Annotated in this window: 100 protein-coding genes and 2 pseudogenes; 57 read left to right on the top strand and 45 right to left on the bottom strand. The window is 64.1% G+C overall.

Annotated elements, in window-relative coordinates; genetic code table 11:
• Positions 1-509, bottom strand: a pseudogene (locus GCT19_RS29615) (IS21 family transposase); the annotation flags it as partial.
• Between the two features lie 306 nt (positions 510-815).
• On the opposite strand from GCT19_RS29615, the gene GCT19_RS44450 reads away from it, so the two are divergent.
• Positions 816-938, top strand: a complete 123-nt coding sequence (locus tag GCT19_RS44450; RefSeq protein WP_260186047.1) for a hypothetical protein — start codon at positions 816-818, stop codon at positions 936-938.
• Between the two features lie 1,122 nt (positions 939-2,060).
• On the opposite strand, the gene GCT19_RS29600 is transcribed toward GCT19_RS44450, so the two are convergent.
• The 7 genes from GCT19_RS29600 to GCT19_RS29570 all read right to left on the bottom strand — a co-directional run bounded on the left by GCT19_RS29600 (position 2,061) and on the right by GCT19_RS29570 (position 9,127).
• On the bottom strand, positions 2,061-2,759 hold the full coding sequence (locus tag GCT19_RS29600; RefSeq protein WP_152853906.1) for an ABC transporter ATP-binding protein: 699 nt from the start codon (positions 2,757-2,759) through the stop codon (positions 2,061-2,063).
• A 17-nt stretch (positions 2,760-2,776) separates the two neighbouring features.
• Positions 2,777-3,568, bottom strand: coding sequence for an ABC transporter ATP-binding protein (locus GCT19_RS29595; protein ID WP_152853905.1), 792 nt, complete (start codon positions 3,566-3,568; stop codon positions 2,777-2,779).
• A gap of 20 nt (positions 3,569-3,588) precedes the next feature.
• A complete protein-coding gene (locus GCT19_RS29590) occupies positions 3,589-4,758 on the bottom strand; it encodes an ABC transporter permease subunit (RefSeq protein ID WP_013094583.1) in 1,170 nt (389 codons plus the stop codon).
• Positions 4,759-4,784: 26 nt separating this feature from the next.
• Entirely contained in the window at positions 4,785-5,735 is a 951-nt protein-coding gene (locus tag GCT19_RS29585) for a branched-chain amino acid ABC transporter permease (protein WP_152853904.1), read from the bottom strand.
• A gap of 228 nt (positions 5,736-5,963) precedes the next feature.
• Positions 5,964-7,166, bottom strand: a complete 1,203-nt coding sequence (locus tag GCT19_RS29580; protein WP_018437874.1) for a branched-chain amino acid ABC transporter substrate-binding protein — start codon at positions 7,164-7,166, stop codon at positions 5,964-5,966.
• Positions 7,167-7,709: 543 nt separating this feature from the next.
• Complete coding sequence (gene ispH, locus GCT19_RS29575; RefSeq protein WP_018437873.1) at positions 7,710-8,669, bottom strand: 4-hydroxy-3-methylbut-2-enyl diphosphate reductase; 960 nt, start codon at positions 8,667-8,669, stop codon at positions 7,710-7,712.
• Positions 8,670-8,671: 2 nt separating this feature from the next.
• Positions 8,672-9,127, bottom strand: coding sequence for an FKBP-type peptidyl-prolyl cis-trans isomerase (locus tag GCT19_RS29570; protein ID WP_018437872.1), 456 nt, complete (start codon positions 9,125-9,127; stop codon positions 8,672-8,674).
• Between the two features lie 212 nt (positions 9,128-9,339).
• Here GCT19_RS29570 and radC point away from each other — a divergent pair, with 212 nt between their 5' ends.
• The 4 genes from radC (at position 9,340) to nadB (ending at position 12,698) form a co-directional block, all read left to right on the top strand.
• The gene (gene radC, locus GCT19_RS29565; RefSeq protein ID WP_152853903.1) at positions 9,340-10,251 is read left to right on the top strand and encodes a RadC family protein; all 912 of its coding nucleotides are present in this window, start codon (positions 9,340-9,342) and stop codon (positions 10,249-10,251) included.
• Positions 10,252-10,461: 210 nt separating this feature from the next.
• Entirely contained in the window at positions 10,462-10,695 is a 234-nt protein-coding gene (rpmB, locus tag GCT19_RS29560; RefSeq protein ID WP_006050117.1) for a 50S ribosomal protein L28, read from the top strand.
• A 10-nt stretch (positions 10,696-10,705) separates the two neighbouring features.
• The gene (gene rpmG, locus GCT19_RS29555; protein ID WP_008919555.1) at positions 10,706-10,873 is read left to right on the top strand and encodes a 50S ribosomal protein L33; all 168 of its coding nucleotides are present in this window, start codon (positions 10,706-10,708) and stop codon (positions 10,871-10,873) included.
• A 226-nt stretch (positions 10,874-11,099) separates the two neighbouring features.
• Positions 11,100-12,698, top strand: a complete 1,599-nt coding sequence (gene nadB, locus GCT19_RS29550) for an L-aspartate oxidase (protein WP_152853902.1) — start codon at positions 11,100-11,102, stop codon at positions 12,696-12,698.
• Positions 12,699-12,821: 123 nt separating this feature from the next.
• On the opposite strand, the gene nadC is transcribed toward nadB, so the two are convergent.
• The 6 genes from nadC to purN all read right to left on the bottom strand — a co-directional run bounded on the left by nadC (position 12,822) and on the right by purN (position 19,782).
• Entirely contained in the window at positions 12,822-13,745 is a 924-nt protein-coding gene (gene nadC, locus GCT19_RS29545; protein WP_152853901.1) for a carboxylating nicotinate-nucleotide diphosphorylase, read from the bottom strand.
• Positions 13,745-14,884 carry a quinolinate synthase NadA gene (gene nadA / locus GCT19_RS29540; protein ID WP_193727464.1) on the bottom strand — a complete coding sequence of 380 codons (1,140 nt, stop codon included), beginning with the start codon at positions 14,882-14,884 and terminating at the stop codon, positions 13,745-13,747. Before nadA ends, nadC begins: the two co-directional genes overlap by 1 nt.
• Before the next feature lie 130 nt (positions 14,885-15,014).
• Positions 15,015-16,211, bottom strand: coding sequence for a DesA family fatty acid desaturase (locus GCT19_RS29535; RefSeq protein ID WP_152853900.1), 1,197 nt, complete (start codon positions 16,209-16,211; stop codon positions 15,015-15,017).
• Positions 16,212-16,411: 200 nt separating this feature from the next.
• Positions 16,412-17,800, bottom strand: coding sequence for a mechanosensitive ion channel family protein (locus tag GCT19_RS29530; RefSeq protein ID WP_227749348.1), 1,389 nt, complete (start codon positions 17,798-17,800; stop codon positions 16,412-16,414).
• 72 nt (positions 17,801-17,872) lie between these two features.
• Entirely contained in the window at positions 17,873-19,132 is a 1,260-nt protein-coding gene (locus GCT19_RS29525) for an RsmB/NOP family class I SAM-dependent RNA methyltransferase (RefSeq protein WP_152853899.1), read from the bottom strand.
• Positions 19,129-19,782 (bottom strand): phosphoribosylglycinamide formyltransferase, encoded by a 654-nt coding sequence (purN, locus tag GCT19_RS29520; RefSeq protein ID WP_018437862.1) that lies wholly within the window; start codon positions 19,780-19,782, stop codon positions 19,129-19,131. The genes GCT19_RS29525 and purN overlap by 4 nt, the downstream gene beginning before the upstream one ends.
• Before the next feature lie 129 nt (positions 19,783-19,911).
• Between purN and GCT19_RS29515 the strand changes: the two genes are divergently transcribed.
• From GCT19_RS29515 to dut, 6 genes are all read left to right on the top strand, one after another.
• Entirely contained in the window at positions 19,912-20,907 is a 996-nt protein-coding gene (locus GCT19_RS29515) for a bifunctional riboflavin kinase/FAD synthetase (RefSeq protein WP_035492181.1), read from the top strand.
• A 166-nt stretch (positions 20,908-21,073) separates the two neighbouring features.
• Complete coding sequence (ileS, locus tag GCT19_RS29510) at positions 21,074-23,911, top strand: isoleucine--tRNA ligase (protein ID WP_152853898.1); 2,838 nt, start codon at positions 21,074-21,076, stop codon at positions 23,909-23,911.
• Positions 23,911-24,417 carry a signal peptidase II gene (gene lspA, locus GCT19_RS29505; RefSeq protein WP_152853897.1) on the top strand — a complete coding sequence of 169 codons (507 nt, stop codon included), beginning with the start codon at positions 23,911-23,913 and terminating at the stop codon, positions 24,415-24,417. The genes ileS and lspA overlap by 1 nt, the downstream gene beginning before the upstream one ends.
• Positions 24,418-24,544: 127 nt before the next feature.
• Positions 24,545-25,762, top strand: a complete 1,218-nt coding sequence (gene coaBC / locus GCT19_RS29500) for a bifunctional phosphopantothenoylcysteine decarboxylase/phosphopantothenate--cysteine ligase CoaBC (protein ID WP_152853896.1) — start codon at positions 24,545-24,547, stop codon at positions 25,760-25,762.
• Positions 25,763-25,843: 81 nt separating this feature from the next.
• Complete coding sequence (locus GCT19_RS29495; protein ID WP_018437857.1) at positions 25,844-26,860, top strand: LLM class flavin-dependent oxidoreductase; 1,017 nt, start codon at positions 25,844-25,846, stop codon at positions 26,858-26,860.
• Positions 26,861-26,927: 67 nt separating this feature from the next.
• The gene (dut, locus tag GCT19_RS29490; protein ID WP_152853895.1) at positions 26,928-27,374 is read left to right on the top strand and encodes a dUTP diphosphatase; all 447 of its coding nucleotides are present in this window, start codon (positions 26,928-26,930) and stop codon (positions 27,372-27,374) included.
• A gap of 147 nt (positions 27,375-27,521) precedes the next feature.
• Here dut and clpA read toward each other — a convergent pair whose 3' ends face one another.
• Together clpA and clpS are read right to left on the bottom strand one after the other, a co-directional pair.
• Positions 27,522-29,819 (bottom strand): ATP-dependent Clp protease ATP-binding subunit ClpA, encoded by a 2,298-nt coding sequence (gene clpA, locus GCT19_RS29485; RefSeq protein ID WP_013090305.1) that lies wholly within the window; start codon positions 29,817-29,819, stop codon positions 27,522-27,524.
• Entirely contained in the window at positions 29,816-30,130 is a 315-nt protein-coding gene (clpS, locus tag GCT19_RS29480; protein ID WP_008919570.1) for an ATP-dependent Clp protease adapter ClpS, read from the bottom strand. The genes clpA and clpS overlap by 4 nt, the downstream gene beginning before the upstream one ends.
• 555 nt (positions 30,131-30,685) lie before the next feature.
• Between clpS and GCT19_RS29475 the strand changes: the two genes are divergently transcribed.
• Positions 30,686-30,892 (top strand): cold-shock protein, encoded by a 207-nt coding sequence (locus tag GCT19_RS29475; protein WP_007180614.1) that lies wholly within the window; start codon positions 30,686-30,688, stop codon positions 30,890-30,892.
• 183 nt (positions 30,893-31,075) lie between these two features.
• Here the strand turns inward: GCT19_RS29475 and icd are convergent, their stop codons facing one another.
• Positions 31,076-32,332 carry an NADP-dependent isocitrate dehydrogenase gene (gene icd / locus GCT19_RS29470; RefSeq protein WP_018437855.1) on the bottom strand — a complete coding sequence of 419 codons (1,257 nt, stop codon included), beginning with the start codon at positions 32,330-32,332 and terminating at the stop codon, positions 31,076-31,078.
• 261 nt (positions 32,333-32,593) lie between these two features.
• Here icd and GCT19_RS29465 point away from each other — a divergent pair, with 261 nt between their 5' ends.
• From GCT19_RS29465 to GCT19_RS29410, 12 genes are all read left to right on the top strand, one after another.
• On the top strand, positions 32,594-33,163 hold the full coding sequence (locus tag GCT19_RS29465) for a pseudouridine synthase (RefSeq protein ID WP_152853894.1): 570 nt from the start codon (positions 32,594-32,596) through the stop codon (positions 33,161-33,163).
• 440 nt (positions 33,164-33,603) lie between these two features.
• On the top strand, positions 33,604-33,795 hold the full coding sequence (locus tag GCT19_RS29460) for a hypothetical protein (RefSeq protein ID WP_083788686.1): 192 nt from the start codon (positions 33,604-33,606) through the stop codon (positions 33,793-33,795).
• 144 nt (positions 33,796-33,939) lie between these two features.
• Positions 33,940-34,455: a DUF192 domain-containing protein gene (locus GCT19_RS29455; RefSeq protein WP_013090308.1), complete on the top strand. Its 516-nt coding sequence runs from the start codon at positions 33,940-33,942 to the stop codon at positions 34,453-34,455.
• 331 nt (positions 34,456-34,786) lie between these two features.
• Positions 34,787-36,895: an elongation factor G gene (gene fusA / locus GCT19_RS29450; protein ID WP_018437851.1), complete on the top strand. Its 2,109-nt coding sequence runs from the start codon at positions 34,787-34,789 to the stop codon at positions 36,893-36,895.
• A 160-nt stretch (positions 36,896-37,055) separates the two neighbouring features.
• Positions 37,056-37,583: a cupin domain-containing protein gene (locus GCT19_RS29445; RefSeq protein ID WP_018437850.1), complete on the top strand. Its 528-nt coding sequence runs from the start codon at positions 37,056-37,058 to the stop codon at positions 37,581-37,583.
• A gap of 59 nt (positions 37,584-37,642) precedes the next feature.
• Positions 37,643-38,674, top strand: a complete 1,032-nt coding sequence (locus GCT19_RS29440; protein WP_152853892.1) for a HoxN/HupN/NixA family nickel/cobalt transporter — start codon at positions 37,643-37,645, stop codon at positions 38,672-38,674.
• A 288-nt stretch (positions 38,675-38,962) separates the two neighbouring features.
• The gene (locus tag GCT19_RS29435; protein WP_152853891.1) at positions 38,963-40,636 is read left to right on the top strand and encodes an ABC transporter substrate-binding protein; all 1,674 of its coding nucleotides are present in this window, start codon (positions 38,963-38,965) and stop codon (positions 40,634-40,636) included.
• Positions 40,637-40,676: 40 nt separating this feature from the next.
• Positions 40,677-41,705 (top strand): ABC transporter permease, encoded by a 1,029-nt coding sequence (locus tag GCT19_RS29430; protein ID WP_152853890.1) that lies wholly within the window; start codon positions 40,677-40,679, stop codon positions 41,703-41,705.
• Positions 41,702-42,616, top strand: coding sequence for an ABC transporter permease (locus GCT19_RS29425; RefSeq protein ID WP_152853889.1), 915 nt, complete (start codon positions 41,702-41,704; stop codon positions 42,614-42,616). Before GCT19_RS29430 ends, GCT19_RS29425 begins: the two co-directional genes overlap by 4 nt.
• Positions 42,613-44,802: an ABC transporter ATP-binding protein gene (locus GCT19_RS29420; RefSeq protein WP_152853888.1), complete on the top strand. Its 2,190-nt coding sequence runs from the start codon at positions 42,613-42,615 to the stop codon at positions 44,800-44,802. The genes GCT19_RS29425 and GCT19_RS29420 overlap by 4 nt, the downstream gene beginning before the upstream one ends.
• Before the next feature lie 399 nt (positions 44,803-45,201).
• Entirely contained in the window at positions 45,202-45,837 is a 636-nt protein-coding gene (locus tag GCT19_RS29415; protein WP_152853887.1) for a hypothetical protein, read from the top strand.
• 328 nt (positions 45,838-46,165) lie between these two features.
• Positions 46,166-46,627 (top strand): Rap1a/Tai family immunity protein, encoded by a 462-nt coding sequence (locus GCT19_RS29410; RefSeq protein ID WP_026229146.1) that lies wholly within the window; start codon positions 46,166-46,168, stop codon positions 46,625-46,627.
• A gap of 78 nt (positions 46,628-46,705) precedes the next feature.
• Here GCT19_RS29410 and GCT19_RS29405 read toward each other — a convergent pair whose 3' ends face one another.
• Positions 46,706-47,551 carry an aldo/keto reductase gene (locus GCT19_RS29405; RefSeq protein ID WP_152853886.1) on the bottom strand — a complete coding sequence of 282 codons (846 nt, stop codon included), beginning with the start codon at positions 47,549-47,551 and terminating at the stop codon, positions 46,706-46,708.
• Positions 47,552-47,746: 195 nt separating this feature from the next.
• Here GCT19_RS29405 and GCT19_RS29400 point away from each other — a divergent pair, with 195 nt between their 5' ends.
• A complete protein-coding gene (locus GCT19_RS29400) occupies positions 47,747-48,493 on the top strand; it encodes a GntR family transcriptional regulator (protein WP_013090333.1) in 747 nt (248 codons plus the stop codon).
• An 81-nt stretch (positions 48,494-48,574) separates the two neighbouring features.
• Here GCT19_RS29400 and GCT19_RS29395 read toward each other — a convergent pair whose 3' ends face one another.
• The gene (locus GCT19_RS29395; RefSeq protein WP_152853885.1) at positions 48,575-49,984 is read right to left on the bottom strand and encodes a CoA transferase; all 1,410 of its coding nucleotides are present in this window, start codon (positions 49,982-49,984) and stop codon (positions 48,575-48,577) included.
• Positions 49,985-50,110: 126 nt separating this feature from the next.
• Here GCT19_RS29395 and GCT19_RS29390 point away from each other — a divergent pair, with 126 nt between their 5' ends.
• Entirely contained in the window at positions 50,111-51,352 is a 1,242-nt protein-coding gene (locus tag GCT19_RS29390; protein WP_152853884.1) for a citrate/2-methylcitrate synthase, read from the top strand.
• Positions 51,353-51,397: 45 nt separating this feature from the next.
• Here the strand turns inward: GCT19_RS29390 and GCT19_RS29385 are convergent, their stop codons facing one another.
• On the bottom strand, positions 51,398-51,703 hold the full coding sequence (locus GCT19_RS29385; protein WP_152853883.1) for a DUF2917 domain-containing protein: 306 nt from the start codon (positions 51,701-51,703) through the stop codon (positions 51,398-51,400).
• A 182-nt stretch (positions 51,704-51,885) separates the two neighbouring features.
• Here GCT19_RS29385 and GCT19_RS29380 point away from each other — a divergent pair, with 182 nt between their 5' ends.
• The 3 genes from GCT19_RS29380 to GCT19_RS29370 all read left to right on the top strand — a co-directional run bounded on the left by GCT19_RS29380 (position 51,886) and on the right by GCT19_RS29370 (position 56,489).
• On the top strand, positions 51,886-53,304 hold the full coding sequence (locus tag GCT19_RS29380; protein ID WP_152853882.1) for an aminotransferase-like domain-containing protein: 1,419 nt from the start codon (positions 51,886-51,888) through the stop codon (positions 53,302-53,304).
• A gap of 129 nt (positions 53,305-53,433) precedes the next feature.
• Entirely contained in the window at positions 53,434-54,894 is a 1,461-nt protein-coding gene (gene mdtD / locus GCT19_RS29375) for a multidrug transporter subunit MdtD (RefSeq protein ID WP_152853881.1), read from the top strand.
• 320 nt (positions 54,895-55,214) lie between these two features.
• A complete protein-coding gene (locus GCT19_RS29370) occupies positions 55,215-56,489 on the top strand; it encodes an EAL domain-containing protein (protein WP_018437834.1) in 1,275 nt (424 codons plus the stop codon).
• On the opposite strand, the gene GCT19_RS29365 is transcribed toward GCT19_RS29370, so the two are convergent.
• Complete coding sequence (locus tag GCT19_RS29365; RefSeq protein WP_018437833.1) at positions 56,445-57,500, bottom strand: sigma-70 family RNA polymerase sigma factor; 1,056 nt, start codon at positions 57,498-57,500, stop codon at positions 56,445-56,447. The two genes, GCT19_RS29370 and GCT19_RS29365, sit on opposite strands and share 45 nt — an antisense overlap.
• A 24-nt stretch (positions 57,501-57,524) precedes the next feature.
• On the opposite strand from GCT19_RS29365, the gene GCT19_RS29360 reads away from it, so the two are divergent.
• From GCT19_RS29360 to GCT19_RS29350, 3 genes are all read left to right on the top strand, one after another.
• Positions 57,525-57,749 carry a hypothetical protein gene (locus GCT19_RS29360; protein WP_152853880.1) on the top strand — a complete coding sequence of 75 codons (225 nt, stop codon included), beginning with the start codon at positions 57,525-57,527 and terminating at the stop codon, positions 57,747-57,749.
• Between the two features lie 11 nt (positions 57,750-57,760).
• On the top strand, positions 57,761-58,408 hold the full coding sequence (gene clpP / locus GCT19_RS29355; RefSeq protein ID WP_026229144.1) for an ATP-dependent Clp endopeptidase proteolytic subunit ClpP: 648 nt from the start codon (positions 57,761-57,763) through the stop codon (positions 58,406-58,408).
• A 153-nt stretch (positions 58,409-58,561) separates the two neighbouring features.
• Positions 58,562-60,109 carry an NYN domain-containing protein gene (locus GCT19_RS29350; RefSeq protein ID WP_152853879.1) on the top strand — a complete coding sequence of 516 codons (1,548 nt, stop codon included), beginning with the start codon at positions 58,562-58,564 and terminating at the stop codon, positions 60,107-60,109.
• A gap of 121 nt (positions 60,110-60,230) precedes the next feature.
• Here GCT19_RS29350 and GCT19_RS29345 read toward each other — a convergent pair whose 3' ends face one another.
• The 3 genes from GCT19_RS29345 to xseA form a co-directional block, all read right to left on the bottom strand.
• Positions 60,231-60,785, bottom strand: coding sequence for a glycine zipper family protein (locus GCT19_RS29345; protein WP_018437830.1), 555 nt, complete (start codon positions 60,783-60,785; stop codon positions 60,231-60,233).
• Positions 60,786-61,234: 449 nt separating this feature from the next.
• Positions 61,235-61,813 (bottom strand): superoxide dismutase [Fe], encoded by a 579-nt coding sequence (gene sodB, locus GCT19_RS29340; protein WP_013090345.1) that lies wholly within the window; start codon positions 61,811-61,813, stop codon positions 61,235-61,237.
• A gap of 215 nt (positions 61,814-62,028) precedes the next feature.
• The gene (gene xseA, locus GCT19_RS29335) at positions 62,029-63,408 is read right to left on the bottom strand and encodes an exodeoxyribonuclease VII large subunit (protein ID WP_026229143.1); all 1,380 of its coding nucleotides are present in this window, start codon (positions 63,406-63,408) and stop codon (positions 62,029-62,031) included.
• 557 nt (positions 63,409-63,965) lie between these two features.
• On the opposite strand from xseA, the gene lpxK reads away from it, so the two are divergent.
• The 5 genes from lpxK to GCT19_RS29310 all read left to right on the top strand — a co-directional run bounded on the left by lpxK (position 63,966) and on the right by GCT19_RS29310 (position 68,059).
• On the top strand, positions 63,966-64,982 hold the full coding sequence (gene lpxK / locus GCT19_RS29330) for a tetraacyldisaccharide 4'-kinase (protein ID WP_018437828.1): 1,017 nt from the start codon (positions 63,966-63,968) through the stop codon (positions 64,980-64,982).
• Complete coding sequence (locus GCT19_RS29325) at positions 64,963-65,166, top strand: Trm112 family protein (RefSeq protein WP_007180583.1); 204 nt, start codon at positions 64,963-64,965, stop codon at positions 65,164-65,166. Before lpxK ends, GCT19_RS29325 begins: the two co-directional genes overlap by 20 nt.
• Before the next feature lie 203 nt (positions 65,167-65,369).
• On the top strand, positions 65,370-66,164 hold the full coding sequence (gene kdsB, locus GCT19_RS29320; protein ID WP_018437827.1) for a 3-deoxy-manno-octulosonate cytidylyltransferase: 795 nt from the start codon (positions 65,370-65,372) through the stop codon (positions 66,162-66,164).
• 210 nt (positions 66,165-66,374) lie between these two features.
• Complete coding sequence (adk, locus tag GCT19_RS29315) at positions 66,375-67,040, top strand: adenylate kinase (protein WP_152853877.1); 666 nt, start codon at positions 66,375-66,377, stop codon at positions 67,038-67,040.
• A gap of 260 nt (positions 67,041-67,300) precedes the next feature.
• Positions 67,301-68,059, top strand: a complete 759-nt coding sequence (locus GCT19_RS29310) for a 3-hydroxyacyl-CoA dehydrogenase (protein ID WP_152853876.1) — start codon at positions 67,301-67,303, stop codon at positions 68,057-68,059.
• A gap of 84 nt (positions 68,060-68,143) precedes the next feature.
• On the opposite strand, the gene GCT19_RS29305 is transcribed toward GCT19_RS29310, so the two are convergent.
• Together GCT19_RS29305 and murJ are read right to left on the bottom strand one after the other, a co-directional pair.
• On the bottom strand, positions 68,144-68,986 hold the full coding sequence (locus GCT19_RS29305; RefSeq protein WP_013090351.1) for a SirB1 family protein: 843 nt from the start codon (positions 68,984-68,986) through the stop codon (positions 68,144-68,146).
• A 5-nt stretch (positions 68,987-68,991) separates the two neighbouring features.
• Positions 68,992-70,542 carry a murein biosynthesis integral membrane protein MurJ gene (murJ, locus tag GCT19_RS29300; RefSeq protein WP_152853875.1) on the bottom strand — a complete coding sequence of 517 codons (1,551 nt, stop codon included), beginning with the start codon at positions 70,540-70,542 and terminating at the stop codon, positions 68,992-68,994.
• Between the two features lie 476 nt (positions 70,543-71,018).
• Here murJ and rpsT point away from each other — a divergent pair, with 476 nt between their 5' ends.
• The gene (rpsT, locus tag GCT19_RS29295; protein WP_013090353.1) at positions 71,019-71,297 is read left to right on the top strand and encodes a 30S ribosomal protein S20; all 279 of its coding nucleotides are present in this window, start codon (positions 71,019-71,021) and stop codon (positions 71,295-71,297) included.
• Positions 71,298-71,455: 158 nt separating this feature from the next.
• On the opposite strand, the gene GCT19_RS29290 is transcribed toward rpsT, so the two are convergent.
• Complete coding sequence (locus GCT19_RS29290; protein WP_013090354.1) at positions 71,456-71,803, bottom strand: DUF3579 domain-containing protein; 348 nt, start codon at positions 71,801-71,803, stop codon at positions 71,456-71,458.
• A gap of 537 nt (positions 71,804-72,340) precedes the next feature.
• Here GCT19_RS29290 and argF point away from each other — a divergent pair.
• A complete protein-coding gene (argF, locus tag GCT19_RS29285; RefSeq protein WP_013090355.1) occupies positions 72,341-73,270 on the top strand; it encodes an ornithine carbamoyltransferase in 930 nt (309 codons plus the stop codon).
• Between the two features lie 134 nt (positions 73,271-73,404).
• Here argF and murB read toward each other — a convergent pair whose 3' ends face one another.
• Positions 73,405-74,445: a UDP-N-acetylmuramate dehydrogenase gene (murB, locus tag GCT19_RS29280; RefSeq protein ID WP_018437821.1), complete on the bottom strand. Its 1,041-nt coding sequence runs from the start codon at positions 74,443-74,445 to the stop codon at positions 73,405-73,407.
• A gap of 299 nt (positions 74,446-74,744) precedes the next feature.
• On the opposite strand from murB, the gene GCT19_RS29275 reads away from it, so the two are divergent.
• Positions 74,745-75,230, top strand: a complete 486-nt coding sequence (locus GCT19_RS29275) for a YajQ family cyclic di-GMP-binding protein (RefSeq protein ID WP_018421633.1) — start codon at positions 74,745-74,747, stop codon at positions 75,228-75,230.
• Between the two features lie 90 nt (positions 75,231-75,320).
• Here GCT19_RS29275 and plsY read toward each other — a convergent pair whose 3' ends face one another.
• Both plsY and ybaK read right to left on the bottom strand, forming a co-directional pair.
• On the bottom strand, positions 75,321-75,956 hold the full coding sequence (gene plsY / locus GCT19_RS29270) for a glycerol-3-phosphate 1-O-acyltransferase PlsY (RefSeq protein WP_013090358.1): 636 nt from the start codon (positions 75,954-75,956) through the stop codon (positions 75,321-75,323).
• Positions 75,957-76,098: 142 nt separating this feature from the next.
• On the bottom strand, positions 76,099-76,590 hold the full coding sequence (gene ybaK / locus GCT19_RS29265) for a Cys-tRNA(Pro) deacylase (protein ID WP_013090359.1): 492 nt from the start codon (positions 76,588-76,590) through the stop codon (positions 76,099-76,101).
• Positions 76,591-76,759: 169 nt separating this feature from the next.
• Between ybaK and GCT19_RS29260 the strand changes: the two genes are divergently transcribed.
• The gene (locus GCT19_RS29260; RefSeq protein ID WP_152853874.1) at positions 76,760-78,322 is read left to right on the top strand and encodes a class I adenylate-forming enzyme family protein; all 1,563 of its coding nucleotides are present in this window, start codon (positions 76,760-76,762) and stop codon (positions 78,320-78,322) included.
• A 33-nt stretch (positions 78,323-78,355) separates the two neighbouring features.
• Here the strand turns inward: GCT19_RS29260 and xerD are convergent, their stop codons facing one another.
• Genes xerD through queG form a run of 3 tightly spaced genes read right to left on the bottom strand, consistent with a single transcriptional unit; the run spans position 78,356 to position 81,100 of the window.
• Positions 78,356-79,306 (bottom strand): site-specific tyrosine recombinase XerD, encoded by a 951-nt coding sequence (xerD, locus tag GCT19_RS29255; RefSeq protein WP_152853873.1) that lies wholly within the window; start codon positions 79,304-79,306, stop codon positions 78,356-78,358.
• Positions 79,303-79,773, bottom strand: coding sequence for a methylated-DNA--[protein]-cysteine S-methyltransferase (locus GCT19_RS29250; RefSeq protein WP_018437818.1), 471 nt, complete (start codon positions 79,771-79,773; stop codon positions 79,303-79,305). Before GCT19_RS29250 ends, xerD begins: the two co-directional genes overlap by 4 nt.
• Before the next feature lie 52 nt (positions 79,774-79,825).
• Positions 79,826-81,100, bottom strand: a complete 1,275-nt coding sequence (gene queG / locus GCT19_RS29245) for a tRNA epoxyqueuosine(34) reductase QueG (RefSeq protein WP_152853908.1) — start codon at positions 81,098-81,100, stop codon at positions 79,826-79,828.
• 17 nt (positions 81,101-81,117) lie between these two features.
• Between queG and tsaE the strand changes: the two genes are divergently transcribed.
• Both tsaE and GCT19_RS29235 read left to right on the top strand, forming a co-directional pair.
• Positions 81,118-81,714 (top strand): tRNA (adenosine(37)-N6)-threonylcarbamoyltransferase complex ATPase subunit type 1 TsaE, encoded by a 597-nt coding sequence (gene tsaE / locus GCT19_RS29240; protein ID WP_152853872.1) that lies wholly within the window; start codon positions 81,118-81,120, stop codon positions 81,712-81,714.
• Complete coding sequence (locus GCT19_RS29235; RefSeq protein WP_035492170.1) at positions 81,696-83,315, top strand: N-acetylmuramoyl-L-alanine amidase; 1,620 nt, start codon at positions 81,696-81,698, stop codon at positions 83,313-83,315. Before tsaE ends, GCT19_RS29235 begins: the two co-directional genes overlap by 19 nt.
• 171 nt (positions 83,316-83,486) lie before the next feature.
• Here the strand turns inward: GCT19_RS29235 and GCT19_RS29230 are convergent, their stop codons facing one another.
• Positions 83,487-84,038 carry an immunity 52 family protein gene (locus GCT19_RS29230; RefSeq protein ID WP_321576889.1) on the bottom strand — a complete coding sequence of 184 codons (552 nt, stop codon included), beginning with the start codon at positions 84,036-84,038 and terminating at the stop codon, positions 83,487-83,489.
• 148 nt (positions 84,039-84,186) lie between these two features.
• Positions 84,187-85,068, bottom strand: a complete 882-nt coding sequence (locus tag GCT19_RS29225; protein ID WP_018437813.1) for an O-acetylserine/cysteine exporter — start codon at positions 85,066-85,068, stop codon at positions 84,187-84,189.
• A 167-nt stretch (positions 85,069-85,235) separates the two neighbouring features.
• Here GCT19_RS29225 and GCT19_RS29220 point away from each other — a divergent pair, with 167 nt between their 5' ends.
• Positions 85,236-86,111: a pirin family protein gene (locus GCT19_RS29220; RefSeq protein ID WP_018437812.1), complete on the top strand. Its 876-nt coding sequence runs from the start codon at positions 85,236-85,238 to the stop codon at positions 86,109-86,111.
• Positions 86,112-86,201: 90 nt separating this feature from the next.
• Positions 86,202-87,050 (top strand): thioredoxin, encoded by an 849-nt coding sequence (gene trxA, locus GCT19_RS29215; protein ID WP_013090368.1) that lies wholly within the window; start codon positions 86,202-86,204, stop codon positions 87,048-87,050.
• A gap of 68 nt (positions 87,051-87,118) precedes the next feature.
• On the opposite strand, the gene tcdA is transcribed toward trxA, so the two are convergent.
• Positions 87,119-87,976 (bottom strand): tRNA cyclic N6-threonylcarbamoyladenosine(37) synthase TcdA, encoded by an 858-nt coding sequence (gene tcdA, locus GCT19_RS29210; RefSeq protein ID WP_152853871.1) that lies wholly within the window; start codon positions 87,974-87,976, stop codon positions 87,119-87,121.
• Between the two features lie 249 nt (positions 87,977-88,225).
• Here tcdA and pdxH point away from each other — a divergent pair, with 249 nt between their 5' ends.
• From pdxH to GCT19_RS29195, 3 genes are all read left to right on the top strand, one after another.
• On the top strand, positions 88,226-88,867 hold the full coding sequence (gene pdxH / locus GCT19_RS29205) for a pyridoxamine 5'-phosphate oxidase (RefSeq protein ID WP_018437809.1): 642 nt from the start codon (positions 88,226-88,228) through the stop codon (positions 88,865-88,867).
• 149 nt (positions 88,868-89,016) lie between these two features.
• Entirely contained in the window at positions 89,017-90,231 is a 1,215-nt protein-coding gene (locus GCT19_RS29200) for an SAM-dependent methyltransferase (protein WP_013090371.1), read from the top strand.
• A gap of 84 nt (positions 90,232-90,315) precedes the next feature.
• A complete protein-coding gene (locus GCT19_RS29195) occupies positions 90,316-91,662 on the top strand; it encodes a DUF72 domain-containing protein (RefSeq protein WP_152853870.1) in 1,347 nt (448 codons plus the stop codon).
• Positions 91,663-91,725: 63 nt separating this feature from the next.
• On the opposite strand, the gene msrA is transcribed toward GCT19_RS29195, so the two are convergent.
• Positions 91,726-92,265, bottom strand: a complete 540-nt coding sequence (gene msrA, locus GCT19_RS29190; RefSeq protein ID WP_018437807.1) for a peptide-methionine (S)-S-oxide reductase MsrA — start codon at positions 92,263-92,265, stop codon at positions 91,726-91,728.
• 562 nt (positions 92,266-92,827) lie between these two features.
• On the opposite strand from msrA, the gene GCT19_RS29185 reads away from it, so the two are divergent.
• The gene (locus GCT19_RS29185) at positions 92,828-93,337 is read left to right on the top strand and encodes a flavin reductase family protein (protein ID WP_013090374.1); all 510 of its coding nucleotides are present in this window, start codon (positions 92,828-92,830) and stop codon (positions 93,335-93,337) included.
• Between the two features lie 74 nt (positions 93,338-93,411).
• Here the strand turns inward: GCT19_RS29185 and GCT19_RS29180 are convergent, their stop codons facing one another.
• On the bottom strand, positions 93,412-93,927 hold the full coding sequence (locus tag GCT19_RS29180) for an Lrp/AsnC family transcriptional regulator (RefSeq protein ID WP_013090375.1): 516 nt from the start codon (positions 93,925-93,927) through the stop codon (positions 93,412-93,414).
• Positions 93,928-94,057: 130 nt separating this feature from the next.
• On the opposite strand from GCT19_RS29180, the gene kynB reads away from it, so the two are divergent.
• From kynB to GCT19_RS29150, 6 genes and pseudogenes are all read left to right on the top strand, one after another.
• Positions 94,058-94,720: an arylformamidase gene (gene kynB / locus GCT19_RS29175; protein ID WP_152853869.1), complete on the top strand. Its 663-nt coding sequence runs from the start codon at positions 94,058-94,060 to the stop codon at positions 94,718-94,720.
• Between the two features lie 27 nt (positions 94,721-94,747).
• Positions 94,748-95,998 carry a kynureninase gene (gene kynU, locus GCT19_RS29170; RefSeq protein WP_018437805.1) on the top strand — a complete coding sequence of 417 codons (1,251 nt, stop codon included), beginning with the start codon at positions 94,748-94,750 and terminating at the stop codon, positions 95,996-95,998.
• Between the two features lie 10 nt (positions 95,999-96,008).
• On the top strand, positions 96,009-96,935 hold the full coding sequence (kynA, locus tag GCT19_RS29165) for a tryptophan 2,3-dioxygenase (protein ID WP_018437804.1): 927 nt from the start codon (positions 96,009-96,011) through the stop codon (positions 96,933-96,935).
• A 186-nt stretch (positions 96,936-97,121) separates the two neighbouring features.
• Positions 97,122-97,952, top strand: a pseudogene (locus tag GCT19_RS29160) (RNase A-like domain-containing protein).
• A 20-nt stretch (positions 97,953-97,972) separates the two neighbouring features.
• Entirely contained in the window at positions 97,973-98,257 is a 285-nt protein-coding gene (locus tag GCT19_RS29155) for a contact-dependent growth inhibition system immunity protein (RefSeq protein WP_018437802.1), read from the top strand.
• 67 nt (positions 98,258-98,324) lie between these two features.
• On the top strand, positions 98,325-98,609 hold the full coding sequence (locus GCT19_RS29150; RefSeq protein WP_152853868.1) for a contact-dependent growth inhibition system immunity protein: 285 nt from the start codon (positions 98,325-98,327) through the stop codon (positions 98,607-98,609).
• A 90-nt stretch (positions 98,610-98,699) separates the two neighbouring features.
• Here the strand turns inward: GCT19_RS29150 and GCT19_RS29145 are convergent, their stop codons facing one another.
• The 7 genes from GCT19_RS29145 to GCT19_RS29115 form a co-directional block, all read right to left on the bottom strand.
• Positions 98,700-99,437, bottom strand: a complete 738-nt coding sequence (locus GCT19_RS29145) for an SDR family oxidoreductase (protein WP_013090382.1) — start codon at positions 99,435-99,437, stop codon at positions 98,700-98,702.
• Positions 99,434-100,978, bottom strand: coding sequence for an FGGY-family carbohydrate kinase (locus GCT19_RS29140; protein WP_152853867.1), 1,545 nt, complete (start codon positions 100,976-100,978; stop codon positions 99,434-99,436). Before GCT19_RS29140 ends, GCT19_RS29145 begins: the two co-directional genes overlap by 4 nt.
• Positions 100,979-101,009: 31 nt before the next feature.
• Positions 101,010-102,098: an erythritol/L-threitol dehydrogenase gene (locus GCT19_RS29135; protein WP_013090384.1), complete on the bottom strand. Its 1,089-nt coding sequence runs from the start codon at positions 102,096-102,098 to the stop codon at positions 101,010-101,012.
• 38 nt (positions 102,099-102,136) lie between these two features.
• Positions 102,137-103,144: an ABC transporter permease gene (locus tag GCT19_RS29130; protein WP_018437798.1), complete on the bottom strand. Its 1,008-nt coding sequence runs from the start codon at positions 103,142-103,144 to the stop codon at positions 102,137-102,139.
• A complete protein-coding gene (locus GCT19_RS29125; RefSeq protein WP_152853866.1) occupies positions 103,131-104,651 on the bottom strand; it encodes a sugar ABC transporter ATP-binding protein in 1,521 nt (506 codons plus the stop codon). Before GCT19_RS29125 ends, GCT19_RS29130 begins: the two co-directional genes overlap by 14 nt.
• Before the next feature lie 62 nt (positions 104,652-104,713).
• The gene (locus GCT19_RS29120) at positions 104,714-105,667 is read right to left on the bottom strand and encodes a substrate-binding domain-containing protein (protein WP_152853865.1); all 954 of its coding nucleotides are present in this window, start codon (positions 105,665-105,667) and stop codon (positions 104,714-104,716) included.
• A gap of 110 nt (positions 105,668-105,777) precedes the next feature.
• Complete coding sequence (locus tag GCT19_RS29115; protein WP_018437796.1) at positions 105,778-106,755, bottom strand: AraC family transcriptional regulator; 978 nt, start codon at positions 106,753-106,755, stop codon at positions 105,778-105,780.
• 431 nt (positions 106,756-107,186) lie between these two features.
• Here GCT19_RS29115 and dalD point away from each other — a divergent pair, with 431 nt between their 5' ends.
• Complete coding sequence (gene dalD / locus GCT19_RS29110) at positions 107,187-108,599, top strand: D-arabinitol 4-dehydrogenase (RefSeq protein ID WP_018437795.1); 1,413 nt, start codon at positions 107,187-107,189, stop codon at positions 108,597-108,599.
• A gap of 81 nt (positions 108,600-108,680) precedes the next feature.
• The coding region (gene xylB / locus GCT19_RS29105) for a xylulokinase (protein ID WP_152853863.1) at positions 108,681-109,770 on the top strand (1,090 nt) is incomplete at its 3' end.

Here is a 109,770-nt window from a genome sequence, read left to right as displayed (position 1 = left end):
GCGCCCATGGCCGCCACGAAGATGTGCGCGCGGCGTCCAGTCGTCAGCGGCAGCGTGGGGCCGGCGAAGTCGACAAACAGCTTCTCGCCGGCGCGGTGAATCTGACGCATCGAGCGCTTCAGGCGTTTCGTGAACGCCTTGTAGTGCTCGCAGAACTGCGTATAGCGGTAGGTCTGCCGGTCCGCGAATTCGGCCTGGTACTCCTCCCACAGCAACGTCAGCGTCATGCCCTTGCGACGCAGCTCCTGGTGGATGCGTCCGTAGTCGGGCTGGGCGTAGCCTGCTGGCCCCGTGGGCTTGCCGAGAAGCCGCCGCTCGAGGTCGCCTTCATCCATATCGCACGCGCTCGCCCAGTCCAGCCCGGCAGCGCCAGCCAGTCCGACGTACTTCGTGACCACGCCCTTGGATATGCCCAGTGACGAGGCGATCCGATCGTGCGAGAAGCCGCCGTCGAATTTAAGTCGTAAAACGTCCTTGATCATGCGCATGTTCATCCTGTGCGCGGGCATGCTCTCTCCGGCCAAAGCCGGCGAGCATAGCCCGCGTGGTTGATGTCATGCGCAACGCCAATCCTGGTTCCCGGTCCGCTCGGTCACGTTCCCGAAATGCCCGGTCACGTTGCCGAAATCGCCGGTCACGATCCCGAAACGGCCGGTCACGTTCGTCCGAAATACGCACCAGCCATACCGGCACCGCGCAGCTGCGCGAGCGTACCGAGCAGTTTATCCGCGAGAATAATCAGGCAGCACGCCCCTTCAAATGGACTTTCCAGGGCTATCCGCTGCAAACTGGCGCATCGTAATCGAGAGACAGACATGCCAGCCATCCCCACTAAACATTACGCGGCCGAACTTCAGCGTCAACTGCGCAGCTTGCTCGGTCATGAGCAGATCGTCACACAAGCCTACGGGCGGCACCTGCTGATCATTCATCGATGATGAGGAACCGACTGTTGTGGCGCGCCTTACCGAGCTCGGCCGCAATCGTTATAGTGCCGCCTTTCGCAGCCACACCGGCCGATGGGAGCCGCTGCCGGGCACAGGCTCACTCGACGAAATGACTGAGGTCATCGTCACGCTCCTGCAGCCTTACTTGCAACCCGATAATTACTAAAGCAAATTGAGGGATGTTGTACTAGTCCCGCTGATTGAGGCCATCGTGCCGATCGGCGGCAGGCGCAGGCGGCCTTTGAGCCGTCCCTCGCCGCGCCAATGCCGAACGGGGTTACGACCACGACAAATACGACGCGCTCTTCGCGGGCGCACTATTCCCACTTGCATCGCGCGGCGTGGTCACCCGCATCGCAGTGGACCTAGGAAAGTCCGTCGGGTTGCCGAGCGTACGCATGCCCGACCGCATCATTTCCGTCGTCTGCTATTCGCTTCGAACGTCGCGCTGCTATTCACGAAACGTTCCTCAAACTCGGCTGTTGCTCAATCTGCTGGAAGACTCTTCAGCGCGTTCAGCAGTCCTTATGCAACCTTCTCCTACAATAAGCACGGAACTCGTGAATACGTGGCCACGCAGAAAGTCGATGCTGGATCGGTCCAGTCGAGTTAAGCGCGCGAATAGCATCGTTCGAATCGAATCGTACATCATGCATGATGTAGAAGACGCACAACCCGCCGAAGAGACTTCCGCCTACCAAGAGACAGTAAGAAGTACCTGTGCTACGCGGTCGACAGGGGGTAAAACAGTCGATCTCCTGCTGCGTGTGCCCATCGCGACAAGACCGCCGCGCGATGTTACTTCGAGAAGGCGAGCGGACAGAAGGATGAACCCGGAAGAATCCTAGAGCACCATCCGGTTGCGCTCGAAACGCTCGATGCCGGCCCGCGCACGACAGAACAAGCGGCCGAACAAAATCATCGAATAGTCGTGGTATCTGACCAGCTCCGGCAAGTACGCAGAGTGCTCTGCCCCATACGATTCCGTAACTGCTCCAACGACAGTCCGGAAACGCTTGTATTGCGTAAACGTCGCTCTTAAGGGCCCATTGGCAGTCAGCACTAGACGTCCGCTGATTTGTAATATCCAGATTGAACGCGTCTGGATCGAACCTACCGCGCAACACCGGTGCGGAAAGTGATCCCGCTTAGGCACTGTCGACCTCCCGACATCGTGATCAGACCGGAGTCCATCACGTAGCCGCGATTAGCCGCCTGCAGCGCGAGACGCGCGTTCTGCTCGACGAGCAGCACCGTCATACCTTCGGCGGAAATCGAGCGCACCACTTCGAAGATCTTCTCGACCATGATCGGCGACAGGCCCATCGACGGTTCGTCGAGCAGCAGCAGTTTCGGGCGCGAGATGATTGCGCGCGCCATCGCGAGCATCTGCTGCTCGCCGCCCGACAGCGTGCCCGCGTATTGCGAGGCGCGCTCCTTCAGACGCGGAAAGAAGCCGAACATGCGCTCGACGTCCGACTTGATACCGTCGACATCGTTGCGCAGATAGGCTCCCATCTGCATGTTCTCGACGATCGACATGCGCGCGAAGATGCCGCGCCCTTCCGGCACCATCGCGAGGCCGCGCTTGAGCAGTTCGTGCGCGGGCAGGCCTTTGATCGACTGGCCCATGTACTCGATGTCGCCGGCCGCGTACGCCTTCAGGCCCGTGATCGCCTTCATCGTCGTGGTCTTGCCCGCGCCGTTCGCGCCGATCAGCGTGACGAGTTCGCCCTGCCCGACCTCGAGGTCGACACCCTTGACCGCCTGGATGCCGCCGTAGTTGACCTGCAGGCCCTTGATTTTCAACATTGCTTGCGTCGTGGACATCAGTGGACCCCCGCACCCAGATAAGCTTCGATCACCTTCGCATCCTTCTGCACGTCCTGCGGCAGACCCTGCGCAATCACCTTGCCGTAGTCGAGCACCGTCATCTGGTTGCACAGGCCCATCACGAGCTTCACGTCGTGTTCGATCAGCAGAATCGTCTTGCCGTCCGCGCGAATCTTGTCGAGCAGCTTGGTCAGCTCGACCTTCTCGGTGGCGTTCATACCGGCCGCCGGTTCGTCGAGCGCGAGCAGCTTCGGGTCGGTCGCCAGCGCACGGGCGATTTCCAGACGACGCTGGTGGCCATACGACAGGTTGCGCGACGTGTAGTCCGCGTATTGCGTGATGCCGACGTAGTCGAGCAGTTCGAGCGCGCGCTCCTTGATTTCGCGCTCTTCCTTGCGTTCGGCCGGCGTCTGGAACACCGCGCCCAGCAGACCGTGCTTGGTGCGCACATGACGGCCGACCATCACGTTTTCGAGCGCGGTCATGCCGCCGAACAGGCGAATGTTCTGGAACGTGCGCGCGATGCCCGCCTTCGCGACCTGATAGACCGCGGTCGGCGTGTAGTTCTCGCCGTCGAGCTTGAACTCACCCGAATCCGGCGTGTACAGACCCGTGATCACGTTGAAGAAGGTCGTCTTGCCGGCGCCGTTCGGGCCGATCAGACCGTAGATTTCGCCCGCGCGGATCTGCAGGCCGACCTCGGAAAGCGCCTGCAAACCGCCGAAGCGCTTGTTGACGCCCTTCACCGACAGACGGATCGCCGCGTTGTTGCTTACGTTATCGCTCATGTCTTTTTCTCCACCGGACCTTATGCGCGCACCGGCTTCTTGCCGCTACGCTTTGCCAGCTTCGCAATCTTGTCTTCGTGCTTCGGCGCGGGCCACAGGCCTTCCGAGCGATACAGCATGATCACGACCATCGCGAGACCGTACAGCAGCTGACGGATCACTTCGGTATCGACGATTTCATGGCCGAAGATCATGTTCTGCAGCGGACCCATCGTCGAGCGCAGGAACTCGGGGAACACCGCGAGCAGCACCGCGCCGAGGATCACGCCAGGAATGTGGCCCATGCCGCCGAGCACCACACAGGCGAGCACCACGACCGATTCCCAGAACGTGAACGATTCCGGCGACACGAAGCCCTGGAACGCACCGAACATCGCGCCCGACAAGCCGCCGAACGACGCGCCCATCGCGAACGCGAGCAGCTTCACGTTGCGGGTGTTGATGCCCATCGCCTTGGCGGCAATTTCATCTTCGCGGATCGCGGCCCACGCGCGGCCGATTCGCGAATGCTGAAGACGCGTACACGTCCAGATCACGAACAGCGCACACAGCACGAACAGGTAGTAGTACAGGTACACCGCCGGGAACTGCATGCCGAACAGCGAGTGCGACTGCGCGAAGCTGAAGCCGCCGATCTGCACCGGAGCGATCCCGGTGATCCCCTTCGGACCATTGGTGATATTCACCGGACGGTCGAGGTTGTTCATGAAGATCCGCACGATTTCCCCGAAGCCGAGGGTCACGATCGCCAGGTAGTCGCCACGCAGTCGCAGCGTCGGCGCGCCGAGCAGAATCCCGAACATCGCGGCCAGCGCCATCGCGATCGGCACGATGATCCAGATCGGCACGTTCAGACCGTGCGGCGCGAGCGCCGCGATCCACTCGAATTGCGTCGACAGGTGCGGCGAACTGAGCAGCGCGGCCGTGTAGGCACCGATCGCGTAGAACGCGATGTAGCCCAGGTCCAGCAGGCCGGCAAAGCCCACCACCACGTTCAGGCCGAGCGCGAGCATCACGTACAGCATCGCGAAGTCGAGCACGCGGACCCAGTAGTTGCCGCCCGCCGCACCGATGATCATCGGCGCCGCGATCACGAAGATCGTCGTCAGGATGCCGATGGTCAGCGTCTTGGTGCGGTTCTTTTCGGGAATGAGCGTCGTGGACGGCTCGATCGGTTGAATTGAGGTCATGATTGTTGACTCCTTGTGGCCCGGGATCAGGCGCGATCCGCGACACGTTCGCCGAGCAGACCCGACGGACGGAACACGAGCACGACGATCAGCACGATGAACGCGAACACGTCCTGGTAGTTACTACCGAACACGCCGCCCGTGAGGTTGCCGATATAGCCGGCGCCCAGCTGCTCGATCAGGCCGAGCAGCACGCCGCCGACCATCGCGCCGCCGAGATTGCCGATACCGCCGAGCACCGCCGCGGTAAAGGCCTTCAGGCCGGGGATGAAGCCCATGTAGAAGTGCGCGTTGCCGTATTCGGACGCGATCATCACGCCGGCGAGGGCAGCCAGCGCCGAGCCGATCATGAAGGTTGCCGAAATCACGAAGTTCGGGCTCACACCCATCAGGCTCGCGACGTTCGGATTCTCGGCAATCGCGCGCATCGCGCGGCCGAGCTTGGTCTTGTGCACGAGCAGCAGCAGGCCGCCCATCACGATGAACGCCACCAAGATGATCACGATTTCGGTCATCGAGATCACGGCGCCGGGCGTCGTGTCGGTGGCCTTGATCACGTTGATCGGGTCAGTGGGCAACAGCTGCGGGAACGGCAGCGGATTGCGCGACCAGATCATCATCGCGAGCGTCTGCAGCAGAATCGACACACCGATCGCGGTGATCAGCGGCGCGAGACGCGGTGCGCGGCGCAACGGCCGGTAGGCCACGCGCTCGATCGTGTAGCCGACCACCGCGCAGACTGCCGCCGCGATGAGCAATGCGATGACCAGCGTCAGCACGTTGCCGAGGCCGGGGAAGTGGTTCTGCAGCACACCTATGGCGGAGAGCGCAACCATCGCGCCCACCATCAACACATCGCCGTGAGCGAAGTTGATGATGCCCAGAATGCCGTAAACCATCGTGTAGCCCAGTGCGATGATGGCGTAGACACTGCCAAGCACCAGTCCATTCAGGATCTGCTGGATGAAGATATCCATTTATTGCTCCTTAGCCCGTGCGACTGGATTCGCGTTTCTCATCTGCCGGTGGGCGGTGATGCACTACGAATCTCAACGGCACTGCGGGTACTGATGTAAAAGACCGGTAAGGGTTATCCGCTGCCGGCTTGCCCTGACGACCGTGATGCGGTCGCGGGCTCCCCTTGGGCGGATGCAAAAACGGCACCGTTGGATGGTGTCGGTGCCGTCAGGCCGAACTTCCCGTCATCACATCTTTACGACGTCGAGCACTGCTTTCTTGCCGTCCTTGAAGTCGTAAAGCGTAATGGCGCCCTCTTTCAAATCACCCTTGTCGTCGAACGCGATGTGGCCGATTACCCCGTTGTAATCGGTCGAAGGCATCGCAGCCAGCACCTTGGGCGCCTCGATCGAATTAGCGCGCTTCATTGCATCGACGATCACGTACACAGCGTCATACGTGAACGGCGCGTAAATCTGCACCGGCGTGTGGAAGCGGTCCTCGTACTTCTTTTCGAAGTCCGCTCCATTGGTCATTTTCGAAAGCGCGAGTCCTGCTTCCGAACAGACCAGGTTTTGCACGGCGGTACCCGCCAGCTCACCTACCTTGTCGGTACACACACCGTCGCCGCCAAGGATTTTTGCCCTGATACCGAGCGCCGCCGCCTGCTTCGTAAACGGCCCGCCCGTCGCGTCCATGCCGCCGAACATGATCGCGTCCGGCTGAACACTCTTGATCTTCGTGAGAATGGCCCGGAAATCCGTGGCCTTGTCGTTCGTCGCCTCCCGCGCGACGATCTTCGCGCCGCTCGCCTCGGCGGTCTTCGCGAATTCGTCCGCGAGACCTTTGCCATAGGCGGTCGCATCGTCCACGACCGCGATACGTTTGGCGCCGAGCGCCTTCGTCGCGTAATTGGCGAGCGCCGGACCCTGCTGCGCATCGGTCGCGACCACCCGATAAGTCGTCTTGAACCCCTGCTGCGTGTAGGCCGGATTCGTCGACGACGGCGAGATCTGCACGATGCTCGCGTCGCTGTAGATCTTCGACGCCGGAATCGAGACCCCGGAGTTCAGGTGCCCGATCACCGCGACCACATGATCGTCGACCAGTTTCTGCGCGACGGCGGTGCCCGCTTTCGGGTCCGCCGCATCGTCCTGCGCGTCGAGTTGCAGCTGGATCTTGCGACCGTCGATCGTCAGACCCTGCGCATTGATTTCCTCGACCGCGAGGCGCGCCCCATTTTCGTTGTCCTTGCCCAGATGCGCGATGCCGCCCGTCAACGGTGCCGCATGACCGATCTTCACGATAGTCGCTTCGCTCGCCGCGGCGACCGCCGCGGACGAAGCCGCTGATGCGCCCGCCCCCGCTTCGCCATCCTGTTTCTTGCCGCACGCGGTCAGCATCGCGACCGCGGCCGCGATGGACACGGCGTAAGCAAATTTGACTCGCATCAAGTAAGGTCTCCTGCGCCTTGCAAAATCCACTGTCCAGGACCTCAAGGCCTTGAGAACGCGCGCATTGTAACTCCAATTATGCGGGTGGCAATATTGTTGAACCGGTGGGGTTTTCCTGCATTGCAACCTGCTATTGAAAGCAAAATCCGCTAAAAAGAGCAACCCGGTTGCGATCCATTTTCGTGCATCAGTTGCACCGCCGCCGAACCCGATGGCATCAAGTGTTGCGGCCCGTCGGCTTGAATCCCGGATAGGCGGGGGCTTGCGTCAGATATGTTCTTTTAGCTCGCGCTCGTCAAGAGCACCAATTCAGTGCATGATTAATTCGTCTTAAGCCGTTTGCTTAGCTTAAAACGGGGGCGCATCGCTCGAAAATCAATAAAAGACCCGATCACAATCCAAAATAATTTGTGCGCGAGAGCACTGAAACGTGCGAGTTCGTTCGATCCGGCACCTAATTCCTCAGTGACCCAACAGAGCGTCGCCATAAAAAAAGCGCGCCCTCGGGCGCGCTTTCCTTTCAGCGATGCGAACTGATTGTCAGGCTGGCAGACCCAGCCCGCGCGGCAGCGGAAACGCGATGTTTTCCTCGATGCCTTCAAGCGCGCGCACGTTGCGCACGCCCAGTTCGCGCAGACGCGCGATCACTGCCTGCGCCAGCACCTCCGGCGCGGACGCACCGGCGGTCACGCCGATGCGGCGCTTGCCCTCGACCCAGACCGGATCGATCTGATCAGGCGAATCGACCATGTAGGCCGGCACGCCGAGCTTCTCGGCAAGCTCGCGCAAGCGGTTCGAATTCGAGCTATTCGGGCTGCCGACGACAATCACCACGTCGCACTGCGGCGCCATGAACTTCACGGCGTCCTGGCGATTCTGCGTGGCGTAGCAGATGTCCTGCTTCTTCGGCTCACGGATGGACGGATACTTGGCCTTCAGCGCGCCGATGATTTCGGCGGCGTCGTCGACCGACAGCGTGGTTTGGGTGACGAACGCGATCCGCTCGGGATCGGCGAGCTGCAGCGCCTGCACATCCTCGATGTCCTCGACCAGATGCATGCCCTCGGCCGCCTGGCCCATCGTGCCTTCGACTTCCGGGTGGCCCTTGTGGCCGATCATGACGATGTCGAAACCGTCCTGGCGCATCTTCGCGACTTCGATATGCACCTTGGTCACGAGCGGACAGGTGGCGTCGTACACCCGCAGCCCGCGCGACTCCGCCTCCGAACGCACGGCCTTTGACACGCCGTGCGCGCTGAAGATCACCGTGTTGCCCGCCGGCACTTCCTCCAGGTTCTCGATGAAGATCGCTCCCTTCTTGCGCAGGTCTTCGACCACATAGGCGTTATGGACGATTTCGTGACGCACGTAGATCGGCGAGCCATACAGCTTGATGGCCCGCTCGACGATCTCGATCGCCCGGTCGACGCCGGCGCAGAAACCGCGTGGCTGGGCCAGCAGGATCTCCGCTTCGGCAAGAGTCGTATCCGTGATGCTCATGTTTACAAAATCCCGATGATTTTCACTTCAAACGCCAGCGCCTGGCCGGCAAGCGGGTGATTGAAATCGAACAGCGCCGACGTTTCGCCGACTTCCTTCAGCACGCCGGCGTAGCGCCCGCCGCCCGGCGCGTTGAATTCGATCAGGTCACCCGGGGAAAAATCCTCGCCGATCATGCTGTTCTCCCGCAGCGTGGCGAGGGACACGCGCTGGATCAAATCCGGATTGCGTGGGCCGAACGCCTGACCCGGCGCTAGCTGAAAGGTCGAATGGTGGCCCACCTTCAAACCTAGCAAAATATCTTCCAGCGGCGGCGCCAGTTGGCCTGCACCGAGCAGCAAGGTGGCCGGCTTGTCGTTGAACGTGTTGATCACTTCGGCGCCATCGGCAAGGGAAAGCCGGTAATGCAGCGTGACGTGTGAACCGGGTTTCACCTCGGAAATATCGATGATGCTCATGCAATGCTCGCTCAGTCGAAGCGCGCTGCACGCGTGCGCCGCGGGCGCAGTCGACGCGTGTGGCAAACCGTCGGGGTGCCGTGCGCAAAGCGTCTATTGTAAGCCACCTAGCGGGTGCCGGCTTGAGTCCGTCGCGCGCCAGGGCGGCACGGCCCTCCGGCGCGTTGCGCCGCGTGTGCGCCGTCAACCCATACGCGGAGGACTCTATATATATGGCTGATTTCGCCAGCACAATCGACGAAACACCTGCGACAACGCTGCGACCGAAGGCGCGCGCACGCGCCAAAGGCGGCGCGAAAGATGCCGCGGATCGGTCGGCCAAGGCTCCTCCAGAAGCCACCGACTCCGCCGTCCGCAGCCGGCGGCAGCTATTCCGGGGCAAATGGCTCCGGCGCGACATGCCGCGCGAGCGACTGATCGACCAGGGCCCCGACGTGCTGTCGGACACCGAAATGATCGCGCTCGTGCTCGGCTCCGGCCTGCCCGGTCACGACGTGTTCAGCGTCGCGCGGGCGCTGCTCGATCGCTTCGGCTCACTGCGCGCGATGCTCGACGCGACTTATGCGGACTTCGACGGCATTCGCGGCATTGGCCCGGCGAAAAAAGCGCAATTGCTCGCGATTATGGAAATGGCGCGTCGCTCTCTCGTCGACAAGATGCGCAAGCGCGAGTTGATGAATTCGCCCGAAGCGGTCGAAAGTTATCTGCGCCTTCGGATCGGCGGACAGCCGCAGGAAGTTTTCGTATCGCTGTTTCTCGACGCGCGGCATCGGCTGATCCGCTGCGAGGAAAGCGCGCGAGGCTCGCTCACGCGCATGGCCGTGTATCCACGCGAAATCGTGCGGCGGGCGCTCGCCGCGAACGCGGCCAGCCTGATCGTCGCGCACAATCATCCGTCCGGCGCTGTCGAGCCGAGCGCCAGCGACTGCCGCCTCACGCAGACACTGCGCGACGCGCTCGCGCTCGTCGATGTGCAGCTGATCGATCATCTGGTGATCGGCGCAGACAGCGTATACTCGTTCGCCCGCGCCGGTTGGCCGGGGCTCGCGCGCAAGCCCGCTCGAGCGGGGGAAACGGAAGGACCACCGCACAGCGCCGTGTCTCGCATCGCAAATAAGGTTTGATTTTGCGGCTTTTTTTCTGCTAGAATTCCGGTTTGCCTATTTCCAACCCCCTGTTCCGAAGCCATCAAGGCGTTCCGCAAAGGTCAGGCGGCTGTGGTAGCGAAGTGCCTCGATGCAAATTCGACGCAACATCGCACACCTTCAGCGCGGCTCTTTTCGGGAAACTTTCACGGCGTTCGAACTCAGAATTAGCGTATTAGGAGTGCTCTCATGGCACGCGTATGCCAAGTAACTGGGAAAGCGCCGATGAGCGGCAACAACGTTTCCCACGCGAACAACAAGACCAAGCGCCGGTTCCTGCCGAACCTGCAAAGCCGCCGTATCTGGGTGGAAAGCGAAAACCGTTGGGTGCGTCTGCGTATTTCGAACGCCGGCCTGCGCCTGATCGACAAGAACGGTATCGACGCTGTGCTCGCAGACCTGCGCGCACGCGGTGAAGCCTAAGGAGTAAATCATGGCGAAAGGCGCACGCGACAAGATCAAGCTGGAATCGACCGCAGGCACGGGTCACTTCTACACGACAACGAAGAACAAACGCAACATGCCGGAAAAGATGCTGATCAAGAAATTTGATCCGGTCATCCGCAAGCACGTTGACTACAAGGAAACCAAGATCAAGTAATCTTGGCTCTCCAGCCTGACGAAGGCAAAAACATAAAAAGCCTCGCATCCGTGCGAGGCTTTTTTGTTTTTGGGCGGGCTTCGCGATAGCGCAGCAATGCGCGCGCAAACCGCCCTATTCCGTTCGGCCAGCTTTCGCTAGTGCGTCGCGGCGCGTATCCTTTGTCGTTTTCGCGGCGTGCGGTTCGCGCGCCGTCATCGCAATATGAAAGACGGAGATGTGGGCAATGGAATTCGATGTGGCGATTGTCGGTAGCGGTCTGGCTGGTTTGAGCGTCGCGCTCAACCTCGCGCAGACACGGCGCGTTGCTGTGATCGCCAAGCGATCGCTGACCGAGGGCGCGAGCGACTGGGCGCAAGGCGGCATCGCCGCGGTGCTCGATTCCGCAGACAGCGTCGAGAATCACGTGCGCGACACGCTGATCGCAGGTGGCGGCCTATGCGACGAGGCGGCAACGCGCTTTATCGTCGAGCACGGGCGCGCCGCGATCGAATGGCTGATCGAACAGGGCGTACCGTTCACAAAAGACGACGCCGCCGAACTGGGCTTTCATTTGACGCGCGAAGGCGGCCATAGCCATCGCCGGATCATTCACGCGGCCGACGCGACCGGCCATGCGGTCGTCGCCACGCTCAGCGAGCAGGTGCGCCATCATCCGAACATCACGCTGTTCGAAGATCATCACGCGATCGACCTGATTACGTCCGAACGCCTCGGCCTGCCCGGCCGTCGCTGCCATGGTCTTTACGCGCTCGATCTGCAAAGCGGCCGCACCGTTACGATCGAAGCGCCGCATACGGTGCTCGCGACCGGCGGCGCCGGCAAGGTCTATCTGTACACGACCAACCCCGACACCGCGACCGGAGACGGCATCGCGATGGCATGGCGCGCCGGCTGCCGCGTGTCGAACATGGAATTCATCCAGTTCCACCCGACGTGCCTGTTTCATCCGTATGCGAAGTCGTTCCTGATTTCTGAAGCAGTGCGCGGCGAAGGCGGCATTCTGAAGCTGCCTGACGGCACGCGCTTCATGCCCAATCATGACGAGCGCGCGGAGCTTGCGCCGCGCGACATCGTCGCGCGGGCGATCGACTTCGAGATCAAGAAACGCGGCATCGACTGCGTGTACCTCGACATCAGCCACCAGCCGGCCGCGTTCCTGCACGAGCATTTCCCGACGATCCTCGCCCGCTGCCTGGAGTTCGGAATCGACATCACTAAAGAGCCGATTCCGGTGGTGCCGGCCGCGCATTACACGTGCGGCGGCGTCGTCACCGATCTGGCGGGGCGAACGGACCTCGCGGGTCTTTACGCGGTCGGCGAAACGTCCTGCACCGGCCTGCACGGCGCGAACCGGCTCGCCAGCAATTCGCTGCTCGAATGCCTCGTAGTTGGCCGCGCCGCCGCCGAGGCGATCGAAGCGGAAGGCTTCGCTACCGCCGTGCACGCGCCGCTGCCGGCTTGGGACGAAAGCCGCGTGTCCGATCCGGACGAGGAAGTGGTGGTCGCGCACAACTGGGACGAACTGCGCCGGCTGATGTGGAACTACGTCGGCATCGTGCGCACCGACAAGCGGCTCGAGCGCGCGAAGCACAGGCTCGCGCTGTTGCGCGACGAGATCCACGAGTACTACGCGAACTTCAAGGTGAGCCGCGATCTACTGGAGCTGCGCAATCTGGTCGATGTGGCGTCGCTGATCGTGGACGGCGCGCGCTCGCGGCGCGAGAGCCGCGGCCTGCATTTCAGCCGCGACTGGCCGGCCACATTGCCCAAGGCGCTGCCGACGGTGCTCACGCCGAAGTATGTCCGCAAGCCGAATGCCTGATGATGTCGCGACGAAATACGCGCTGAATCAGCGCCGCAAACGACAAGGCCATTGCCGGCAAATCCGGCAATGGCCTTGTTCAGTCTTCACGAACGTCGACCGATGCGCTAAAACGCGCGACGCTCAAACGATCCGCATAGAGTAGTCGGTCGCGCGCACGTCCTTGGTCAGCGCGCCGATCGACACGCGGTCCACGCCCGTCTCCGCGATCGTCCGCACGGTCTCGAAATTGACTCCGCCGGACACCTCGAGCACCGCACGCCCGGCCGTGATGCGAACGGCGTCGCGCATCATGTCAAACGAGAAGTTGTCGAGCAGGATCGACTGCGCGCGATGCGCGAGCGCGGTTTCCAGTTGTTCGAGCGTTTCGACCTCGATCTGGATCGGCACGCCTGCATTCAACGCGAGCGCCGCGTCCATCGCCGCCCCCACGCCGCCGGCCGCCGCAATGTGGTTCTCCTTGATCAGAATGCCGTCGTACAGCGCGAGCCGCTGATTGGCACCGCCGCCGACGCGCACCGCGTACTTCTGCGCGAGCCGCAAACCCGGCAGTGTCTTGCGCGTATCGAGAACGCGCGTGCGCGTGTGAGCAATCGCGTCGACATAGCGGCGGGTCGCGCTTGCCACGCCCGACAGCAGCTGCAGGAAATTCATCGCGTTACGCTCGGCGGTCAGCAGCGCGCGTACCGGCCCGCGCAGATCGCAGACCGTCGCATCAGCGCTCATGCGGTCGCCCTCGCGGTAACGCCATTGAACTTCGATGCGTGGATCGACCGCACGCATCACCGCGTCGAACCACGGCACGCCGCACAGCACCGCTTCCTCGCGCACGATGATGCGCGCGTCGCGAACGTCATCGGCAGGCACGAGGCGGCCGGTCTGATCGCCACTACCGATATCTTCGGCGAGCGCCTCGGCGACGTTGCGCGCGAGCGCCGCGTCGAACGCCGAGCCGTACTGCGCGTGGATCTCCGCGAAGAGCGGCGACACTGCGTGGGCCCCTTCGCGCGCCACTGCCTGCTCAGGCGCCTTCTGCACCACCGTCATTACGCTGCCCCCACGTTCGAATACAGTTGCGCGTCGCGCGCGAGATCGCCGCTCGCCTGCACACGCTTCTTGTGACGCGCCGCGAAATCGAGCATGCGGTCAATCGGCAGACGCGCACGCTCACCAATCTCGCGATCGACGAAGATCTCGTTGTGGCCGCGCTCGAGCACATCGGCCAGGTTCGCGAGTCCGTTCATCGCCATCCACGGGCAATGCGCGCAGCTCTTGCAGGTCGCGCTGTTGCCGGCTGTCGGCGCGGCAATCAGCGTCTTGCCCGGCGCGGCGAGTTGCATCTTGTGCAGGATGCCGAGGTCGGTCGCGACGATAAAGTGCGTCGCGTCGAGCTTCTGCGCAGCGTCGATCAACTGCGTGGTCGAGCCGACCACGTCCGCCTGCGCGACCACGTTGGCAGGCGACTCCGGATGTACGAGCACCTTCGCGTGCGGATACTCGGCGCGCAGCAGATCGAGCTCGATGCCCTTGAATTCGTCGTGCACGAGGCACGAGCCCTGCCACATCAGCATATCCGCGCCGGTCTTGCTCTGAATGTAGCTACCGAGATGACGGTCCGGCGCCCAGATGATCTTCTCGCCGCGCGCATGCAGATCGGCGACGATTTCCAACCCGATCGACGACGTCACCATCCAGTCCGCGCGCGCCTTCACGGCCGCGCTCGTGTTCGCGTACACGACCACCGTGCGGTCTGGGTGTGCGTCGCAGAACGCCGAGAACTCGTCGACCGGACAGCCGAGGTCGAGCGAACAGGTCGCGTCCAGATCCGGCATCAGAATGCGCTTGTTCGGGCTGAGAATTTTTGCGGTCTCACCCATGAAGCGCACGCCTGCGACCACCAGCGTCTGCGCTTCGTGATCGCGCCCGAAGCGCGCCATTTCCAGCGAATCGGCCACGCAACCGCCGGTTTCGTCGGCGAGCTCCTGCAATTCAGCGTCGACATAATAATGCGCGACTAGCACCGCTTTCTCGCGCTTGAGTAACTCGCGAATGCGCGCCTTCAGCGCCCGCTTCTGTTCCGCCGACGGCGTCTCGGGCACCTTCGCCCACGCCTGCCCGATCCCGCAGGTCGTGCCCTGCGCCTGAGGCCGATCGAATTCGACGGTCCTGATCGCCTGCTGCTCCATCATCTTCTCTGCCCTCACCTGGCCGCCGCGGCCTGCCACCTGCGCTACCCACGCAATGCATTTCCACGGCCCAAAAATGCAAAACCCCGCCAACGCGGGGTCTTGTGACGTCCTGAAATTTTAATGGATTTCAGGCATAGCGACGCAGTCGCATCGCGAAGTCTTGCAGCGCCTTGATACCGCTCTGCTCGGCGCGATGACACCAGTCCTGCAATTGCGCCAGCAATTGCTCGCGCGACGCATTGGAGCGCTCCCACATCGCCGCCAGTTCATTGCGCATGTCGATGTAGGTCTTCAGCTTCTGGCTGCTCGCAAAAATCTGCGGCAGTTGAAGTCTCTGCGGCTCATTGAGGCCGGCCTCTTCCTTGTGGAACCAGCTACGCGCGCCGCGCATCACCTGATACTTCTCGCGCGCGCCGACTTCCTTCAGATGTGCCAGCTCCTGACGGTACGCGCGCTTGATCGCCTTCGCGTAACGCTCCATCACTTCGTAGCGGTTCGCGAGGACGGCCTGCAACGTGTCCTGATCGAGCACGAGCTTGCCGGTGGTCAGGCGCGGCGTCGGCGCGATTTTCTTCACCTTGGCCAGACGAAACGCCTGCATGATTCGGATGTACATCCAGCCGATGTCGAACTCGTACCACTTGTTCGACAGCTTCGCCGACGTCGCGTACGTGTGGTGATTGTTATGCAGTTCCTCGCCACCGATGATGATGCCCCACGGGAAAATGTTGGTGCTCGCATCCGACGAATTGAAGTTGCGATAACCCCAGAAGTGCGCGAGCCCGTTGACAACGCCCGCGGCCCAGAAAGGAATCCACACCATCTGCACGGCCCAGATGGTCAGGCCGACGACGCCGAACAGCGCGACGTTGATCACCATCATCAGGCTCACGCCGAGAATCGGGTATTTCGTGTAGACGTTGCGCTCGATCCAGTCATTCGGCGTACCGTGACTGAACTTGCGCATCGTTTCTTCGTTTTTCGCTTCGGTGCGATAGAGTTCGGCGCCTTCGAGCAACACCTTCCAGATGCCGCGCGTCTGCGGGCTGTGCGGATCCTCTTCGGTTTCGCACTTCGCGTGATGCTTACGGTGAATCGCGGCCCACTGGCCGGTCAACATGCCGGTGGTCATCCACAGCCAGAAACGGAAGAAATGGCTGGCGATCGGGTGCAGATCTAGCGCACGATGCGCCTGGCAGCGATGGAGATACACGGTCACGCCGATAATCGTGACGTGCGTCACGATCAGCGTGTACACGACGAGTTGCCACCACGAGAAATTCAGCAGTCCGTGGGCAAGAAAATCGAGCAAAGAATTCAACAAGGTAAGTTACCTGCAGAACGAGAGATACGAAGCACACGCGGCGCGTGTGTCATGAAAGTGAAAGCATACAGCGGGATAGGACGATATTCTACTGGAAGCGTTCCAAGTGTTTGTAACAAATAGGGATTTTTTGTGCGCTATCAAGCTGATAGCGATTGCCTGGGCACTGGCGTATCACTTGCGACGGCCAAAAACTGGGCCTAACGACCGTCGTTGGTAGCCCCGTCGGCGGGCCTGAGCGCTGAATCGGTCGCGGCGTCGGGCGCTGGGTCGGTCATGGCTGCCGGGTGCGGCATTGCGCCGCCTGCCTGACCGACGATGCGCACCTCGCGTTGCGCAAGCGGAATCCTGATGCCGTGCTCGGCAAAGAGACGCCAGATGTTGCGATTGACTGCAGAGAGCACGCCACGTGTGCCGCTCGCCGCGTCTTCGATCCAGAATCCCAACTCGAGATTGACGCCGTCCGGGCCGAACCCGACCAGAAATGGCGTCGGCGCCGGTTCGCTCAACACCCGCGGCACGTCGGCGGCGGCCAGCGCGAGCAGCTTCATCGCCTCTTCGACGTCGGATGTGTAGGCGATCTGCACCGGCACCCGCGCGTGGCCACGAGTCAGAAACGACGACTGGTTCTGTACGACGTCGGTGATCAGCTTCTCGTTCGGAATCAGCGTTTCGATACCGTCGAGTCCGCGCACGACGGTATAGCGCGTGCGGATCTGCGTGACGCGGCCCTGCAGGCCGCCCAGGTTGATCGCGTCGCCGATCCGCAACGAGCGGTCGAGCAGGATGATGAAGCCCGACACGTAGTTGCTCGCGATCTTCTGCATACCGAAGCCGAGCCCGACACCGAGCGCGCCGCCGAACACGCCGAGCACCGTGATGTCGATGCCGACGATCGACAGGCTGATCAGGATCGCCGCGAGCACGAAGGACGCGCGGCCGACGCGCGCGACCACCACCTTCAGATTCGCGTCGAGCGTCTTCGAGCGCATCAGGCGATCTTCGAACGACGAGCCGAGCCACATCGCGACGATCATCGTGACGGCGACCCACAACAGCCCCGTGATCAGCGACAGCAGCGTCATATGCGCATTGCCGATGCGAAAGCGCACGCTGTCCATCCATGCGATCACGGCGTTCTGAATGCCCAACAGCGTGAGCACCATGCCGACCCAAACGACCACCGACACGACTTTCTCGACCAGAAACAGCCACGGATGCTCGCCCCCTTCGCGGTTGAACACCCGCCGCGCGAAGAAGAACACGATGTAGATCAGCCCGATCCCGACGAGCGGCACCAGCGCCAGATCGAGCAACGCGGTGTCCATGAACTGGCCGGCGATCGCCCGCGCGAGCCACACGAGCGCCGCGCCGATCAGCGGAAAAGCCGCCCGGTCGAGACTCTCCATGCCGAAGCGCAGGCTCTCGTAGCGCGGCGATTGCGACCGCTTGATCCGGCGGCGCAGCGTCCGCGCGAGCAGCCACGCTACCAGCAGCGTCCCGAGCAGGATCGCGACCTGCCACAGCATCACGGGCTGACCGAAGTCGCGGGCGATGTCGCTGAACATGTGGGGAACAGTCGTGTGCATGGATGTCGCCGAAATCGCCGGCACGTGCGGATTCATCGGCCAATCCGCGCGCGCCGGCCTGCAGCCGCTTGCCTAGCTCTGGCGCTCGAGCACGGCGGCGAAGAAGCCGTCGGTCGCGTGGCGGTGCGGCCACAGCGACAGGTAGTCGCCCATCTCCAGCTCGATGCGCTGCTCGGCGAGCACGTCGCGCGCGGGCACCAGCGCGAAATCAGTGTGCTCGGCGAGGAACTGCTGCACGACCGCCTCGTTTTCCGCTTCGAGAATCGAGCACGTCGCATAGACGAGCCGCCCGCCCTTCTTCACGAGCCGCGCCGCGCTCGCGAGAATCGACGCCTGCTTCGGCACCAGCTCGGCGATCGACTCCGGCGACTGGCGCCACTTCAGGTCCGGATTGCGGCGCAGCGTGCCGAGGCCGCTGCATGGCGCATCGACGAGCACGCGGTCGATCTTGCCAGCCAGACGCTTGATCTTCGCGTCGTGTTCGCTGTCGATCAACACCGGGTTCACGTTCGACAGGCCGCTCCTCGCGAGCCGCGGCTTCAGCTTGGCGAGACGCCGCTCGGAGATGTCGAACGCGTAGAGCCGGCCGGTCGAGCGCATCGCCGCGCCGAGCGCCAGCGTCTTGCCACCCGCGCCGGCGCAAAAATCGACGATCATCTCGCCGCGCCGCGGCGCGACCAGCGAGCAGAGCAGCTGGCTGCCCTCGTCCTGCACTTCGAGCCAGCCCTGCTGGAACGCGTCGAGCTTCGTCAATGCCGGCTTGCCGACCACGCGCACGCCGAGCGGCGCGAACGGCGTCGCGCCCGCCTCGATGCCGGCCTTCGCCAGCGCGCCCAGCACGTCGTCGCGGCTCGCCTTGATCGGGTTCGCGCGCAGATCGAGCGGCGCCGGGTAGTTCAGCGCAGCGGCCAGCTGCGCGAGTTCGGCACCCTCGAAACGCGTGCTCAAAGCCTGGCAGATCCAGTCGGGCAGATTCAGGCGAATCCGCAGCGGCAGGCTTTCCGGGTCGATCTTCGACACGTGTTCGAGCCACGTCGCCTCGGCCTCGCTGACGAACGGCTTGAGCGCCGAACGTCCGACCGTCTGCATCAGGCCCAGCAGCGCCATGCGGCGCGCCGGGCTGCCGGTGCCGCTTTCGGCCAGATGCGCGAACTCCATCCGGCGGCGCAGCACCGCGAACACCGCCTCGGCGATCACGCCGCGCTCGGCGTGGCCGAGCTTCGGATGCGCGCGGAAGAAGCGGCTCGTGGTGGCGTCGGCGGGGCCGTTTAGCCGCAGCACTTCGGCCAGCAGCGTTTCAGTTTGTCCAATCAGGAAACCATGCAATCTCATGCGCCCTCTCCGGCGGTGTGACCGGCAAAGAGCCATTGCGGCTCCGACGGCGTAAGCGTGACGCGCGAGCCGTCCAGAGCGAGACGCCCTTCGACGAACCAGCGCACCGCGCGTGGATAAATGATGTGCTCGGTGGCGAGCACGCGTGCGGCGAGCGTCTGTGCGGTATCGCCCGCCTCGACAGGCACGGCCGACTGCACGACGATCGGCCCGTGATCGAGCTTTGATGTGACAAAATGCACCGACGCGCCGTGGAACCGCACGCCGGCGTCGAGCGCCTGCTGGTGAGTCTTCAGGCCTGGAAAGCTCGGCAGCAGCGATGGATGCACGTTCAGCATGCGCCCGGCGTAATGGTCGACGAAGCGCTCGGTCAGCACCCGCATGAAGCCCGCGAGCACGACTAGATCCGGCGCGATGGCGTCGATCTGCTCGGCGAGCGCCGCGTCGAAGCTGTCGCGATCCGGAAACTGGCGGTGGTCGACCACCGCCGTGGCGATGCCGTGCGATGCCGCGAATGCGAGCCCCGCGGCATCGGGACGGTTGGCAATCACGGCGGCGACCCGCGCCGGCCAGCCTTCGCTCGCGCAAGCGCGCACGATGGCTTCCATGTTGCTACCCCGCCCGGAAATCAGGATGACGAGTTTTTTCATGCGCGGATTTTATCATTCGGCAATCGCCCGACCGCGACCGCGCAGCCGTCTGTTGCGCCAAGCGTTTATAATCGATTGTTTTGCGGCACCCTGCCCGCGTCCCTATTGCAATCGCAGCAACCCGCTATCGTGAGAGTCTTCCGCGGTCTTCCCAATGCCGAGAGCCGCGCGCCGTGCGCGCTGACCATCGGCAACTTCGACGGTGTCCACCGCGGCCACCAGGCTCTGCTCGCGCACGTGCGCGCGGCCGCCAACGCGCGCGGCCTGCCCGTCTGCGTGATGACCTTCGAGCCGCACCCGCGCGAGTTCTTCAACCCGGCCGGCGCACCGCCGCGCATCGCGATGCTGCGCGACAAGCTCGAGGCGCTGCGCACCAACGGCGTCGACCGGGTCGTCGTCGAGCACTTCAATCACACGTTCGCGAGCCAGTCGCCTGATACGTTCGTCGAGCGGATCATCGTCAACGGACTGCACGCGCGCTGGGTCATGATCGGCGACGACTTCCGCTACGGCGCGAAGCGGGCCGGCGATTTCGCGTCGCTGCGCGAGGCCGGCAAGCATTACGGCTTCGAAGTCGAACAGATGGCGACCGTCGCCGATCCGTCGGGCGCGCGCATCTCGAGCTCGGGCGTGCGCGCCGCGCTGGTCGCGGGCGACCTCGACTCGGCGCGCGCCGCGCTCGGCCGCGACTATCTGATCAGCGGCCACGTCACCCATGGCATGAAGCTCGGCCGCGATCTCGGCTTTCCGACGCTCAATCTGCCGATCGCGCACAAGCGTCCGGCTCTGGCCGGCATCTTCGTCGTACAGGTGCACGGCATCGACGAGCACCCGCTGCCGGGCGTCGCGAGCCTCGGCCTGCGCCCCACCGTCGACGATTCCGGCCGCGTGCTGCTCGAAGTGCACCTGCTCGACTGGCACGGCGACGCGTATGGCAAACTCGTGCGCGTCGAATTTCTGAAGAAGCTGCGCGACGAGGAGAAGTTCGTCGACCTCGAAACACTGACCGCCGCGATCGCGCGCGACGTCGCCAATGCGCGCGCATGGTTCGCCGCGGTCGGCGCCGGCACGTCGGGCAGCCGTTCCACCGGTTTCGCCACCTCGGCCACCGACCGAATTAGATAACCGCCGCGGTTCGGGCCGGCGCGCCGCGCCGCACGAACCGTCGCCGCGTGCATCGAAGGGCGTCCGGGTTTCACGCGGAGCCGCCTGCCGGGCGCGCCCCGCTCCTCGCGCAGCGCGCAATCCGCGCGCCGCTACGCATAGAAACGAATTCACCGCCACCCACATCATGAGCAACAAGAAAGCCGATTCGAAACCGCAGTCCCGCTACCCGGTCAACCTGCTCGACACGCCGTTTCCGATGCGCGGCGACCTGCCCAAGCGCGAGCCGCAATGGGTCAAGGACTGGCAGGAGCGCAAGGTGTACGACAAGATCCGCGCCGCCTCCAAGGGCCGCACGAAGTTCATCCTGCACGACGGCCCGCCGTATGCGAACGGCGACATCCACCTCGGCCACGCGGTGAACAAGATCCTGAAGGACATGATCGTCAAGGCGCGCAATCTGGCGGGCTTCGACGCGGTCTACGTGCCGGGTTGGGACTGCCACGGCATGCCGATCGAAATCCAGATCGAAAAGCAGTTCGGCAAGTCGCTCCCGGCGGCCGAAGTGATGCAGAAGGCGCGCGCCTACGCGACCGAGCAGATCGAGAAGCAGAAGGCCGGCTTCCGCCGTCTGGGCGTACTCGGCGACTGGGACAATCCGTACAAGACGATGAACTTCGCGAACGAAGCCGGCGAAATCCGCGCGCTCGCGAAAATCATGGAAAAGGGCTACGTGTTCCGCGGCCTGAAGCCGGTCAACTGGTGTTTCGACTGCGGCTCGGCGCTCGCTGAAGCGGAAGTCGAGTACAAGGACAAGACCGATCCGACCATCGACGTGCTGTTCAGCTTCGCCGAACCTGAGAAGACCGCGCAGGCGTTCGGCCTCGCCGCGCTGCCGCGCAACGAAGGCGGCATCGTGATCTGGACCACCACGCCGTGGACCATCCCCGCCAACCAGGCGCTGAACCTGCATCCAGAAATCGTCTACGCGCTCGTCGACACGCCGCGCGGCCTGCTGATCCTCGCCGAAGAACGCGTCGAGGCATGCCTGAAGCTGTACGGCCTAGAAGGCACGATCGTCGCGACGACGCCGGGCGAAAAGCTCGTGAACCTGCGCTTCAACCACCCGCTCGCGTCCGCGCATCCGGGCTACAAGCGCACCGCGCCGGTCTACCTCGGCGACTACGTGACGACCGAAACCGGCACCGGCATCGTGCACTCGTCGCCGGCGTACGGCGTGGAAGACTTCGTGTCGTGCAAATCGCACGGCATGGCCGACTCCGACATCATCAACCCGGTGATGGGCGATGGCCGCTACATCGAATCGCTCGCGCTGTTCGGCGGTCTGTCGATCTGGGCGGCGAATCCGCAGATCGTCGAGGCGCTGCAAGGCGCCGGCGCGCTACTGCGCACCGAAAAGTACACGCACAGCTACATGCACTGTTGGCGCCACAAGACGCCGATCATCTACCGCGCCACTTCGCAGTGGTTCGCCGGCATGGACGTGAAGCCGAACGACGGCGACAAGACGCTGCGCGAGACCGCGCTCGAAGGCATCGAGAACACGGCGTTCTATCCGTCGTGGGGCAAGCAGCGCCTCTTCAGCATGATCGCGAACCGCCCGGACTGGACGCTGTCGCGCCAGCGCCAGTGGGGCGTGCCGATGGCGTTCTTCGTGCACAAGGAAACCGGTGAGCTGCATCCGCGCACGCTGGAGTTGCTCGAACAGGTCGCGCAGCGTGTCGAGAAGGAAGGCATCGAGGCATGGCAGACGCTCGATCCGCGCGAACTGATCGGCGACGACGCCAATCTGTACGAAAAGAACCGCGACACGCTCGACGTGTGGTTCGACTCGGGCACCACGCACTGGCACGTGCTGCGCGGCTCGCACAAGGACGAGCTGCAATTCCCGGCCGACCTGTACCTCGAAGGCTCGGACCAGCATCGCGGCTGGTTCCATTCATCGTTGCTGACGGCGTCGATGCTCGACGGCCGCCCGCCCTACAACGCGCTGCTCACGCACGGCTTCACCGTCGACGGCGAAGGCCGCAAGATGAGCAAGTCGCTCGGCAACGGCATCGATCCGCACGAAGTGGCGAACCGCCTCGGCGCGGAAATCATCCGCCTGTGGATCGCGTCGACCGACTACTCGGGCGAGCTCGCGATCTCCGAGGAAATCCTGAAGCGCGTGACGGAAGGCTATCGCCGTATCCGCAACACGCTGCGCTTCCTGCTCGCGAACCTGTCGGACTTCGACTTCGCGCAACATGCGCGTCCGGTCGACGACTGGCTCGAGATCGACCGTTACGCGGTGGCGCTGTCGGCGAATCTGCAGAACGACATCCTCGCGCACTACGAGAAGTACGAGTTCCACCCGGTCGTCGCCAAGCTGCAGACGTTCTGCTCGGAAGACCTTGGCGGCTTCTACCTCGACGTGCTGAAGGACCGCCTGTACACGACCGCGGCGGATTCGGTCGCGCGCCGTTCGGCGCAGACCGCGCTCTACCACATCGCCCACGGTCTGCTGCGCGTGATGGCGCCGTTCCTGTCGTTCACCGCGGAAGAAGCGTGGAAGGTGTTCCAGCCGAACAGCGAAACGATCTTCACCGAGACTTACCACGCGTACCCGGCCGTGCCGAATGCGGGGGCGCTGCTCGACAAGTGGACGCTGCTGCGCGCGGTGCGCGGCGACGTGACCAAGGCGCTCGAAGAGGCACGGGTCGCGAACCTGATCGGCTCGTCGCTGCAGGCGGAAGTCGAAATCCGCGCGAGCGGCGCGCGTTACGACGCGCTCGCGAGCCTCGGCGACGACCTGAAATTCGTGCTGATCACGTCGGCGGCGAACGTCGTCAAGGTCGACAGCGAAGCGGACGAAGGTGTCGAAGTAATCGCGTCGAAGTACCTGAAGTGCGAACGCTGCTGGCACTATCGCGCGGACGTCGGCGCGAACGCCGAGCATCCGTCGCTGTGCGGCCGCTGCTTTAGCAACCTGTTCGGCGGTGGCGAAACGAGGAGCGCGGCATAATGGCGAGAACCATGTCGAAAACGTCCACCGCAAGCGGTTCGCTCGCACCCTGGCTCGGCATCGCGCTGATCGTCATCCTGTTCGACCAGCTGACGAAAATCGCCGTGCGCAAGGTGTTCGCCTATGGTGTGCCGCATGAGGTCATGCCGTTCTTCAACCTGATTCTCGTGTTCAACCGCGGCGCCGCGTTCAGCTTCCTCGCGATGGCGGGCGGCTGGCAGCGCTGGGCGTTCACCGCGCTCGGCGTCGTCGCGGCGCTCGTGATCTGCTACCTGCTCAAGCGGCATAGCGGGCAGAAAATGTTCTGCACGGCGCTCGCGCTGATTCTCGGCGGCGCGCTCGGCAATGTGATCGACCGGCTCGCATACGGCCATGTGATCGACTTCCTCGATTTCCACGTGGGCGGCTGGCACTGGCCGGCGTTCAATCTCGCCGACAGCGCGATCACGATCGGTGCGATCCTGCTCGTGATCGACGAGCTGCGGCGGGTGCGCGGCACACGCTAACGTCGCCGACGTAAGGCACGGCCGCGATTGCGAAAGCCGCGCCTCACGTCCGGTTTGAAACGCGCGGCGACGGCGACGGGCTACGCCCCCGCGCCGCCTCGCGATCACGCTTTGTCGGAGGCTTTCGTTGGCAACCGCTGAACTCGCAGGCAAACACCTCGTCCTCGGCATGACGGGCGGCATCGCCTGCTACAAGATCGCCGAACTCACGCGTCTGCTGACCAAGGCAGGCGCGACCGTGCAGGTCGTCATGACCGAAGCGGCCACGCAGTTCATCACCCCAATCACGATGCAGGCGCTGTCGGGCCGGCCGGTCTACACGAGCCAGTGGGACGCACGCGTGCCGAACAACATGGCGCACATCGATCTGTCGCGCGAAGCGGATGCGATCGTGATCGCGCCGGCGTCGACCGACTTCCTCGCCAAGCTCGTGCACGGCATGGCCGACGATCTGCTGTCGACGCTGTGCATCGCACGCGACTGCCCGCTGCTCGTCGTGCCGGCAATGAACCGGCAGATGTGGCAGAACCCGGCCACGCAACGCAACGTCGCGCAATTGCGCGCGGACGGCGTCGAAGTGCTCGGCCCCGATTCGGGCCCGCAGGCCTGCGGCGAGATCGGCGATGGCCGCATGCTCGAAGCGGCGGCGACCTATGAAGCGATCGCGTCGTTCTTCGCGCCGAAAATCCTGTCCGGCCGGCGCGTGCTGCTGACCGCCGGGCCGACCTTCGAACCCCTCGACCCGGTGCGCGGTATCACCAATCGCTCGAGTGGCAAGATGGGCTTCGCGCTCGCGCGCGCCGCGCAGCAGGCCGGCGCCGACGTGCATCTGGTGGCTGGTCCGGTCGCGTTGGAAACGCCGTGGGGCGTATTGCGCGAGGACGTGCAGACCGCGCAGCAGATGCACGACGCGGTGATGCGCGCGGTCGTGGAGGCGGACATCTTCATCGGCGTCGCGGCGGTGGCCGACTGGCGCGTCGACCACGTCAGCGATCAGAAGATCAAGAAGACCGCCGAGCGCACGCTGCCGAGCTTTTCATTCGTCGAGAATCCGGACATCCTCGCCGCGGTCGCCCGGCTGCCGAAGCCGCCGTTCGCGGTCGGCTTCGCCGCCGAAAGCGACAATCTCGAGGTCCAAGGCGAGGAAAAGCGCGCGCGCAAGAACGTGCCGCTGTTGATCGGCAATCTGGGGCCGCAAACGTTCGGGCTCGACGACAATGAAGTGATTCTGTTCGAAGCAGGCCGCGCGACGAAGCTGCCACGCGCCGACAAGCAGACGCTGGCGCGCGCGTTGATCGCGGAAATCGCGAAGCGTGTGCCGCCCGGCATCAGTCCGGTTGGCTGAACGTGCGAGCGGCGGTGGGCCAGTGTGACCCTGCCGCCTTTGCCCGGCTAGCCGACCGGAATCATCTGGAGCACCACTGCCATGACGCTACTCTCCGTGCTCGATCAAACACCGGTGATCGCCGGCCATTCGGTGGCGGACGCGATCGCCGCGACCGTCGAACTCGCGCAACTCGCCGACGACCTCGGCTACACGCGCTACTGGTGCGCCGAGCACCACGGCCTGCGCGGCGTGTCGAATCCGTGCCCTGAGGTGATGCTGGCGCGCCTCGGCAGCGTGACCAGACGCATTCGCATCGGCTCGGGCGGCATCATGCTGCCGTACTACAGCCCGTTCAAAGTCGCCGAGCAGTTCATGATGCTCGAGGCGCTGTTTCCGAACCGCGTCGATCTCGGCGTCGGACGCGCGCCGGGCGGTGACATGCGCACCGCGCAGGCGGTCGCCGCCGGCGCATACAATCGCGGCGAGCTATTTCCGCAGCAAGTCGCCGAGCTGATCGGCCTGATGCACGGCGCGCTTCCCGACGATCATCTCGCGCAGGGTGTGCTGCTGCAGCCGCAGATCGAGACGCGCCCGCAACTGTGGATGCTCGGCTCGAGCGAATTCGGCGGTCTGCTCGCGGCGCAGCTCGGCATCCGCTTCTCGTTCGCGCACTTCATCAATGCGCATTTCGGCAAGCAGGTCGCGCTGGCGTATCGCGAGCGCTTCCAGCCTGGCCACGAGGGGTCGCAGCCGTATCTGGCTGCCGCCGTCTTCGTGATCTGCGCGGACACCGAGCAGGAAGCCGCGGACCTCGAAAAAGCCGTCGATCTGCGTCGCGTGCAGATGGCGTACGGCCTGAACGAACCGATTCCGTCAATCGAGCAAGGGATCGCGCAGGAATATGGCGAGCGCGAACAGCTCGTGATCGACCGCGAAAAGCCGCGCAGCATCATCGGCACGCCTGAGCGCGTGACCGAGCGGCTCACGGATTTGCAGCAGCAGTTCCAGGCCGACGAGCTGATGGTATTGACCGTCGCGGGCAGCTATCGCGCCCGCCTGCGCTCCTACGAACTGCTCGCCGAGGCGTTCCAGCTCGGCTCGAATCAGGCGGCTTGATCGCAGAGGTTTTGCCAGAGTCCGCCGCGTGCCCCTTCACCACACCCACCCCCACTATCGAACCTGAATGAAACTCGACCTGAAGATTCTCGATCAGCGCATGCGCGAACAGCTCCCCGCTTACGCGACGACCGGTAGCGCCGGCCTCGATCTGCGCGCTTGCCTCGACGAACCGCTGACGCTGAAACCCGGCGAAACCGCGCTGGTACCGACTGGACTCGCGATCCACGTCGGCGACCCCGGTTATGCGGCGCTGATTCTGCCGCGCTCGGGTCTCGGCCATAAGCATGGGATCGTGCTCGGCAATCTGGTCGGCCTGATCGATTCCGACTACCAGGGCCAACTGATGATTTCGACGTGGAATCGCGGCGAAACGACGTTCGTGCTGAATCCGATGGAACGCCTCGCGCAACTGGTGATCGTGCCGGTCGTGCAGGCCAAGTTCAACATCGTCGAGGACTTCGAGGAAAGCGTGCGCGGCGCGGGCGGGTTTGGCAGCACCGGCAAGCATTGATCGATTGCTGCGACGCGGCGGCTGCGCCGTTCAGCGTAAGCCGCCGCGAGCAGAAAATCAGAGCATAAAAAAACGGCGCGGGATAAAACCCGCGCCGTTCTGTTTTATGTGTCTGGCCAGCTAGACTCCACGCCGGCCTGACTGACATCACTCGACTTCCACCGCCTCCGGATTCGGATTACGCGGCGCCGGATGCTCGTCGAAGGTCAACTGCACCTTGTCGTCGGCATCGACGTCGACCGTTACGCGGCCGCCGTTCATCAGCTTGCCGAACAGCAGTTCGTCGGCGAGCGCGCGACGGATCGTGTCCTGGATCAGGCGTTGCATTGGCCGCGCGCCCATCAGCGGATCGAAACCGTGCTTCGCCAGATGCTTGCGCAGCGCATCGGTGAACAGCGCATCGACCTTCTTCTCGTGCAGCTGATCTTCCAGTTGCATCAGGAACTTGTCGACCACGCGCATGATGATTTCCTCATCGAGCGCACGGAAGCTGATCGTCGCGTCCAGACGGTTGCGGAACTCCGGCGTGAACATGCGCTTGATATCGACCATCTCGTCGCCCGCCTCGCGGCGGTTCGTGAAGCCGATCACCGACTTGCCCATCGCCTCGGCGCCCGCGTTCGTCGTCATGATGATGATGACGTTGCGGAAGTCCGCCTTGCGGCCGTTGTTGTCCGTCAGCGTGCCGTGGTCCATCACCTGCAGCAGCACGTTGAAGATATCCGGATGCGCCTTTTCGATTTCGTCGAGCAGCAGCACGCAGTGCGGCTTCTTCGTGATCGCCTCGGTCAGCAGGCCACCCTGGTCGAAACCGACGTAGCCCGGCGGCGCGCCGATCAGCCGGCTCACCGCGTGACGCTCCATGTACTCCGACATGTCGAAGCGGATTAGCTCGATGCCGAGGGTGAACGCGAGTTGCTTCGCGACCTCGGTCTTGCCGACACCGGTCGGACCGGAGAACAGGAACGCGCCGATCGGCTTGTCGAGCTTGCCGAGGCCCGCGCGTGCCATCTTGATCGCGGCCGACAGTGCGTCGATCGCCGGGTCTTGCCCGAACACGACGCTCTTCAGGTCGCGGTCGAGCGTCTGCAGCTTGCTGCGATCGTCCTGCGACACGCTCTGCGCCGGCACGCGCGCGATCTTGGAGATGATTTCCTCGATCTCGTTCTTGCCGATGGTCTTCTTCTGCTTCGACTTCGGCAGAATGCGTTGCGCCGCGCCCGCTTCGTCGATCACGTCGATCGCCTTGTCCGGCAAATGGCGATCGGTGATGAAGCGAGCCGACAGCTCAGCCGCCGCCGACAGCGCACCCGACGAATACTTGACGCCGTGGTGCTCTTCGAAACGCGACTTCAGTCCGCGCAGGATCGCCACCGTCTGCTCGACGGTCGGCTCGGTCACGTCGACCTTCTGGAAACGACGCGACAGCGCCGCGTCCTTTTCGAAGATGCCGCGATATTCGGTGAAGGTGGTCGCGCCGATACACTTCAGCGTGCCCGACGAGAGCGCCGGCTTCAGCAGGTTCGACGCATCCAGCGTGCCGCCCGATGCGGCACCCGCGCCGATCAGCGTATGGATTTCGTCGATGAACAGAATGGCGTGCGGACGCTCCTTCAATTCCTTCAGCACCGTCTTCAGACGCTGCTCGAAGTCGCCGCGATACTTGGTGCCAGCGAGCAACGCGCCCATGTCGAGCGAATACACCTGGGCATCCGCCAGGATGTCCGGCACCTCGCCGCGCGTGATGCGCCATGCGAGCCCTTCGGCGATCGCGGTCTTGCCGACGCCGGCCTCACCGACCAGCAGCGGATTGTTCTTGCGCCGGCGGCACAGCACCTGCACCACGCGCTCGACTTCCGACTCGCGCCCGATCAGCGGATCGATACGGCCGTCCTTCGCCATCTGGTTCAGGTTCTGCGTGAACTGGGCGAGCGGCGTTTCCTTCTGCGCGGCGGCTTCGTCGGACTCGGCATTCGCGTCGCTCGCTTTCGCGGCGTCGGAGCTGCTGGTCTTGGCGATACCGTGCGAGATGAAATTGACCACGTCCAGACGCGTGACGCCCTGCTGCTGCAGGTAATACACCGCATGCGAATCCTTCTCGCCGAAGATCGCGACCAGCACGTTCGCGCCGGTCACTTCCTTCTTGCCGTTCGAGGTGGACTGCACATGCATGATCGCGCGCTGGATCACACGCTGGAAACCGAGCGTGGGCTGCGTGTCGACGTCGTCCGTGCCCGGCACGGTCGGCGTGTTGTCATGAATGAAGTTGCGCAGGTTCTGGCGCAGATCCTCGATATTGGCCGCGCATGCGCGCAGTACCTCTGCCGCCGTCGGGTTATCCAACAGCGCGAGCAAAAGATGTTCGACCGTTATGAACTCGTGCCGTGCCTGGCGCGCTTCCATGAACGCCATATGCAGGCTGACTTCCAGTTCCTGGGCAATCATGCTTCCTCCATCACACACTGCAGCGGATGCCCGGCCTGCCGTGCGTGGGTAACGACTTGCTCGACTTTGGTCGACGCGATGTCCCGCGTATAGACCCCACAAACTCCCCTGCCCTCGCGATGCACCTTCAACATGACCTGCGTTGCGGTTTCACGATCCTTATTGAAATATTCCTGCACGATCATCACGACAAATTCCATCGGCGTGAAGTCGTCATTCAGCAGCACCACCTTGTACATGGATGGCGGCTTGAGTTTCTGCTCCTGCCGCTCCAGTACGGTGCCGTCCTGCTTGTCCGGGATAATCGCCATACACCCATTCTAAACAACTAGGACAGGCCCGCAATCCTGTCAAAACCCGGCCGCCTGGCCGATGAGCCCGTTCGCTGCCGCCCGGCGGTCACGACGCTGTCATGATCGGCCGGCGTGTCGCGTTTTCGACGGGCCGATTGCGGTGCCGGCCCCCATCCTGTCATGCACGGTGCGTGCTGCACCGCGGTCGGATCGAGTATCGCACAACCTGCCGGTACTGGCTGCCAGCGCTCGCCGCGCTGGGCGTCGGCGCCGCGGGCACAGTCAGCATGTGAGTCGATTATGCGACTTTTCAAGCCACGCCGCTTGCGCCACCGCACATACGGAAGCGGTAAAAACCCTGGAAAGCGGCCTGTTTGCAACGCGACAACGACGTCTCAAAATTTTCTTGACACTCGAATAAAGAGCCCCAACAATCAAGCTGGCACTTTTTTCACTAAGCCATAATTTCGAAAAAATGCCGATGGTGAGCTTGTGAGGAGGGAACGACTGCCTCGCGTGGTCGTAGCTTTTCGAGGGCTCGTGGTAGTGACATGAGTTACAGGGGAAGTTGGAATGGCAACTGGTACGGTCAAATGGTTTAACGACGCAAAGGGTTTCGGATTTATCACGCCTGACGAGGGCGGTGAGGATCTGTTTGCACACTTCTCGGCCATCCAGATGAATGGCTTCAAGACGCTGAAGGAAGGCCAAAAGGTCACCTTCGAAGTCGTGCAAGGCCCGAAAGGTAAACAGGCATCGAACATTCAGGCACCAGCCTGAAGCGTTTCGATACCCGTCCTTTTTGAAACCCGGCTCCGCGCCGGGTTTCTTTTTTGCGGCGGCTTTCTGTTGCGGCGGATTTTCCCGCCGGAAAATCGCGCGAAAAATCCGGGTAAATAAATACCCCGGCCGTTCGCTGGCGCCGGGGTTTTTTATGCAAACCGGATAATCCCGGCGCATCAATTACATATTTTCGATCATCACTTGCCCGAATGCGGAGCACGACACCTGGGTCGCACCTTCCATCAGGCGGGCAAAATCGTAAGTCACGCGCTTTTGCAGGATCGATTTTTCCATCGAACTGATTATCAGATCCGCCGCCTCGAACCACCCTAAGTGGCGCAGCATCATTTCCGCTGACAGGATTTCCGAGCCGGGATTCACGTAGTCCTTGCCCGCGTATTTCGGCGCCGTGCCGTGAGTCGCCTCGAACATCGCAACCGAATCCGACATATTCGCGCCCGGCGCGATGCCGATGCCGCCGACCTGCGCGGCGAGCGCGTCCGAGATGTAGTCGCCGTTCAGGTTCAGCGTGGCGATCACGTCGTATTCGGCCGGGCGCAGCAGGATCTGCTGCAGGAACGCGTCGGCGATCACGTCCTTCACGACGACGTCGCCGCCGGTCTTCGGATTCCTGACTTTCATCCACGGACCGCCGTCGATCAGTTCCGCGTTGAACTCTTTCTGCGCGAGTGCGTAGCCGTAGTCGCGAAACGCGCCTTCGGTGTACTTCATGATGTTGCCCTTGTGCACCAGCGTCACCGAGCGGCGTTCATTGTCGATCGCATACTGGATCGCCTTGCGCACCAGACGCTCGGTCCCTTCGCGCGACACCGGCTTGATACCGATGCCCGACGAATCGGGAAAGCGGATCTTCTTCACGCCCATTTCTTCGCGCAGGAACCTGATGATCTTCTTCGCCTGTTCGGACTCGGCCGGCCATTCGATGCCCGCGTAGATGTCTTCCGAGTTCTCGCGGAAGATCACCATGTTGGTCTTCTCGGGCTCGCGCACCGGCGACGGCACGCCCTTGAAATACTGCACCGGGCGCAGGCACACGTAGAGGTCCAGCTCCTGGCGCAACGCGACGTTCAGCGAGCGGATGCCGCCGCCGACCGGCGTGGTGAGCGGCCCCTTGATCGATACGATGTATTCCTTGACCGCCTGCAGCGTTTCGTCCGGCAGCCATACGTCCGGGCCGTACACCCGGGTCGCCTTCTCGCCCGCGTAGATCTCCATCCAGTGGATTTTCTTCTTGCCGCCGTACGCCTTTTCGACCGCCGCATCCACGACCTTGAGCATGACCGGCGTGATGTCCAGGCCGGTGCCGTCGCCTTCGATGAACGGGATGATCGGCTCGTCGGAAACGTTGAGCGAGAAATCGGCGTTGACGGTGATCTTATCGCCACCTGTCGGAACCTTGATGTGCTGATACGGCATGATCGGACTCCATTGAAAGCCGTGCAAAAGCTGATGGGAGACTGCGAAAGAGATGCCCTCGCCGCGCAATGCCGCACCGCCGCGAGCGGCCTGGCCGCTATTCTAGCCCACGCCCCAAGCACGGCGCGGCCGCCCCGGACTCCATGTTTTCCAACCTGGACGGCACCTCGGGCGCGCCACGCTCGTCTATAAGATACAAGAATCTGCCTCCCGATTTATGCATTATCATCGCGCCGTATCGCTCTGCCGTCTCGCTCTCCTATGCGCCTTCTCGCCCTCAACAAGCCGTTCGGCACCATCTGTCAATTTTCGCCACATGAGACGCGCGCGTCACTTGCAGACTGGGTCAAGGTACCCGGTGTCTATCCGGCCGGCCGGCTCGACTCCGATAGCGAAGGCCTGCTGCTGCTCACCGACGACGGCGCGCTGCAGGCGCGCATCGCGGAGCCGCGTCACAAGCTCGTCAAACGCTATTGGGCGCAAGTCGAAGGCGCGCTCGACGACGCCGCGTTGAGAAAGCTCGCACGCGGCGTCGATCTCGGCGACTACGTGACACGCCCATGTCAGGCGAACTATGTCGAACCGTCCAGCTCACTATGGACGCGCACGCCGCCGATCCGCTATCGCGCGGCGATCCCGACCACGTGGATCGAACTGTCGATCACAGAAGGCAAGAACCGACAGGTGCGTCGCATGACGGCAGCGGTCGGTTTTCCGACGCTGCGACTCGTGCGCGTCGGCATCGGTGCGCTTGACATTTTTGCACTCGGACTACAGCCCGGCGAGAGCATCGAGTTGCGAGCGAACGCGCCATGGGATGGTGTCGCCTGAACGTGAATCAGCCTGCACGTGATCACTCGAAACAGGTTTCACGGCTGTGACAATCAACGCTAACTCGTTGTAGCTACACGCGAAACAATGCGTGAAACGCAAGCGCGAAGTGCGTGAAACAAATGAGCTCGCGCGAGCCTGCGTGATGCAGTTCGATCGCGTGTGATGACGATAAAAATTTCCGCGCAATTCGCGTCAACCGCCGTACAACTCCACGCGTTATTCGACGCAGATGCCGCCGAAGCTATCCGGCATTCAGCCTTAAAGACCTTTGCATAAGCCGTTTTTGCGCGGCGAGTACGAAAGTCCGAACGCTAGCAGACGCGTCGAAAATTTTCTTCGATGCGGCTGTCAACCGAAAGGTGGATGGCACGTTTACCGACATGACTCTACATTTGCCGGGTCATTTGGTTAATTAACTCAAGCTGAGGATTCACAAAATGAACAAACTGATCGCCGCTCTGGTCGCTGGCCTCTTCGCAACGGCAGCATTCGCACAAGCATCGGCACCGGAAGCAGCTCCGGCAGCTCCGGCAGCAGCTTCGTCGGCAAAGAAGACCACCAAGCACGCTCACAAGAAGTCGCACAAGAAGGCAGCAGCTGCTGCTGCAGCTTCGGCAGCTTCGGAGTAAGTTGCTTGTAAAAACGCAGTAAAGAACTAGCTTCATTGCCGTTCTTACGGCGTTGTAAGGCAGATCACCGCGAGGCGATCTGCCTTTTTGTTTTTGACGCGCTCGCGTAACATGCGCGAGTCGATTTCAGCAAGGAGTCTTGTCGTGCGATTTTCCATCCGCTCGTCGATGGCGCGTTTCGCCGTCGCCGTTGCACTGCCGCTCGCGGCGCTGTCGTTCGCCGCCACCCCGGCTCCCGCCGAGGCGCAGCAGATGCCCTCGGGCGCCAAGCAGCCGAGCGAGTTTCCGCGCGTCAAGCTGACCGCCGGCATGTTCGTGATCGACGCGGCCGTCGCCGCCAACGACGCGGATCGCGAACAGGGATTGATGTATCGCACGAAGCTCGGGCCGAACGAAGGCATGCTGTTCGTGTTCAACGAGAACGCGGGCCACTGCTTCTGGATGAAGAACACGCTGATTCCGCTGTCGATCGCGTTCATGCGCGCCGACGGCACGATCACCGACATCGACGAAATGCAGGCCGAGACCACCAACAACCACTGCCCGACGCACAACGGCGTGTTCGCGCTGGAAATGCCCAAAGGCTGGTTCACGGCGAAGGGCATCAAGCCGGGCATGCAGATCCAGGGCTTGCCGCCGGTGCCGGGTATTACGCAGTAAAGCCCCCAGAGCCGGGCCGCGCGTGCCTGCGCAGCCCCGTAGATTTCCACCTCAACGGCTCCGTACGCCGCGATCTGGGCAGCCGACCGCCGCGCCCTGCTTTCCCGCAAAAGCCGGCGTCTCGACCCGAGGCGCCGGCTTTTTTTCGCCCGCGCAGCCCCGCGCGGCCAGCCTTCGCGCCGGCTGGCAGGATTCATGCAAAAGACCAATCGACGCGCTATCCTTGTAATCTCGATTTGGTAACGCCACATACAGCACCACCCAGACTCCCCGGGCGGCTTACGCGGTCGCCCGGCATGCGTTTCAGGCGCGCCATTACAAGGAGATTCACGTGCCCCGCAAGACTCCCATCGAGCGCTACCGGAATATCGGCATCAGCGCTCACATCGATGCCGGCAAAACCACCACCACCGAACGGATCCTGTTCTACACCGGCGTGACCCACAAGATCGGCGAGGTTCACGACGGTGCGGCGACGATGGACTGGATGGAACAGGAGCAGGAGCGCGGCATCACGATCACGTCGGCCGCCACGACCGCGTTCTGGAAAGGCATGGCCGGCAACTATCCCGAGCACCGGATCAACATCATCGACACCCCCGGGCACGTCGACTTCACGATCGAAGTCGAGCGCTCGATGCGCGTGCTCGACGGCGCGTGCATGGTGTACGACTCGGTCGGCGGCGTGCAGCCGCAATCGGAAACCGTGTGGCGCCAGGCGAACAAGTACAAGGTGCCGCGCATCGCGTTCGTCAACAAGATGGACCGCGTCGGCGCGGACTTCTTCCGCGTGCAGCGGCAGATCGGCGAACGCCTGAAGGGCGTCGCCGTGCCGATCCAGATTCCGATCGGCGCGGAAGAGCACTTCCAGGGCGTGGTCGACCTCGTCAAGATGAAGGCGATCTACTGGGACGACGCGAGCCAGGGCATCAAGTTCGAGTATCGCGACATCCCGGCTGAACTCGCCGCAACGGCGAAGGAATGGCACGACAAGATGGTCGAGGCCGCGGCCGAGGCGAACGAGACGCTGCTCGAAAAGTACCTGGGCGGCGAGCATCACCTGACCGAAGAAGAAATCAAGCAAGGCATCCGCGCACGCACGATCGCCAACGAGATCGTGCCGATGCTGTGCGGCAGCGCGTTCAAGAACAAGGGCGTGCAGGCGATGCTCGACGCGGTGATCGACTATCTGCCGTCGCCTGTCGACGTGCCCGCGATCACCGGTCACGACGAGCACGACAAGGAGATCGAGCGTCATCCTAACGACGACGATCCGTTCTCGGCGCTCGCCTTCAAGATCATGACCGACCCGTTCGTCGGCCAGCTGATCTTCTTCCGCGTGTACTCGGGCGTCGTCAATTCGGGCGACACGGTCTACAACGCGGTCAAGGAAAAGAAGGAGCGCCTCGGCCGCATCCTGCAGATGCACGCGAACGAGCGCAAGGAAATCAAGGAGGTCTACGCGGGCGACATCGCCGCGGCCGTCGGCCTGAAGGAAGCGACTACCGGCGACACGCTCTGCGATCCAAACCATGTGATCATCCTCGAAAAGATGATCTTCCCGGACCCGGTGATCTCGCAGGCCGTCGAGCCGAAGACCAAGGCCGACCAGGAGAAGATGGGCATCGCGCTGAATCGTCTCGCGCAGGAAGATCCGTCGTTCCGCGTGCAGACCGATGAGGAATCCGGCCAGACGATCATCTCCGGCATGGGCGAGTTGCACCTCGAAATTCTGGTCGACCGGATGAAGCGGGAGTTCGGCGTCGAAGCGACTGTGGGCAAGCCGCAGGTCGCTTATCGCGAAACGGTGCGCAACAAGGTCGAGGACGTCGAAGGCAAGTTCGTCAAGCAGTCGGGCGGCCGCGGCCAGTACGGCCACGCGGTGATCGCGCTCGAACCGTCGGCACAGGGCAAGGGCTACGAGTTCGTCGACGCGATCAAGGGCGGCGTGATTCCGCGCGAATTCATCCCCGCCGTCGACAAGGGCATTCAGGAAACGCTGAAAGCCGGCGTGCTGGCGGGCTATCCGGTCGTCGACGTGAAGGTCACGCTGACCTTCGGTTCGTACCACGACGTCGACTCGAACGAAAACGCGTTCCGCATGGCCGGCTCGATGGCGTTCAAGGAAGCGATGCGCAAGGCGAAGCCCGTGCTGCTCGAACCGATGATGGCCGTCGAGGTGGAAACGCCCGAGGACTTCATGGGCAACGTGATGGGCGACCTGTCGAGCCGTCGCGGCATGGTGCAAGGCATGGAAGACATCGCGGGCGGCGGCGGCAAGCTGGTCCGCGCGGAAGTGCCGCTCGCCGAGATGTTCGGCTACTCGACGTCGCTGCGCTCGGCCACCCAGGGCCGCGCGACTTATACGATGGAGTTCAAGCACTACGCCGAAACGCCGAGCAACGTCGCCGAAGCCGTGATCAACGCGAAGAAGCAATGACGCTGACGCGGCGCTGCCGAGCGTCATGAGTCGAAGCCCGCTCCATGTGAGCGGGCTTTTTTTTCGTGGCGCCCGTGGCATGGTCACGCGACGCAGCCGTTTTTTGAACGTGCCAGAATGTCGACCAGGTACGCGGCACGCAAGCCGAGGAGGAGAGACGATGAGCCAGGATCACGAACATCCGCATTACCGGGCCGAGCACGAAGCCGCCGAAACCGGCGGTCAGGTCGACTGGCGCGAGCACGGCGTGAAGGTCATCCGCGGCGATCAGCTCGATACCAATACCGCACAAACGCCGGGCATGAACCGCGCGGCTGCGATCAACGCGGCACGCGTCGGCGCGCAGAAGATCTGGGCCGGCACAGTGACGATCCATCCGAACGCGAAGACCGGCGCACATCATCACGGCGCGCTCGAAAGCGTGATCTACGTGGTGCGCGGCCAGGCGCGCATGCGCTGGGGCGAGCATCTGGAATTCACCGCCGAGGCCGGTCCCGGCGATTTCATTTTCGTGCCGCCGTACGTGCCGCATCAGGAGATCAACGCGAGCACCGACGAGCCGCTCGAATGCGTGCTCGTACGCAGCGACAACGAAGCGGTCGTCGTCAATCTGAACATCGACGCGGTCGAGCAGCCGGAAACGGTCTACTGGGTCGATCCGATCCACAAGCATCCGCACGATCACTAAGGCGCTCATTTGCCAGCTCATTTGCCCGCTCATTCACCTGCTGATCGACCCCGCGCCACATGACGCCTACCGCTTCGCTGCGCCGTCGCCTCGTCACGCTCTACGCGGTGCTGATCGCCGCCAACGTCGGCACTTGGCTGTGGGCGCTGATCGCGTTTCGCCACTTCCCGCTGCTGCTCGGCACCGCGCTGCTCGCGTATGGTTTCGGTCTGCGTCATGCGGTCGACGCCGACCACATCGCGGCGATCGACGCCGTCACGCGCAAGCTGATGCAAACGGGCAAGCGGCCGCTCGGCATCGGGCTCGCGTTTTCGCTCGGACATTCGACAATCGTGATCGCGGCGACAATCGGCATCGCGTGGACCACGCATTCGCTGCATGGGCGCTTCGAGAGTCTCAGGGAAGTCGGCGGCGCGCTCGGCACGCTGGTTTCCGCGACGTTCCTGCTGGTGCTCGCGGCGGTCAATCTCGTGATCCTGCGCGATGTGTGGCGTCGCTACCGGCACGCGCAACATGATGGCGTGGCGGCCACCGCGTCAGCCGATCCGCTCGCCCCAGCCGGGCTGCTGTCGCGTGCGTTGCGGCCGCTGTTCCGGCTGGTCACCAAAAGCTGGCACATGTACCCGGTCGGCGTGCTGTTCGGGCTCGGCTTCGATACCGCGACCGAGATCGGCCTGCTCGCGATCGCCGCGTCGCAGGCGAACACCGGCCTGCCGCTCTACTCGATCCTCGTGTTTCCCGCGCTCTTCACCGCCGGCATGACGCTCGTCGATTCGACCGATAACGTGCTGATGGTGCATGCATACGGCTGGGCGATGGACGACCCGAAGCGCAAGCTGTACTACAACGCGAGCATTACGTTCGTGTCGGCGGTGGTCGCGATCGTGATTGGCGGCATCGAGGCGTTGGGACTGTTGTCGGACGGCTTCGGCTGGAGCGGCGGCGTGTCGGATGCGATCGCCCGCATCAACGATCACTTTGGCGCCCTCGGCTATGCGATCGTCGCGGCCTTCATGGCGTGCTGGATCGGCTCGGTGCTGTTTCATCGCTGGAGACCGTCGGAAGCGGTGGCAAGATCGGCGGCCAAATAACTCGCCGCGGTAAAACTCACTCGACCCATCCGCTGCGAGCGGTAAGGATTCCAGCGCGACGCCATCAATCCGTCCGCTATCGCGGCCGCCGCTCGCAAGCGCGCGTCCGGCAAACGTTGTGACGACGACACACCGCGCGCCGTTTATCGGCCGATCGGCTGGCGCGGTGCGCCGCCGGTGCGCCAGAGCCGCGAGCAATCGCTTACACTGAGACGGCTTTTCTCGCGCTGTCGCGCCGCTCGCGCGACCATTCGGAACCGGCAACAGAACGGACTGGACACGCCATCGATGAAAACGCCAGCGGACCGATTTCTCGCCCCTGATGCATTGAACGAAGCCCGCCTTACCGCCAACGCCTACGGCAACCATGCCCTCGACGAGTTCCTCGCCGGCCGCATCACGCGCCGCGAACTGCTGCGCTACGCGAGCGTGATCGGTCTTTCACTCGCTGGCGGCGGCTTGCTCGGCGCGCCCCGAGCGAGGGCGCAAGCTGCACCGGCTCCGTCGAACCAGACGATCCGCGTTGCGCATCTGACGCCCGCGGGCGCCGTCGATCCGCTAACGGTGACCGACGCCGCGAGTCTCGCGCTGCTAAATCAGACCGGCGAATTCCTGATCGACGACGACGGCGAGAAGCTGATGCTCAAACCCGCGCTCGCGCTGTCGTGGAAGCCGAACGACAAGGGCGACGTGTGGACGTTCAAGCTGCGCCCCAACGTGAAATTCCACGACGGCCAGAGCTTCGGCGCGAAAGACGTGGTCGCCACCTTCGACCGTCTCGCCGATCCCGCGAGCGGCTCGGCCGCGCTGTCGGTATTGAAGGGCGTGCTGTCGAAAGGCGGCGCGAAGGTCGTCGACGAACACACGGTCGAGTTTCATCTCGACGCGCCGATCGGCAATTTCCCCTACTACGTTTCCTCGGATAATTACAACGCGGTGATCCTGCCCGCGAACTTCGCGGGGAACTACGAAAAGAGCTTCATCGGCACCGGTCCGTTCAAGTTCGAAAAGTATCAGCCGAAGGTCGGTGCGTCGTTCGTGCGTAATCCCGACTACTGGGGCGACAAAGCGTTACCGCAACGCGTACAGTTTTCGTTCTATGCCGACGAACAGGCGCAACTGCTCGCGCTGCAAGGCCACCAGGCCGACGTGATGGGCACCTTCACCGTGCAGGGCGGCGCGGCCATCCTGAACAATCCGGACTACAAGGCAGTCGGCGTGAAGTCGAGCGCGCATCGGCAGATCCATATGCGCAACGACAGCCCGCTCTTCAAGGACAAACGCGTGCGCCAGGCGCTCGCGTTGTCGCTCGATCGCGACGTGCTCGTGCGTGGTCTCTTCAAGGGTCGCGCGCAACTCGGCAACGACAGCCCGTTTGCGCCGGTGTTTCCGTCGTCGGACGCGGGCGTGCCGCAACGCAAGCTCGACGTCGCAAAGGCGAAGCAGCTGCTCGCGCAGGCCGGCGTGCCGAACGGTTTCGACGTCACGCTGACCACCGAAAAATACATGGAGATCCCCGACCTCGCGGTCGTCGTGCAGAACGCCGCGAAGGCGATCGGCGTGCGCATCAACCTGAAGGTCGAAAGCCAATCGCTGTACTACGGCGCGGGCACGCCGGGCAAATCCGACTGGCTCGACTCGCCGCTCGGCATCACCGACTACGGTCATCGCGGCGTGCCGAACGTGTTCCTCAATGCGACGCTGACCAGCAACGGCACGTGGAACGCCGCGCACTTCAAGAATCCGCAATACGATCAACTGGTCGCGCAGTTCGTCGCGGCGATCGATCTCGCCACGCAAAAGAAAATCTCCGGACAGATCCAGACGCTGCTGCTCGACGAAACACCGCTGATCATCCCGTTCTTCTACGATCAGCTGATCGCGATGCGCAAGGGCGTGAACGGCGTGCGCTTCACCGCGCTCGCGCAGCTGTATTTCGATCGCGCGACGCTGAGCGCATAAGTACCGCGCTGCTCAACGTACCTCCGCAAGAGAATTCACGATGTCGGCTCCGGCGCCCTCTCCCGCCTCGAATCCATCGCGTTTGCCGCGCGCGACGAACGGCAACGCGGGCCGCGTCGCGCGTTTTCTGGCGACGCGCGTGGGTCTGTCGCTGATCACGCTGTGGCTGCTGTCGCTGATCGTGTTCGCGGGCGGCCAGCTGCTGCCCGGCGATATCGGCCGCGCGGTGCTCGGACCGCTCGCCGATGCGCGCGCGGTCGCCGCGCTCAATCATCAGCTCGGCGCCGATCGGCCGCTGCTGACGCAATACATCGACTGGATCACGCATTTCGTGCGCGGCAATATGGGGCTGTCGTACGCGTATCGCGAACCGGTCGGGCCGTTCATCGCCGACGCGCTCGCGCATTCGGCGAAGCTCGGCCTGTTCGCATTCATCGTCGTCGTGCCGCTCGGCATTGCGGGCGGCGTATGGTCGGCAATGCATGCGGGACGCTGGCTCGATCGCACGATCAGCATTGCCGGCTTGTCGGCGACCGTGGTGCCGGAGTTCGTGTCGTCGATCGTGCTGATCCTGGTGTTCGGCGTGTGGCTGCGCTGGCTGCCGATCGAGGCCTCGTTTCCGCCCGATGCAAGCGTGCTCGAACAGCTGCGGCATCTGGTGCTGCCGGTGCTGCCGCTCGTCTTCGTATTCTTCGGCTATATCGCGCGGATGGCGCGGGCGGGCACCGTCGAAGCGCTCGACGCCGACTACACGCGCACCGCGATCCTCAAGGGCCTGCCGCGCCACGTCGTGATCTTGCGGCACGTGCTGCGCAACGCGCTGCTGCCGACGATCACCGTCGCCGCCACCCAGCTCGGCTACATGATCGGCGGACTCGTGGTGGTCGAGACGCTGTTCCACTACCAGGGAATCGGCTCGCTGATCTACAACGCCGCCAAGGCGAAAGACTTTCCGATGCTCGAAGCGGGCGTGCTGACGATCGGCGTCGTCTATACGCTCGCGAATCTGGTCGCCGATGCGCTGCACGTGCTGCTCAATCCGCGGCTGCGGGTGAGGACCACCGAATGAACACGACCGTGCCGCCAGCTTCTTCGACGCCACCGGGCTCGCCCGCGCCAGGCGCGCCGGACTCCGCGCCGCGCGCGGCCGCCGAACCACGCTTCCCGCGCCTTCTGCTGCTTCTGAGTTCGCCGACCTTCATCGTGGGCGCACTGATCGTCGCGTGGTGGATCGTCTGCGCGATCGCCGGGCCGTGGTTCGTGCATCTCGATCCGTACGCGTCCGATCCGCTCAATTCGCTGACACCGCCCGATCGCACGCACTGGTTCGGCACCGATCAGCTCGGCCGCGACGTGTTCTCACGCGTGATCGTCGGCGCGCGCGACATCCTGACGATCGCGCCGCTCGCGACGCTGCTCGGCACCGCGGCGGGCACCGCGCTCGGCCTGCTGGTCGGCTACTTCGACGGTTGGGTCGACGACGTGATCGGTCGCGTGATCGACGCGGTGCTCGCGCTGCCGCTCGTGATCATCGCGCTGCTCGCGCTCGCCGCGGTCGGCGCGTCGAACCTCACCGTGATTCTCGTGATCGGCATCACGTTCACGCCGATCACCGCGCGCACCGTGCGCGCCGCCGTATTCGCCGAGCGCCATCTCGACTACGTGGCCGCCGCGCAACTGCGCGGCGAGCGAGCGCCGTACATCATGTTCGTGGAGATCCTGCCGAACGTGCTGCCGCCGATCGTCGTCGAAGCGACGGTGCGGCTCGGCTATGCGATCTTCGCGGTCGCGACACTGTCGTTTCTCGGCTTTGGCATCCAGCCGCCGTCGGCGGACTGGGGGCTCGCGCTGTCGGAGTCGTACACGCTGATGGCGGGCGGCGCGTGGTGGACCGTCGTGTTCACGGCGGGCGCGATCGCGTCGCTGGTGGTCGGCGTCAATCTGATCGCCGACAGCGTGCAGGGAGTGCTCGATCGATGAACGGCGCGCCGCCCTCCTCGTTCGCCGCGTTCGACGTGTCGAAGAGCGATCGCACCGATGCGCTGACCGTGGTCGGCCTGACGGTCACCTATCGGGTCCGCGGACGCGATCGCGAGGTGCTGCAAGACGTGTCGTTTCGCGTGCGGCGCGGCGAGGCGTATGGGCTCGTCGGCGAATCGGGCTGCGGCAAGTCGACCGTCGCGATGGCGACGCTGCGCTATCTGCCGCGCAATGGCAAGGTGAAGGCGGGCAAGATCGTGATCGCCGGCGCGGACGTGCAGAAGCTCGGCGCCGATGCGCTGCGCAGCATGCGGGCGACGACCGTCTCGATGGTCTATCAGGACCCGGGGCGCGCGCTGAACCCATCGCTGACGATAGCCCGCCAGATATCGGAAGCATTCGAGGCGGCCGGCGTCGCGCGCGACCAGGCGTTGCATCGCACGCTCGAGATGTTGCAGCGCGTGCGCATCGCGGCGCCCGAGCGCGTGATGGACAGCTATCCGCATCAGTTGTCGGGCGGCATGCAGCAGCGCGTCGTGATCGCGATGGCGCTCGCATCGAACCCCGCGCTGCTGATTCTCGACGAACCGACCACCGGCCTCGACGCGACCGTCGAAGCGGAAGTGCTCGACCTCGTCGCGCAGTTGCGCGAAGAACTCGGCACCGCGGTGCTGTTCATCAGCCACAACCTCGCGGTGATCGGCCGCATGTGCGAACGCGTCGGCGTGCTGTACGCGGGCAAGCTGGTCGAGGAAGGCGCGACCCAGGACGTGTTCGCGCGGCCGCGTCATCCGTACACGGTCGGGCTGCTGCGCTGCCTGCCGAGCGCCGGACGCAGCAAGGACCGCCAACGGCTCGATACGATCGCGGGCGGCTTGCCGCTGCCGGGCTCGATCACGCAGGGCTGCATCTATGCGGAGCGCTGCCGTCTCGCCGACGAACGCTGCCGCCGCGACGCGCCGCCGCCCTATCGGCTCGGCGCTCCGCACGGCGATCAGATGGCGCGCTGCCACTATCACGAGCGCGCGATCGAGTTGCCGCGTGCGGCATCGAGCGAGGCGCCGGTGATGTCCGCATCAGCCAACGCGGCGGCGCGCGCGTTCTCTGCGCCGGTCCTGCGCGCTCGCAACCTGTCGAAAACATTCCACGTATCTGGTGCGCCATTGCGCGCGGTCGACGACGTGTCCCTCGAACTCGCGAGCGGCGAGACGCTCGGCCTCGTCGGCGAATCGGGCAGCGGCAAGACGACGCTCGCGCGGCTGATGCTCGGCCTGCTCGCACCCGATGCCGGCAGCCTGCTCGAACTCGACGGCGCACCGCTCGCCGCGCGCGTCACGCGACGCAGCGACGAGCAGCTGAAGTCGCTGCAGATCGTGTTCCAGAATCCGGACTCGGCGCTCAACCGCGCGCATTCGGTCAAGCGGCTGATCGGTCGCGCGCTGGCGCGCTTCACCGCGCTGCGCGGCCCCCAGATCGACGAAAGGCTCGGCACGCTGACGGACGCCGTGCGGCTTCCCGAGCGGTATCTCGACGCACGTTCGCGCCAGCTCTCGGGTGGGCTCAAGCAGCGCGTCGCGATTGCGCGCGCGTTTGCCGGCGAACCACGCGTCGTCGTGTGCGATGAGCCGACTTCATCGCTCGACGTGTCGGTGCAGGCCGCGATCCTGAACCTGCTCGCCGATCTGCAGCGCGAGCGCGGCGTCAGCTACGTGTTCATCTCGCACGATCTGCACGTGGTGCGCTATGTGTCGGATCGCATCGCGGTGCTCTATGTCGGCCGGCTGCTCGAAATCGGCCCGGCGGCGGCCGTGTTCGATGGACCGCAGCATCCCTATACCGAGGCGCTGTTGTCCGCCGTGCCGACGCTGCCGGGCGACGGCGTGTCCGGCGACGCACATCAACGTACGCGCATCCATCTGACGGGCGAGTTGCCCGGGCCCGGCGCGATGCCGTCGGGCTGCGTGTTTCACACGCGCTGTCCGCGCAAGCTCGGCGCGATCTGCGAGCAGCAGGACCCGCCGTTTCTCGACGCCGGCGGCCCCGCTGACTCGCCTTCCGCGCACCGGATTCGCTGCCATATACCGGTCGCCACACTGCGCGAGCTGCAATGCGAGCCGCGCGACGACAACGCGGGCAAAACGACGAATGGCGCCGACTCCGACGACGCGTCGAAAAGCGCCAGCTAGCATCGACTCTAACCCCATCGACGTCGCCTCACCCGGCACACCGCCCCCTTGACGAATCCCGCGTCGGAACACGGTTTTTTGCGTCCGCGCGTTTCATCGTCGCAACGTTTCGAGGCGTTTTTCCGGCGTGCGCATCGCACATCCCGAGATTGCCCGCGTCGCTTCAAGGCTCGGCGACGCGTGGCATGGATATCGCTAAATTTGCGGCCAGAGATTCGAAGCCAAACCGGGCGCGCAACACCGCGCACATCCGCACGACGAGCGTCATCACGCGATGACGCGACCTCGCGCGATCAGCACGGCGGCGACGCGCGGGCAACTTCGACACGACGGACTCGGGGTTCGACAAGACCCGCGTGCAGACAGGTCGGCCGCCGCTGTGGCAGCTGGAGACGCGCGATGAAAATCAGAAAATCAGATCGGCATTACTGCGCAATGATGCGCCGCGCAGTGGTGCTCGCGGGGGTGGCGGTGCTGGCGGGCGAGGCCGCGTACGGGGCGTCGACGGACGTGATCCCTCGCTCGATGGTGATGGCCGACGCGTCGCCGGCGCAAACCGGAGATTCAGCGCCGCTGCTGCTCGCGCAGAACGACAACACGGCGACCGCCGCCACGGCCGCCGACGATGCCGCCTCGGTATTCGCGCCGGCTGGCTGCGGCGGGCTCGGTGGTCCGGGCTGCGGCCGGCTCGGCGGCGGCAGTGGCAATGGCAACGGTAATGGCGGCGCGGCGGGTTCGAGCAATAGCGGGGCTGGCGCAAACGGTAACAGCGGCGCCGGGGCGGCGGGTTCAGGGAGCGGAAGTGGAAGCGGAAGCAGCGGCGGCAGCGGGAGCGGCAGCTGCGGTTGCGGAGGCTCAAGCGGTGGCCCGAGTGGTGGTTTCGGCGGCGCGCATGGTGGAGGCTTTGGCGGCGGCTTTGGCGGTGGTCTCGGTGGCGGGTTCGGCGGAGGCTTTGGCGGAGGCTTCGGCGGCGGTCACGGAGGCAAGGGTGGCGGCAACGGCGGCAGTGGCAACGGTGGCGGGATCGGGCACTAGGCGTCGCCCGTTGCTCCGGGTAGGGAGCCCCCGCGCCCTACCCGCCGGCGACATGTCCCGGCATACTGTCCGCTATCCGCTGGCAACGGCGGTGGCGTCCCGATCCCCCGGTCGGGCGTCACCGCCGCGGGCCGGTTGGAGCGGCCCGCCCGCCTGCGGCGCGCGCTGACGGAATGGCCCGGAGAGCGCGCGAGCCGCGCCTCACATCGTGGCGCGAACCGCACCGCGAGCGGCGGGAACACAACCTCCACTGCGTGTGAGTGTTATGGAACCAATCCGAGACGACCGCCTCATATCAAATTCATCGTTCGATATGAGGGCCCACAACATGCATAGAAGTGTCCCCCCCTCCGCGACCCGCACGGCAGCCGCCGTGCTGATGGCTACCGCCCTGGGCCTCGCATCGCTCGCCAATGCGCAAACACCCGCGCAGCCAATGGCGCAAACCTTGTCGCAAGCGGCGCCACCGGTCGACCCGAGTTTCTCCGCCTACTCGCTCGTACAGAACTGCAAACAGCGCCACGACAACGTCGCGCAAGGGCAATGCGTCGGCGCGATCCGCGGCATCATCCACGGTTATCAGTACGGCGTGCTGTTCCTCGCCCAACGCGCCGCCTTCCCCGCCAACGAAACCCAGCGCGTGTCGCTATGTCTGCGCGACGTGCCGGTGTCGTCGATCGTCGACGACTTCCTCGCCGATGCCGCCCAGGTACCGGACGACGCGCTGCAGCACACCCCCGCCGAAGTCGCCGTGCTCGGCTCCGTGCATCAGCACCACCCCTGCACCTGAGCGCCGCGTCAGCGGCGCCCACGGCGCTTCGAGCCACTCGCGCCGCCGCTCCGCAACGGACGGCGGCCGCGCCGGCATTTACAACATCTCCAGCGCACGCTTGCGGCGCGGCGGCTTGAAGTACGCGTCGAGCGCGGCGAGTTCGCCGGCTTCCAGGACCAGTTGCGACGCGCGATGGTTGTCGCGCACATGCTCGACGCGCGCCGCCTTCGGAATCGCGCACACATTGGGCTTGCCCAGCACCCACGCGAGCGCCACCTGGAACACGGAGACGCCGCGCGCGTCGGCGATGTCGTCGAGCGGCGAGCGTTTCGGCAGCCGCGCATGATCGACCGGGCTATATGCCATCGCCGGCATGCCGCGCGCGGCGAGCCATGGCAGCAGATCGAACTCCGGCCCGCGCCGCGCCACGTTGTACAGAATCTGGTTGGTCGCGCACGCGTCGCCGCCCGGCGTCGCCACGAGTTCTTCCATGTCGTCGGTATCGAAGTTGCTCACGCCCCAGTGACGGATCTTGCCCGCGCGCCGCAGCGCCTCGAAGCCGTCGATGGTGTCCGCGAGCGGCACCGAGCCACGCCAATGCAGCAGATACAGATCGAGCCGGTCCGTCTTCAGACGCTTCAGGCTTTGCTCGCACGCGGCGATCACGCCGCGTCGGCTAGCGTTGTGCGGATACACCTTGCTGACCAGAAACACCTTGTCGCGCAAACCGGCGAGAGCTTCGCCGAGCAGCGACTCGGTTGCGCCGTCGCCGTACATTTCGGCGGTGTCGATCAGCGTCATGCCGAGTTCGATGCCGCAGCGCAGCGCATCGATTTCCGCCGCGCGTCTTGCCCGCTGCTCGCCCATCTCCCACGTGCCCTGCCCCAGCGCCGGAATTCGCTCGCCGCCCGGCAAGCTCACGCTTGCGATCTCGCTCGTCATGCTGACTCCTCGAATGTGGTTCGATCCGGATGCGATGCAATTGCACGCCGTCTCACCGCGCAACGCATGCTACGAAAAACCTGGAGACGAGTTTAGCGGCTCCGCAGACTCACATCGGCGCGCCAGGCAAAAGCCCGCTATAACGGGGCGCGCCGATGTTTTAAAATTGCCGCTTGCCCATCTTGCGTGAGCCCCATGACCTCTGCCTCGGAAGACCGCTGGCGCGACCTGCGCCCGGACCCGGAAAACGACACGCCGCTCTATCTGCAACTTGCCCGCAAGCTCGGCAGCGCGATCCACGAAAACCGCTGGAACGCCGGCGAGGCGCTCCCCTCGGAGCGCGTGCTTTCGGAGGCGCTCGGCGTATCGCGCATCACATCGCGTAAGGCGATCGCGCTGCTCGTCGAGCAGGGCTTGATCCGCCGCACCCAAGGCGCTGGCAGCTTCATCACGCCGCGCTATGAAGATCCGTTGTCGCGTCTGTCTAGCTTCAGCGAAATGCTGCGGCGGCGCGGCTTTACACCGAGTTCGAAGTGGCTGTCGCGCGAAATCTCGCCGGCCAATCGCGACGAGGTGATCCAGCTGGGGCTGTCGCCGGCCGCCGCGGTCACGCGGCTGCGGCGGCTGCGGCTCGCGGACGGCATCGTGATGGCGGTAGAGAATTCGACGTTCCCCGCCGCGGTGATTCCCGATCCGCAAGCAATCGGCGACTCGCTGTACACGTACCTGGAGAACCGCGGATTGACGATCGTGCGCGCGCTGCAGCACTTTCGCGCGGTGAACGCGAGCGACGAGATCGCGCAGCAGATGAGCATCGCGCCGAACGAGGCGTTGCTGTTAATCACGCGCGTGGGCTATACGGCGGATCAGCGCGCGATCGAGTTGACGGACACGTACTGCCGCAACGATTACTACGACTTCGTGGCGGAATTGAGGAAGTAGGCTGCGACTCGGTGAATGGTCCGGCAGCCGGGCGCGCCGCGGTTCAAACTCCAAACTCCAACGCGGGCGCACGCTGCCCCGTCACGTCCAACGGGCTTCGTGCGCGCCGATGCGGGCAGGCGGCTGCGCATAAAACGCCGGTGTCTGTTCCAGTTCTTCGGCAGGCTGAACGCCTAGCACGCGCCCGAACTCCGATTGCACGCTCGCGACGCAATCGCGCACATCGTCGAGCGACACCTCGGGCGCCTGCTGCCCATCGGCCAGCAGCCCGAACGACTGCAGCCAACGCCCGGTCTGCGCAAGCGACACCTTCACATGCCAGCTGCCGCCTTCGCGAGCCCGCCGCGCGAGCGCGACCATCGCGCCGAACGCGGCCAGATAGCCGGTCGCGTGATCGAGCGCCTGACACGGCAGATGCCGCGGCTCGGCCGAACCCGCCGCCGCGCGCTCAGTCCACGCGATGCCGCTCGCCGACTGCACCAGACTATCGAAACCGCGTCGCTGCGCCCACGGCCCCGTGTACCCGTAAGCGCAAACCGACACATAGACGATGCCAGGCCGCAGCCGCGCCAGTTCGTCGGGCCCGAAGCCGCGCGCCGCGAGCGCGCCCGGACGATAGGCCTGCAGGAACACGTCGGCATCGCGCGCGAGTCCGCGCAACGTTTCGCAGCCCGCTGCGTCGCGCAGATCGACGAGCGCCGAACGTTTGCCGCGGCCGTTGTCGATCACGAGCGGCGCGATGTTCGGCAGATGCGGCCCGTTGATCGTCATCACGTCCGCGCCATGATGCGCGAGCGCGCGGCCGGCCACCGGTCCGGCGATGATCCGCGACAGATCCAGCACCCGCACGCACGCGAGCGGACGGTCGATGCCGGGTTCGGCGTCAGCGTCGGCGTGGCGCGGCGGCTCCGCCGGCGCGTCGCCGATGCGCTCGATCTCGAACAGCGGCAGGCGCGCGATCGCTTTGGCCTGCTCGAGCGCGGCCCATTCGTCGGGCGTGCGAATCAGGGCGGCGCACAGGCCCGCGTCAGCGAGCGTTTGATCGAGCGTCGCGCCCTCCCAGCCGCGAATCGCGGCCGCCACCGATTCGCGCCCATTCTCACAGCCGAGCACGTCGAGCACACCCTTCAAGTGATGCGCAAAATTCGTGTGCAGCTGAATCCAGCGGCCGTCGCCCGTTTCGTAGAAGCCGGTAACCGGATCGCGCAGCGCGGGCGGCGGCCCATCGTCGATTCGCAGATAGCGTTCGCTGCGAAAAGCCGCCAGCGCGCGACGCATCTGCACCGATACCCGTTGCCTGCGTCCGCTGCGCAGGCGCCAGTATTCGGCGGCCGCGAGGCCAGTCGCGGCGATGGTCGACGACGCGAGGCTGCCGACGTGATAGACCGACGGCAAGCCGGGGTCCGCGCCGGCAAGCGACACGGCGTGCAGCGCGACCGGATCGCAGCCGGCGAGGGTCCAGATGTGCTTGAGGGCGAGTTCGGGTGTCATGGCATCGGGCGCGTTGACCGCGCGGACAGGAAGCAGGTGCACCGAGTCTAAATTTGCGCCTTGCCGCAATCAATCTTGATTATGATAATCAACATATATTGATTTCTTCGGTTTCCGCGCGCTTTCATGTCAGCTCCGCTTTACCTGACCGCCGCCGAAGCGGCCGCAACGCTCGGCGTCAGCGTGCCGACGCTGTACGCGTACGTGAGCCGCGGCATGCTCGGCTCGTCGCCGGATGCGCAAGGCCGGCATCGACTCTACGATGCCGCCGAGGTGCGCCGCCTCGCGCGTCGCAAGGCGGACGGCAAGCGCGCGGGCAAGGTCGCGCAGAAAGTGCTCGACTGGGGCGTGCCGGTACTCGAATCGTCGATCACGCTGGTCGCGGACGGTCGGCTGCTGTATCGCGGGCACGATGCGATCGAGCTCGCACGCGGTGCGTCACTCGAAGACGTCGCGGCGCTGCTGTGGCAATGCAGCGCGCGGCGCATTGCCGATGCGCCCGCCGTGCCGCTCGCTCCCGCGCAATGGGCGGCGTGGCTCAAGCTGTGGAGTGACAGCACGCCGCTCGATCGCGCGCTCGTGCTGCTGCCGGCCGCGGCCGCGCAGATGCCGCGCGTGTGGGCGCTCGGCCGCGACGCGCAGCTCGACACCGCGTGCGCCGTGATGCGGCTGCTGGCCGCCGCGATGCTGCCGGCGGCGCCGTCGAACCAACCGCTGCATCGGCAGATCGCGACGGCCTGGCGGGTGCGCAGCCGGCAGCAAAGCGGGCTGCTGCGCGCGGCGCTGGTCGCGTGCGCGGATCACGAGCTGAATGCGTCGACGTTCACGGTCCGCTGCATCACGTCGACGGGCACGCACTTGTTCGGCGCGGTCGCGGGCGGGCTCGCGGCGCTCTCCGGGCCGCGTCACGGCGGCGAGACCGTGCGCATCGCGGCGCTGCTCGACGAGGCGTCGCGCTCGCCCGATCTGGACCGCTATCTGGCGAACCGTCTCGCGCGGCACGAGCACGGCGCTCAAGGTCCGGTGTTGTCGGGCTTCGGTCATCCGCTCTATCCGGACGGCGATCCGCGCGCGCGGCTGTTGCTGACGATGCTCGCCGACTGCGCGCCGGCCCGCTCGCCGCTCAACGAGGTGCTGCAGCTTGCGCGAGCGGTGCGCGACACGACCGGCGCCGAGCCGACGGTGGATTTCGCGCTTGCGGCGATCGAGCGCGTGCTCGGCTTGCCGACCGGCGCCGCGTTCACGCTGTTCGCGCTCGGACGGGTGGTCGGCTGGATCGCGCACGCGATGGAGCAGACGCGCGATGGCCGGTTGATCCGGCCACGAGCGCGGTATATCGGGGAGTATGAGGCGGGCGGGGCTGCTTGAGGGCTGCTTAGGGGCTACGTCTGGCCTGCTCGCCTTTGCCCCGCATCAGACCACACCTGGCCGACGCGCGAGCCAAGTCGGTATCGGCCAGCCGAATAGCAGCGCCGGCGGCTTGCGTGCCGAACCGCTCGCCAGCGCGAAACGCGCCCCCTCCCGCCCCGCGCTGATCCAAGCCACCGATCCACGCGCCAGCTCGATCGACTGCCCTGCCGCCAGCCAGTGATCTTCATGCTCGCCCTCGACGGTCAGCCAGACATTGCCGCTGATCATCTTGAAAATCGACGGACGCGCAACCCGCCAGGCCGTGACGGGCTCGCCGTGTTCCAGTTCGAAAACTCGCACTTCTCGCATCGCCATTCTCCTCGAAGAACTTTCTGTTGTACCGATTATTGGCGTGCGATGATCGGAAACCCATGCACAGTTCCGAACACTTTCATCGGAACTGTTCAGTCAAAAAACCGAACAGTTGACATGGCTCGCGCGACGCAGGTTAAAAGCTTGCGTTTCGCAGGCCGGCTACAGAAGGCAAGCGTATGAAACTCGAAATCCGGCTCGATCGGGACAACGGCGTACCGCTTACCGAGCAGATCGTCACGGGCGTGTCGGCGTGGATTCGCTCGCGCAATGCGCATCCCGGCTCGAAGCTGCCGTCGATCCGCCAGTTCGCCGCCGACTTCGGCGTAAGCCGCTTTCCGGTGATCGAGGCGTACGACCGGCTGGTGTCGCTCGGCTATGTCGACTCGCGCCACGGCTCCGGCTTCTACGTCGCCGATCGCCAACCGACGGACATGCGCTGTCAGGGCACATCGGACCCGCGCCGAGCCGATGTCGAGTCGGACCATTTGCTCGAACAATTCAACTTTCCGGGCGAGACGCTGAAGCTCAGCAGCGGATTCATTCCGGAAAGCTGGCGCGACATCGATGGCATTGCGCAGGCGATCCGCCATGTGTCGCGAACCGATCCGGCGAGCATGGTCGAGTACGCGACGCCGCTCGGCACTCCCGTGTTGCGCGAACAGTTGCGCAGCCGTATTGGCCAGTTGGGCATCCAGGCGGACGGGTCGCAGATTCTGATCACCGATGGCGCGAGCCAGGCGTTCGATCTGCTGGTGCGCTACATGCTGAAGCCTGGCGACACGATCTTTGTCGAGGACCCCGGTTACTACAACCTGTACGGCCTGTTGCGACTGCACGGCATGAAGCTGATCGGCATTCCGCGCACCGGCAGCGGTCCCGACCTCGACGTGATGCAGGCGCAATTGAAGCTGCACCGGCCCAGATTGCTGTTCATCAACACCGTGTTCCACAATCCGACCGGCACCACGGTCGCACCGCAGGTCGCGTTCCGTTTGCTGCAAATGGCGCGTGAGCATGGCTTCCAGATTATCGAGGACGATATCTACGCGGATTTTCAGACCGAGCTCACCGATCGCCTCGCGACACTCGACCAACTCGAACAGGTGATCTACATCGGCGGGTTATCGAAGACGCTGTCGTCGTCGCTGCGGATCGGCTGCGTGGTTGCGAGTCACGCGATCATCAAGGATCTGGCTAACATCAAGATGCTGACGAGCATCGGCTGCTCGCGATTTGCCGAAGCGGTTACGGTGTCGATGCTGGAGCGCGGCGCATATCGCAAATATCTTGAGCGACTGCGCCGCCAGATGCGCGGCGCGCTCGGCTCGACCGTCCAGACACTCGAAGATGCCGGCTGGGAGATTTTCGAGGAACCCGCGGGCGGCAAGTTCGTGTGGGCGCGCGTGCCCCATGTCGCGGACGCCGAGCGGCTCGTTGAATGCGGTGTGCCGCTCGGTGTGACGGTGCTGCCCGGACAACACTTCAGGCCGAACCGGGAGGCGAGCCCGTGGATCAGGATTCATGTGGCGTTTGGCAACGAGCCACGGGCGCAGGCGTTTTTTCAGGCGGCGGCCCAGTTGCCGGCTGATGTGTGAACACCGCGCAGAACGCGGCCTGGATGCAGCCCCGACACCTGCGCAAGGCTGCGCCGCTCGCTGCGCCGGAACCCGCTTTTCCCTAGAATGGCGAGTCCCAGCCCGACCGAGCGCGCCCAGCCGCTTCATATGTCCACGACGCCGACTCCGCCCGCCCTCGCTCCCGACGTCCCCTCGGGCCCTTCGCCCCGCGCGCTGACGGTGATGCTGTGGCTGGTCGCCACCGGCTTCTTCATGCAGACGCTCGATTCGACGATCGTCAACACCGCACTTCCCGCGATGGCGACAAGCCTCGGCGAGCTGCCGCTGCGCATGCAATCGGTGGTGATCGCCTACTCGCTGACGATGGCGGTGATGATCCCCGTGTCCGGCTGGCTCGCCGACAAACTCGGCACGCGGCGCGTGTTCTTCAGTGCGATCCTCGTGTTCGCAGTGGGCTCGTTGCTGTGCGCGAACGCGCACACGCTGAACCAACTGGTGCTGTTCCGCATTCTGCAAGGCGTGGGCGGCGCGATGCTGCTGCCGGTTGGACGGCTCGCGGTGCTGCGTACCTTTCCGGCGGAGCGTTATCTGCCGGCGTTGTCGTTCGTGGCGATCCCGGGTCTGATCGGACCATTGATCGGACCGACGCTCGGCGGCTGGCTCGTCAAGATCCCGACGTGGCACTGGATCTTTCTGATCAACGTGCCGGTGGGCATCGTGGGCTGCATTGCGACGTTTATCTTCATGCCGGATAGCCGCAACGAACACACGGGCAAATTCGACCTCGGCGGCTACCTGCTGCTGGTGGTGGGCATGGTGGCAATTTCGTTCGCGCTCGATGGCCGCACCGAGTTCGGCATTCAACATGCGACGGTGCTGGTGCTGCTGATTCTGAGCTTGGCGTGCTTCGTTGCCTATGGTCTGCACGCAGTGCGCGAGCCCGCGCCGATCTTTCCGCTCGATCTGTTCAAGATCCACACGTTTAGCGTCGGGCTGCTCGGCAATCTGTTCGCGCGGATCGGCAGCGGCTCGATGCCCTACCTGATTCCTCTGCTGTTGCAGGTGAGCCTCGGCTATAGCGCATTCGAAGCCGGGCTGATGATGCTGCCCGTGGCGGCCGCGGGCATGGCAACGAAGCGTCTCGTGACGACGCTGATTCTGAGGTACAGCTACCGGCGCGTGCTGATGGCGAACACGATTCTGGTCGGCCTGATGATGGCGAGTTTCGCGCTCACGAGCACGAATCAGCCGCTGTGGCTGCGGCTCGTGCAACTGGCGATCTTCGGCGGCGTGAACTCGATGCAGTTCACCGCGATGAACACGTTGACGCTGAAGGACCTGGGTACCGGCGGAGCGAGCAGCGGCAATAGCCTGTTTTCGCTCGTGCAGATGCTTTCTATGAGTCTCGGCGTGACGGTGGCCGGTGCACTGCTGACGACCTTTACCGGCATCATGCAACGCGTGACCGCTGCCAATTCGCTGCCGGCGTTTCATGCGACGTTCCTGTGTGTCGGCATCATCACCGCATGCTCGTCATGGATCTTTGCGCAGTTGTCGCCGGAGATCCGCACGCCGGCGAAAAAGACCGATCCTTCAGAGCGGACCTGAAAGCCGCGCGAGGCAGCACGACGCATCCTCGCGCACTCGCAACCGGATTTCCGGGCATCCCTCCGCGGAGCCCGCACGCAGCCTCCTCGAACAGCGTCAGCGACCCGCAACAGGGCGCGTCCCGCACCAGCGAAGTGCGTGTCATCGCCTTCGTCCCGGAGCGGGCGCACAATATTTTCCTCGGAGCATTGCTGGTGGGCGCTCAAGCTTTGTTGATGCACGCGCATAGTTCTTGCTCGACTATCCTGTAAACTCTTAGTCTGCGCCTGCGAACTCCTGCCGAGCCCTGCAAGCGCCGCCATTTCCACACGACCGACACGATGAGCATGATCGAACTCGATCCTCCCGGCTTCCAGCCACCACGCCCGATGGCCGGCGACGAAGGCTCCCGCCGAACCGTTCTGTATGGCGGCTACACCGTTTTCAGCGTGTTTCAACCGGTCTTCTCGGTATCGCACCGGCGCGCGATCGGCTATCACGCGTCGCTGCGCGTGCACGACGAGCATGAGCGGCAAGTGCCCTCGCACGAAGTCTTTACGCAGGCCGCGCGACGCGGCGACCTGCTGGAACTGGGACGGCTGGCCGAATCGCTGCACCTCGGCAACTTCAATGCGTTCGACAGCCACGACGAATGGCTTTTCCTGAGCCTGCATCCGGCCGCACTGATGGACACCAGCTACGGCGACGCGCTGCTTGCCAGCCTGAAGACGCTCGGCCTGCCGCCGCAACGCGTGGTGCTCGAAGTATCCGAACAGGCCGGCGGTGAAACCACGCGCTTTGCCGAAATCGTCGATTCGCTGCGCAAGTCCGGTTTTCTGATCGCGCTCGACGGCTTTGGCGCCAAGCATTCGAACATCGACCGCGTGTGGAATCTGCGGCCGGACATCGTGACGCTCGACCGCTGCATCCTCGCGCAAGCGAGTGAACACTCGCACATCGAGCGCGTGTTGCCGGGCCTCGTCTCTCTGTTGCACGAGTCCGGGCAACTGGTGCTGATGGGCGGTCTGAGCACCGAGCGCGACGCGCTGATCGCGCTCGAATGCAATGTGGACTTCGTCCAGGGCGCATTTTTCGCAGGCCCGAGCGTCGAACCCGTCAAGCCGCAAGTTGCCGCTGGCTTGATGGATTCGCTGTCCGCTTCGCTGCGCGAACGCGTTGCCGCTCGAGAGAAAGCGCAATCCGCGCGGCTCGCGCCGTATGTCACCGCGCTCGAGGCCGCCGCAGTTCAGTTGATTGCCGGGGAATCGATCACGCAGGCGACTGCTCCTCTGCTCGCGCTTGGGGAAACGGCGCGCTGCTTTGTCCTGGACGGATCGGGCCGGCAGATCGGCGACAACGTGCTGCCGCCGGGCCGCACATCGCAACGCGCAAAGCGCTTTAGCCCGCTGCTGCATTCCGAAGGCGCGAGTTGGGAGCGTCGCCCGTACTTCATTCAGGCGATGCGTCAACCGGGGCGGGTTCATCTAACGCCGCCGTATCTGTCGATCAACGAAGCGCACCTGTGCGTCACGGCCTCGATTGCCGCGCATAACTCGCATGGTACGCAGGTGCTATGCGTCGACATCAACTGGGAAGTCGCGGCTCACCGCAACTGACACCCCGGGATGGCCCTTGATGCGGGCAAGCAGTTCCTTGACCGCGTCACGGCCCAGCATCTGGTTGGCCGCCCGCAAATGCGCGGCGCTGGTCAGGATGCGCAGCGAGATGATTTTCGCCGAAAGGTCCGTTGTGCCATCCGTCACCACGTCGATCAATCCGACGATGTCGCCGTCGCAGAACAGCGCGATACACACCGCACCCGCCATCGACACCACCTCGGTATAGCTCGCCTGTTGCGCGAGCGATGTAATCACAGCCATCCACTTTGGACCGGAGCCCGGTTCGCGGGCACGCTGCGCTTTGGCTCCAGGCGTTGGCCCTTGCCCTCGAAGAGCCACGTTGGCCGTGGGGAATGGAGTGGGCGTCGCGTACAAAGGTGCGTCGCTGATCAGTTGCGGCGCGTCGCTGAAAAGCTGCAGCAAGCCCGCCCGGTCTTGCGCTTCGAGCGCCGCGCGCAATCGCTCGACGATTCGCCCATGCACCGCTGGATCGGGCCGCTCCAACGGGGCGCCAGCACGTTTCAGACGCTCCTTGGCGCGATGAACCATTTGCCGGCAGGCGGCCGGTGTGCGCTCGAGAATCGACGCGATTTCGGCATAACCGCACTCGAACGCTTCATGCAGGACGAACGCCGCGCGTTCGTCTGGCTTCAGATGTTCGAGCAGCAGCATCACGCCATATGACATATCCGCCGCGCGCAATGCCAACTCCTCGGCCGATGGTGCGACCTCGTCGAGCCACGGCTCCGGCAACCAGCCGCTAGCCTGCGACGCGCGCTCGCGCTGCGCGTGCCGCAGACGGTCGATCGCCGTGCGCGTGGTGAGCGTGGTGAGCCACGCGACCGGCGTTTGCACCGCCCGCGTATCGGCCAGATGCCATTTGAGCCAGACGTCCTGCATCACGTCTTCGGCCTCCGCACGACTGCCAAGCATCCGATACGCGAGCGCCAGCAGACGGGCGCGCGCGGCCTCGAAACTGGATGCCTTGTCGATTCCCTGTTCCGTCATGCGTAGACCTCCCGATGGTGCGTGGTGAAAAAGCGGCTGCATACCAGTGGCATGGCTCAGGCGCGCGTCATGTTCGCCATTCCTGAGCTTGACGCATGGGCAACGGGTGATGTGACAGTTCAGCGCAAAAAATTTTCTGTCACAGCGCCGGCCGCTGCTTCGTCAAATGAGCAACAAGCGGCGCATGTCACCCGGCCTCTGGTTCGCGGCCGCCTGCGCATCCCCGAATGCCCGTGCCATCCATCCTGATCGAGGAATCCATGCCTTCCAGTTACCCGTCTGTCTCCGCCTTGGGCCTTGTGCCCACCGTGATCGAACAATCCGGCCGGGGCGAGCGCGCCTACGACATCTACTCTCGCCTGCTGCGCGAGCGCATCGTGTTTCTTGTCGGGCCCGTGAACGAGCAGTCAGCCAGTCTGATCGTCGCACAATTGCTGTTTCTCGAATCGGAGAACCCCGACAAGGATATTTCTTTTTACATCAACTCGCCCGGCGGCTCGGTGTATGACGGCCTCGCGATTTACGACACCATGCAGTTCATCAAGCCGGAGGTCTCTACCTTGTGCACGGGCTTTGCCGCGAGCATGGGCACCTTTCTGCTCACCGCGGGTCAACGCGGCAAACGGTATGCGCTACCCAATGCGCGCATCATGATTCACCAGCCGTCCGGCGGCGGTCAGGGCACCGCGGCGGACATCGAAATCCAGGCGAAGGAGGTGCTGTATGTGCGAGCACGTCTCAATGCGATGATGGCCGAGCGCACCGGACGCAGCATCGAAGATATCGCGCGCGATACCGACCGCGACAACTTCATGTCGGCGCTCGAAGCGAGGGAATACGGATTGATCGATGACGTGCTGGAAGCTCGCGCGACGTGGAACAGCGCAGGTCGTCGCGACAGCCTGTAACGGAACGCTCGCTGGGCCGCCGGATAGACCGCCTTGCCGCCAATTCCCATCCACCTATCGGTGCGAGCGCACGACAAAAGCTGCTCACCTTCGCTGGAATCGCTATCATGTCGCGATTCGTCGACTTCGACGACCGCTTCAATGGAGATACACATGGCGTCATCCAACGAAAACGTCAGCATGGCGCTGTTCTGCGACTTCGAGAATGTCGCGCTTGGCGTGCGCGACGCGAAGTACGACAAGTTCGACATCAAGCTTGTACTCGAGCGCCTGCTGCTGAAGGGCAGCATCGTCGTCAAGAAAGCGTATTGCGACTGGGATCGCTACAAGAGTTTCAAAGGGGCCATGCACGAGGCCAATTTCGAGCTAATCGAAATTCCGCACGTGCGCCAATCGGGCAAGAATTCAGCCGACATCCGGCTGGTCGTCGATGCGCTCGATCTCTGTTATACGAAATCGCACGTCAATACGTTCGTCATCATCAGTGGTGATTCGGATTTTTCGCCGCTCGTGTCGAAGCTGCGCGAGAACGCCAAACAGGTCATCGGCGTCGGTGTGCAGCAGTCCACCTCGGATTTGCTGATCGCCAATTGCGATGAGTTCTTCTTTTACGACGATCTCGTACGCGAAAGTCAGCGCGCAGTCGCGAGGCGCGAATCGTCGCGCCAGCAGCAGAGCGCGCAGCAGGCAGCCAAACGTGCGGCAGATGAAGAGAAGGCCCCACCCAAAGAGGACCTGGAGAAGCGTCGCAGCAAGGCCGTCGAAATTGCGGTTCAGACGTTCGACGCACTCGCTTCCGAACGCGGCGACAGCGGCAAGATCTGGGCGTCCGTGCTGAAGAACGCGATCAAACGGCGCAAACCGGATTTCAACGAGACGTATTACGGGTTTCGCGCTTTCGGCAATCTGCTGGAAGAAGCGCAGGCACGCGGGCTGCTCGAATTCGGCCGCGATGAAAAATCAGGCGCGTACGTTTATCGAAGCACGGCTGTGAACGTCGGGAGTGAAGCGGCCGGTGAAACTATCGGCGAAACCGCGGCGGAGTCTGCCGAAACGGGGTCGGCTGAAGCAGTGCCGGCTGAACAGGCGGCCGAACATTCGTATCAAGCGCAGGCGGCACAAGCGGCCGCGTCCGAGTCGGGGGGCAAGCACAAGTCGCGTCGTAAGGACCGCAGCAACCGCAAGGCGGGGCGGGGTCAGGAGACCGCGCACGGCAAGCGCGGTCACCATGAAACGGCTGATGAAGAACCTGCGGCTGCCGCTCCGGCTGTCGGCGAACCGGCGGAGTCCGCCGAACAGGTCCAGCGGCAGGAACCGCGTGAACACGCGCCGCTCCCACATGAGTTCGTCATTGAACCGATAGCTGAAGAGACCGAAGCTCGTGCTGTAACAGCGGCAGCGGATACAGCCGCTGAACAAGTCGTCCTCGGTCAAGAAACCGACCAAACCGCCGATAGCGGCCACTCCGCGCAGCGCCAAAGCGCCAAAAAGCGCGCATCGCGCAAAACGGCCGCGAAGAAAGTGAAGAAAAGCACGCCGCGCTCGATCGAGGAAGTCCCTGAGATCGCGGCGCCGGCCGAGGCCCCTGCTCCGGCAGTCAATGTGGAAGCAGGGCCTGAGGCCGCCACGAAGGTCCCCCGCAAAACGGCGTCTCGCAGCCGTCGTCCGCGCAAAACGGCGTCGACGGACAGCACGGAGTAAGCAGCGGCATGGATTCGACAATCGTCGCCGCAAGCTACCGCTCAACCGTGCTACGCATTTGAAACGCAGTACCGGCCGACGATGCAAGACAAGCAAGCAGGCCGGCCCCCCCTATCACCGCTCAGTAAGCCGGATAAGGCGCATACATAACGGGCGGAGGCGGAGCGTAGTAATACGGACGGGGCGCGACATACACCGGCTGCGTCGAATAGTAAGGCTGCGGCTGAACTATCGTCTCGCCCTTCGAGGTCATGCACTGGGCGTAGGCGGTGTCATAGCGTGCCTGCATGCCGGCCGCCGAGTACTGGGCGCCATTCGCCCCGTTCGCGCCGCCGATCAGCAGGCCGCTGCCCGCCCCGATCGCCGCGCCAGCGCCGGCGTTGCCCGCCGCGGCGCCGAGCAGCGCGCCGACGGCCGCGCCGCCGAGCGTGCCGAGCGCCGCGCTGTTCACGCTGTTCGTGCTGGCCGCCTGCGCAGCGCCGGACGGATTCGTCGTTTGATTCGCGTAGTCGCGGCACGCGTAGTCGTTTTGCTGGAACTGGCCGAGCGGCTCGCCACTGCGCGGCATCGCGGCTATGCTCGGGCCGCTCGGTGGCGCCACTGCGCAGCCGCCTAACGCGAGCGCGATGACGGCCGCGGGAATCGCCAGGCTGATCGTTTTATTGCTGGAAATCATGGTGGTGCACTTCGGAGGATTGGAATTCAAACGTTAGGCTAATCGCGAAATTCCGTGGTTACGGCTTAGTTACAGAAAGTTTTTGCACGGCCGGCTGGTCTCGACCCGGCAGTCGCCTCAAACGATCCCCGTCGTCTAAGCCGATCGACCGCGCGGAGGACGCCTCAATGAACCGGCTCATTCTCGCCGTCGCAGCGGCTTGCGTAGCCTGCGCCGCGCCGGGCGCCGCAGTTCGGCGAAGTCGACGGGCGTTGGCCGAGGTCCACTTCGCACCCCGCGAAACCGCAGTTACCAACTGTGACAAACTTTTTTCAGATGCGATCCCTGCACTTCCAATCGCCTCGGGAAAAGAAAAAGCCCTCGCGATGGAGGGCTTTCGTCCCTAGCTCTCATCTTCAATCGCGATCGCAAGGATCACGACATCAGACGACGAGCTGCAACTGGCAATCTCAAGCGAAGTTCTTCGCTGCGAAGTCCCAGTTGACGATGTTCCAGTACGCCTCGACGAACTTCGGACGCGCATTGCGATAGTCGATGTAGTAAGCGTGCTCCCAAACGTCGATGGTCAGCAGTGCCTTGGCGTCGGTGGTGAGAGGCGTGGCGGCGTTGCTCGTCGACACGAGGTCGAGCGAACCATCAGCCTTCTTCACGAGCCATGCCCAGCCCGAGCCGAACGTGCCGACCGCGGTCTTCGCAAACTCTTCCTTGAACTTGTCGAACGAACCCCACTTCGCGTTGATCGCGTCAGCGAGCGCGCCGGTAGGTGCGCCGCCACCTTGCGGCGACAGGCTGTTCCAGAAGAACGTGTGATTCCACACTTGAGCCGAATTGTTGAAGATACCGCCCGACGACTTCTTGACGATCTCTTCCAGCGACAGGTTCTCGAACTCCGTGCCCTTGATCAGATTGTTCAGGTTGGTCACATAGGTCTGGTGATGCTTGCCATAGTGAAACTCGAGCGTCTCTTCCGACATGTGCGGAGCGAGCGCGTTTTTCGCAAACGGCAACGGCGGGAGCGTATGTTCCATGGTGCTTTCCTTCTCTATATCTGTTGTGGGGAGTCTGCGGATGACGCTATCGAGCACTCGATTGTAGGCGAGTTGGAATAACCCCGCAAACGACCGGCCTTTATGTCCGGCATGTCGAACACGCCGTGCGCAAGGCCCTTCGGAAGGGCGCGCATGGCGCGTGCCCGGGTCGTCGGTAGACAGGACATAGGCGCCACGCGCCCACCGGCAAAACGTCAGAAGCCGTCGGTCAGACGCGCCTGCACGTCGGCGAGCGCGACGTCGGCCGAGCCTTCGGCGAGATGCATCGTCAAACGACGGCCGGGTTTCAGCGACGACGGCGTGCGAATCGCCCGACCGCTTTGCGTATCGAGCACGGCCGCATAACCGCGCTCGAGCGTGCGCTGTGGACTCAGCACTTCGAGTCGCGCGCCGAGCATGCCGATACGCGCGACCTGACGTTCGTGCTGGCGCGACAGTGCTGCATTCAGGCGCTGCGCCAGCGTGTCGACGCGCGTGCGCTCGGCCGCGAGATCCGGACGCCAGCGTTGCCAGCGCATCTGCAGCAGCGAGAATCGCGCACGAGCGTCGCGTACCGGCCGCGCGCCCGCCGACGCGAGCCGCACGCGCAATTGCTGCAAATGCGTGCGCTGCCGCGCGAGCCGCTCGGCCGGCGAAACGAGCCGCCGCGCCAGCCAGTCGAGTTGCTGCGCGCGCCGCTCCATCATGCGGCCGAACGCGCGCGCGAGCGTCGCGTGCCGATGATCGAGTTCGCGCAGCAGCATGACGCGCTGCGGACTCACGAGTTCGGCGGCACCGGTCGGCGTCGGCGCACGTACGTCGGCGGCGAAATCGGCAATCGTGAAATCGGTCTCGTGACCGACGCCGCTCACCACGGGTATCACGCTTTCGGCGATCGCGCGCGCGAGCACTTCTTCGTTGAACGCCCACAGATCTTCGATCGAGCCCCCGCCGCGACACACGATCAGCACGTCGACCTCGCGGCGCGCGCCAGCCGTCTCGACCATCGCCGCGAGCCTCGCGCTGACACCCGCGCCCTGCACCGGCGCTGGATAAACGATCACCGGAATATGCGGCGCGCGGCGCGACAGCGTCGTCAGCACGTCGCGCAATGCGGCCGCCTGCAACGACGTGACGATACCGATCGCGCGCGGATGGGTCGGCAGCGCGCGCTTGCGTTCAGCGGCGAACAACCCTTCGGCTTCGAGTTGCGCCTTCAACCGCAGAAACGCTTCGTACAGACGACCCTGACCAGTGCGGCGCACCGCTTCGACATTCAGTTGCAATTCGCCGCGCGGTTCGTACATCGTCACGAGCGCGCGCACTTCGATGCGATCGCCTTCGCGCGGCATGAATTCGGCGTACTGCGCGCGACCGCGGAACATCACGCAGCGCATCTGCGCCTGTGCGTCCTTGATCGAAAAATACCAGTGACCACTTGCGGCGCGCGTGAAGTTCGACACTTCGCCCGCGACCCAGACGAGTGGAAACGAGCGTTCGAGCATCGTGCCGATCGCGCGATTGAGCGCGGACACGGGAACGACGACCTCACCGCCTGGTGTGGCCGCCGAAGCAAAAGGATTTTCGGGGTTCATGCGAGGGATAAATAGCGCTGGCCGGACAGACGATAGACCGAGCGACGAGCGGCGTCCAGCCGGAATCGCAGGATTGTTAAAAGTGTCCACATGGCGGGAACCGCCTGACGAATTCCGCCAGAACGCCCGCCAACGCCAATAGATTCCTGGCAGACCCTTGATTTATATGGTGTTTGCATCTCAATAGAGAGCGAGCACTTCGATCCAAAGCGCACGGAATGGCCCTCCCGGACGATCGGATGGCAGGTTCTCCACAAAGTTATCCACAGACTGTGGGCGACCGCACATAGCGAGGACCGGCGTCCATCAAGTCCCACGCGACTTGCCGGCCGGGATGCCCGCGCGCTAGAGTGGCGGGTTCGATGGCATGCCGATCGCGCAGCGCGCCGGGGAGCTTGTCGGCCCGAGGCCGCCTGAGGCTAATAAGCACGAGCCCTTTCGCCGCGCCGTTTGCACCTCATTTTTCGACCGTATTCGCATTCGATTGTCCGGAGAACCGCGTTGATGTTGACCCCGCGTAGTGCGCACGGCATGCAGTCCTGGCCCGCAACCCGCCCATGAGCGAACTCAGCGACCGTCTCGCAGCGCGCCTCGCGCGCGAATGGCAGCAACGCGGCCCGCTCGCCTGGGCGCTGACGCCGCTCGCCTGCGTATTTGGCACGGTCGCGGCCGCGCGCCGCGCCGCGTTTTCGCAAGGCTGGCTGAAGTCGGTGCGCGTCGGCGTGCCGGTGGTGGTGGTCGGCAACGTGACGGTTGGCGGCACCGGCAAGACGCCGACGGTCATCGCGCTCGTCGAAGCGTTGCGCGCCGCGGGCTTCACACCTGGCATCGTGTCGCGCGGCTACGGCGCGCGCGTGAGCACGCCGACCCAGGTCACACCCGGTTCATCGGCGCGCGTCGGGGGAGACGAACCGTTGTTGATTGCGCGCCGCACCGGCGCACCCGTATGGGTCTGTCCGGATCGCGTCGCCGCCGCGCAGGCGCTGTGCGCCGCGCATCGCGACGTCGACGTGATCGTCAGCGACGACGGCTTGCAGCACTATCGCCTCGCACGCGACGTCGAACTCGTCGTGTTCGATCACCGGCTCGGCGGCAACGGCTTCCTGCTGCCGGCCGGGCCGCTGCGCGAGCCGTTGTCGCGCCGCCGCGACGCGACGCTGATCAATGATCCGTACGCGCGCACGCTGCCCGCGTGGCCGAACACATTCGCACTGCAGCTCGCGCCCGCCGACGCTTGGCATCTCGACAATCCCGCGCTGCGCCGCCCGCTCGCGCAGTTCGCCGGTCAACGCGTGCTGGCCGCGGCCGGCATCGGCGCGCCGGAACGCTTTTTCGCGACAGTGCGCGCGGCCGGCATTGCGCCCACGACGCGCGCCCTGCCCGACCACTACGCGTTCGAGCGTAATCCGTTCACCGACGTCGACGCCGACGCGATCCTGATTACCGAAAAGGATGCGGTAAAATTGGGGGCCTGGCACGACGCGCGCATCTGGGTAGTCCCGGTCGAAGCCGCGCTTGATCACCGCCTCACTGCATTAGTTGTGGAGAAAGTCCGTGGACGCTCGCCTGCTTGAAATCCTCGTTTGCCCGATCTGCAAGGGCCCGCTCAGCTACGACCGCGCCGCGCAGGAACTGATCTGCAACGCGGACAAGCTCGCCTATCCGATCCGCGACGGCATTCCCGTAATGCTCGTCGACGAAGCACGGCAGACCGTCGAAGGCACGCCGGTCGATCTGAACCCCGGCTCGGTTGCCTGACCCGGCGCGGCGCTGCACCGAGGCGCCGCGTCGCCTCGCTCGCCCGCGGGTCGAGGAGCAAAGCCCGTCAACGCCAAGGCCGCCCCGCATGTGCGCCACAATCGATCCGTAGCCGTTTCCGCCGCTCCGGCTTATGTCCGACTCCGCGTGCGTGTCGCGCGCAGCCTCTTCCTCCGGCCTGATCGCCGCCCGTTCTTGATCCGATGATCCACACCACCCCTCATCCGTTTATCGCCGTCGTGCCGGCCCGTCTGGCGTCGACCCGTCTGCCCAACAAGCCGCTCGCGGACCTCGGCGGCAAGCCGATGGTCGTGCGCGTCGCGGAGCGCGCGCGCGAATCGGGCGCGCAGCAGGTGCTGGTCGCGTCGGACGCGCAGGAAGTGCTCGACGCGGCGCACGACCACGGCTTCGACGCGGTCCTCACGCGCGCCGACCATCCGTCGGGCACCGACCGTCTCGCGGAAGTGGCGACGCGCTTCGGCTGGAGCGATGACAAGATCATCGTCAACGTGCAGGGCGACGAGCCGCTGATCGACCCGGCGCTGGTGCGCGGCGTCGCCGCACATCTGGCAACGACGAGCGACTGCGCGATTGCGACGGCCGCCCATCCGATCACCGATCCCGCCGAAATTTTCAATCCGAACGTCGTCAAGGTCGTGCCTGATGCGCGCGGCGTCGCGCTGTATTTCTCGCGTGCGCCGATCCCTTGGGCGCGCGACGCATGGCAGCCGCACTGGCCCAACGTCGCGTCGATGCCGACGCCGCCCGCCCCCGCCGTCGTGTACCGGCACATCGGCCTGTACGCGTATCGCGCGAAATTCCTGCGCACGTACCCGAGTCTCGCGATCTCGCCGATCGAGCAGGTCGAAGCGCTCGAACAGCTGCGCGCGATGTGGCATGGCGAGCGCATCGCTGTCCTCGTCACGCATGACGTGCCGTTGCCGGGCGTCGATACCCCCGCCGATCTCGCGCGCGTACGGGCTTTATTCGGGTCTTGAGCGCGGGAAGCCGTGGCATAATCGAACGGTTATGCGCGCCTCCCAGCGCAGGCGACATCCGGGTTATCCCCGTCGCGCCGTGCGGATCTTGCAGCGCCGTCATTTCGACGTGCAGCGCGAGCTAGCCAACGGTAGCCGATGCGGAGCCTGCGAGAATCGCCGGGAAGCCTGCTGCGTAAACAAAGAATTCACATAGATCTGGAGATATCCATGCGTTTGATCCTGTTGGGTGCACCGGGTGCTGGCAAAGGCACTCAGGCCAACTTCATCAAGGAAAAGTTCGGCATCCCTCAAATTTCGACCGGCGACATGCTGCGCGCGGCCGTCAAGGCCGGTACGCCGCTCGGCCTCGAAGCAAAGCGCTTCATGGACGCCGGCGAGCTGGTCACGGATGAGCTGATCATCAACCTCGTGAAGGAACGTCTGCAGCAGCCGGACTGCACGAACGGCTACCTGTTCGACGGCTTCCCGCGCACGATTCCGCAAGCTGAGGCAATGAAGCAGGCCGGTGTCGCGATCGACTACGTGCTCGAAATCGACGTGCCTTTCGACGAGATCATCGTGCGCATGAGCGGCCGCCGCTCGCACCCTGCGTCGGGCCGCACGTACCACGTGACGTTCAATCCGCCCAAAGTCGAGGGTATCGACGACGTGACTGGCGAGCCGCTGATCCAGCGCGACGACGACAAGGAAGAAACGGTCAAGAAGCGTCTCGAAGTGTACGAATCGCAAACCAAGCCGCTGATCGAGTACTACAACAGCTGGGCGAAGAACGGCGATGCGTCGAGCTCGGTGAAAGCGCCCCAATATCGCCGCATTTCGGGCCTCGGCAGCGTCGATGAAATTCGCGCCCGTGCGTTCGAGGCACTGAAGTAAGCTGGATTGATCGAAACATTTCCGCTGTTTGCGTTCGACCAAAACCCGCCCACATTGGGCGGGTTTTTTTATTGGTTCGGTGCCCCAACCGCAACGGCAAGCGCTGGGTGTGGAACGTCCAGCAGAGCCAGTTAGTCTTCCATAGCACTCGCATGCCGCTGCCCGCTTCGCTTTCCGCAGCGCAGCACAGCCGCTACAATCGATCGTCGAAAAATGCTTCGATCCAGACTGCACCGAACAACCGTAGCGAAGGAGAAGACATGGAAATTCGTGACAACGTGTTCCTGATCACCGGCGGTGCATCAGGGCTCGGCGCTGCCACCGCGCGCCTGCTGGTGGAGCACGGCGGCAGGGTCGTGCTCGCCGACCTGAATCTGGACGCGGGCGAGGCGCTCGCCAAGGAACTCGGCGGCGTATTCGTCAAATGCGACGTGAGCCGGGAAGAGGACGCGCAACAGGCAGTCGACACCGCGACGAAGCTCGGCACGCTGCGCGGACTCGTCAACTGCGCGGGCGTCGCGCCGGCCGCGAAGACCGTCGGCAAGGATGGCCCCCATCCGCTCGATCTGTTCACGCGCACGATCTCGATCAACCTGATCGGCACGTTCAACATGATCCGGCTCGCCGCGACGCAGATGTCGAAGAACGAGCCGAACGCCAACGGCGAGCGCGGCGTGATCATCAACACCGCATCGGTCGCCGCGTTCGACGGCCAGATCGGCCAGGCCGCCTACTCCGCGTCGAAAGGCGGCGTGGTCGGCATGACGCTGCCGATCGCGCGCGACCTGTCCCGCAACGCGATCCGCGTGATGACGATCGCCCCCGGCATCTTCGAAACGCCGATGCTGCTCGGCATGCCGCAGGAAGTGCAGGACGCGCTCGGCGCGATGGTGCCGTTCCCGCCGCGCTTAGGCAAACCGGCTGAATACGCGATGCTCGCCAAGCAGATCTTCGACAATCCGATGCTGAACGGCGAGGTGATCCGGCTAGACGGCGCGATCCGCATGCAGCCGAAGTGAGGAGCGCCTCGCGATAAAAAAACGCCTGTACATGTACGACATGTGCAGGCGTTTGCGTCTCATGCGGCGTGAAAACGCGCGTCGCTATTCGCCACCATCATGCCGGGTGCGCTGCCGCAATTCATGCAGTTGCGACTCGACTACGGTGGCGTCTTCCGCATCGGGTCGATCCCCGAGGTAACTTTCGAGGTCTTCGAGCGCGGGCCGCAGATAATCGAGCCGCGCATACGCGAAACCGCGATCACGCACTTCCTCGATATTGTCCGGCAGCAGAATGACGAGCCGCTGTTGCACCGCGAGCAGACGTTGCCAACGCTCGGTTTGCAGATAGATCGCCTTCAGGTTGCGCAGCATCCGCGCGACGATCTCGCGACGCGTGGCCGGCTGTAGCAGCATGCGCAGCGCGCGGCCGACCGAATCTCCAGCCGACGCGACGTATGGTTCGAGCATCTCGACCATCTGCGCTTCGGACAGCGAATGACCGGTGGTCGGATCGAGCATCACGTCGCCGTCGGGCGTCGTCACGCGCAGCAGGAAGTGGCCCGGAAACGACACCCCGCGCACCGGAACGCCGAATTGCTCAGCCATCTCCAGATAGAGCACCGCGAGTGAAATCGGAATGCCGCGGCGACGTTTGAGTACGACGTTCAGATGACTGTTGTCGGGGTCGTAGTAATCGTTCAGATTGCTCGCGAAACCGAGTTCACGGAAAAAGAACCGATTGAGGACGCCAACCTTCTGACGGATGTCGGCATCGTCCGGCATGCGGCGGCGCAGCCGCAGCACCAGCTCATCGATCTCGGCGAGCACCGACTGCAGATCGAGATCGGGGTAGGCGTCCTGCGCGAGCGAGAGCGCCGTCTCGGTCAGCGGCAGGCTCTCGTCTTCGGCGACGAGCGTACTGAAATAATCGAGAACCCGCGACATGGTGATCACTTCACTCGCCTTTTGAAATACGCGTACTTGAAGCCCATCAGCCAAAGCATACCGAAATATAGCGCGGCGAACAGCACGAGACACGCACCGAGCAACACCATCCGGCTAACCGGCTGGGTATGCATGCCGACCCAGTCGAAGCTGATCGCAAGCCAGCGCATCACGCCGGCGAGCACGAGGCACGCGCCGAGCAATTGCACGAAAAACTTGAGCCAGCCGCTCGACGGCGTATAGATGCCGCGTTTGCGCAGACCGATGAACAGCAGCAACGCATTCACGCAAGCGCCGAGCCCGACGCTCAGGGTGAGACCCGCATGCGCGAACACCGGCACGAACGCGTAGTTGCACAGCTGCGTCACAATCAGCACGCCGATGCCAATTTTCACCGGCGTCTTGATGTCGTGCTTCGCGTAGAAGCCCGGTGCGAGGATCTTGATCAGGATCAGGCCGATCAGGCCGACCCCGTAGGCGGCGAGCGCGCGGCTCACCATTACGACCGCGTTACCGTCGAACTTGCCGTAGTTGAATAGCACGGCCGTCAGCGGCTGGGCGAAAAAGAACAGCGCGATCGCGCTCGGCGCGGCGAGCAGGAACGTGACGCGCAGCCCCCAGTCGAGCAGCGACGAATACTCGTGCGAGTCGGCGTCGACGTGCGCCTTCGATAGGCTCGGCAGCAGGATCGTGCCCAGCGCGACGCCGAGCAGCGCGGTCGGAAACTCCATCAGCCGGTCGGCGTAGTTGATCCACGACACCGCGCCGGGGCCGATGTGCGACGCGATGTTGGTGTTGATGATCAGGCTGATCTGCGCGACCGACACCGCGAACATCGCCGGCACCATCTTCGCGAGCACCCGTTTTACGCCGCGATGCGCGAGCGCGTGCAGCGGGTTCAGGCGGATGCGCGGCACCATGTCGATCTTCTTGAGGCCCGGCAACTGCACCGCGAATTGCAGCACGCCACCGATGATCACCGCCCACGCGAGCGCATAGACCGGCGTTTGCAGGCGCGGCGCGAGAAACAGCGCAGAGACGATGAACGCAACGTTCAACAGCACGGGAGCGAACGCGGGCAACGAAAAGTTCCGGTACGTATTCAGCACGCCCGACGCCATCGACGTCAGCGAAATGAAAATGATGTAGGGGAACATGATGCGCGTCATCGTGACCGCGAGCTGGTAAGCGTGGCCCTCGCGCGCGAGGCCCGACGCGACGACAAACACGACGCCCGACGCGCCGACCACGCCAATCACCGACAGCACCGCGAGCGCCCACGCGAGCACGGTCGAGGTCGCGTCGACGAGCGCCTTGGTGGCGTCGTGGCCTTGCTGGTTCTTGAACTCGGCGAGGATCGGCACGAAGGCCTGCGAGAACGCGCCTTCGGCGGAGATGCGGCGCAGCAGATTCGGAATACGAAAGGCGACGTAGAAAGCGTCGGTGTATTGACTGGCGCCGAACGCACGGGCGATCAGCGTTTCGCGGGCCAGTCCGGTCACGCGCGACAGCAGCGTGAAGCCGCTGACCGTCAGCAGGGCTCGGAATAGATTCATGGGGCGCTTATTATACGGGTCCCGCTAATGCGGGCGACGAGCCGGAAACCCGATTCGGACCGATTTGCCACGCGGACGTTCGCCGCAATTGGCCGGGAAATGCGATTTTTTGTGGTTTTAGCGGTTTTCCGTGCAGCGCCAGCACGTTAGGGTCAACTTGGCGCCACTCCCGTCACTGTGACGCCGTCGCGCGTTTTCCGTTGTCACGTGCCTGATTTTGTTGCTATAATCGTCGGTTTCGAAGCTTGCTCCGTTTTCGAACGGTCTTTGGACGGCATTCTCAGGTTGGCGCAGCGCCGCCTGTCAATACATCCGGAAGCCTGGAAACACGGGCCCGCCTTCGCGTAGTTTGATCGATTTTTTCGACACTTTTGCGCCCTTGGGCAATCGCTTCCAAGGGTTCGGATCGAGAAGCAGCACCTCGCCTCATCATTGCAGGCCGGGTACTGGAAACAGGAACAGGATAAGGAACCGTCATGGCTAACTCCGCACAAGCACGCAAGCGCGCCCGCCAGGCCGCGAAGGCAAACTCGCACAACTCGGCACTGCGCTCGAAGTTCCGCACGGCTATCAAGGCTGTTCGCAAGGCGATCGACGCAGGCGACCAGGCTAAGGCCGCCGAAATCTTCAAGGCATCGTCGAAGACCATCGACATCATCGCCGACAAGAATATCATTCACAAGAACAAGGCAGCTCGCCATAAGAGCCGCCTCGCTGCAGCCATCAAGGGTCTGCAAGCGCCCGCAGCGCAGTAATTCCGGTCGGCCCGCTTCGGCGGGCTACCTCCTGTTTCCGCTGCACAAGAAGCCCGCTTTGGCGGGCTTTTTTGTTTTGGCTGGATTAGCAGCCACAAAAAAACCCGCTGCTTGCGGGTTTTTTGTTTCTTTGCTTTTGCCGATCTGGCCAGCTTGCGTCAGATCGCATGACGTTTGGCTTGCGGCGCAGGCGCATGCTCGAGTTCCAATTCGCACGCCTCGGTGACGAGGAGGTCGTTGTCTTTTGCGAAGTTCAGAACGAAATCGAAGGCCATTGGCTCGATGTCGCGCAGTCTCGAATCGAGAATCACGCATTTGAGGTCGCCGATCATGGTCGGCCGCACGTACAGCGAGTACTGCATATAGGCGTTCGGCCCCTTCCTCACGCCGGGCCCGAACGACGACATGACGCCCGCGAGCCGCTCCGACCAGTCGCTCGGCCGAAATCTTTTTCCGGTCGACGTAATGCCCTGAATGAAATATTCGATTGGAGCTGCTTCGGCCATGTAGAAATACCTGTGTGACTGCCCAGCGGAATGACGACCAACCGGCGACACCAGTTGCTCGCTCACATTCACCGCAAGCGACATGCGCGGCAAGAGCTTGCAGCCACCTGCGACGTGCGTGGGACTGGCGCTAACGCAACAATGACGAGCCGCACCACGAGAACCGCTGCGGCAAACCGGCTGTACCGCTCTGGCGCCTGTCATGACGGCCACGCCGTGACAGGCTTTCCGCGCCGCGCGAGCCGCGTTTCTTCACGCGAAACGCTGGCCTGCTGGGCTATGGGATAACCCTTAAATTATAGCGCAGAGGGCCCTTTTCCGCAGCGCACACAAACGCCCTTCGATGCTCCCGCGCAGCCCGATATGAAGCTTTCTAATCGCTTCCAAATAGCTTCCCAATTGCCTCCGAATTGCCTGCGACGCCTGCCGGCCGACTCGTCAAACAGGGCGAAATCCTTTATGCTGGATTGAGTTACCACCAAACCGACGGCGGCACAGTCCGGCAACCCTGCCGGGTGAGACCGCCGTATTTGTTTCATGACCGCCAAGAAAATTCGCCACTACCTGCAGTTCAAGGACTTCTCGCTGGAAGACTACGAGTACGTGCTGGAACGCGCGCGCATCCTGAAACGCAAATTCAAGAACTACGAGACCTATCACCCGCTGCACGACCGCACGCTGGCGATGATCTTCGAAAAGAATTCGACGCGCACGCGCCTGTCGTTCGAAGCCGGCATCTTCCAGCTGGGCGGCCACGCGGTATTCATGAGCACGCGCGACACGCAGCTCGGCCGCGGCGAGCCGATCGAAGACGCCGCCCAGGTCATCTCGCGCATGGTCGACATCATCATGATCCGCACGTTCGGCCAGGACATCATCCAGCGCTTCGCCGAGAATTCGCGCGTGCCGGTGATCAACGGACTCACGAACGAATATCACCCGTGCCAGGTACTCGCGGACATCTTCACGTACTTCGAGCATCGCGGTCCGATCCGCGACAAGACGGTCGCGTGGGTCGGCGACGCGAACAACATGCTGTACACGTGGATCGAAGCCGCGCAGATCCTCGGCTTCAAGCTGCGCCTGTCCACGCCGCCCGGCTACAAGCTCGACCGCGCGCTCGTCGCCGCGGAAAGCGCGCCGTTCTACGAGGAGTTCGACGACCCGAACGAAGCCTGCGCAGGCGCCGACCTCGTCACCACCGACGTGTGGACCAGCATGGGCTTCGAGGCCGAGAACGAAGCGCGCAAGAAGGCTTTCGCCGACTGGTGCGTCGACGCCGACATGATGGCGCGCGCGAATCCCGACGCGCTTTTCATGCACTGCCTGCCCGCGCATCGCGGCGAGGAAGTCAGCGCGGAAGTGATCGACGGACCGCAGAGCGTCGTGTGGGATGAAGCGGAAAACCGTCTGCACGTGCAGAAGGCGTTGATGGAATACCTGCTGCTCGGCAAGCTCAATCACTGAGCGAGCCACTGGTCCAGGCACCAGCCGCGAGCGCGGTACAAGAAAGCGCCGGGAGGAAACTCCCGGCGCTTTTTTGCATTCGCCGACGGTGAAGCTCAGCGCGGCAAGTCAGCGCGAAAAGAGCGCGCTTCCGCTCACAGGCAAACCGGCTCCGCCTCCAGCTCCACGCCAAATCGCTCGCGCACGTCGTGCTGGATCGCCCGCGCCAGCGCCAGCACTGCTGCGCCACTCGCGCCACCGCGATTCACCAGCACCAGCGCCTGGCGTTCGTGCACGGCCGCCGCGCCCATCGTACGGCCCTTCCAGCCGCATCGGTCGATCAGCCAGCCGGCCGCCAGCTTGATCCGCCCGTCGGCTTGCGGATACGACACGAGTTCCGGTTCGCGGCGCTTGAGCACCTCGAACTGCGCGGCGTCGATCACCGGATTCTTGAAGAAGCTCCCTGCGTTGCCCAGTTCGAGCGGATCGGGCAGCTTCGCGCGCCGCACGGCGACGACCGCATCGAAAATGGCCTGCGCGGTCGGCTGCATGGCCGCATCGTCGGCTTGCCCGGTGCTCGCTCCCGGACCCCGCGCCGCCAGCTCGCGCGCGAGATCCGCGTAGCCCGCCCGCGGCTGCCATGCCTTCGGCAAACGGAACGTCACCGACGTGATCACGAAGCGCTCGCGCCCTTCCCGCTTGAAAAAGCTGTCGCGATAGCCGAACCGGCACGCATCGGCGCCCAGTTCGACCGCGTTACCGGTCGCCAGCTCGATCGCCCGCAGCGACGCGAAGCGATCGCACATTTCGAGTCCGTACGCGCCGATGTTCTGAATTGGCGCCGCGCCGACGGTGCCAGGAATCAGCGCGAGATTTTCGAGGCCGGGCATGCCCTGCGCCAACGTCCACGCGACGAACTCGTGCCACGGCTCGCCGCCGGCCGCCTCGACATACCACGCATGCTGATCCTCGCGCACCACGCGACGGCCTCGCAGCGCCACCAGCAGCACCAGCCCGGCGAAGTCGCCGGTCAGCACGACGTTGCTGCCGCCACCGAGCACGAGGCGCGGCAGGCCCGCGACGCGCGGATCGCGCACCGCCGCGAGCAACTGCTCCTCACGCTCGATCAGGCACGCGAACTGCGCGCGCACGTCGAAGCCGAACGTGTTGTGGGCCTTCAGCGGATAGCCGGTCATCAGGGATGCGACGGCGGGAGAGGCAAGTGCGGATTGGGGCATCGGAATGGCAACAGGGCAACAACGGGCAGCAACACGAAACAACGAAAAACGACCAATGAAGCGCCTGACGACACGGGCGGCGCGGCCCGTCGCGGGATCGCCCGCCGCGGGATCGCCCGCCGTCGCGACGCCGCGCGGCGGCCTTGGGCAAAAGAGAGCGGCGTCGGTAAAATGACGTCCGGTCCGTGATTATAGCGAGTGCCCCGCGCGCAGCCGACCGGCCGCGTCGCGCACTGCCGCACTATTGGGAGAATGCAATGCCATCGTTTGACGTCGTCTGCGAAGCGAACATGATCGAAGTCAAGAACGCGATCGAGCAGTCCAACAAGGAAATTTCGACGCGTTTCGACTTCAAGGGGTCCGACGCGCGCGTCGAGCACAAGGAAAACGAAATCACCGCGTACGCCGACGACGACTTCAAGCTCGGCCAGGTGAAGGACGTGTTGCTGTCGAAAATGGCCAAACGCAACGTCGACGTGCGCTTCCTCGACTATGGCAAGATCGAGAAGATCGGCGGCGACAAGGTCAAGCAGGTCATCAAGATCAAGAAGGGCGTGTCGGGTGATCTGTCGAAGAAAATCGTGCGCCTGGTGAAGGACAGCAAGATCAAGGTTCAGGCGAGCATTCAGGGCGATGCGGTGCGCATCACCGGTGCAAAGCGCGACGATCTGCAAAGCGTGATCGCGATGCTGCGCAAGGACGTCACCGACACGCCGCTCGACTTCAACAACTTCCGCGACTAAGCGGTACGGCGCGCGAGGCTTGCAACGCAACGCCCCGCGCGCAAAGTCCAAGCCGCCTCGCCTAGGCCGCGCGATGCGGCTCAGTCCACTTCAAAGATCGTTGCCCGCGGCCGGACTAGCGGCCTTCTTCTTGTCGCCGATCCGGCTCTCCTGCCCCTTCATCAGCTTCGCGATATTGCCGCGATGTCGCCACACGAGCAGCAGACTCATCACCAGAACCGCGAGCGCGACGATACGCGGCCCGAACAGGAACACGTAGAAAAGCGGCGCGAACAGCGCCGAGCACAGCGCCGCCAGCGACGAGTAGCGCGTGAAGAACGCGACGATGATCCAAGTCAGCAAGGTCGCGACGCCGAGCGTCGGGTTGATCGCGAGCAGTACGCCCGCGGCGGTCGCGACCCCCTTGCCGCCCTTGAAGCGGAAGAAGATCGGATACAGGTGGCCGAGAAATACCGCGAGCGACGCAACCGCAATCGAGCGCTCGTCGAGCCCGTAGCGTGCGCCGAAATGCACGACCAGCCAAACCGGCAGCCAGCCCTTGAAGGCGTCGCCGATCAGCGTCAGAATCGCGGCCTTCTTGCTGCCGCTGCGTAGCACATTGGTGGCGCCCGGGTTGCCCGAGCCGTACGAGCGCGGGTCGTCGAGACCCATCGCGGCGCTCACGATCACGGCAAACGACAACGAACCGATCAGATAGGCAACGACAGCGACGATCAGGTTTTGCATCTAGGACTCTTATAAGGATCGCGGTCTGACATTCGATACCCCAACCGCAACAGGGTACGCCCGTCGAAACAAGGCGGCGCACATTTTACCGAAGGCGTCCGCGCGAAAAACATTCAGGCAAACGTCAACTCGCACGTCGGCGTCAGTCCACGCTCGCGCACTGCACCGGCTTCGCCGCGAGCAGATCGGTGAGCACCTTCGGCTCGATGCTGACGAGAAAGCCGCGCCGCCCTCCGTTCAACCAGATTTTGTCCATCTCGAGAATGGTCGACTCGACATACACCGGCATCTGCTTGCGCGTGCCGAACGGCGAAGTGCCGCCGATCAGATAACCCGAATGCCGGTTCGCGACTTCGGGCTTGCACGGCTCGACGCGCTTCGCGCCGATCTGCCGCGCGAGGTTCTTGGTGCTGACGGTGCGATCGCCGTGCATCAACACGATCAACGGCTTAGCGTGCTCGTCTTCCATCACCAGCGTTTTCACGACGTGGTGCTCGTCGACGCCGAGCTGGCGCGCCGACTCCTCGGTGCCGCCGTGCTCGACGTAGTCGTAAGGATGTTCGCCGAACGTGACGCCGTGACGGCGCAGCAGCTGCGTGGCGGGGGTTTCGGACACGTGTCTGGATTTGCTCATCGGCGCATTGTAATGGCGAGATTGCACAACGGCTATTTGCCGAACGGGCGATTGTGAGGGTTCGACGCTTGTGGCACGATCGTTCGAAATTATGCCCGCATGGCGCGATAGTACGGCTGGGCTACGAATTAGTGTTGCTATTACTTGCATGGGACCAGAGGAGACAGCGTTGAACCAGGCTTCATCCATCCGTTCCACGATCGACATCCCCGCGCTGCTCGCAGCCCTGCCCGCGCGCATCAGCGATATTCCGGCGCTCGCCGCCGCACGCGATCCGCGGCATGTCGCGCTGATCGAAGATGCGCGCCGCCTGACCAACGCGCAACTCCTAGAGGCCGTCGATGCCGTCGCCGCGCTGCTGCGCGAATGGGGCGTACGCGGCGGCGATCGCGTGATGATCGTCGCGGAGAACAGCATCGCGCAGGTCGTGCTGCTGTTCGCGACCTCCAGGCTCGATGCGTGGGCGCTGGTGTCGAACGCGCGACTGTCGGCGGCCGAACTCGATTCGATCCGCGCGCATGCGCAACCGCGCGTCGTCGCATATGCGGTCGAAAGCTCGCCCGACGCGCGCCAGCATGCGCAGCGGCATCGAGCGACACCCGCACCTGCGCTGTCGCCGGACATCGGCGCATGGTCGTATGCGGTGGACAGCAGCGTCCGAGCCGAAGCGGTCGAAGCCGCCAGCGACCGCCAATGCGCGGCGCTGATCTACACGACCGGCACCACCGGCGCACCGAAGGGCGTGATGCTGTCGCATCGCAATCTGTTGTACATCGCGGCCGTGTCGAGCCGGCTGCGCCAGGTCGGGCCCGACGACGTCGTCTATGCGGTGCTGCCGATCTCGCATGTGTACGGCTTCGCGTCGGTATGCCTCGGCAGCCTGCATGGGGGCGCGACGTTGCGGCTCGCGCCGCGCTTCGTGCCGGAAGCGGTGCGCCGCGCCCTCGCCGACGAGCAAGTGTCGATCTTCCAGGGCGTTCCGGCGATGCACGCAAAGCTGCTCGAACATCTGCACACGCAAGGCTACGCATGGTCCGCGCCGCGGCTGCGCTTCGCGTACTCGGGCGGCTCGCCGCTCGACGCCGCGTTGAAGGCGCAGGTGGAAGCCGTGTACGGCCTGCCGCTGCACAACGGCTACGGCATGACCGAAAGCAGCCCGACCGTGTCGCAGACGATGGTCGATGCACCGCGCGCCGATTGCTCGGTCGGCGAAGTCATCCCAGGCGTCGAGGTGAAGTTCGTCGGACTCGACGGCGTCGAAGCGGCGCCGGGCGAGATCGGCGAGCTGTGGGTGCGCGGCCCGAACGTGATGCTCGGCTACTACCGCAACCCCGAACAGACCCGCGCGACCGTCACCGAGGATGGCTGGCTGAAGACCGGCGATCTCGCGCGTCGGGACGCGGACGGTGCGTTGCATATCGTCGGGCGCAGCAAGGAGCTGATCATCCGCTCGGGCTTCAACGTGTATCCGGCCGAGGTCGAGCACGTGCTGAACGCGCATCCGCAGGTCGTGCAATCGGCGGTGATCGGGCGCGCGGTCGAAGGCAACGAGGAGGTGATCGCGTTCGTCGAGCTGATTGCCGGTGCGACGGTCACGCCCGCGGAGTTGATCGCGTGGTGCGGCGAGCGGCTCGCGCCGTACAAGCGGCCGGCCGGGGTGAAGGTGCTCGACGCGCTGCCGGCCGCATCGACCGGCAAGATTCTCAAGCACCGATTGCGCGAGTTGGTGTGAAGCGCGCGCATGCCCGCGCGCTTCACGTCGAGCTCATCCGCGCGGATGATGCTGCGCATGCAGCGATTTCAGACGCTCTCGCGCGACGTGCGTGTAGATCTGCGTCGTCGAAATATCGGTGTGGCCGAGCAGCAATTGCACGACGCGCAGATCGGCACCGTGATTGAGCAGATGCGTCGCGAACGCATGCCGCAACGTATGCGGCGACAACGGCGCATGCACACCCGCCGCCTGCGCGTGTCGCTTGATGATGTTCCAGAACTGCTGGCGCGTCATGCCTTCGGCGCGTGCCGTCACGAAGAGCACGTCGGCCGCGCGCGGGCCCAGCAGCGCCGGGCGCGCCTCGCGAAGATAGCGCTCGATCCACGCGTGCGCTTCTTCGCCGAACGGAACGAGCCGCTCCTTCGAGCCCTTGCCGGTAACGCGCACGACGCCTTCGTTGAGTCCCACCTCGACGGTCTTCAGCGTGACCAGCTCGGTCACGCGCAAACCACTCGCGTACATCAGCTCGAGCATCGTGCGATCGCGCAAGCCGAGCGGCGTGTCGATGTCGGGCGCGCCGAGCAGCGCTTCGACCTGTGCTTCGCTCAACGTCGACGGAAAACGCGGCGGCTGCTTCGCCGAGCGGAGGCGCAACGTAGGATCGGCGGCCGCGCGATGCTCACGCACCGCCCATGCGTAATAGCGGCGAAACACCGACAGCCGGCGGTTCGCCGAGGTCGCCTTGTCCTTTTGCCGCGCCGCGCTGTAGGCGCTCAGGTCGGCTTCGCTCGCGGTGTCGAGCGAAGCATTGCGCGTGTGCGCGAGCCATTCGCAGAACAGACGCAAGTCGCGGCGATACGCGTCGAGCGTGTTGCGCGACAGGCCGTGTTCGAGCCACAGCGCGTCGCAAAAGGCGTCGATCGATGCGGCGCTGGTCAGCAGCAGCGGCGATGCGGTGGCGGTGTCTTCGACTCGTTCAGCGGTATCGGGGGGCGTGCTCATACGTACGGCACACCTTCATGCGCGAGCAGCCAGCGCTTCACGTCGCGAAAGAAGCCGTCGCCGCCATCGTGCGCGAAGCCGCCGATGCCGCTCGCACTCACCACGCGGTGACAGGGAATCACGATCGGAAAGAAATTCGCGCCGCACGCCTGGCCGACCGCGCGCGGCACGCTGCCTAGCTGCTTCGCGAGTTGTCCGTACGTCAGCACGACACCCGGCGGGATGTCGCAAATCGCCTGCCATACGCGCCGCTGGAACGCGGTGCCGCACTCGGCGAGCGGCAGCGCGAACTTCGCGGACGCGCTCTCGAAGTAACGCTCGATCTGTTCGGCCGCCTCGCGTGCGAGCGGCGTCTCGGGCGCGACGTTGCGCGTCGAGTCGGGCAGATAGACGATCTCGCGCACCGCCTCGCCTTCGAGCCGGATGCCGACCTTGCCGAACGGCGCATCGATCACTGCGTTGAACATGATTGCCTGCTCCTCTAGCGTGCCGGATTGCCGGCACCGAATTGCCACGACTTTACGCCGCTTCCAGCGCCCACTCCACATGCTCGCGCACGAGCGCCGACGGATCGTCGGCTCGCTGCTTCAAAGCCCGCACGATCGCAGCCCGCGCGTCTACGTCGACAGTTCCGGGCGCGGCGCGCAACGCGTTGCCCATGCCGACCGCGAGATTGCGCAGCCAGCACTCGTAGCCGATGCGGCGAATCGCGCTGCCCTGCATGCGCGTATCGAACTCCTGCGCGCTCCACCCGAACAGTTCGACCAGCGACGCGCGATCGAGCCCGTGCCGCACGTCGAAATCAGCGACTGGCGCGGCCTGCGCGAACTTGTTCCACGGACACACGAGCTGGCAATCATCACAGCCATACACCCGATTGCCGATCAGCGGCCGCAGCTCGCGCGGAATACTGCCCTTCAGCTCGATCGTCAGATACGAGATGCAGCGCCGCGCGTCGACCTTGTACGGCGCGACGATCGCGCCGGTCGGACAGGCGCCGATGCAGCGCGCGCAGCTGCCGCAATGCGAGCCAGGCGTTTCGGGGGCGGCCTCGGGCGAGGTTTCGGCGTCGGTCGGCAGCGGGATGTCGACGTAGATCTCGCCGAGGAAGAACAGCGAGCCGGCGTCGCGCTGCAAAAGCAAGGTGTGCTTGCCGCGCCAGCCGATGCCGGCCTTCTGCGCGAGCTCGACTTCGAGCACCGGTGCCGAATCGGTGAACACGCGATAGCCGAACGGCCCGATCGCCGCTTCGATCCGGTCGGCCAGTTGTTGCAAGCGCTGACGCATCACCTTGTGATAGTCGCGGCCGCGCGCATAGATCGACACGACCGCCGTCGATGGGTCCGCGAGCCTCGCGTGCTCGGCCGCGCGCCAGTCGCGCGCGCGGGGTGTCGCGCGCGAGGCGGGTGGCGTTACGTCTTGCGGCATGCTTTCAGGCGCCTCTCCTTCCAGCGTCCGCGCAGGCAAATAGGCGATGCGCACGGTGATCACGCGTCGCGTGCCGGCCACAAGCTCGGTTGGCCTCGCGCGTTTCATGCCGTGTTTGGCCATATAATCCATCTCGCCGTGGCAACCCGCTTCGAGCCACGCTGCAAGCGGCGCTTCGGCGGCCGACAGATCGGTATCGCTAATGCCGATCGCCCCGAAACCGAGTTCACGGCCCCACGTCTTGATGTCGAGCGCGAGCGCACGAAGCGCCGCCTCGTCGAAAAGGGACGTTGCATCAGAAGCTCGCGCGGCATCATCGGCCGATGCGGGCGTGCAGGAAACAGGGGACTTCGGACTTCGGTTCATCACGCCATTTTACGAGAATGCCCGTCAATCCCGATCACGCGACCCTACCGTCCGCTCCCGTGCTGCTCGAACGCTCTTTCGCGCTCGCGGACGAAGCCGCCACGCAGATGTTCGGCGCGCGCTTCGCACAGGCGATCGAAAGCGTGCGTGCGGACTCGCATCAGGCACAGTCAGCACAGCGCGGCGCCGCAACCGACCTCGCGTTCCACGGCCTGCAAGTCCAACTCGTCGGCGATCTCGGCGCCGGCAAAACCACGCTCGTGCGCGCGACCTTGCGCGGCCTCGGTCACACCGGCCGCGTGCGCAGTCCGACCTACACGCTCGTCGAACCCTATGTGCTCTCGCGGCCCGCCGGGGAACTCGCGCTCTATCACTTCGATCTGTACCGATTCTCCGATCCGGCCGAATGGGCCGACGCGGGCTTTCGCGAATATTTCGATAGCGGCGCGGTCTGCCTCGTCGAATGGCCGCAACGCGCGGGAGCGCTGCTCGGTGTGCCGGATCTCGTCTTCTCGCTCGGGCTCGTCGGCAACTCGGACGCAAACGAGGACGCACGCATACTCGTTGCACGCGCCTATAGCGAATCAGGAAAGGCATGTCTCGAAAGATGTTAATCAAACCGTTCCATTCGATCGAATCGGCAGCGGGCGCAACGCATAACTGGCGGCGCCGGCAGATCCTGCGCGCGGGCGCGTCGACGCTGGTGCTCGGCCTCGTCGCGCCGCGTCTCGCGTTGGCGAGCTCGGTGCTCGGCGTGCGCGTGTGGCCCGCGCGCGACTACACGCGCGTGACGATCGAATCCGATCAGCCGCTGCAAAACACGCAGCAACTGCTGCAAGGACCGGACCGGCTCGTCGTCGACCTGAACGGCCTCGATCTCGATCAGGCGCTCAAGGAACTGGTGTCGAAGATCACGCCGAACGATCCGCAGATTTCGTCGGTGCGGGTCGGGCAGTATCAGCCGCACGTGGTGCGCATGGTGTTCGACCTGAAGGGCTCGGTGAAGCCGCAGGTGTTCGCGCTGCCGCCGGTCGGCGCATACAAATACCGGCTCGTGTTCGACCTGTATCCGGCCGTCGCGCCCGATCCGCTGATGGACCTGCTCGCGCAGACCGAGCGCAAGCAGCAGGCGCTCAACGAAGAAAACAACGCGCCGCCCGCGACGCTTTCCGGCCCCGGCACGCCGCCGCCGGTCGACAACAGCGATGCATTCTTCGAGCATTACGCGCAGAACGGCGGCGCGGGCAGTGGCGCAGGCAATGGCGCCGCGGGCGTACCGCGTCCGCCCGCGCGCGGCACGACGGCGCCGTCCGCGCCGGCCATTGCCGGCAGGCAGCCCACACCCTCTGCGCCGTCGGCGCCACCCAGCGTGATCGCCCGCAACAAGGGTGGCAACGCCAACGGCAACAGTACCGCACGCGGCCTCGACAGCAACAACGACAACCTCGCCGACAACGGCGACACCTACGCATTCACCACGCCGAAGTCGGGCCGCAGCAACACCGTGCGACTGCTCACCGTCGCGATCGATCCGGGTCATGGCGGCGAGGACCCGGGCGCGATCGGCGGCTCAGGCACCTACGAGAAGCACGTCGCGCTCGACATCGCGAAGAAGCTGCGCGCGAAGATCGACGCGCAGCCGAATATGCGCGCGATGATGACGCGCGACGCCGACTTCTTCGTGCCGCTGAACGTGCGGGTGCAGAAGGCGCGCCGCGTCGGCGCGGACCTGTTCGTGTCGATTCACGCGGACGCGTTCACGACGCCCGAGGCAAAGGGCTCGTCGGTGTTCGCGCTGTCGGAGCACGGCGCGTCGAGCGCGGCCGCGCGCTGGATGGCGAACAAGGAAAACTCGTCGGACCTGATCGGCGGCATCAACATCAAATCCGACGACGCCACCGTGAACCGCGCGCTATTCGACATGTCGACCACCGCGCAGATTCGCGACTCGATGCGCTACGGCAACTTCGTGCTCAAGGAGATCGGCGACATCAACAAGCTGCACAAGGGCTCGGTCGAGCAGGCCGGCTTCGCGGTTTTAAAGGCGCCGGACATTCCGTCGATCCTCGTCGAGACCGCATTCATCAGCAATCCGGACGAGGAGCGGCGCCTGAACGACGACGCGTATCGCGACAAGATGGCCAACGCGATTCTGACGGGCATCAAGCGCTATTTCGCGGCGAATCCGCCGCTCGCGAAGAGCCGCATGACGTGAGGTCGGCATTCACTCACCACTTCCCAGCACGTATTGGCGTTGGCTGGAATGATGAAGTGCCGGTTCTCGCCGCCTGAAGCCTGAGATGGCGCCGAGTCGACCGTCTGACGAAGATCCGGGCGGGCCTTTTTCGCATGGAGAAGCCCCGCAGAAGCGGGCAACGATCAAAGCTTAAAGGTCAACGAATCGTGGCAACAAATCCTGGTCTGCCAGACGAATTTCGATATCGTTAGCCGCCTTGACGTGGTCGCGGTTGTTCACATCGAAGACGTCATCCGTCACGCTGACAATGATCGTGCCTTGCTGCTTGTCTTCGCGCATGACAGGGATAAGGGCGCGCGCTTCTGGCACCTGGGCCGGTGTGAGAGCGTGCGGAAGGTAGAGCATCCAGCTAACGCCTAAACGATTGTCAAAGACCTGTTGATCTTGATAGGCTCGAGGCCCAAACGTCACGTACAACGCCTCGTAGATGAGGGCGACTTCGGAGACGAGTTCCGCAATCGCGTTATAGAGTCCAAGCCGCGAGCTATCGTCACTCTTTTCGCCAAGAGAAATTTCGAAAATATCGGACAATTCATCACTATCACGAACGGCATAGCGGAATGGTCTCGATTTGACGGTCCGAGCGCAGGTGCTCCCGGCTCGGTTTTCATTGGGAAGTTGCTCGAGCCGCGCATTCAAGGGCTTGAGCAATGCTGGCAGTTTGCCGTACGAGCGCGTCACGTCCGCCTAGGCCATTTCGTACTGAAGGTCCCCGTTTACAACTACTTTGCGCCAAAAAACGAAATGCCGTTCAGTCACTTGACCGAACGGCATTAGACCTCACGGCCGTTTTTTTATTCACGCCCGCAACGCGTGGCGCGACGGTTGCTCAGCGCGCCGGCATCAAGCGCTGCACGACCCAGCCGCCGAACACGTTGACCGCGAGCCCCGCCATCACGAGCAATGCGCCCGCCACCTGCATCGCCGACAATTGCTCGCCGAGCAGCAGCGACGCCGACGCGAGTCCGACGATCGGCACCAGCAGCGAGAACGGCGCGACCTGGCTCGCCGGATAGCGCGACAGCAGACGGCTCCACAAGCCATAGCCGACCAACGTCGCGATAAACGCCAGATAGACGATCGCGAAGATCGACAGCGCGCTGATACCGGTCAGCGCGGCGGCGATCTCGCGCGGCCCCTCGAACACGAACGACGCCGCGAAAAACGGCAGCGGCGGAATCAGGCTGCCCCACACGACGAGTCCGACCAGATCGACCTTGCCGACCTTCTTCGTGACGATATTGCCAAGCGCCCACATGCACGCGGCGCACAGCGTCAGCAGGAAACCGACGAGCGACATCGTGTGGCCGCCCTGCAGGCCGATCACCGCGAGCCCCGCCGCGGCGATCAGCAGACCGGCGACGTTCGGCAAACGGAAGCGCTCGTGCAGAAACAGCGCCGCGAAGATCAGCGTGAAAAACGCCTGCGCCTGCAGCACCAGGGATGCCAGCCCCGCGGGCATGCCTACGTACATCGCCGAGAACAGGAACGCGAATTGCCCGAACGAGATCGTCGCGCCGTAGGCGAACAGCCACCGCCACGGCATCTGCGGCCGCTTGACGAAAAACACCGCCGGCACCGCGGCGAGCGCAAAGCGCAGCGCGCCGAGCAGCATCGGCGGCACGCCATGCAGGCCGACCTTGATCACGACGAAATTGACGCCCCACGCGACCACGACGACCAGCGCGATCAGCAAGTCCCTGGGCGACATCCAGGTCTCCAATGAAATGGTTCGATCCGGCAGTGTAGCCGAGGCTGCGATCCCGGTTCATCGCGCCCGCGGATGGCGAGCGTGCACCGTCGCCGTCGGACGCGCGCGACGCGCAGTAGAATCGACCACTCGAGCCTTCTCCTTCCACTTTACCGTCGAGCCTGCTCATGACTTCCTCGATTAAAGCCGTCCTCAAACCGCACGTACGCGACATCGGCAATCTGGCCGTGCGGCGCGTGCTGCCGGCGATGGCGGCCCGCCTCGTCGGCCCGTTCATCTTCTTCGACCACATGGGCCCCGCAACCCTCGAACCCGGCACCGGCCTCGACGTGCGCCCCCATCCGCATATCGGCCTCGCGACCGTCACCTATCTGTTCGACGGCGCGATCATGCATCGCGACAGCCTCGGCTCCGAGCAGAAGATCGTCCCCGGCGACGTCAACTGGATGACGGCCGGGCGCGGCATCGTCCATTCGGAGCGCACGCCGGCCGAAGACCGCGCGCGCGGCCAGCGGATTCACGGCATCCAGACCTGGGTCGCACTGCCGCTCGCCGATGAAGACGCCGAGCCGTCGTTCGCGCATCATGCGGCGGCGACCTTGCCGGTCGTCGAGCGCAATGGCGTGACGCTGCGCGTGATCGCGGGCACCGCGTTCGGCGCGGTGTCGCCGGTCGCGACGTTCTCCGGCACGCTGTACGTCGCCGCCGACTTCACGCCGGGCAGCGCGTTCGCGCTCGAACCAGAGCACGAGGAGCGTGGTGTATATCTGGTGGAAGGCGATCTGGAGATCGACGGCACCACGCTCGAAGCCGGCGAGATGGCCGTGCTCGCGCTCGACGAAACCGTGACGCTCGCGAGCACCCACGGCGCGCGCGTGATGCTGCTCGGCGGCGAGAAGCTCGACGGCGAGCGCTTCATCGAATGGAATTTCGTCGCGAGCTCGCGCGAGAAGATCGAAGCCGCGAAGCTCGCGTGGACGAATCAGGAAATGGGCCACGTGCCCGGCGAAACCGAATGGATTCCGCTGCCGCAGCGCAAGTGACGGCGCGAGGGGCCGCGCGCGAATCACCGCATTGAATTCGCACGATTCGGCCCCACCTAGCCACAATCCGTTTCTATCGACGAGGACGCAATGGACACCACTCTGGCCACTTTCGAACAGGACGTCATCAAGGCGTCGATGCTGGCCCCCGTGCTGGTCGATTTCTGGGCGCCGTGGTGCGGCCCCTGCAAGAGTCTCGGCCCGATGCTCGAAAAGCTCGAAGCCGAAGCCGCCGGCAAATGGAAGCTCGTGAAGGTCAACGTGGACGAGAACCACGAGCTGGCCGCGCACTTCCAGGTGCGCAGCATTCCGCACGTGATCGCATTCGCCGACGGCCAGGCCGTCGATCAGTTCATCGGCGTGCTGACGGAAGGACAGCTGCGCGAGTTCCTCGACCGGCTCGTGCCGCAGGGCGCGCCAGCCGCGCGCATCGAAGCGCAGACCGCGCTCGCCGAAGGTCGCCGCGACGACGCCTACGACCTGCTGCAAGCGGCGCTGGCGTACGACCCGGGCTTCGACGACGCGCGCATGGACCGCATCGAGTTGCTGCTCGAAGACAACCGCATCGACGAGGCGCGCAGCGAAGTCGATCTGCTGTCGCCGAAAACCACGCAAGGCATCGACGCCCGTTTCAACGCGATCAAGACGCGGCTCGACGCGGTGGACGCCGCCGCGGACCTGCCGCCCACCGATGCGCTGGAAGCACGCGTCGCGGGCAATCCCGACGATCTCGAAGCACGCTTTGATCTCGCGAATGCGTTTATCGCGCGGCGCAAATACGCGCAGGCGCTCGAACATTTGCTCGCGATCGTGCAGCGCGACCGCGCGTTCCGCGACGATATCGGCCGCAAGACGATGTTGTCCGTGTTCGATCTGGCCGCGCATCAGCCCGAGTTGGTGGCGCAGTGGCGGCGCAAGCTGAGTGCGTCGTTGTATTGATCGTTTGTGATGTTCCGCCCAATGGCAGCCGGGGTCAGAGCGGCTGACACCGCCGCCCAGGCTGCCACCTAAACCGCCGCCTTCTTCGCCAGCTCCCGCAACACATACGCCGCAGCCGCAAAACCAAAGCTCGCGGTCACGCATACGCTGGACCCAAACCCCGCGCAGTTCAACCCGACCGGCCCCGTACGTCCGGGCGACGTGCTCACGTGCTCGGCTTCTTCGTCGATATCGCAGACGGCCGCTTCCGGATAGATCAGCGGCTCGTCGGAATACACGGCACTCACCTTGAACTTCGCTTTCGGCCCGCGCGGAAAGCCATGCTGCTTGCGCAACTGTCCGCGCACCTTCGACAGCAGCGGGTCCTGGATCGTCAGCGCCAGATCGTCGATGCGGATGCGCGTCGGGTCGAGCTGACCGCCCGCGCCGCCGACCGTGATCAGCGGCTGCTTGCGCTCGACACACCACGCGATCAGCGCGGTCTTCGTGCGCACGCTGTCGATCGCGTCGATCACATAGTCGAAGCCGCCGCCGAGCGTCGCTGCGAAATTGTCCGGCTCGACGAAGTCTTCGATCAGCCGCACGTCGCAGTACGGATTGATCGCCGTGATGCGCTCGGCCATCGCTTCGACCTTCGGTTTTCCGTAGTTGCCGTCGAGTGCGTGAATCTGCCGGTTAGTGTTGCTCTCCGCGACGTTGTCGAGATCGATCAGCGTCAGCGTGCCGAGCGCGCTGCGCGCAAGCGCCTCCGCGACCCACGACCCCACCCCGCCGATGCCGATCACCGCGACGTGCGCACCCTCGAACGCGGCGAGCGCGGGCGTGCCATACAGACGGGCGATGCCGCCGAACCGGCGCGCGCGGTCGGCGGTTTCGTTCGCGTCGAGGCTGGTAGTAAGATCGGATTGCGCGGTGGTGCTGGACATGATGGCAGGGCTCGAAAACACAGGCGGAACGTAGTAGGCGGCGGCGCATTGGCTATTCGCTTTGGCCAATCAAGCGCGCAGCCCGTATTTTGCCTGAACACGTGAAAGCAGCCGCGTAGGACCACGAGCAGCGACGCAACGTTGCAGGCCTGGCGCTCGCCATACGCGCCCGCCATACGTTGATCCGCTCGCGCGCAAAAACCTGGCGCCTTGGCTATACTTGGCCCACTGTAGCGTTCGCATAAGAACATGATCTCACTCGCCGAGCTTCGAAAAAACTACTCGCTGGGCTCACTGGACGTTGCCGACGTCAACCACGATCCGTTCCGCCAATTCGACACGTGGTTCCAGCAGGCGATCGACGCCAAGCTGCCTGAGCCGAATGCAATGACGCTTGCCACGGTCGACGCACGCGGTCGGCCTTCGGCACGCATCGTGCTCATCAAGGGCGTCGACGAGCGTGGTTTCGTGTTCTTCACCAACTACGAAAGCCGCAAGGGCCGCGAACTGAGCGCGAACCCCTACGCGAGCCTGCTGTTTCACTGGATCGAGCTCGAACGCCAGGTGCGCATCGAGGGCCGCGTCGTCAAAACGAGCGAGGCAGAAAGTGACGCGTATTTCGCATCGCGTCCGCTCGGCTCGCGGATCGGCGCATGGGCATCGAATCAGAGTCAGGTAATTGAAAGCCGCTCGCAGCTCGAAGTACGCGAACGCGAAATCAGCCTGCAATACGGCGAAAATCCTCCGCGTCCGCCGCACTGGGGTGGCTACCGTCTGGTGCCCGACGCGATCGAATTCTGGCAGGGGCGGCCATCGCGGCTGCACGATCGTCTGCTTTATACGCGCGCGGAAGAAAACGCGAACTGGCTGATCGCACGCCTGCAACCCTGACCGGACGATGATGGGACGAATGACGCCGGCCGTGCCGCCATCGTAGCGGCGCGCGTCGGCGGGATTGCGTTGCGCGGCCCGCGGAATGCGCCGCACGCTGTCGCGATCCACATAGCTTTGCTTTAAATCAACGAACACGGAGAGATCACATGTTCTGGGAGAAAAAGCTGGCGCAGTGGGTTGAAGATGTCAAAGCCACAGCTAACCTGCCCGCACGCCTCGTGCTGTGGGACGGTCAGCAACACGACTTCGGGCAGTTCGCCGCGCCCCAGGTCACGCTACACGTGAAGAGCGCAACCGCGCTGCCCTATCTGCTCGAACCGAGCCTCGACAATCTTGGCGAAGCCTATGTCAAAGGCAAGATCGACATCGAGGGCAAGCTGTCGGACATCATCAATATCGGCTATCAGCTCGCGCGCAGTACCGTGACGAGTGCCGGCAAGCTCGCGCGCGTGCGGCGCTACTTCAATCATTCGAAGACGTCGGATAAAAAAGCCATCCAGTATCACTACGACGTGTCGAACGAGTTCTACAAGCTATGGCTCGACGAAAACATGGTCTACTCGTGCGCGTACTTCGAGACCGGCACCGAAGACCTCGCGACCGCGCAGCTGAAGAAAATCGATCACATTCTGACCAAAATCCAGTTGCAGCCCGGCCAGCGTCTGCTCGACATCGGCTGCGGCTGGGGTGCGCTCGTGCTGCGCGCCGCGCAGAAGTTCGGCGCGAAGTGCGTCGGCGTCACGCTGTCGCAGAACCAGTTCGATCTCGCCACCGCGCGCGTCAAAGCGGCGGGCCTCGAGAACCAGATCGAAATCCGCCTGCAGGACTATCGCGACATCCCGGGGCAGTTCGACCGCATCACGAGCGTCGGCATGTTCGAGCACGTGGGCCGCAAGAACCTGCCCGGCTATTTCCAGAAGATCCACGATCTGCTCGCCGACGACGGCATCGCGATGAACCACGGCATCACGTCGAGCGACGCCGATAGCGGCGAAACCGCGCTCGGCGGCGGCGAGTTCATCGACCGCTACGTGTTCCCGGACGGCGAGCTGCCGCATATCAGCCTCGCGCTCGAATCGATGCAGCGCGGCGGACTCGAACCGATTGACGTCGAAAGCCTGCGCCGTCACTATGCGCACACGCTCGACATCTGGGCGGAAAATTTCGAAGCCCACGCGGATCAGGCGCGCAAGCTCGTCGACGACGAAAAATTCCGCATCTGGCGGGTGTATCTGGCCGGCTGCGCGTATGCGTTCGAAAACGACGACGTGTCGATCTTCCAGGTGGTGTGCCGCAAAGCCGGCCGCAGCGCGAAAACCCTGCCGTGGTCGCGCCGCTACATGTACGAAAAACCGCTGTGACCCGGCTGTGACCGGCTGCGCCGCGGCGGCGTGCATGAAGCGCGCGCCGCGGCGTAAATCCGATCAACAGCAGGCCGGACATTGATGGACCACAGCAGGACGAGTGACGCTGAAGAGCCGTTGAAAGGCAAGGACGGCAGCGCGGACGATGCGGCCCACGACGCCACGCACCAGTTCGATCTGTTCGGAATGCCGGTCGAGGCTGCGGTAGAAACACCGGCTGTGTCCGCCAGCGAAGCCGATTCGGCCGCAAGCACTGCCGCGCAGCCACAGCGCAAGCGTGCGCCGAAAACCGCAAAAGCCAACGCTGCCGCGTCGCTGTTCAAAGACGACGCCGCGCCCAATGGCCCGGGTCTTGAACCGGACCCCGCACCCGCCCGCGCCGACGCCCCGAAGAAACGCCGCGGCCGCGACGTGCTCGCCGCGCCGCCGTCGCCCGAACTGCTCGCGCTCGCGGCGCAATTGCCGCCGCAGATCCACCTCGGCACGTCGACATGGTCGTTCCCGGGCTGGAGCGGCATCGTCTACGGCGACGACTACAGCAACAGCAAACTGTCGCGCGAGGGCTTGAGCGCGTACGGCGCACATCCGCTGCTGAAGACGGTCAGCATCGACCGCTCGTTCTACCAGGCGCTGACGGTCACCGAATACCTGCGCTACGCGCAGCAGGTGCCCGAGCACTTCCGCTTCATCGTGAAGGCGCCGATGACGATCACCGACGCCACCGTGCGCGCCGAGCGCGGCGAGCCGGTGTCGCTGAACCCGTGCTTCCTGAACGCACAGATGGCGATCGACGATTTCGTCACGCCCTGCGTCGAAGGCCTCGGCGCTAAGGCCGGCGCGCTGGTGTTCCAGTTCTCGCCGCTGCCGGATCAGATGCTCGCGCAGCCGGCGGTGTTCATCGAGCGTCTGGGAGAGTTTTTCGGCGCGCTGCCGAGGCTGCCCGAAGGCAGTTGCTATGCGGTCGAGATTCGCGACGCGAGCCTGCTCACGCCACGCTTCATCCGGATGCTGAAGACGGCGGGCGTGCGCTACTGTGTCGGCATTCATGCGCGGATGCCCGATCCGCTGCGTCAGGCCGCGGCGCTCGCGCTGCTCGACGGCGAGCCGGCTGGTCCGCTGATCGTGCGCTGGAGCCTGCACGGCGGTTTCAGGTACGAACAGGCGAAGGCGAAGTACGAGCCGTTCAACCGGCTCGTCGACGAAGATCCGGCGACGCGCGCATCGCTCGCCGAGCTGGCCGCGCGCTACGCGCTGGCCGGTCAGCCGGTGGTGATCGCGGTCAACAACAAGGCGGAAGGATCGGCGCCGCTCAGCTGCGTGAAGCTGGCCGAAGAGATTGTCGAAGCCTGCGTGCGCATCACTCAGGGACGCGGGGATGGTGACGCCGCCGCTGATGTTGCGCAATCACAGCCCCAGCAACCGCAGTAACGAACGGCAGCGGGTGGCCTTGCGTATCCGCCCGCCGCCGACTCCGATCCTCGCGCCGCGCCGTTAGCCCGCCTTGATCCGATGCGCGAACTTCTGGCGGAATTTCGCGACCTTCGGCGCTACCACGAACGAGCAGTAGCCCTGATTCGGATGCTGCGCGAAATAGTTCTGGTGGTAAGCCTCGGCGGGCCAGTAGTTGTCGCCGAGCGGCAGCACCTCGGTCACGATCTTGCCGTCGTAGATGCCCTGTTCGCCGATCTCGCGAATCGCCTGCAGCGCGGTTTCGCGTTGCGCATCGGAATGCGTGAAGATCACCGAGCGGTATTGCGTGCCGACGTCGTTGCCCTGCCGATTCACCTGGGTCGGATCGTGGATCGCGAAGAAGATGTCGAGAATCTCGCGATAGCTGATCTTCGCCGGATCGAAGTCGACCTTGACCACTTCCGCGTGACCGGTGTCGCCGTCGCAGACCTGCTCGTAGCTCGGACGGCGCGTGTGACCGCCCGCATAACCCGACTCGACCGCATTGACGCCCTCGACGTCCAGATACACCGCTTCGAGGCACCAGAAACATCCACCGCCGAGCGTTGCCGTCTCGTTCATAAGCTTCACCCCAGGATCAGATTCAAACAATGATCGGCAGTCGGCCTGCGTAGCGCCGCCGGGTCTGCCACCGCATCCGAATATATGGCCGAAAACGCGGACCAAAAGGCACAACCGATGCACCCGTCGCGCGGCGCCGCTTGCAACGCGTCGCGCATTTCCACGCGAATCCCGCAGTGCAGATATCGAGTATAGAAAGGCCGTCGCGCAACGGGTGAATAACCATGCAGCACACCAGCAAGCGCCGCGCCCACGCGATCGCCTGCTCAGCGAAGCGAAGCGAAAAATGCGGCGAGACGATGCATGATGATCGGAGTATCCGGCGCGACACACGGCGGCCAGTTCGTGCTCGACTGTGAGCGAGCTGGCGCCGGGACCACGCACCGTACGCAACGCCGTGCGGCGCGCGCGGCGATTACAGTTAAAATTGGCGGAAATCGATGATTTTTACCATGACTTTCGAAACATCCGCTGCCAACCGCGCATATCCGCGTTCTTATCCGCGCCTTGATTCGCGCTTTAGTCCGTCTTTCACACGGCGCGCGCCGGGGACCCTGCCCCGATGAAAAGCGCAAGCCCACCCAACTTCGACCAGTCCGCGTTTAGACAGGCGCTCAGCCAGTTCGCGACCGGCGTCACCGTGATCACGACACGCGCCGCGTCCGGCCAGCTGATCGGTATCACGGCCAGCTCGTTCAACTCGGTCTCGCTCTCTCCGCCGCTCGTGCTGTGGAGTCTCGCGACGCGCTCGGCCTCGATGCCGGTGTTCCGCGCCAACAGTCACTACGTGATCAATGTACTGTCGTCGACGCAGCTCGATCTGTGCAAGCGCTTCGCGACCGTGAAGGGCGACCGCTTCGAGGGCGTATCGCACGCGGCGGGCGACACCGGCATGCCGGTGCTCGACGGCGCACTTGCATGGTTCGAATGTCATAACCGCAGCCGCTACGACGAGGGCGACCACGTGATTTTCGTCGGCGAAGTGGAGCGCTGCGGTGTGCACGAAAATGCCGCGGACATGCTGCCGCTGGTGTTCCAGAACGGACTGTTCCACGGCCTGAAGCCGCTTTGAGCGGCGCGGCGCTTCAAGGCGCCTGTAATGCCTGTCGGTAGGACGCGCCGAAAACGGCGCGCCCCTCATCATCGTCAACGGTCGCTATGCGTGGCCCCGTGCCCGCTGTTCTTCTTCACGAGCGACACCGGCACGCCCGAATCTTCCTTCAGCGTTTCGAGCACGATGTTCGAGCGGATGTCCATCACGCCCGGCGCCTTGTACAGGCGGTTGAGCACGAAATCCGAATAGTGTTTGAGGTTGTGCGCGAGCACGCGCAGCAGATAGTGGGTTTCGCCGGTCACGACAAACGCGCCGACCACTTCGGGCCAGTCGCGCAACGCTTCGGCAAAGCGCTCGTGCCAGTTCTGCTGGTCGTTGCGCATCGATACCTGCACGAACGCTTCCAGCTCGAACCCCAAAACTTCGCGGTTCAGACAAGCGCGGTAGTGTTCGATGACGCCCTGCTCCTCCAGCAGACGCAGGCGTCGCAGACAGGCTGATGGCGACAGCGAGATGCGCTCCGCCAGGTCGAGATTGCTGATCCGTCCTTCCTGCTGAAGCACCGTCAAGATACGGCAATCGGTGGCGTCGAGCGAGATCGCGTTCATATTCGGTCTCCCTTTCCGGTTTGGCTCAAATTATGTTCCAAGACACGGCTGGTTAGGAGATTTTTTCGCAATCACATTTCACGGCTTGACCTCTATCATTTAGAGATAGTCACCTTCCGTCGAAACCGTCATGCGAGCACTCTGGGACATCACCCCCGCCGTCGATCCCGCCACGCCCGTCTGGCCGGGCGACACGCCGGTCGGCATCGAGCGCGTCTGGCGCATGGAGGCTGGCTCGCCGGTCAATGTCGCGCGTCTGACGATGTCACCGCACACCGGCGCGCATACCGACGCGCCGCTTCACTACGACGCCGACGGCGCCGCGATCGGCGAGGTGCCGCTCGACGCGTATCTCGGTTTATGCAGAGTAATTGACTGTATCGGCGCGTCGCCTGTTGTGACGCCACAACACCTGACCGGCTCGCTCGACGATCTGCCGCCGCGAGTCTTACTGCGCACTTACAGAAATGCGCCGACGCGCGACTGGGATAGCGCGTTCTGCGCGGTCGCGCCCGAGACCGTCGATCTGCTCGCCGCGCGTGGCGTGAAGCTGGTCGGCATCGATACGCCATCGCTCGATCCGCAGGAATCCAAGACGATGGACGCGCATCACCGCATTCGCGCCCACGGCATGGCGATTCTCGAAGGCATCGTGCTCGACACGGTCGAAGCCGGTGACTACGAACTGATCGCGCTGCCGCTGAAGCTGACCACGCTCGACGCGAGCCCGGTGCGTGCGGTACTGCGCGCACTACCCGGCTCGCGCCAAGCCACGCCCGCGGCGAGCTACTAACCCGACAACCCAACCCATCGAACCACCATGAACCATCGTGACGAAGCCGTGGCGCTCGACAGCGCCGACCCGCTCGCAGCGCTGCGCGACCAGTTCGCGCTGTCGGCGACGACCATCTATCTCGACGGCAACTCGCTCGGCGTGCCGCCGGCCGCCGCCGCGCAGCGCGCGCAGACCGTGATCGCCGCCGAATGGGGCGAAGGGCTGATCCGCAGCTGGAACAAATCCGGCTGGTTCGTGCTGCCGCGCCGGCTGGGCAACAAGCTCGCGCCGTTGATCGGCGCGGCCGAAGATGAAGTCGTGGTCACCGACACGATCTCGATCAACCTGTTCAAGCTGCTGTCGGCCGCGCTGCGGCTCGCGAATGCGCGCGATCCGCAGCGTCGCGTGATCGTTTCCGAGCGCTCGAACTTCCCGAGCGACCTGTATATCGCGCAGGGTTTGATCGAACAGCTCGATCGCGGCTACGAGCTACGCCTCGTCGACGATCCGTCCGAGCTGCCCGACGCGATCGGCGCGGACACCGCGATCGCGATGATCACGCACGTGAACTACCGGACCGGCTATATGCACGACATGGCCGCGCTGACGAAGCTGATCCACGACAGGGGCGCGCTCGCGCTATGGGATCTCGCGCATTCGGCGGGCGCGGTGCCGGTCGATCTGAACGGCGTCGGCGCCGACTACGCGGTCGGCTGCACCTACAAGTATCTGAACGGCGGCCCCGGTTCGCCCGCGTTCGTGTGGGTGCCCAAGCGCCACCAGAACGAGTTCGCGCAGCCGCTGTCGGGCTGGTGGGGGCATCGCGCGCCGTTCGAAATGAATCCGACGTATCAGCCCGACAACGGCGTAGGCCGCTTCCTGTGCGGCACACAGCCGATGGTGTCGATGGCGCTCGTCGAATGCGGGCTCGACGTGTTCCTGCAAACCAACATGCAGGCGGTTCGCGAGAAGTCGCTCGCGCTGACCGATCTGTTCATCGAACTGGTCGAGACGCGTTGCAGCGAATTTCCACTGAAGCTCGTGACGCCGCGCGAGCATGCGCAGCGCGGCTCGCATGCGAGCTTCGAGCATCCGCACGGCTACGAGGTGATGCAGGCGCTGATTGCGCATGGCGTGATCGGCGACTATCGCGAGCCGCACGTGCTGCGCTTCGGCTTCACGCCGCTGTACACGCGTTTCGTCGACGTCTGGGACGCCGTCGAAACCTTGCGCGACGTGCTCACCCGCGAGGCCTGGAAAGCTCCTGAATTCGCCCAGCGCGGCGCCGTTACCTGAGGACGACAGAATGACCGATCACATGCACACGCCGGGCTTGCCAGAAGAAACGGCGGCACAAGGCTGTCCGTTCGGGCACGCACAGACGGCTTCGGCGCCGGCATCGAGCACGACCGACAGCGGCTGGCACGACGCGCAGCTCGACTTCTCGGAGTCGATGAGCTACGGCGATTATCTGTCGCTCGGCACGGTGCTGGACGCGCAGCATCCGTTGTCCCCGGATCACAACGAGATGCTGTTCATCATCCAGCATCAGACGAGCGAGCTGTGGATGAAGCTCGCGCTGTACGAGTTGCGCGCGGCGCTCGCGGCCGTGCATCGCGACGAGCTGCCGCCCGCGTTCAAGATGCTCGCGCGCGTGTCGCGGATCATGGAGCAACTGGTGCAGGCGTGGAGCGTGCTCGCGACGATGACCCCATCCGAATACACGGCGATGCGGCCGTACCTCGGCAGTTCGTCGGGCTTCCAGTCGTATCAGTACCGGCAGATCGAGTTCCTGCTCGGCAACAAGAACGAGCAGATGCTGAAGCCGCATGCGCATCGCGCCGACGTATACGCGCAAGTGAAGGCATCGCTCGAAGCGCCATCGTTCTACGACGAAGTGGTGCGGCTGCTGGCGCGTCGCGGCTTCAAGATTTCGTCCGCGCGGCTCGAACGCGACTGGACCAGGCCGACTGAACCTGATGCGTCGGTGGAGGCAGCGTGGCTGGAGGTGTATCGCAATCCGTCCGAGCATTGGGAGCTGTACGAGATGGCGGAAGAACTCGTCGATCTCGAGGATGCGTTCCGCCAATGGCGCTTCCGCCACGTGACGACCGTCGAGCGCATCATCGGCTTCAAGCAGGGCACCGGCGGCACTAGCGGCGCGCCGTATCTGCGCAAGATGCTCGATGTCGTGCTGTTCCCCGAGCTTTGGCATGTGCGGACGATGCTGTAACGGTTGGCGCGTGTCAGACAGGGTATGACCGGCAAATCACGGCAAGCGTAATGCCGCGGTTATTCCCGCTTGTTGCATAACAGGCACCGTTCATCGGGCTGAGGAAAGTTCGGAGTTCTCCGAATCTTGAGAGATGATCAGCATGGCAGCATCGGAACCCCATAAAAAACATCAGAGGGTTTCGATATGCCCGGTGCCGATAACGCCGAAGGAGTGAAGGTTGTACTGAGTGCTCCGCAACTCGCGGCCGTGCTATCTCGTCAGTCGATCAGCCAGTCGGAAATGCTTTCCAACCGGCTTTGGGGCGGTTTACAGGTCGTCGGCGGCGTGCTGGAAATGGTCGGTGCGGGTGCGCTTTGCGCTTTGCCAGATCCGACGATGGCGAGCAAAGCCGGGTGTGTCGTGTTCGGGGTACATGGCTCGGACTCGGCGGCGGCTGGCCTGCGGCAGGTCTGGACTGGTCGGGACACCGCCACGCTGACCCAGCGGGGCGCGACGAAACTCGCTGAAGCGATGCGGGCGAGCCCCGACATGGCGAGCAATATCGGCCTGTCCCTCGATATTGCCGTGCCATTCGGATTTGCTGGCTCGATCAAGGCGGCGCGCGCTGCGCGTGTCACGATGGGCCGGATCAGGCTGAACATGCATGAGGCGAAGGCGGGAAGCCGGATTGGTGGACATACGCTTTTGAAACATGTCGGTCGGACTGAAGCGCAGTTGCGGGAAAGACTCAGGCTGGAGCCGACAAAACGCGTAGTATCGTCTTTCGTAAATCTTGAGGAGGCGGAGTGGGCTATATCGGAAACGATGCGCGCCAATGCCTTGCTGATTAAAGCATGAACAAAGGCGCCTAGAGAGCCTCTGAGGCTGAAGAAGGACGTCGGAAGAAAGGTGGGTTACGCATTGATCAGAAAGACCGACGCGCTGGTGGATAGCAGTAAAGTATGGGTTGTCTTGAAATACGAAACGTATAACGGGATGCCGTACTACATTCTCACAGCCATGCTTAGTGACTGATTTCGAGTGAATGCCGATACATGAGCTACGACAATCTAGATCAATTGATCGGAGTCTACTTCAATGAAGATTCCGACTACTGGGGAGACACAATTGAAGCGTTGGTTCGGGCTTGTGTAAGCAGATGCACGCCAGAAATGATTAACGCGAAGGTGGCCGACATAGACCGATTCAAGAGAGATCACGCTGGAAATCTTGACGCTGCGTTCGAAGAGGAATTCGGCAGGCAGTTCGATCCGACGCTGTGGGGTCACACCACCGAATCTTTTCTTGACGAGCTTAAGCGTCTCCTTCTAAGTGAGTAAGCCTGCGCTTCAACGGGGGCCCTCGACGCCGCGTCGCTCAGCGTCGATTCCGCGTGGACATTGATTTATGAGATACGAAAATTTGTATCAATTGATTTGTGGCCGTTTCCATGAAGATTTCGACTTGTTCGGAAACACAATTGAAGAATTGGTTTTGTCTTTTACATGCGAATGCACACCGGAAGAAATTAAGGCGACGGTGGCCGAGATAGACCGATTCAAGAGCGATCATGCGGGAAACCTTGACGCAGCGTTTGAGGAAAATTTTGGCTATCAGTGCGACCCGACACTGTGGGACCAGACCACTGGGTCTTTTCTCGACAAACTTAAACGTCTTCTTCTGAGTGAGTAGCCTGCACTTCCGCCCACCGGACGGCCCTCCCTTCTGGCGGGGCTTCCGTCTACTTTCATTTCACCAGGCAACTGACGGCCCCTAACACCCCTAGCGCGCGGTATAACCACCATCAATCGGCAAACACACGCCGCTAACCATCGACGCCGCATCGCTCAACAAAAACAGAATCGGCGCCGCGACTTCCGCGGATTCAGCAAAGCGCCTGAGCGGAATCGCCTGCAACGCAGGATCACGTTTGACGGGATCGCTCCACGCCAGCACCGCCATCGGCGTCAGCGTAACCGTCGGGTTCACGCTATTCACCCGAATCCCGTGCGGCCCCAGCTCGATGCACAACGCGCGCGTGACCGCATCGAGCGCCGCCTTCGACGCCGAATAGCTCAGATGATCGTCGAGTGCGACGAGCGCGGCCTGGCTCGACACGTTGACGATGCTGCCCGCGCGCCCCGCGTCGAGCATGCCACGCGCGACGTGCTTCGCGACCAGCACCGCGCCGCGCGTATTCACCGCCATCACGCGATCGAAGCTCGCGGCCGTGGTATCCACCGCGCGTTCGAGCAACGCGATGCCCGCGCAATTGACGAGACCGTCGAACGGCTCGAGCGACGCGAATGCTTCGTCGATTGCGGCTTCGTCGCTGACGTCGAGCTTCAACGGCTCGCAGCCGGTTTCCTCGGCGAGCCGCGCGAGCTCGTTCACATTGCGCGCGGCCGCGACGACCGATGCGCCGCTCCCGCACAGCGCCTCGACCGTCGCGCGGCCGATGCCGCTGGAGGCGCCCGTCACCAGAATCGAGCGTCCGGAAAAATCGAAAGTAGCGTTCATGATGATTGCAAGCGATGCATGACCGGCTTCAACGCCGGATAGAGATCCACGTACACGCCGAAGCGCTGCTCGTATAACGCCATGCGCCGTGCGTCGGGCTGCGCGCGCTCGATCAGCGTGACCCAGCCGCCTTGCGCCGCTTCGCGCGACACGAGACCGACGCCGACCGCGGCGAGCAACGCCGCGCCCATTGCCGCTTCGACGTCCTGCTCGATCGTGTAGACCGGATAGCCGGTGACGTCGGCGATGATCTGCATCCACAGGTCCGAATGCGCGGCACCGCCCACGACGATCAGCTTGTCGTCGAGCGATTGCGCGCCTTTGCGCCCCGCCTCGATGTTGTGCTTCAGCGCGAACGACACCCCTTCGAGCACCGCGCGATACAGATGCGCGCGCGTATGAAACAGCGACAACCCGACGAACGCGCCGCTCGCCTTCGCATCCCACACCGGACTGCGCTCGCCCATCAGATACGGCAGGAACAGCACGCCGTCGGCGCCGGCCGGCACTTGCGCGGCCGCTTCTTCGAGCAGCCGATGCGGATCGCCATGCGGTGTCGCGCGCGCGGCCTCGATCTCCGCGTGACAGAACTGCTCGCGATACCAGCTGACCGACGCGCCCGCGGTAATCGCGCCGCCGAATACGTAGATATCGTGCTGCCCGTTGAAAACGTGCGGCATGCTGACCAAACCGTGCCGCGCGTCGACATGCTGATTGATGTAGCCCCAACACATGCTGGTGCCGATCATCGCGACGTGCTGTCCCGCGCGCGTGACGCCGGCCGCGAACGTCGCCATCGCCGCATCGACGCCGCCCGCGACGATCGCAGTCCCCGCATCGAGCCCGAGCTGGGCGGTCCATTGCGACAATAGCCCGCCAACAACCTCCGACGATTCAACGAGCCGCTCCGGCATCATCGTCGCGGGAATGCCGAGCATGTCGAGCGCTGCGTCCGACCAGTCGCGCCGCGCGATATCGTAGACGCCGCCGATATTGCCGGCCGAACTATGATCGACGGCGACCTCGCCGGTCAGCATGTAGATCACGTACGCGTTCGGCGGCAGGAAATAGCGCGTATGCGCCCACACGTCCGGCTCGTTCTCACGCAGCCACAGCATCTTCGTGTAGCCGTAGTAGCTGTCCACTCCGTTGCCGGTGATCGAATGGAGCCGTTCGACATCGACGTTCTCGCGCACCCAGTCCACTTGGGCGGTCGCGCGCCGGTCCATCCAGATCAGGCACGGCGCGAGCGGCCGCATGTCGTTGTCGACCGGAATGCCCGAGCCGCCGTACAGGCTGCTCACGCACAGCGCTTTGATCGCACCCGGCGCGATACCGGCCGCCTTCGCCTCGCCGACGCACGCGGCCACGCATTCGACCACGGCCTTCAGCCACACCGCGGGCCACTGCTCGGCCCACAACGGCTTCGGCGTGTCGGGTTGATAGCTCGACGCATGCTGCGCGACGATCGCGCCGTGCTCATCGACCAGCAGCGCTTTCGTGCTCTGCGTGCCGATATCGACGCCGATGACGTAGTTCATAGAGTCTCCGTTGAAACGCCGCACACGAGATTCATGCGCGCGGCTTCATCAGCACCTTGATCGAGTCGAGCGAGTTCGCGATCCTGATCGCTTCGTCCCATTCTTCCAACGAAAAGCCGTGCGTGACGATGCCCTTCGACGTGACGAGTCCGCGCGCGAGCAGATCGATCGCGATCGGATAGCAATAGGGACCGAGATGCGCGCCGCGCACGTCGAGTTCCTTGCGATCGCCGATCACCGACCAGTCGAGCGTCGTGTCCGCGCCGAATACCGAAAATTCGACGAAGCGCCCGAGCTTGCGGATCAGGTCCATCCCCTGATTCACGCCGATCGGTGCGCCCGTCGTTTCAATATAGACGTCGCAGCCGTAGCCATCAGTCAGTGAACGAATGATCGCGAGCGCATCGTCCTTCTGAGGATTGATCGTCACGTCCGCGCCGTATTCGCGCGCGAGTGCGAGCCGTTCTTCGACGAGATCGATCACGACGAGCTTCTTCGGCGTCTTCAGATGCGCGACCTGCGTCATCATCAGACCGAGCGGCCCCGCGCCCGCGATCACGACGACGTCGTCGAGTTGCAGATCGCCGCGATTGACCGTGTGAATCGCGCACGCGAGCGGCTCGATGATCGCGGCGTCTTCGAGCGAGATGCCATCGGGAATCTTGTGGACGATCGCGGTCGGCGGAATACGCATGTACTCGGCCATGCCGCCGTCCGCGACTTCACGCTGAAAGCCGAAGATGTTGTGCACTTCGCACATCCAGTACTGGCCGGATTTGCAGTAGCGGCACTTGCCGCACGGCACGATCTGCTCGGCGATCACGCGCTCGCCCTTTTGCACGCCGAAGTGCTCGGCCGCACCCTCGCCCAGTTCCTCGACATAGCCGAAGAACTCGTGGCCCGGAATCACCGGCGCCTTGACCCACGGGCTCGGGCCGCCCCAGAACATCTTCGCGCCCGAATGACATTTGCAGTCGCTCGCGCAGATGCCGCACGCGGCGATACGGATCACCAGTTCATGCGCGCGGGCGCGTGGCTTCTGTACCTGCTCGACGCGATAGTCTTTCGGTGCATGACAGACGATGGCGGTCATGTTCTGCTGGTCGGATTGAGTCGTCATTGCGTGGTCCTGCAAAAAAAAGATTTGGGAAGTGAGCGTTACTTTCTGCGGTCGCGGCTGATATAGATCGCGAGCAGAATGATTCCGCCCTTGATCACGTTCTGCACGTATGGATTGACGCCGACCATGTTCAGGCCGTTATTCAGCACACCGAGCAACAGCGCGCCGATCAGCGTGCCGATGATCGAACCGCGTCCACCGGAGATCGACGTGCCGCCCATCACGACGGCGGCGATCGCATCGAGTTCGAAACCGACGCCCGCGTTCGGCTGGCCGCTCATCAGACGCGCGGTCAGCACGATCGCGGCAAACGCGGACGTCAAGCCGGCGATCGTGTAGACGATCAGCTTCACGCGCGCGACACGCACGCCGGATAAGCGCGTCGCCTGCTCGTTGCCGCCGATCGCATACACGTAGCGGCCGAAAGGCATTCGTTCGAGCAGCACCCACGCGATCACATAGATCACCGCCATGATCACGACCGGCGCCTGGATGCCGAGTATCTTGCCGCTGCCGAAGAAGCTGACCCAGTCGGGCAGACCGTCGATCGGATAGCCGCCCGTGTAGATCAGCGCGAGACCGCGCGCGATACCCATCGTCGCGAGCGTGACGATGATCGGCGGCATGCCGGCGAACGCGACGAAAAAGCCGTTGGCCGCGCCGAAGCCGAGACCGACCGCGAGGCCGACCGCAAGCGCGGCCACCGCATTCATGCCGGCGACCATCAGCCCGGCCGACAGCGTGCCCGCGAGCGCCATCACCGAGCCGACCGACAGATCGATGCCGCCCGTCAGGATCACGCAGGTCATGCCGACCGCGATGATCGCGTTGATCGACACCTGGCGCAGCACGTTCTCGATGTTCGCGGCCGATAGAAAGCTGTCGCTCGCGAACACCATCACGATGCAGACCACCAGCAGGCCGATGAACGGATAGAACAGCGTCGAGCGCTTCAGCGCGGTCCACGTGAAGCGCACCGGTGCGCCCGGCGTATCGCTGCTGACGGTCGAGGTTTTCGGCGAAGAGGAAGGATTAGGCATGTTCATGAGAAGCTCCAAGCGAACCGGCGGTCGCATAGGTCATCACGGCGTTCGATTCGATCGCGTCGCCTTCGAGCAGCGCTTCGATGCGGCCCTGCCGGAACACGGCGACGCGGTCGCACATACCGACGATCTCCGGCAACTCGGACGAGATCATGATGATCGAGTAGCCGCGCGCGGTCAGTTCGCGCATCAGCAGATAGATTTCGGCTTTCGCGCCGACGTCGATGCCGCGTGTCGGTTCGTCGAAGATCAGGATGTTGGTGTGGTGATTGAGCCAGCGCGCGATCACGACCTTCTGCTGATTGCCGCCCGACAGCGTCGCGACTTCGGTGTGCATCGTCGGCGCCTTCACGCCGACGCGCTTCATGATGTCGGCGGTCGCGCGCGCCTCGCTGCGCTGGTCGATGAAGAAACGCAGCGAGCGGTACTTGCCGAGGTTGTTGATCGAGATGTTCTGCTTGATCGAGAAGTCGGTAATGAGCCCTTCGGTCTTGCGGCTCTCGGGCAGAATGCCGACGCCCGCGCGCAACGCATCGGCCGGATCGGCGAGCTTCGCGGCCGTGCCGTTGACGCGAATCTCCTTCGCGTACGCACGGTCCGCGCCGATCACCGCGAGCGCGGTTTCGGTGCGCCCCGAACCGACGAGTCCCGCGAAGCCGAGAATCTCGCCTTTGCGCAGCGTGAAGCTCAACTCCGGGCTGTCTTTGAACAACTGCAAGCGCACGACGTCGAGCACGACCTTGGCGTCGGCGCGCGGCGCCGGCTTCGGCGGAAAGCTGCTTTCGATGCGGCGTCCCACCATCATCTGCACGAGCCGGCTCACGTCGGATTGCGCGACCTCGGTCATGCCGACGTACTGGCCGTCGCGCAGCACCGTGATGCGGTCGCACACCTCGAAAATCTCTTCGAGGTGGTGCGAGATAAAGATCATCGCGACGCCCTGCTGCTTCAACTCGCGCATGATCGTGAACAGATGCGCGGCTTCGGCCGGCGTCAGCGTCGCGGTCGGCTCGTCGAGAATCAGCACGCGCGCATCGAGCGACAACGCCTTGCCGATTTCGACGAACTGCTGCTGCGCAACGGAGAGCTCCCGGATCGGCACCGACAGATCGATCTCGACACCGAGCCGCTGAAAAATCGCGGCCGCCGCGCGCCGCATCCTGCCGCGTTCGAGCAGGCCGAAGCGATTGCGCATTTCACGGCCGAGAAAGATGTTCTCCACCGCGTTCAGATACGGAATCAGGCTGAACTCCTGAAACACGATCCCGACACCCGCAGCCACCGCGTCGTGATAGTTCGCGAAGTGGCGTTGCTCGCCGTCGAGCGTGATCGTGCCTTCGTCCGGCTGATAGATGCCGCACAGAATTTTCATCAGCGTCGACTTGCCCGCGCCGTTCTCGCCGAGCAGCGCGTGAATTTCGCCGCGCGCGATCTCGAGGTGAATGCCTTGCAGCGCCTTCACGCCGGGAAAGCTCTTGCTGATGTTGTCGAGCTTCAGAATCGTGTCCATCGCGTGTTCCTCTGCCGCGCACCGCCGCGCATGATCGTCACGCGCGGCGGCCTGCGTTTGCATTACCAGCTGAAGCCGTTCGCGTTGCTCTTGTCGATCATTTTCACGTCGACCGGAATCGCTTTCGGCACATTGGCGCCCCACTTCTTCGCGAGCGCGATGCCGAGCGCGATGCGCACCTGGTCGGCCGGAAATTGCGCCGACGTCTCGACGAATTTCGAATTCGGCTTCTGGATCGCGGCGATCGCTTCAGGCGCGCCATCGACGCTCGTCAGCTTGATGTCCTTGCCCGACGATTCGATCGCCGACAGCGCACCCATCGAGCCGCCGTCGTTGACGCTGAACACGCCCTTCAGATTCGGATGCGCCTGGATCATGTTCTCGGTGACGGACAACGCGGTCGCGCGCTCCTGCTTGCCGTTCTGCGTATCGACGAGCTTCACGCCCGGCGATTTCGCCAGCGCCGCCTTGCAGCCGCGCACGCGTTCGAGAATCGGCACGACCGGAATGCCGTCGAGAATCGCCACTTCGCCGCTGCCGCCGATCGACTTCGCGAGGTAGTCGCAGGCCATCACGCCCGCGTCGTAGTTCTTCGAGCCGACGAACGAATCGACCGGACCGTTCGCGTTCGCATCGACCGCGACGACGACGACGCCCGCTTTCTTCGCCGACGTGACCGCCGACTGGATGCCGGTCGAGTCGGTCGGATTGACGAGCAGGATGTCGATCTTCTTTTGCAGCATGTCTTCGACGTCGCTGACCTGCTTGCTGACGTCGTGATGCGCGTCGGTGACGACGACCGTCGCGCCGGTCGACGCAGCCGCGTCGTTAAGCGCTTTCTGCATCGTCACGAAGTACGGGTTGTTCAGTTCCTGGAACGTCATGCCGATTTTCAGCGGCGCGGCCTGCGCGGTCTGCGCGGCGGACATCGCGACGAGCGACAGACCGAACGTGAGCGCGGCAACGCGGCGCGCGAGCATCATCGAAGGGTTGAGCGAAAGAGTAGACGGCTTCATGGTTGTCTCCATTTTTTGAAGTGAGCACGCTCCCTCGCGCTGTGGGTACACAGCGCGATCGATGCGTGTTGAAACGCGAGTGGACTAAAACAGCGGACAACGGGCGGACACTATGTGACCGGATACGCGACGCCGTTACGCGGCAAGCCCGGCGCGAGCACGATCGCCGGCGCATTGTCGATGCCCCGGCCATGCGCGGCCGCCTGCTCGGAAGCGTCGCGGCTCGCATCGTTCAATTGCTGATAACGGCGGAACGTCGATGGCGCCATGCCTTTCATTGCAAGAAACTGCCGGTTGAAATTCGACAGGTTGTTGAAGCCGGCCTTGAAGCAGATGTCGGTCACGCTCAGTTCGCCATCGGTCAGCAACTGGCACGCGAGATTGATGCGCATGCGATTCACGTACTGCACGAACGGCAGCCCGGTATGACGGCGGAAATAGCGCGAAAACGCGCTGACGCTCTGGCCGGCGAGTTGCGCAAGCTCCGACTCGCGCAATTCGTTCGAGAGATTCTTGCCGATATACGCGAGCACATGATTGATACGGGTCGCCGCGAAGCTGGTCGGATCGGCCTGATACGCGGGACTCGCGAGCGTGTCGCGATCCGGCGCGTTCATCAGGATCTCCAGCATCGACATGAACAGCACGAGCCGGCGCAGTCCGCGCGCGGCGAGCAGTTCGAGAAAGAGCGGCTTGATCTGCGCCGAGGTCTCGTGACCGAACGACAGACCGCGCCGCGCATCGGCGAGCAGCGCCTCGACCTGACGCCACTCCGGAAAACTCTCGAGACAGTTCGACACGAACTCCTGGCCGAACTGCACGACCAGATTGCGCTGCGCGACGCTCTCGCCTTCGGGCACGTCGCTGACCCAGTTGTGCGGCAGGTTCGGCCCCATCAGCACGAGATTGCCGGGCGCGAAGCTGCCGATGTGATCGCCGACGAACATCTTGCCGGTCGTCGCGACGATCAGATGGATCTCGTACTCCGGATGAAAGTGCCAGCGCACCGTGCGATACGGATAGCCATGCGACCACACTTTGAACGACTCGTCGTGGCGTACGGCCACGATTTCGAGATCAGGTTGCACTGTCTGCCTCCATGAAGCGGCACGGGTGAGGCGCCGCCGATCTTGATCTTGTAAAGCCAAAAGTAACCGCCAAACGCGTTGGCGACCACTTAAAAAGAAACCGCGGACTGATACTTTTTTGCATTCGGGTTAGCCCCAACGCGCGCGAAGTCAAATTTGATGCAATGCAATATGCGCGACGCAGCGCGTTTTCCGCCCTCGGATGCTCGTCGTTGCCGCCCGTGCATCCCGCATGCCGCGCTGCGCCATCGAAACCCCGCCCCGTTGCCTTGACTTTCGTTTCGCCGGGTACGATCATTCGCTCACATACAGAGCAAATGCTCTGCACACACAAAACGCGCGCCACGCGCGCCGTTGACGTTTGCTACTACGTTGCATGGAGCCAGAGCAAGCGCTGAAGCGCTAACTCTGGCCGACACCGGAGACACGACATGAACAGCGGGCAAGGCAGCGGCGCGGCCGCACACGTGATCCTGCATATCGGCGCGGGATCGTTTCATCGCGCGCATCAGGCGTGGTATCTGCACCGGCTAAACGAAGCGGGCGCGGCCAGCGATCCGCACTGGTCGCTGACCGTCGGCAATATTCGCGGCGACATGAACCCGGTGCTCGAAGCACTCGCCGCGCAGAACGGCGTCTACACGCTCGAAACGGTCACGCCGCAAGGCCAGCGCGCTTACGAGACGATCCGCTCGATCGAGCGCGTGCTGCCGTGGAGCGAAAGCCTCGACGGGCTGATCGAAGCGGGCTCCGATCCGGCCTGCAAGATCATCGCGTTCACCGTGACCGAAGGCGGCTATTACCTCGACGAACACGACCGGCTCGACACCGCGAATCCCGATCTCGCCGCCGACCTCGCCGGCGGCCACAAGACGATCTACGGCGCGCTCGCGGCGATTCTCGACGCACGCGTGAAATGCGGTGCGGGACCCGTCACCTTGCAGACCTGTGACAACCTGCGCAGCAACGGTGAGCGCTTTCATGCGGGCATGAGCGAGTTTCTCGAACGACGCGGCGCGAACGAACTGGCGCAATGGTTCGACGACAACACCTCGTGCCCGTGCTCGATGGTCGATCGCATCACGCCGCGTCCGACGCCCGACGTGCGCGAGCGCGTGAAGGCCGCGACCGGCGTCGACGACGCGAGCCCGGTGATGGGCGAGGCGTTCATCCAGTGGGTGATCGAAGACCGCTTCATCGCGGGACGGCCGGCCTGGGAGAAGGTCGGCGCGGAACTCGTCGATTCGGTGCTGCCGTACGAGGAAGCGAAGATCCGCATTCTCAACGCGACGCATAGCTGCATCGCGTGGGCGGGTACGCTGATCGGCCTGAACTATATCCACGAAGGCACGCTCGACGCCGACATCCGCCAGTTCGCGTACGACTACGTGACCGAGGACGTGATCCCGTGTCTGACACCGAGCCCGCTCGATCTCGAACGCTATCGCGACGTCGTGCTCGAGCGCTTCAGCAATCCGCATATTCTCGACACGAACCAGCGCGTCGCCGCCGATGGCTTCTCGAAGCTGCCCGGCTTCATCGCGCCGACACTCGCCGAATGCTTCGAGCGCGGCGTCACGCCTGCGGCGACCGCGATGCTGCCCGCGTTGTTCTTCCGGTTTCTGGAACGCTGGCACTCGGGCAAGCTGCCCTACGCGTACCAGGACGGCGTGATGGACGAGCGCGTCGCGCACGGCTTTTTCACGGCGCCCGATCCGCTGCGCGCGTTCGCGGCCGACCGGCTGCTGTGGGGCGGCATGGCGCAGACGCCCGAGCTCGAAGCGGCGCTCGCGGGCGCGCTCGCGCGTGTCGACGCATGGCTCGCGAAACGCGGCGCGGCTTGACGAGCCAGGCTTAATGCGCATGACAGCGCGCGCGATGTGCGGATAAAGTAGCGCATCCCCAACGACGAAGGTTTCGCTCCCATGTACCTAGGTATCGACCTCGGCACGTCCGAAGTGAAAGTTTTGCTGCTCGCCCCCGATGGCCGCGTGATCGGCACCGCAGGCTCGCCGTTCACCGTTTCGCGTCCGCACCAGCGCTGGGCCGAGCAGAATCCCGAAGACTGGTGGGCGGGCACACGCACCGCGCTCGCCGCGTTGCGCGCGCGTCATCCCGACGAGTTCGCGCAAATTCGCGGCATCGGCCTTTCAGGGCAGATGCACGGCGCCGTGCTGCTCGACGCGGAGAACCGCGTGCTGCGGCCCGCGATCCTGTGGAACGACATGCGCAGCGACAAGGAATGCGCGGAGCTGACCGAGCGCGCGCCGGATCTGCACAGCGTCGCCGGCAATCTGGCGATGCCCGGTTTTACCGCGCCGAAGCTGCTGTGGGTCGCGCGTCACGAGCCGGAGATCTTCGCCAGGACTGCCTGCGTGCTGCTGCCGAAAGACTATCTGCGCCTGCAACTGACGGGCGGCAAGGTGTCCGATCCGTCGGACGCGGCCGGCACGTTGTGGCTCGACGTCGCGAAACGCGATTGGTCGGATTCGCTGCTCGCTGCCTGCAACATGACGCGCGCGCAGATGCCTGCGCTGCGTGAAGGCAGCGCGCCGGCCGGCACGCTGCTGCCGGAACTCGCACGCGAATTCGGCCTGCGCGACGACGTGATCGTCGCGGCCGGCGGCGGCGACAATGCGACCAGCGCGATCGGCATCGGCGCGACGCAGCCGGGCGACGGCTTCGTGTCGCTGGGCACGTCGGGCGTGCTGTGCGTGGTCGGCGACAGCTTCCGGCCGAACCCGGCCTCCGCCGTGCACGCGTTCTGTCATGCGATCCCGGACCGCTGGCATCAGATGAGCGTGGTGCTGTCGGCGGCGAGCTGTTTGCGCTGGGTCTGCAAGCTCACGTCGACCGACGAGCCGACGCTGCTCGCCGAAATCGAGGCGCTGCCCGCCGAAGCCTTGACCAGCGCGCCGCTCTTTTTGCCGTATCTGTCGGGCGAGCGCACGCCGCACAACGACCCCTACGCGCAAGGCGTGTTCTTCGGCATGACTCACGCGACCGACCGCGCGC

This window comes from Paraburkholderia atlantica, assembly GCF_009362785.1.
Lineage (GTDB): Bacteria > Pseudomonadota > Gammaproteobacteria > Burkholderiales > Burkholderiaceae > Paraburkholderia > Paraburkholderia atlantica.
This window is presented reverse-complemented; position numbering and strand designations above follow the sequence as displayed.

Coding starts and splice junctions, on each gene's coding strand:
- pdxH (WP_018437809.1), top strand. CDS start 88,226: ATGATCTCACTCGCCGAGCTTCGAAAAAACTACTCGCTGGGCTCACTG.
- GCT19_RS29595 (WP_152853905.1), bottom strand. CDS start 3,568: ATGAGCGATAACGTAAGCAACAACGCGGCGATCCGTCTGTCGGTGAAG.
- clpA (WP_013090305.1), bottom strand. CDS start 29,819: ATGATTGCCCAGGAACTGGAAGTCAGCCTGCATATGGCGTTCATGGAA.
- nadA (WP_193727464.1), bottom strand. CDS start 14,884: ATGGAGCAGCAGGCGATCAGGACCGTCGAATTCGATCGGCCTCAGGCG.
- GCT19_RS29155 (WP_018437802.1), top strand. CDS start 97,973: ATGAGCTACGACAATCTAGATCAATTGATCGGAGTCTACTTCAATGAA.
- xseA (WP_026229143.1), bottom strand. CDS start 63,408: ATGAACCCCGAAAATCCTTTTGCTTCGGCGGCCACACCAGGCGGTGAG.
- GCT19_RS29185 (WP_013090374.1), top strand. CDS start 92,828: ATGAAAAGCGCAAGCCCACCCAACTTCGACCAGTCCGCGTTTAGACAG.
- GCT19_RS29310 (WP_152853876.1), top strand. CDS start 67,301: ATGGAAATTCGTGACAACGTGTTCCTGATCACCGGCGGTGCATCAGGG.
- ispH (WP_018437873.1), bottom strand. CDS start 8,669: ATGAGCATCACGGATACGACTCTTGCCGAAGCGGAGATCCTGCTGGCC.
- rpmG (WP_008919555.1), top strand. CDS start 10,706: ATGGCGAAAGGCGCACGCGACAAGATCAAGCTGGAATCGACCGCAGGC.
- msrA (WP_018437807.1), bottom strand. CDS start 92,265: ATGAACGAGACGGCAACGCTCGGCGGTGGATGTTTCTGGTGCCTCGAA.
- mdtD (WP_152853881.1), top strand. CDS start 53,434: ATGTCCACGACGCCGACTCCGCCCGCCCTCGCTCCCGACGTCCCCTCG.
- tcdA (WP_152853871.1), bottom strand. CDS start 87,976: ATGTCCAGCACCACCGCGCAATCCGATCTTACTACCAGCCTCGACGCG.
- GCT19_RS29465 (WP_152853894.1), top strand. CDS start 32,594: ATGCGCCTTCTCGCCCTCAACAAGCCGTTCGGCACCATCTGTCAATTT.
- GCT19_RS44450 (WP_260186047.1), top strand. CDS start 816: ATGCCAGCCATCCCCACTAAACATTACGCGGCCGAACTTCAGCGTCAA.
- nadC (WP_152853901.1), bottom strand. CDS start 13,745: ATGACGGTGGTGCAGAAGGCGCCTGAGCAGGCAGTGGCGCGCGAAGGG.
- GCT19_RS29435 (WP_152853891.1), top strand. CDS start 38,963: ATGAAAACGCCAGCGGACCGATTTCTCGCCCCTGATGCATTGAACGAA.
- GCT19_RS29120 (WP_152853865.1), bottom strand. CDS start 105,667: ATGAAGCCGTCTACTCTTTCGCTCAACCCTTCGATGATGCTCGCGCGC.
- GCT19_RS29135 (WP_013090384.1), bottom strand. CDS start 102,098: ATGACGACTCAATCCGACCAGCAGAACATGACCGCCATCGTCTGTCAT.
- rpsT (WP_013090353.1), top strand. CDS start 71,019: ATGGCTAACTCCGCACAAGCACGCAAGCGCGCCCGCCAGGCCGCGAAG.
- murJ (WP_152853875.1), bottom strand. CDS start 70,542: ATGAATCTATTCCGAGCCCTGCTGACGGTCAGCGGCTTCACGCTGCTG.
- icd (WP_018437855.1), bottom strand. CDS start 32,332: ATGCCGTATCAGCACATCAAGGTTCCGACAGGTGGCGATAAGATCACC.
- clpP (WP_026229144.1), top strand. CDS start 57,761: ATGCCTTCCAGTTACCCGTCTGTCTCCGCCTTGGGCCTTGTGCCCACC.
- radC (WP_152853903.1), top strand. CDS start 9,340: ATGGCTGATTTCGCCAGCACAATCGACGAAACACCTGCGACAACGCTG.
- GCT19_RS29440 (WP_152853892.1), top strand. CDS start 37,643: ATGACGCCTACCGCTTCGCTGCGCCGTCGCCTCGTCACGCTCTACGCG.
- GCT19_RS29275 (WP_018421633.1), top strand. CDS start 74,745: ATGCCATCGTTTGACGTCGTCTGCGAAGCGAACATGATCGAAGTCAAG.
- GCT19_RS29460 (WP_083788686.1), top strand. CDS start 33,604: ATGAACAAACTGATCGCCGCTCTGGTCGCTGGCCTCTTCGCAACGGCA.
- dut (WP_152853895.1), top strand. CDS start 26,928: ATGAAACTCGACCTGAAGATTCTCGATCAGCGCATGCGCGAACAGCTC.
- kynB (WP_152853869.1), top strand. CDS start 94,058: ATGCGAGCACTCTGGGACATCACCCCCGCCGTCGATCCCGCCACGCCC.
- GCT19_RS29220 (WP_018437812.1), top strand. CDS start 85,236: ATGACTTCCTCGATTAAAGCCGTCCTCAAACCGCACGTACGCGACATC.
- GCT19_RS29370 (WP_018437834.1), top strand. CDS start 55,215: ATGAGCATGATCGAACTCGATCCTCCCGGCTTCCAGCCACCACGCCCG.
- GCT19_RS29385 (WP_152853883.1), bottom strand. CDS start 51,703: ATGCGAGAAGTGCGAGTTTTCGAACTGGAACACGGCGAGCCCGTCACG.
- purN (WP_018437862.1), bottom strand. CDS start 19,782: ATGAAAAAACTCGTCATCCTGATTTCCGGGCGGGGTAGCAACATGGAA.
- GCT19_RS29350 (WP_152853879.1), top strand. CDS start 58,562: ATGGCGTCATCCAACGAAAACGTCAGCATGGCGCTGTTCTGCGACTTC.
- GCT19_RS29430 (WP_152853890.1), top strand. CDS start 40,677: ATGTCGGCTCCGGCGCCCTCTCCCGCCTCGAATCCATCGCGTTTGCCG.
- ileS (WP_152853898.1), top strand. CDS start 21,074: ATGAGCAACAAGAAAGCCGATTCGAAACCGCAGTCCCGCTACCCGGTC.
- GCT19_RS29200 (WP_013090371.1), top strand. CDS start 89,017: ATGTTCTGGGAGAAAAAGCTGGCGCAGTGGGTTGAAGATGTCAAAGCC.
- GCT19_RS29590 (WP_013094583.1), bottom strand. CDS start 4,758: ATGACCTCAATTCAACCGATCGAGCCGTCCACGACGCTCATTCCCGAA.
- GCT19_RS29405 (WP_152853886.1), bottom strand. CDS start 47,551: ATGACGAGCGAGATCGCAAGCGTGAGCTTGCCGGGCGGCGAGCGAATT.
- GCT19_RS29250 (WP_018437818.1), bottom strand. CDS start 79,773: ATGTTCAACGCAGTGATCGATGCGCCGTTCGGCAAGGTCGGCATCCGG.
- GCT19_RS29570 (WP_018437872.1), bottom strand. CDS start 9,127: ATGAGCATCATCGATATTTCCGAGGTGAAACCCGGTTCACACGTCACG.
- GCT19_RS29380 (WP_152853882.1), top strand. CDS start 51,886: ATGAAACTCGAAATCCGGCTCGATCGGGACAACGGCGTACCGCTTACC.
- GCT19_RS29130 (WP_018437798.1), bottom strand. CDS start 103,144: ATGAACATGCCTAATCCTTCCTCTTCGCCGAAAACCTCGACCGTCAGC.
- GCT19_RS29180 (WP_013090375.1), bottom strand. CDS start 93,927: ATGAACGCGATCTCGCTCGACGCCACCGATTGCCGTATCTTGACGGTG.
- GCT19_RS29530 (WP_227749348.1), bottom strand. CDS start 17,800: ATGCACACGACTGTTCCCCACATGTTCAGCGACATCGCCCGCGACTTC.
- GCT19_RS29580 (WP_018437874.1), bottom strand. CDS start 7,166: ATGCGAGTCAAATTTGCTTACGCCGTGTCCATCGCGGCCGCGGTCGCG.
- GCT19_RS29410 (WP_026229146.1), top strand. CDS start 46,166: ATGCATAGAAGTGTCCCCCCCTCCGCGACCCGCACGGCAGCCGCCGTG.
- GCT19_RS29305 (WP_013090351.1), bottom strand. CDS start 68,986: ATGTCGCGGGTTCTCGATTATTTCAGTACGCTCGTCGCCGAAGACGAG.
- nadB (WP_152853902.1), top strand. CDS start 11,100: ATGGAATTCGATGTGGCGATTGTCGGTAGCGGTCTGGCTGGTTTGAGC.
- adk (WP_152853877.1), top strand. CDS start 66,375: ATGCGTTTGATCCTGTTGGGTGCACCGGGTGCTGGCAAAGGCACTCAG.
- tsaE (WP_152853872.1), top strand. CDS start 81,118: ATGCCCGTCAATCCCGATCACGCGACCCTACCGTCCGCTCCCGTGCTG.
- xerD (WP_152853873.1), bottom strand. CDS start 79,306: ATGAGCACGCCCCCCGATACCGCTGAACGAGTCGAAGACACCGCCACC.
- GCT19_RS29225 (WP_018437813.1), bottom strand. CDS start 85,068: ATGTCGCCCAGGGACTTGCTGATCGCGCTGGTCGTCGTGGTCGCGTGG.
- GCT19_RS29395 (WP_152853885.1), bottom strand. CDS start 49,984: ATGACACCCGAACTCGCCCTCAAGCACATCTGGACCCTCGCCGGCTGC.
- GCT19_RS29345 (WP_018437830.1), bottom strand. CDS start 60,785: ATGATTTCCAGCAATAAAACGATCAGCCTGGCGATTCCCGCGGCCGTC.
- GCT19_RS29150 (WP_152853868.1), top strand. CDS start 98,325: ATGAGATACGAAAATTTGTATCAATTGATTTGTGGCCGTTTCCATGAA.
- GCT19_RS29415 (WP_152853887.1), top strand. CDS start 45,202: ATGAAAATCAGAAAATCAGATCGGCATTACTGCGCAATGATGCGCCGC.
- GCT19_RS29425 (WP_152853889.1), top strand. CDS start 41,702: ATGAACACGACCGTGCCGCCAGCTTCTTCGACGCCACCGGGCTCGCCC.
- kynU (WP_018437805.1), top strand. CDS start 94,748: ATGAACCATCGTGACGAAGCCGTGGCGCTCGACAGCGCCGACCCGCTC.
- dalD (WP_018437795.1), top strand. CDS start 107,187: ATGAACAGCGGGCAAGGCAGCGGCGCGGCCGCACACGTGATCCTGCAT.
- lpxK (WP_018437828.1), top strand. CDS start 63,966: ATGAGCGAACTCAGCGACCGTCTCGCAGCGCGCCTCGCGCGCGAATGG.
- GCT19_RS29525 (WP_152853899.1), bottom strand. CDS start 19,132: ATGAGATTGCATGGTTTCCTGATTGGACAAACTGAAACGCTGCTGGCC.
- GCT19_RS29495 (WP_018437857.1), top strand. CDS start 25,844: ATGACGCTACTCTCCGTGCTCGATCAAACACCGGTGATCGCCGGCCAT.
- GCT19_RS29145 (WP_013090382.1), bottom strand. CDS start 99,437: ATGAACGCTACTTTCGATTTTTCCGGACGCTCGATTCTGGTGACGGGC.
- GCT19_RS29475 (WP_007180614.1), top strand. CDS start 30,686: ATGGCAACTGGTACGGTCAAATGGTTTAACGACGCAAAGGGTTTCGGA.
- GCT19_RS29400 (WP_013090333.1), top strand. CDS start 47,747: ATGACCTCTGCCTCGGAAGACCGCTGGCGCGACCTGCGCCCGGACCCG.
- GCT19_RS29585 (WP_152853904.1), bottom strand. CDS start 5,735: ATGGATATCTTCATCCAGCAGATCCTGAATGGACTGGTGCTTGGCAGT.
- GCT19_RS29195 (WP_152853870.1), top strand. CDS start 90,316: ATGGACCACAGCAGGACGAGTGACGCTGAAGAGCCGTTGAAAGGCAAG.
- GCT19_RS29365 (WP_018437833.1), bottom strand. CDS start 57,500: ATGACGGAACAGGGAATCGACAAGGCATCCAGTTTCGAGGCCGCGCGC.
- GCT19_RS29420 (WP_152853888.1), top strand. CDS start 42,613: ATGAACGGCGCGCCGCCCTCCTCGTTCGCCGCGTTCGACGTGTCGAAG.
- GCT19_RS29125 (WP_152853866.1), bottom strand. CDS start 104,651: ATGGACACGATTCTGAAGCTCGACAACATCAGCAAGAGCTTTCCCGGC.
- queG (WP_152853908.1), bottom strand. CDS start 81,100: ATGAACCGAAGTCCGAAGTCCCCTGTTTCCTGCACGCCCGCATCGGCC.
- sodB (WP_013090345.1), bottom strand. CDS start 61,813: ATGGAACATACGCTCCCGCCGTTGCCGTTTGCGAAAAACGCGCTCGCT.
- lspA (WP_152853897.1), top strand. CDS start 23,911: ATGGCGAGAACCATGTCGAAAACGTCCACCGCAAGCGGTTCGCTCGCA.
- kynA (WP_018437804.1), top strand. CDS start 96,009: ATGACCGATCACATGCACACGCCGGGCTTGCCAGAAGAAACGGCGGCA.
- GCT19_RS29390 (WP_152853884.1), top strand. CDS start 50,111: ATGTCAGCTCCGCTTTACCTGACCGCCGCCGAAGCGGCCGCAACGCTC.
- GCT19_RS29600 (WP_152853906.1), bottom strand. CDS start 2,759: ATGTTGAAAATCAAGGGCCTGCAGGTCAACTACGGCGGCATCCAGGCG.
- kdsB (WP_018437827.1), top strand. CDS start 65,370: ATGATCCACACCACCCCTCATCCGTTTATCGCCGTCGTGCCGGCCCGT.
- plsY (WP_013090358.1), bottom strand. CDS start 75,956: ATGCAAAACCTGATCGTCGCTGTCGTTGCCTATCTGATCGGTTCGTTG.
- GCT19_RS29445 (WP_018437850.1), top strand. CDS start 37,056: ATGAGCCAGGATCACGAACATCCGCATTACCGGGCCGAGCACGAAGCC.
- clpS (WP_008919570.1), bottom strand. CDS start 30,130: ATGGCGATTATCCCGGACAAGCAGGACGGCACCGTACTGGAGCGGCAG.
- GCT19_RS29290 (WP_013090354.1), bottom strand. CDS start 71,803: ATGGCCGAAGCAGCTCCAATCGAATATTTCATTCAGGGCATTACGTCG.
- argF (WP_013090355.1), top strand. CDS start 72,341: ATGACCGCCAAGAAAATTCGCCACTACCTGCAGTTCAAGGACTTCTCG.
- trxA (WP_013090368.1), top strand. CDS start 86,202: ATGGACACCACTCTGGCCACTTTCGAACAGGACGTCATCAAGGCGTCG.
- GCT19_RS29235 (WP_035492170.1), top strand. CDS start 81,696: ATGTCTCGAAAGATGTTAATCAAACCGTTCCATTCGATCGAATCGGCA.
- ybaK (WP_013090359.1), bottom strand. CDS start 76,590: ATGAGCAAATCCAGACACGTGTCCGAAACCCCCGCCACGCAGCTGCTG.
- rpmB (WP_006050117.1), top strand. CDS start 10,462: ATGGCACGCGTATGCCAAGTAACTGGGAAAGCGCCGATGAGCGGCAAC.
- GCT19_RS29140 (WP_152853867.1), bottom strand. CDS start 100,978: ATGAACTACGTCATCGGCGTCGATATCGGCACGCAGAGCACGAAAGCG.
- murB (WP_018437821.1), bottom strand. CDS start 74,445: ATGACCGGCTATCCGCTGAAGGCCCACAACACGTTCGGCTTCGACGTG.